This is a genomic window from Scopulibacillus darangshiensis, from assembly GCF_004341035.1.
Lineage (GTDB): Bacteria > Bacillota > Bacilli > Bacillales > Sporolactobacillaceae > Scopulibacillus > Scopulibacillus darangshiensis.
Window position 1 is genome coordinate 1 of record NZ_SLXK01000015.1, and the last position, 90,250, is coordinate 90,250.

General features: G+C 40.8%; 100 protein-coding genes, 10 tRNA genes, 1 rRNA gene, 1 pseudogene and 3 other annotated features. Of the genes and pseudogenes, 90 read left to right on the forward strand and 22 right to left on the reverse strand.

Going from position 1 to position 90,250, the window contains the following annotated elements:
• Positions 1–318: 318 nt before the first annotated feature.
• The 42 genes from rrf (at position 319) to rocF (ending at position 25,252) form a co-directional block, all read left to right on the forward strand.
• Positions 319–434, forward strand: a 5S ribosomal RNA gene (gene rrf / locus EV207_RS11285).
• Between the two features lie 190 nt (positions 435–624).
• Positions 625–699 (forward strand) — tRNA-Asn (locus EV207_RS11290).
• Positions 700–914: 215 nt separating this feature from the next.
• The gene (locus tag EV207_RS11295; RefSeq protein WP_132746274.1) at positions 915–1,829 is read left to right on the forward strand and encodes a tyrosine-type recombinase/integrase; all 915 of its coding nucleotides are present in this window, start codon (positions 915–917) and stop codon (positions 1,827–1,829) included.
• 11 nt (positions 1,830–1,840) lie between these two features.
• Positions 1,841–1,996 (forward strand): hypothetical protein, encoded by a 156-nt coding sequence (locus EV207_RS23020; protein WP_165886913.1) that lies wholly within the window; start codon positions 1,841–1,843, stop codon positions 1,994–1,996.
• Between the two features lie 8 nt (positions 1,997–2,004).
• Complete coding sequence (gene sinI / locus EV207_RS11300) at positions 2,005–2,253, forward strand: DNA-binding anti-repressor SinI (RefSeq protein ID WP_132746275.1); 249 nt, start codon at positions 2,005–2,007, stop codon at positions 2,251–2,253.
• A 204-nt stretch (positions 2,254–2,457) separates the two neighbouring features.
• The gene (locus tag EV207_RS11305) at positions 2,458–3,213 is read left to right on the forward strand and encodes a helix-turn-helix domain-containing protein (protein WP_132746276.1); all 756 of its coding nucleotides are present in this window, start codon (positions 2,458–2,460) and stop codon (positions 3,211–3,213) included.
• Positions 3,214–3,270: 57 nt separating this feature from the next.
• A complete protein-coding gene (locus EV207_RS11310) occupies positions 3,271–3,879 on the forward strand; it encodes a hypothetical protein (protein WP_132746277.1) in 609 nt (202 codons plus the stop codon).
• Between the two features lie 14 nt (positions 3,880–3,893).
• On the forward strand, positions 3,894–5,174 hold the full coding sequence (locus tag EV207_RS11315; RefSeq protein ID WP_132746278.1) for a DUF4365 domain-containing protein: 1,281 nt from the start codon (positions 3,894–3,896) through the stop codon (positions 5,172–5,174).
• Positions 5,175–5,382: 208 nt separating this feature from the next.
• Positions 5,383–5,763, forward strand: a complete 381-nt coding sequence (locus EV207_RS11320) for a YjcQ family protein (RefSeq protein WP_132746279.1) — start codon at positions 5,383–5,385, stop codon at positions 5,761–5,763.
• 38 nt (positions 5,764–5,801) lie between these two features.
• On the forward strand, positions 5,802–6,497 hold the full coding sequence (locus EV207_RS11325; RefSeq protein WP_132746280.1) for a DUF4145 domain-containing protein: 696 nt from the start codon (positions 5,802–5,804) through the stop codon (positions 6,495–6,497).
• Between the two features lie 73 nt (positions 6,498–6,570).
• Positions 6,571–6,816 (forward strand): hypothetical protein, encoded by a 246-nt coding sequence (locus EV207_RS11330; RefSeq protein WP_132746281.1) that lies wholly within the window; start codon positions 6,571–6,573, stop codon positions 6,814–6,816.
• A gap of 1,766 nt (positions 6,817–8,582) precedes the next feature.
• A complete protein-coding gene (locus EV207_RS23445) occupies positions 8,583–9,347 on the forward strand; it encodes a BRO-N domain-containing protein (RefSeq protein WP_243647027.1) in 765 nt (254 codons plus the stop codon).
• A 368-nt stretch (positions 9,348–9,715) separates the two neighbouring features.
• Positions 9,716–9,931 (forward strand): helix-turn-helix domain-containing protein, encoded by a 216-nt coding sequence (locus EV207_RS11345; RefSeq protein ID WP_132746282.1) that lies wholly within the window; start codon positions 9,716–9,718, stop codon positions 9,929–9,931.
• Positions 9,932–9,944: 13 nt separating this feature from the next.
• Positions 9,945–11,825: a hypothetical protein gene (locus tag EV207_RS11350; RefSeq protein ID WP_132746283.1), complete on the forward strand. Its 1,881-nt coding sequence runs from the start codon at positions 9,945–9,947 to the stop codon at positions 11,823–11,825.
• Between the two features lie 25 nt (positions 11,826–11,850).
• On the forward strand, positions 11,851–12,474 hold the full coding sequence (locus EV207_RS11355) for a hypothetical protein (protein ID WP_132746284.1): 624 nt from the start codon (positions 11,851–11,853) through the stop codon (positions 12,472–12,474).
• A 91-nt stretch (positions 12,475–12,565) separates the two neighbouring features.
• Entirely contained in the window at positions 12,566–13,171 is a 606-nt protein-coding gene (locus EV207_RS11360) for a hypothetical protein (RefSeq protein ID WP_132746285.1), read from the forward strand.
• A gap of 43 nt (positions 13,172–13,214) precedes the next feature.
• A complete protein-coding gene (locus tag EV207_RS23025) occupies positions 13,215–13,364 on the forward strand; it encodes a hypothetical protein (protein WP_165886914.1) in 150 nt (49 codons plus the stop codon).
• Between the two features lie 6 nt (positions 13,365–13,370).
• Positions 13,371–13,580 carry a hypothetical protein gene (locus tag EV207_RS11365; RefSeq protein ID WP_132746286.1) on the forward strand — a complete coding sequence of 70 codons (210 nt, stop codon included), beginning with the start codon at positions 13,371–13,373 and terminating at the stop codon, positions 13,578–13,580.
• 29 nt (positions 13,581–13,609) lie between these two features.
• Complete coding sequence (locus tag EV207_RS11370) at positions 13,610–14,728, forward strand: HK97 family phage prohead protease (RefSeq protein ID WP_132746287.1); 1,119 nt, start codon at positions 13,610–13,612, stop codon at positions 14,726–14,728.
• 53 nt (positions 14,729–14,781) lie between these two features.
• Positions 14,782–14,955 carry a glycoside hydrolase family 104 protein gene (locus EV207_RS23030; RefSeq protein WP_165886915.1) on the forward strand — a complete coding sequence of 58 codons (174 nt, stop codon included), beginning with the start codon at positions 14,782–14,784 and terminating at the stop codon, positions 14,953–14,955.
• Positions 14,956–14,974: 19 nt separating this feature from the next.
• Complete coding sequence (locus EV207_RS11375; RefSeq protein ID WP_132746288.1) at positions 14,975–15,637, forward strand: hypothetical protein; 663 nt, start codon at positions 14,975–14,977, stop codon at positions 15,635–15,637.
• A 78-nt stretch (positions 15,638–15,715) separates the two neighbouring features.
• The gene (locus EV207_RS11380; protein ID WP_132746289.1) at positions 15,716–16,147 is read left to right on the forward strand and encodes a hypothetical protein; all 432 of its coding nucleotides are present in this window, start codon (positions 15,716–15,718) and stop codon (positions 16,145–16,147) included.
• Positions 16,148–16,424: 277 nt separating this feature from the next.
• On the forward strand, positions 16,425–16,760 hold the full coding sequence (locus EV207_RS11385; protein ID WP_132746290.1) for a hypothetical protein: 336 nt from the start codon (positions 16,425–16,427) through the stop codon (positions 16,758–16,760).
• 370 nt (positions 16,761–17,130) lie between these two features.
• Positions 17,131–17,325, forward strand: a complete 195-nt coding sequence (locus EV207_RS11390; protein WP_132746291.1) for a hypothetical protein — start codon at positions 17,131–17,133, stop codon at positions 17,323–17,325.
• A 332-nt stretch (positions 17,326–17,657) separates the two neighbouring features.
• Positions 17,658–17,981 (forward strand): hypothetical protein, encoded by a 324-nt coding sequence (locus tag EV207_RS11395; protein ID WP_132746292.1) that lies wholly within the window; start codon positions 17,658–17,660, stop codon positions 17,979–17,981.
• A 112-nt stretch (positions 17,982–18,093) separates the two neighbouring features.
• Entirely contained in the window at positions 18,094–18,300 is a 207-nt protein-coding gene (locus EV207_RS11400; protein WP_132746293.1) for a hypothetical protein, read from the forward strand.
• A gap of 117 nt (positions 18,301–18,417) precedes the next feature.
• Complete coding sequence (locus tag EV207_RS11405; protein ID WP_165886916.1) at positions 18,418–18,648, forward strand: helix-turn-helix domain-containing protein; 231 nt, start codon at positions 18,418–18,420, stop codon at positions 18,646–18,648.
• A 201-nt stretch (positions 18,649–18,849) separates the two neighbouring features.
• Positions 18,850–18,925 (forward strand) — tRNA-Thr (locus tag EV207_RS11410).
• Between the two features lie 472 nt (positions 18,926–19,397).
• Positions 19,398–20,603, forward strand: a complete 1,206-nt coding sequence (locus EV207_RS11415; protein ID WP_132746295.1) for a quaternary amine ABC transporter ATP-binding protein — start codon at positions 19,398–19,400, stop codon at positions 20,601–20,603.
• Positions 20,596–21,432, forward strand: a complete 837-nt coding sequence (locus EV207_RS11420; protein ID WP_132746296.1) for an ABC transporter permease — start codon at positions 20,596–20,598, stop codon at positions 21,430–21,432. Before EV207_RS11415 ends, EV207_RS11420 begins: the two co-directional genes overlap by 8 nt.
• Before the next feature lie 25 nt (positions 21,433–21,457).
• The gene (locus EV207_RS11425) at positions 21,458–22,366 is read left to right on the forward strand and encodes a glycine betaine ABC transporter substrate-binding protein (RefSeq protein ID WP_132746297.1); all 909 of its coding nucleotides are present in this window, start codon (positions 21,458–21,460) and stop codon (positions 22,364–22,366) included.
• A gap of 136 nt (positions 22,367–22,502) precedes the next feature.
• Positions 22,503–22,655, forward strand: coding sequence for a hypothetical protein (locus EV207_RS23035; protein ID WP_165886917.1), 153 nt, complete (start codon positions 22,503–22,505; stop codon positions 22,653–22,655).
• 137 nt (positions 22,656–22,792) lie between these two features.
• Entirely contained in the window at positions 22,793–23,194 is a 402-nt protein-coding gene (locus EV207_RS11430; protein ID WP_132746298.1) for a potassium channel family protein, read from the forward strand.
• 151 nt (positions 23,195–23,345) lie between these two features.
• Positions 23,346–23,420: transfer RNA gene (locus EV207_RS11435), tRNA-Glu, on the forward strand.
• Positions 23,421–23,428: 8 nt separating this feature from the next.
• Positions 23,429–23,504: transfer RNA gene (locus EV207_RS11440), tRNA-Val, on the forward strand.
• 3 nt (positions 23,505–23,507) lie between these two features.
• Positions 23,508–23,583 (forward strand) — tRNA-Thr (locus tag EV207_RS11445).
• A 32-nt stretch (positions 23,584–23,615) separates the two neighbouring features.
• Positions 23,616–23,700 (forward strand) — tRNA-Tyr (locus EV207_RS11450).
• Between the two features lie 61 nt (positions 23,701–23,761).
• Positions 23,762–23,837: transfer RNA gene (locus EV207_RS11455), tRNA-Lys, on the forward strand.
• A gap of 69 nt (positions 23,838–23,906) precedes the next feature.
• A tRNA-Leu gene (locus tag EV207_RS11460) sits at positions 23,907–23,994 on the forward strand.
• Between the two features lie 11 nt (positions 23,995–24,005).
• Positions 24,006–24,080, forward strand: a tRNA-Gly gene (locus EV207_RS11465).
• A 4-nt stretch (positions 24,081–24,084) separates the two neighbouring features.
• Positions 24,085–24,160 (forward strand) — tRNA-Ala (locus EV207_RS11470).
• Between the two features lie 195 nt (positions 24,161–24,355).
• The gene (gene rocF, locus EV207_RS11475) at positions 24,356–25,252 is read left to right on the forward strand and encodes an arginase (RefSeq protein WP_132746299.1); all 897 of its coding nucleotides are present in this window, start codon (positions 24,356–24,358) and stop codon (positions 25,250–25,252) included.
• A gap of 27 nt (positions 25,253–25,279) precedes the next feature.
• Here the strand turns inward: rocF and EV207_RS11480 are convergent, their stop codons facing one another.
• The gene (locus EV207_RS11480; RefSeq protein WP_165886918.1) at positions 25,280–25,444 is read right to left on the reverse strand and encodes an aspartyl-phosphate phosphatase Spo0E family protein; all 165 of its coding nucleotides are present in this window, start codon (positions 25,442–25,444) and stop codon (positions 25,280–25,282) included.
• Between the two features lie 198 nt (positions 25,445–25,642).
• On the opposite strand from EV207_RS11480, the gene sigW reads away from it, so the two are divergent.
• The 11 genes from sigW (at position 25,643) to EV207_RS11540 (ending at position 38,442) form a co-directional block, all read left to right on the forward strand.
• Positions 25,643–26,206: an RNA polymerase sigma factor SigW gene (sigW, locus tag EV207_RS11485; RefSeq protein WP_132746301.1), complete on the forward strand. Its 564-nt coding sequence runs from the start codon at positions 25,643–25,645 to the stop codon at positions 26,204–26,206.
• A 12-nt stretch (positions 26,207–26,218) separates the two neighbouring features.
• Complete coding sequence (locus tag EV207_RS11490) at positions 26,219–26,848, forward strand: anti-sigma factor (RefSeq protein ID WP_132746302.1); 630 nt, start codon at positions 26,219–26,221, stop codon at positions 26,846–26,848.
• A gap of 266 nt (positions 26,849–27,114) precedes the next feature.
• A complete protein-coding gene (gene cdaA / locus EV207_RS11495) occupies positions 27,115–27,936 on the forward strand; it encodes a diadenylate cyclase CdaA (RefSeq protein WP_132746303.1) in 822 nt (273 codons plus the stop codon).
• Positions 27,929–29,311 (forward strand): CdaR family protein, encoded by a 1,383-nt coding sequence (locus EV207_RS11500; protein ID WP_132746304.1) that lies wholly within the window; start codon positions 27,929–27,931, stop codon positions 29,309–29,311. The genes cdaA and EV207_RS11500 overlap by 8 nt, the downstream gene beginning before the upstream one ends.
• A gap of 39 nt (positions 29,312–29,350) precedes the next feature.
• Entirely contained in the window at positions 29,351–30,709 is a 1,359-nt protein-coding gene (glmM, locus tag EV207_RS11505) for a phosphoglucosamine mutase (protein ID WP_132746305.1), read from the forward strand.
• 461 nt (positions 30,710–31,170) lie between these two features.
• Positions 31,171–32,973 (forward strand): glutamine--fructose-6-phosphate transaminase (isomerizing), encoded by a 1,803-nt coding sequence (gene glmS / locus EV207_RS11510; protein ID WP_132746306.1) that lies wholly within the window; start codon positions 31,171–31,173, stop codon positions 32,971–32,973.
• A 328-nt stretch (positions 32,974–33,301) separates the two neighbouring features.
• The gene (locus EV207_RS11520; protein ID WP_132746307.1) at positions 33,302–34,444 is read left to right on the forward strand and encodes a CapA family protein; all 1,143 of its coding nucleotides are present in this window, start codon (positions 33,302–33,304) and stop codon (positions 34,442–34,444) included.
• A gap of 15 nt (positions 34,445–34,459) precedes the next feature.
• Positions 34,460–35,704 carry a beta-N-acetylhexosaminidase gene (nagZ, locus tag EV207_RS11525; RefSeq protein ID WP_132746308.1) on the forward strand — a complete coding sequence of 415 codons (1,245 nt, stop codon included), beginning with the start codon at positions 34,460–34,462 and terminating at the stop codon, positions 35,702–35,704.
• 122 nt (positions 35,705–35,826) lie between these two features.
• On the forward strand, positions 35,827–36,567 hold the full coding sequence (locus EV207_RS11530; protein WP_132746309.1) for a type II toxin-antitoxin system Phd/YefM family antitoxin: 741 nt from the start codon (positions 35,827–35,829) through the stop codon (positions 36,565–36,567).
• Between the two features lie 354 nt (positions 36,568–36,921).
• Positions 36,922–37,158 carry a ferredoxin gene (locus EV207_RS11535; protein WP_132746310.1) on the forward strand — a complete coding sequence of 79 codons (237 nt, stop codon included), beginning with the start codon at positions 36,922–36,924 and terminating at the stop codon, positions 37,156–37,158.
• A 51-nt stretch (positions 37,159–37,209) separates the two neighbouring features.
• Positions 37,210–38,442, forward strand: a complete 1,233-nt coding sequence (locus EV207_RS11540) for a cytochrome P450 (protein ID WP_132746311.1) — start codon at positions 37,210–37,212, stop codon at positions 38,440–38,442.
• A gap of 2 nt (positions 38,443–38,444) precedes the next feature.
• Here the strand turns inward: EV207_RS11540 and EV207_RS11545 are convergent, their stop codons facing one another.
• The 6 genes from EV207_RS11545 to gltP form a co-directional block, all read right to left on the reverse strand.
• The gene (locus EV207_RS11545) at positions 38,445–39,347 is read right to left on the reverse strand and encodes a TetR/AcrR family transcriptional regulator (protein ID WP_132746312.1); all 903 of its coding nucleotides are present in this window, start codon (positions 39,345–39,347) and stop codon (positions 38,445–38,447) included.
• A 223-nt stretch (positions 39,348–39,570) separates the two neighbouring features.
• A complete protein-coding gene (locus tag EV207_RS11550) occupies positions 39,571–40,338 on the reverse strand; it encodes an ABC transporter permease (protein ID WP_132746313.1) in 768 nt (255 codons plus the stop codon).
• Entirely contained in the window at positions 40,339–41,112 is a 774-nt protein-coding gene (locus EV207_RS11555) for an ABC transporter ATP-binding protein (RefSeq protein WP_132746314.1), read from the reverse strand. It abuts the gene before it with no gap.
• 21 nt (positions 41,113–41,133) lie between these two features.
• Positions 41,134–41,850, reverse strand: coding sequence for a pentapeptide repeat-containing protein (locus EV207_RS11560; RefSeq protein WP_132746315.1), 717 nt, complete (start codon positions 41,848–41,850; stop codon positions 41,134–41,136).
• 18 nt (positions 41,851–41,868) lie between these two features.
• The gene (locus tag EV207_RS11565; protein WP_132746316.1) at positions 41,869–42,198 is read right to left on the reverse strand and encodes a PadR family transcriptional regulator; all 330 of its coding nucleotides are present in this window, start codon (positions 42,196–42,198) and stop codon (positions 41,869–41,871) included.
• 182 nt (positions 42,199–42,380) lie between these two features.
• Complete coding sequence (gene gltP / locus EV207_RS11570; RefSeq protein WP_132746317.1) at positions 42,381–43,652, reverse strand: glutamate/aspartate:proton symporter GltP; 1,272 nt, start codon at positions 43,650–43,652, stop codon at positions 42,381–42,383.
• Between the two features lie 289 nt (positions 43,653–43,941).
• Between gltP and EV207_RS11575 the strand changes: the two genes are divergently transcribed.
• The 12 genes from EV207_RS11575 (at position 43,942) to EV207_RS11630 (ending at position 58,895) form a co-directional block, all read left to right on the forward strand.
• Positions 43,942–45,186: a sensor histidine kinase gene (locus EV207_RS11575; protein ID WP_132746358.1), complete on the forward strand. Its 1,245-nt coding sequence runs from the start codon at positions 43,942–43,944 to the stop codon at positions 45,184–45,186.
• A gap of 14 nt (positions 45,187–45,200) precedes the next feature.
• On the forward strand, positions 45,201–46,127 hold the full coding sequence (locus EV207_RS11580) for a response regulator (RefSeq protein ID WP_132746359.1): 927 nt from the start codon (positions 45,201–45,203) through the stop codon (positions 46,125–46,127).
• A 768-nt stretch (positions 46,128–46,895) separates the two neighbouring features.
• The gene (locus EV207_RS11585; protein ID WP_132746318.1) at positions 46,896–47,963 is read left to right on the forward strand and encodes an NAD(P)H-dependent flavin oxidoreductase; all 1,068 of its coding nucleotides are present in this window, start codon (positions 46,896–46,898) and stop codon (positions 47,961–47,963) included.
• 445 nt (positions 47,964–48,408) lie between these two features.
• Entirely contained in the window at positions 48,409–49,755 is a 1,347-nt protein-coding gene (locus EV207_RS11590) for an MFS transporter (RefSeq protein ID WP_132746319.1), read from the forward strand.
• A 337-nt stretch (positions 49,756–50,092) separates the two neighbouring features.
• On the forward strand, positions 50,093–51,016 hold the full coding sequence (locus tag EV207_RS11595) for an alpha/beta hydrolase (protein WP_132746320.1): 924 nt from the start codon (positions 50,093–50,095) through the stop codon (positions 51,014–51,016).
• 16 nt (positions 51,017–51,032) lie between these two features.
• On the forward strand, positions 51,033–51,932 hold the full coding sequence (locus tag EV207_RS11600) for a DUF6282 family protein (protein WP_132746321.1): 900 nt from the start codon (positions 51,033–51,035) through the stop codon (positions 51,930–51,932).
• Positions 51,929–53,338 carry an FAD-binding oxidoreductase gene (locus EV207_RS11605; RefSeq protein ID WP_132746322.1) on the forward strand — a complete coding sequence of 470 codons (1,410 nt, stop codon included), beginning with the start codon at positions 51,929–51,931 and terminating at the stop codon, positions 53,336–53,338. Before EV207_RS11600 ends, EV207_RS11605 begins: the two co-directional genes overlap by 4 nt.
• Entirely contained in the window at positions 53,331–54,665 is a 1,335-nt protein-coding gene (locus EV207_RS11610; RefSeq protein WP_132746323.1) for a (Fe-S)-binding protein, read from the forward strand. The genes EV207_RS11605 and EV207_RS11610 overlap by 8 nt, the downstream gene beginning before the upstream one ends.
• 197 nt (positions 54,666–54,862) lie before the next feature.
• On the forward strand, positions 54,863–55,522 hold the full coding sequence (locus EV207_RS11615; RefSeq protein ID WP_279389189.1) for a FadR/GntR family transcriptional regulator: 660 nt from the start codon (positions 54,863–54,865) through the stop codon (positions 55,520–55,522).
• 60 nt (positions 55,523–55,582) lie between these two features.
• Positions 55,583–57,337 carry a nitrilase-related carbon-nitrogen hydrolase gene (locus EV207_RS11620; protein ID WP_132746325.1) on the forward strand — a complete coding sequence of 585 codons (1,755 nt, stop codon included), beginning with the start codon at positions 55,583–55,585 and terminating at the stop codon, positions 57,335–57,337.
• Between the two features lie 311 nt (positions 57,338–57,648).
• Positions 57,649–58,452 carry a class I SAM-dependent methyltransferase gene (locus EV207_RS11625; protein WP_132746326.1) on the forward strand — a complete coding sequence of 268 codons (804 nt, stop codon included), beginning with the start codon at positions 57,649–57,651 and terminating at the stop codon, positions 58,450–58,452.
• A 71-nt stretch (positions 58,453–58,523) separates the two neighbouring features.
• Positions 58,524–58,895 (forward strand): MmcQ/YjbR family DNA-binding protein, encoded by a 372-nt coding sequence (locus EV207_RS11630; protein WP_243647028.1) that lies wholly within the window; start codon positions 58,524–58,526, stop codon positions 58,893–58,895.
• A 73-nt stretch (positions 58,896–58,968) separates the two neighbouring features.
• Here EV207_RS11630 and EV207_RS11635 read toward each other — a convergent pair whose 3' ends face one another.
• Positions 58,969–59,817 carry a pentapeptide repeat-containing protein gene (locus tag EV207_RS11635; RefSeq protein WP_132746327.1) on the reverse strand — a complete coding sequence of 283 codons (849 nt, stop codon included), beginning with the start codon at positions 59,815–59,817 and terminating at the stop codon, positions 58,969–58,971.
• 415 nt (positions 59,818–60,232) lie between these two features.
• On the opposite strand from EV207_RS11635, the gene EV207_RS11640 reads away from it, so the two are divergent.
• The 3 genes and pseudogenes from EV207_RS11640 to EV207_RS23905 form a co-directional block, all read left to right on the forward strand.
• The gene (locus EV207_RS11640; protein ID WP_132746328.1) at positions 60,233–60,889 is read left to right on the forward strand and encodes a FusB/FusC family EF-G-binding protein; all 657 of its coding nucleotides are present in this window, start codon (positions 60,233–60,235) and stop codon (positions 60,887–60,889) included.
• Positions 60,890–61,055: 166 nt separating this feature from the next.
• Positions 61,056–61,166: a CatA-like O-acetyltransferase gene (locus tag EV207_RS23900; RefSeq protein ID WP_424511366.1), complete on the forward strand. Its 111-nt coding sequence runs from the start codon at positions 61,056–61,058 to the stop codon at positions 61,164–61,166.
• Between the two features lie 66 nt (positions 61,167–61,232).
• Positions 61,233–61,373, forward strand: a pseudogene (locus EV207_RS23905) (CatA-like O-acetyltransferase); the annotation flags it as partial.
• Here EV207_RS23905 and EV207_RS23040 read toward each other — a convergent pair.
• A complete protein-coding gene (locus tag EV207_RS23040) occupies positions 61,359–61,535 on the reverse strand; it encodes a hypothetical protein (protein ID WP_165886919.1) in 177 nt (58 codons plus the stop codon). The pseudogene EV207_RS23905 and the gene EV207_RS23040 overlap by 15 nt on opposite strands.
• A 50-nt stretch (positions 61,536–61,585) precedes the next feature.
• Between EV207_RS23040 and EV207_RS11660 the strand changes: the two genes are divergently transcribed.
• The 4 genes from EV207_RS11660 (at position 61,586) to EV207_RS11675 (ending at position 63,929) form a co-directional block, all read left to right on the forward strand.
• Entirely contained in the window at positions 61,586–61,903 is a 318-nt protein-coding gene (locus EV207_RS11660) for an AzlD domain-containing protein (RefSeq protein WP_132746329.1), read from the forward strand.
• Between the two features lie 137 nt (positions 61,904–62,040).
• On the forward strand, positions 62,041–62,502 hold the full coding sequence (locus EV207_RS11665) for an RNA polymerase sigma factor (protein WP_132746330.1): 462 nt from the start codon (positions 62,041–62,043) through the stop codon (positions 62,500–62,502).
• Between the two features lie 19 nt (positions 62,503–62,521).
• The gene (locus tag EV207_RS11670; RefSeq protein WP_132746331.1) at positions 62,522–63,742 is read left to right on the forward strand and encodes a hypothetical protein; all 1,221 of its coding nucleotides are present in this window, start codon (positions 62,522–62,524) and stop codon (positions 63,740–63,742) included.
• Between the two features lie 37 nt (positions 63,743–63,779).
• Positions 63,780–63,929, forward strand: coding sequence for a YrzI family small protein (locus tag EV207_RS11675; RefSeq protein ID WP_132746332.1), 150 nt, complete (start codon positions 63,780–63,782; stop codon positions 63,927–63,929).
• A 70-nt stretch (positions 63,930–63,999) separates the two neighbouring features.
• On the opposite strand, the gene thrS is transcribed toward EV207_RS11675, so the two are convergent.
• Entirely contained in the window at positions 64,000–65,208 is a 1,209-nt protein-coding gene (gene thrS / locus EV207_RS11680) for a threonine--tRNA ligase (RefSeq protein WP_132746333.1), read from the reverse strand.
• A gap of 50 nt (positions 65,209–65,258) precedes the next feature.
• Positions 65,259–65,488: a binding site (T-box leader), on the reverse strand.
• A gap of 39 nt (positions 65,489–65,527) precedes the next feature.
• Positions 65,528–65,756: a binding site (T-box leader), on the reverse strand.
• 1,105 nt (positions 65,757–66,861) lie between these two features.
• On the opposite strand from thrS, the gene EV207_RS11690 reads away from it, so the two are divergent.
• Positions 66,862–67,134: a hypothetical protein gene (locus EV207_RS11690; protein ID WP_132746334.1), complete on the forward strand. Its 273-nt coding sequence runs from the start codon at positions 66,862–66,864 to the stop codon at positions 67,132–67,134.
• On the opposite strand, the gene EV207_RS11695 is transcribed toward EV207_RS11690, so the two are convergent.
• Positions 67,123–68,082 (reverse strand): helix-turn-helix transcriptional regulator, encoded by a 960-nt coding sequence (locus EV207_RS11695; protein ID WP_132746335.1) that lies wholly within the window; start codon positions 68,080–68,082, stop codon positions 67,123–67,125. The genes EV207_RS11690 and EV207_RS11695 overlap by 12 nt on opposite strands.
• Positions 68,083–68,360: 278 nt before the next feature.
• Here EV207_RS11695 and EV207_RS11700 point away from each other — a divergent pair, with 278 nt between their 5' ends.
• Positions 68,361–69,035 (forward strand): SDR family oxidoreductase, encoded by a 675-nt coding sequence (locus EV207_RS11700; RefSeq protein WP_243647029.1) that lies wholly within the window; start codon positions 68,361–68,363, stop codon positions 69,033–69,035.
• A 328-nt stretch (positions 69,036–69,363) separates the two neighbouring features.
• Here EV207_RS11700 and EV207_RS11705 read toward each other — a convergent pair whose 3' ends face one another.
• From EV207_RS11705 to EV207_RS11715, 3 genes are read right to left on the reverse strand one after another with little or no spacing between them, the layout of a single operon-like run.
• Positions 69,364–69,639, reverse strand: coding sequence for a hypothetical protein (locus EV207_RS11705; RefSeq protein WP_132746336.1), 276 nt, complete (start codon positions 69,637–69,639; stop codon positions 69,364–69,366).
• A 30-nt stretch (positions 69,640–69,669) separates the two neighbouring features.
• Positions 69,670–70,980: a PTS sugar transporter subunit IIC gene (locus EV207_RS11710; RefSeq protein ID WP_132746337.1), complete on the reverse strand. Its 1,311-nt coding sequence runs from the start codon at positions 70,978–70,980 to the stop codon at positions 69,670–69,672.
• A 20-nt stretch (positions 70,981–71,000) separates the two neighbouring features.
• Positions 71,001–71,306 carry a PTS sugar transporter subunit IIB gene (locus tag EV207_RS11715; protein ID WP_132746338.1) on the reverse strand — a complete coding sequence of 102 codons (306 nt, stop codon included), beginning with the start codon at positions 71,304–71,306 and terminating at the stop codon, positions 71,001–71,003.
• A 195-nt stretch (positions 71,307–71,501) separates the two neighbouring features.
• Between EV207_RS11715 and EV207_RS11720 the strand changes: the two genes are divergently transcribed.
• Genes EV207_RS11720 through EV207_RS11735 form a run of 4 tightly spaced genes read left to right on the forward strand, consistent with a single transcriptional unit; the run spans position 71,502 to position 75,065 of the window.
• Positions 71,502–71,825: a PTS lactose/cellobiose transporter subunit IIA gene (locus EV207_RS11720; RefSeq protein ID WP_132746339.1), complete on the forward strand. Its 324-nt coding sequence runs from the start codon at positions 71,502–71,504 to the stop codon at positions 71,823–71,825.
• Positions 71,826–71,841: 16 nt separating this feature from the next.
• Positions 71,842–72,936, forward strand: a complete 1,095-nt coding sequence (locus EV207_RS11725; protein ID WP_132746340.1) for a DUF871 domain-containing protein — start codon at positions 71,842–71,844, stop codon at positions 72,934–72,936.
• 1 nt (position 72,937) lies between these two features.
• Positions 72,938–74,107 carry an anhydro-N-acetylmuramic acid kinase AnmK gene (gene anmK / locus EV207_RS11730; RefSeq protein ID WP_132746341.1) on the forward strand — a complete coding sequence of 390 codons (1,170 nt, stop codon included), beginning with the start codon at positions 72,938–72,940 and terminating at the stop codon, positions 74,105–74,107.
• Positions 74,108–74,129: 22 nt separating this feature from the next.
• Entirely contained in the window at positions 74,130–75,065 is a 936-nt protein-coding gene (locus EV207_RS11735) for an N-acetylglucosamine kinase (protein WP_165886920.1), read from the forward strand.
• Positions 75,066–75,140: 75 nt separating this feature from the next.
• Here EV207_RS11735 and EV207_RS11740 read toward each other — a convergent pair whose 3' ends face one another.
• Both EV207_RS11740 and EV207_RS11745 read right to left on the reverse strand, forming a co-directional pair.
• Positions 75,141–75,893, reverse strand: a complete 753-nt coding sequence (locus EV207_RS11740; protein ID WP_132746343.1) for a MerR family transcriptional regulator — start codon at positions 75,891–75,893, stop codon at positions 75,141–75,143.
• A gap of 517 nt (positions 75,894–76,410) precedes the next feature.
• The gene (locus EV207_RS11745; protein WP_132746344.1) at positions 76,411–76,638 is read right to left on the reverse strand and encodes a hypothetical protein; all 228 of its coding nucleotides are present in this window, start codon (positions 76,636–76,638) and stop codon (positions 76,411–76,413) included.
• Positions 76,639–77,025: 387 nt separating this feature from the next.
• On the opposite strand from EV207_RS11745, the gene EV207_RS11750 reads away from it, so the two are divergent.
• The 4 genes from EV207_RS11750 (at position 77,026) to EV207_RS11765 (ending at position 80,137) form a co-directional block, all read left to right on the forward strand.
• Positions 77,026–77,664: a pyridoxamine 5'-phosphate oxidase family protein gene (locus EV207_RS11750; RefSeq protein WP_132746345.1), complete on the forward strand. Its 639-nt coding sequence runs from the start codon at positions 77,026–77,028 to the stop codon at positions 77,662–77,664.
• A 54-nt stretch (positions 77,665–77,718) separates the two neighbouring features.
• Positions 77,719–79,113, forward strand: coding sequence for a pyridoxal phosphate-dependent decarboxylase family protein (locus EV207_RS11755; protein ID WP_132746346.1), 1,395 nt, complete (start codon positions 77,719–77,721; stop codon positions 79,111–79,113).
• 109 nt (positions 79,114–79,222) lie between these two features.
• Positions 79,223–79,561 carry a nucleotidyltransferase domain-containing protein gene (locus EV207_RS11760; RefSeq protein WP_132746347.1) on the forward strand — a complete coding sequence of 113 codons (339 nt, stop codon included), beginning with the start codon at positions 79,223–79,225 and terminating at the stop codon, positions 79,559–79,561.
• A 111-nt stretch (positions 79,562–79,672) separates the two neighbouring features.
• On the forward strand, positions 79,673–80,137 hold the full coding sequence (locus EV207_RS11765) for a GNAT family N-acetyltransferase (protein WP_132746362.1): 465 nt from the start codon (positions 79,673–79,675) through the stop codon (positions 80,135–80,137).
• A gap of 87 nt (positions 80,138–80,224) precedes the next feature.
• Here the strand turns inward: EV207_RS11765 and EV207_RS11770 are convergent, their stop codons facing one another.
• Positions 80,225–80,743 carry a GNAT family N-acetyltransferase gene (locus tag EV207_RS11770; RefSeq protein WP_132746348.1) on the reverse strand — a complete coding sequence of 173 codons (519 nt, stop codon included), beginning with the start codon at positions 80,741–80,743 and terminating at the stop codon, positions 80,225–80,227.
• Between the two features lie 87 nt (positions 80,744–80,830).
• A complete protein-coding gene (locus EV207_RS11775; RefSeq protein ID WP_132746349.1) occupies positions 80,831–81,319 on the reverse strand; it encodes a DUF3995 domain-containing protein in 489 nt (162 codons plus the stop codon).
• Positions 81,320–81,577: 258 nt separating this feature from the next.
• Between EV207_RS11775 and EV207_RS11780 the strand changes: the two genes are divergently transcribed.
• Positions 81,578–81,958, forward strand: coding sequence for a DJ-1/PfpI family protein (locus EV207_RS11780; protein WP_243647030.1), 381 nt, complete (start codon positions 81,578–81,580; stop codon positions 81,956–81,958).
• A 116-nt stretch (positions 81,959–82,074) separates the two neighbouring features.
• On the opposite strand, the gene EV207_RS11785 is transcribed toward EV207_RS11780, so the two are convergent.
• Entirely contained in the window at positions 82,075–82,533 is a 459-nt protein-coding gene (locus tag EV207_RS11785) for an SgcJ/EcaC family oxidoreductase (protein WP_132746350.1), read from the reverse strand.
• Between the two features lie 3 nt (positions 82,534–82,536).
• Positions 82,537–83,100 carry a PadR family transcriptional regulator gene (locus EV207_RS11790; RefSeq protein ID WP_132746351.1) on the reverse strand — a complete coding sequence of 188 codons (564 nt, stop codon included), beginning with the start codon at positions 83,098–83,100 and terminating at the stop codon, positions 82,537–82,539.
• A 596-nt stretch (positions 83,101–83,696) separates the two neighbouring features.
• Positions 83,697–83,933: a binding site (T-box leader), on the forward strand.
• 63 nt (positions 83,934–83,996) lie between these two features.
• Between EV207_RS11790 and EV207_RS11800 the strand changes: the two genes are divergently transcribed.
• From EV207_RS11800 to EV207_RS23460, 7 genes are all read left to right on the forward strand, one after another.
• Entirely contained in the window at positions 83,997–85,541 is a 1,545-nt protein-coding gene (locus EV207_RS11800) for a 2-isopropylmalate synthase (RefSeq protein ID WP_132746352.1), read from the forward strand.
• Positions 85,542–85,875: 334 nt separating this feature from the next.
• On the forward strand, positions 85,876–86,394 hold the full coding sequence (locus EV207_RS11805; protein WP_132746353.1) for a GNAT family N-acetyltransferase: 519 nt from the start codon (positions 85,876–85,878) through the stop codon (positions 86,392–86,394).
• 12 nt (positions 86,395–86,406) lie between these two features.
• Positions 86,407–87,246 (forward strand): DUF2268 domain-containing putative Zn-dependent protease, encoded by an 840-nt coding sequence (locus tag EV207_RS11810; protein ID WP_243647031.1) that lies wholly within the window; start codon positions 86,407–86,409, stop codon positions 87,244–87,246.
• Between the two features lie 17 nt (positions 87,247–87,263).
• Complete coding sequence (locus tag EV207_RS11815; RefSeq protein ID WP_132746354.1) at positions 87,264–87,752, forward strand: zinc dependent phospholipase C family protein; 489 nt, start codon at positions 87,264–87,266, stop codon at positions 87,750–87,752.
• Complete coding sequence (locus tag EV207_RS23050) at positions 87,725–87,886, forward strand: hypothetical protein (RefSeq protein ID WP_165886921.1); 162 nt, start codon at positions 87,725–87,727, stop codon at positions 87,884–87,886. The genes EV207_RS11815 and EV207_RS23050 overlap by 28 nt, the downstream gene beginning before the upstream one ends.
• A 179-nt stretch (positions 87,887–88,065) precedes the next feature.
• A complete protein-coding gene (locus EV207_RS23455) occupies positions 88,066–88,389 on the forward strand; it encodes a nucleotidyltransferase domain-containing protein (RefSeq protein WP_243647032.1) in 324 nt (107 codons plus the stop codon).
• On the forward strand, positions 88,338–88,745 hold the full coding sequence (locus EV207_RS23460) for a hypothetical protein (protein WP_243647033.1): 408 nt from the start codon (positions 88,338–88,340) through the stop codon (positions 88,743–88,745). The genes EV207_RS23455 and EV207_RS23460 overlap by 52 nt, the downstream gene beginning before the upstream one ends.
• 314 nt (positions 88,746–89,059) lie before the next feature.
• Here the strand turns inward: EV207_RS23460 and spoIIP are convergent, their stop codons facing one another.
• Together spoIIP and EV207_RS11830 are read right to left on the reverse strand one after the other, a co-directional pair.
• Entirely contained in the window at positions 89,060–89,914 is an 855-nt protein-coding gene (spoIIP, locus tag EV207_RS11825) for a stage II sporulation protein P (RefSeq protein ID WP_132746355.1), read from the reverse strand.
• Entirely contained in the window at positions 89,892–90,203 is a 312-nt protein-coding gene (locus tag EV207_RS11830) for an RNA polymerase sigma factor (RefSeq protein WP_132746356.1), read from the reverse strand. Before EV207_RS11830 ends, spoIIP begins: the two co-directional genes overlap by 23 nt.
• Positions 90,204–90,250 lie beyond the last annotated feature (47 nt).

Here is a 90,250-nt window from a genome sequence, read left to right on the forward strand (position 1 = left end):
TCGAGGACTTAACCACACACCTATGGATGATGTTTTACCCTTGTTTTTTCGCTTCTGGTTTTGAAGGAACATGACGCACATCTTGTGCGGATGCTTCTTTAAAAAGTTTGTTTGGACTGCAATATTATGTTGCGCTTTAACAAACTACATAAAAAGGTTTGTCAGAACGAAAGTTATCACAAACCGTATAAAGGTTTGTTAGAACCAAGAAATTCGAGAAAGCCAATGACACATTACCGGAGTGTACAACTTGCGTACATGAGGATAATGAGGAATGCAGCTGACGAAGAAGTTTGCAGGTTATCACAAACCGCAAGGTCTGGCGGCAATAGCGAAGAGGTCACACCCGTTCCCATCCCGAACACGGTCGTTAAGCTCTTCAGCGCCGATGGTAATTGGGGGCTTCCCCCTGTGAGAGTAGGACGTCGCCAGGCGCCCTTTTTATGTACATAAAAATAATGTAGAATAGTAAAAGAGGAGGAGACAGTAGTCTTCTTCGAATAATATTCCACAGTAGCTCAGTGACGAGCGTTGCATCTCGAATAAACCTCGAGTTGTCTCGATGCACAGGCTGCGTAAGATATGCTTGCAGAAGGAGAGACAGTAGTCATCTTCGAATAATATTCCACAGTAGCTCAGTGGTAGAGCTATCGGCTGTTAACCGATCGGTCGCAGGTTCGAATCCTGCCTGTGGAGCCATTCGCTTCCATAGCTCAGCAGGTAGAGCGCTTCCATGGTAAGGAAGTCGGTCTCTTCGGTTCAGTAAACCTTGGAGAGACGGGGCTTAAAGTCGATTTTTAGGGAAATGGTCAGGACTTTACGCTTAAAGCTCTAACCTTCACAGCTTTACATATAAGATAAACAAAACCACTTTTCTTTTGAGGTAAAACTCATGAGAAAGGTGGTTTTTTGTTGTGCTCTTAAGATTTGCTTACAAGGAATTTTATGCAGACAAGGAGCTTCAAGGTTTGCAAGGAACAACTCTGAAGGGCTATGACATGCTCTTTGAGGACTTCATAGACTTTTGCGAGGAGCAAGGCATATCAAACATTGAGGATATTAACACAAGGGTACTGAAGAGCTTCCTCAGCTATTGTAAAAAAGAACGTGACAACGGAAACACCAGCTTAAACACCAAGCTCAAGAATTTTAATGTCTTCTTTAACTTTTTGGTATCTGAGGAGCTACTGGTAAGCAACCCAGCCAAGCCAATTAAGAAGTTTCAAGAGGACATATCTATTCAGAGCTTTTCAGACAACGAAATTAAGCAAATGTTGAGCTGGCTCAGGAGGTGCAAAAGAAGAGAGAATACACTTCACTCAGTGAGAAACCACACTATTTTTGTTGTTCTTCTAGGAACTGGCATGAGGATTGGTGAGCTAGTAAACCTCAGATGGTCAGACATTCACTATGAGAAGGGCTATATCACTGTCTTTGGTAAAACGAGAAGACAAGAAACTATTCCAATGACTGAGAAGGTTGAGCGTGAACTGGCTTACTGGAAGAGCTATTGTGAAAACAAATTTGATATGGTCTCCTCTTATGTGTTGGTTAATCAGAAAAACAAGCCAATAACGGTCAACGCTATTAAGTGCTTTTTCAAGCGTCTTTCTAAGGTTATGGAGTTCCCAGAGTCCAGAGTGTCAGCTCACACCCTCAGACATACATTTGCAAGGAAATTCATTGAGAATGGCGGAGACGTGAGTGTCTTGAGTCGTATCCTCAGACACCAAAACTTACAGACAACCTCAAGGTATCTCAAGTTCTTCAGCAATACTCTGGCAGAGGACAATGAAAAATATAACGCCTTGAATGATTTGAACATATAGGGGGTAACTCAGTGAGAAATATGAGCACATCAAAGTTGTTGGACTCCCTGAGGTTGCAAAAGAAGGCACTGGAACAGCTCATAGAATACGCAGAAACAGAAGAGGACAAGGGAGCTTATATGCTGGCTCTTAAGAGAACAGAAATAGCACTGGAGCAATACGAATGAGGGGGCAAATGATGATTCATAATGAATGGCTATTGTTGGTTGTTGAAGCCAAGCGTATTGGAGTAACTTTGGACGAGTTCCGGGAGTTTGTTTGCAATAGAACGCCCGACTCCCCGTATTTTAAACGCTTGATAAGACAGAAAGAAGCCCTTGAGTATCTCATTGAAAATGACAGAGAAGATGGCAAGGAGAAGGATTTGAAGATTCATGAGCAGGCGCTTGAGGACGTACTCAGAGAGATAAGGAAATTTAGATAAATGCAAGGAAGCTCCCACTCAGTTTGGCGACTTGAGGGAGCTTCAAAGGGAAATAAACGAGGTTGCTCACCAGCTGACAACTGGAAGCCCTCAAAATAATGAGGTTTAACACTCAACCAAATAAAAGAGGGTTGCAACGCTCACTCTTATTTTACCAAGGGAAAGTGCTTCAAGGCAACCTTCAATACTGGAGGTTTATTTGTCATGGAATCATTAAGAGAATACTCGCAGTTTGACACGGTGAAGGAAATGGATGAATTCATATCTAAGGTACTAGCTCATTTTGATCTTAAAAAAACAGAGAGGGAGCTTCTCTGGATTATAGCTGGTCATTCTTGCAAGTTCATTGGAGTGAGCTTCTTAAAGTTGGCTTCCATGGCTAAAGCTATGGGAGTCTCCAAGAAGACGATACAAAGAGCTTTGAAGGCTCTCAGTGAGCTGGGAATAATAAAGCGTATACGGACGCTCAGACCAGTAAGAGGGGGCTTTGGAGCTTCCATTACTGTTATATGTCCAGTCGATTTGTCCACTCGTGAGGAAGCAAATGAGCCAGCTCCAGAGGGCACACAAGAACCAAAGAAGAAAAAAGAAGCATTTCCTTTTAAAGCTTATTCAAAAGATATTAAATACATACGACAACCAGAGTCAATTGATTATACATATTTGGAAGAATGGCTTCCTCAAGAGTTCATCAAAGCAGTAAAGCCATTTGTTTCACCAGAGGAAGCCTTCTCTCTTTGGGGTAAGGTTCAAGTTGCTTCAAAGAGATATGCTCCCTCAGTGATTAATGTTCTTGAGCCAGCTATAAGAGCATTTAAAGCCAGTGTGTTGGCTTACAAGGCAAGGCGTATAAAGAAAAGCTTTGGGGGGTACTTCTGGGGTTCGCTTTGTGGTGTCTTGGGTGTTGAACAAAGGAGAGCTTGCAAATCTGGGATTGACTCCTCATGGTTATTTAATTAAAAAAACATATTGACTCTTGCCATATTTTAGATAAGTATTTAATATGGGGGTATTACAATGTTCAATTTTTTCAAAAATAAAAAACCAAGGGGCTTAATTAAATATTTTGGCTTAACCGATCTCTGGCTGAATGAACTAACCGAGGAGCAACGTGAGGAAGTAAGAAAACGTTTTGATATGGGTATGGGAATTAATAGAGATTCAGTTGATAAAGAGGAAATCTCAAGCACTTCTATGCTCATTGAGGATTTTTTAATTGATATGGCTCAAGGAATTTCAGACCCTGAAACGAAAATTAAGCTTCTTGATATTGCTGACAACAAAGGGAAAGACACAAGGAAAACCATAATAGACGATCACTATGTAACTATGGGTAAATGGCAAGAGATAAAAAAGATGGCATATAAGGATAATAGACATTACCCAAGGCTTATTAAAATACTCAAACATGATTGTGCTATTTATGATGAATTTAAGATTCAATATTTCAAAGAAAATAAAATGGAGGTTACCTATCCAGCTTTTAAAGAACTAGCTCTGGCTTATGAGAGAACTGGAGAATATGAAAAAGCTATTGAGATAAGCAAGATAGCGATTGAAAAGGAAGTCAAAGAGCACACCTCATTTGAAAGACGTATCAATAAACTTGAAAAGAAATTGATATAAACGGGGGTTGGAAAATGGACTTAAAAAGGTCTCAATATGATGAAAACAACAAAAATGAAGGTAAATCAATTAGGTTCTTTGAAGGTGTAATAGAAGAAAACGGTTGGAAATATAGACGACAAGAAAAAGATAATGATATTGATGGTGAGATAGAGACTTTTTCTGAAAACGGAGAAACAACAGCAAAAGTCATAAAAGTTCAATTAAAGGCTACAACTTTATTGGAGTTAAACAAAGATTTAGTAGTATTTGATTGCCCAGTAAAGTTTTTGAACTTTTGTGATGTATGTGATATTCCAATTATTATAGTTGTATATGGAGTCGAAGAGAAAAAAGCATATTGGCTATGGACACAAAAATATATCTTACAGACTTTGGAAAATAATAATCCTAAATGGAGGGAAAACACTTCTAGTGTAAGAATAAAGATACCAATAACCAATGAAGTTTTAGAACATGAGAGATTTTACAGCGAAATAGATAGGATTTCTATTGAAGGAATTAATGAGATTCAGCAATGGAGGAAACAAGATACAAGTGAATATTACTATACAATATTAGAGGAAAAAGATAATTCCACTTTAAGCAAAAGAAGAATCAATGCCAAAATATACATAGAGCGCTCTTTGGCTTCTTCAAAGGATGCCATGATTGAACTCATTAAAAAGATAAATGAAAAGGTTAAAAGCAATAATTATAACAAAGGTGTTTTAGAAGGAAAAAAGATTACTTTGGAGCCAGATTATGTTTGGCTATATTTCTATGACGATTTAATTCAGATTGAGCATGGACTCCCTTTTTGTAGAACGGAATGGCTTGATAAGAAAAAAAATAACGCACCTATATTATTAAAAGAATATGACCAATTAATTTCCGATTTCAACATTAGAGTTAAATGGGAATATAACAGACCATTGCAAAAATATTTGATAACAAACTCGCATTCAAAAAACCAATATTTGGAGGATGTAAGGGGAGCTCTTAATTTTGCAATTGAGGAGCTTGAGTTACTTCCAAAATACTTTAGTGAGAAAGACAAAGACATATTTTATAATCACATCAATGAAAAACGTAAAGAATATACAAGTAACTATTTGGTATTGAGCGATTTGCTCCCGCCTTATGAATGTAGAACCCTACAAGGGGAATTGCATAACGCATTGTGTGATTTAGATAACTTAGCTATTGCAATTGAAAATAAGCAAGGAAATGAATATTACCTGAATAGCCAATACGTTTCAAAATTCTTTTCTCATCTTATAACTTTAAGAAGTGAAATCAAGAAAATAATATAATTGATTGTTATCAGGTAATTTCTTTCGAAGGTAGCTTTTGGCTGATCGAAAGGGTGACCTCACTATCAGGGATTTATTCCATTGTTTAACCTTAAGGGCTACTCCTCAATAGTCTCTTTAAGTGTCGATATTTGGCGAATGAAACTTGTAGGTAATTTGCTCCTCTTGTTGAATAAGTTAAGTTATTAGACAAAGGGGGAGAATAATTATGACTGAGCTAGACACTAAACAAAAAGTTTTGGTTGCTATTTATTTGGAGTATCAAAAGGATTTACCTAAAATGGATAATATAACATCAGAAAACCTCTCGCTAGATAACAGGGTGTTTAACACAGCACTAATCAAACTAGAGAACGAAGGATTAATAAAAGGGCTGAAAACAACCAAGTTTGATGTTTTTACTGCTTTTGTGATGATGACTAATCTCGGGATTAACTATGTAGAGGAAAAACTTGAGATTAAACCAACCTTATCAAATGGTGAGAAGGTGAGGGAGGTTACCAAAAAGGTCACCTCATGGGGGTATACTGAGTTGAAAGACTTCTCAGCTAAGTTTCTAGCTGAGTTTGTAAAAGGTATACTTAAATAGCGCTCAATAATATCTGGTGTAAAAAAGAGGGGAAGGTCATGAGTGATACCAAAATATTAACTTGTTTTCACTGTGGGAATAAAACTCCCATGGAGTGTGTTAATCAATATAAAGACGTAGAAGTGGACTATTGTTATGATGATGAAATAGGTAAAGATGTTCCGGTTGCTGAGTATTATGAGGAGTATTCCTTTTATAAGTGCCCAGTTTGCCAGCGTATCTCTATTGGATTGAATAGCTGGGACACAACTGTATTTCATCCAGTAACAGGAGATCCATTTGAGGATTTTCGCTTTATTTACCCCAATGTTACAGCTGATATGAAACATCTCCCTGAAGATGTTAAAGGTGCTTATGAGTCAGCCTTAAAGGTTAAAAATATAGATCATGCTATTTGCGCTTTATCATTGAGAAGAACCCTAGAAATTATGTGTAAGCAAAAAGGAGCAAAAGGTGATAGTCTTTATAAGAAATTAAAGTTCCTATCAGATAAAGGAACTATCCCGCCAATATTAGACAACATCTCCCTCATTATTAAAGACCTTGGAAATGAAGCTGCTCATGGTGATGAAGCAATTTTTGATAAAAATATTATAGATTCAATGATAAGGTTCACTAACATTGTACTTGAGTACGTTTATTTACTCCCGAGAGAATTGAAGAGAATACAATTTGAGATGGAACTTAGAGAGGAAGAAAAACAGCAAAAGGAGCAAGAAAAGCAAGTTACTTAGAGTTAGTACCCGATAGGGTGCTTTAATAAGAAATATGAATAATTATGTTAAAGTTAATTCGGAGGTTTAAGCATTGCATATGAAGAATTTTATACTTCACGGAGATATATTGTCAGTTGAAGTTAAAATTGAAGATGTTGACTATATTTTTGGTGTTCAATGGAAAACCCCTGAAAAGCCATACGGTGAAACATGGACACTAAAATCTTATTGTAATAAATCCACTGGTAAAAAGGATTTATCAAAAAGAGAAATTGAGAAGTTTATGGATACAATTAATGCAAGATGGAACTGGAATATGGAAGCATATCAAAAGTAATAAACTTTAACTCATAGGTGACATTTTGATGGCTTGTAAGTAGGCGACTGGCTCACTTACAAAGTTTTTGAGTTGGAACTTCTAAGGTGAACTTATTCGTTGGTTGGGAGGTTGACTCTACAGGGTGGTTTGTTCAAACCCCGACCTCCTCACGAGCGATCCTCTATTATTCACCTCCAGAGTCATTTCCTAGCCCTGAGAAGCGTCTCATAATCCTTCCTACAAGCACCAGTTCTCAGATCAAACCAAAGAGCAAGCTCACAAGAAACCCCGAGGAGACAGCACTCACAAGCTTTTACCCAGTGCTCCAGTTCCTTGAGTTCCAGCTCCCGAAAAACCCAAGAGTAGAGACCACTTTCCCGCCATTTTGAGCCTTATTAGACCACTTCCCTAGTACCCTCCAGAGAAGAACGCTGATATAGAGCCATTCTTGAGACCACTTTCTAAATAGGGAAGTAGTTTGGAGCTACTGAGTAGCCAGCTCATAGGGTGGACTTAAGAGCCCAGATCATGAATACACTTTCTTTCTCTTGTTATTTGTTCCCTTTGATACAGCCCTCAAGTGCTACCTCAAGAACAGCTAACAAGAAGGCTTCTGAGGACTTCAACGGGAGCCAGATCAATAAGAGCCTAGCTCAAGCAATCCGAGAGAGACTACTGTGGTGCTACCCGAGTGTCAGCCCTTGAGGTGATGACTCATAAACTGGCTGGCTCATTAGTTGTCGTCATGTGTTCCATTATGAGATAGCCTTGAGAGCTTCATATTTAGCTTGTGTTGTATCCTTTGTGCGCTTCTAGTGTTATTGTTCTAATAAGCGGTTAAGCGTATCATAGGTCTTCTGGCGGGCTTCTCTTGAGTGCTGGCTCAGAGGTTGAACTTTGAGGGGAAATTCAAGAGGAAAAAATTATGAGAGGTAGGGGTATTCTCACACACACATAGTGACATTTATAGAAAATATAAAAATAGAAAGTGCCTTGGTAGTTACTTCCAGAGTCTACCTCCTGAGTCCATCTCAAACCAAGCAACCAAAGAGCTGACTCTCTCAAGCTCCAGCTCCATACCCCCCCCCCCTATGAGTTGAACAGGGGAGGGGGCATTTTCTAGTGTAACTATCTAATTTTATATTAAAATTTTATTTCTCAAAGTTCCCAGATCAAAGGGTATAAAAAAGTAGAAAAATATTAATTTAGGGGTTGACAAGTTTAGATTTGTAATGCTATCTTTTATTCTTAGGTTGTTACTAATAAGGTTACCCTATTAGATTAACTAATTAAGGTTCACCTCATATATTATTCTAATTATATTTTACTAATATACTTAACTAGATAAGCTAACTAGTAAACCATATATAGATTAAATATAAGGTGTATTAATAAGTTTAACTCAAAAGTGTTGAAAATCACTAATATAGTCTTATTACTAAATTTCAACGTTTTTAATTTGTTCCCTATCTCATCTTTAAATAAAAACCATGAGATGGCTGTCCTTATAGATCACCTCAGTTAAGACACCTTCTTTCTTTTTTGTCTCTTATTTTGTCACTTCATATTTTATTTTCTTTAATCCATGATACGGAAAGGGCTGATTAACGCCATTTTTGATACTGAGCTAGTGAGGTTCTCTTCATTCAGCGCTCTTATCGGTAAAACATATTTTTACCCTCGAAGTGCCATAATCATAGTCATGCCAATGATTAAACCCCATCCCTTAGAAAGTTCAACTTGGTAAGAAAACAGCCAACGAACATTTCAAAGGGAGAGATTACATGCCACAAATATTTGACTTTCAAGGTAACCAAGTGAGAACAACTCAAGAGGGTGAGGAGGTTTGGTTTGTTGCTAAAGATGTTTGCGAAGTGCTAGAGCTTAAAAACACCACAATGACATTGAAACGTTTAGATGAGGACGAAAAGGCTAAATTAAATTTAGGGTTACGTGGCGGAGATACTAATTGTGTTAATAAGTTTGGTCTTTATAACTTGGTTTTACGGTCTGAAAAACCTCAAGCTAAACCATTCCAACGCTGGGTTACCCATGAGGTACTACCCGCTATTCGCCAGGACGGTGGTTACATGGCGACTACTGAGGGGGACAATGAGCAAGAGCCAACTCAAATGGAAAACTTAACAATTATTCACAAGCAGGCTGTACTTGGGAGAAACTTTAAGGTCTATGGTACTACTGAGGAGCCACTCTTTTTAGCGAAAGACGTTGCTGAGTGGATTGAGTACGGTGTCAAAAATGCGTATAGATTATATGATATGGTTGAGGGAGATGAAAGAAAAACCTGTTCCACATATTTTGGGGGTCAGCTTAGGGAAATGAAGTTCCTCACCGAAGATGGACTATATGAAGTGCTCATGCAGTCACGTAAACCATTAGCCAAGCAATTCAAGAAGCAAGTTAAGCAAATAATGAACACCATTCGGAAACATGGAGCTTATATGACTCCTGATACACTTGAGACAGCCAGCTCGTTATTTTCCCCTTTTGTTCCGCAAAAAATTTTTTCAATTTTTTTATTTCCTTGATATGACTGGCTCTAAAGCCCTTTCCCTATTTTGAAAATGAAGCGTATGTAAACACCTTTCTGATATATATTAGTGTAAGGGATTTTCCTTCATGACTGCCTTCGTGCCTTTTGCGGTTTTCCTTCTAGTGATTTACACAGTTTGCTTTGAATAATTGACCTCTTTCATTATCATTTGCTGATGGTAGCTCAGGGAGCTGGCTACTCAAATAAAGCTCCTTCATATCGCTCATTTTTTTAAATCTCCATTATTTTTTAAATCTCCATTATTTTTTTAATTTCACAATTGGAGCTCTTTATGACAGGGCTTCTTTTTATTGGAGTTAAATTGATATTGGTCATTCTTAATACAACCAAGGGGGTGAAAAAATGGTTCATTATACTGCTTACAACGATTTGAAAACTTTAATTAAGTCTAAAGGATACACACAAGCCCAGTTTGCTGAAATAACTGGAATGGACAGAGCAGAAATTTCAAGGCTATGCAACCGCCAAACATTCACTCTCAAGAAGATTTCTCAAATAGCTTCAGCTCTGGGAGAGGAGGACTTGAACAAATATATTAAGTTGGTCAAAACAGGTTAAGGAGGGGAAATAATTGAGGTTAATTGCTGAGATAGGAGACAAGGCGGAGCTTGATGAGTTCAGCAAAAAGCTTTCCCATGATAGAGACGCTATTCATTTGTCTCTTGAGTTTGACGGAATAATGAAAGAAAGAGGAATTAAGCTTTCTCTTGATGAGGTCCATTTTACACAAGCAAGTTTTGCTTTCTGGAATATTCAAGAACAGATGATAACCCCAATGGCTCATTGTGCTCCAGCTGGTTTTGGTAAGTCTACGATGTTGGAACTCTGGGGGGCTTATAATGGAAAACACAAAAGTTCTCTCTGGGGTGCTATCGTTGCTAAGCCAAAGGTTGAGCAGGTTATTGAGTTTACAAACAAGATTAACTCCCAAACCAATGGAACAGCAAGAGCGATTTTGGGAAAGGGTCAGTTTGAAACAGATAAGGAATATAAGGAACAATTCAAATTCCAAGAGTCAGCTCCTTTGCTTGTTATGACTCACAAAATGCTTGAGGTTTTGGTATCCCAAGGGAGACTGCCACAGTTCAGCAAATGGATTGATGGGGAAGGGAATGCTAGAAGGAGAACAACCCTAATTATTGATGAACGTCCAATGTTTGCGGAAACTTCCACTCTTACACCAAGCACAATTGAGAAGCTCATAGACCTTGTGAGAGGTGTTTCATTAGCCTCATCTGGTAGGGAGAAAGCTTACTATGCAGACATTCAGAAGGTCGCCGAGAAGCTCAAAACAGAGCTCAAAAAACCAATTCAGAAAGATTCAAGAACAGTCTACACAGTACCAGCAATTGACCCACTTTGGGAGGTACCCAATGAACTGGCAAATGATTGGATGAAAAACATTGACATTCTTGGTAATGAGCATACTCTTCTAGGGATATTTGAAGAAGCCATTAAACGAGGTGGAACTTGTCAGGTCTCTGGCTCAGAGGGCAATGTTGGAACTAGCCTTATAATAGGGAGACAGATTTGGCAAAACGTCACATACATGAATACTCACATACTTGATGGTACAGCCATGGGAGATATGAATTATGGTTTTAGACCTTTTAATAAAATTGCTCCAGTGATTCCAGAGAGTGCATACCAAGGAACAACGATTAAAAATTGTTACAAACATAACCTTGGGAAGCAATTCTTTAAGAATAACGTGAAAGCCATTGACAAGACAGTGCAACTTGCTAAGGAACTATGTAAGGAACACAAAACGCTCTTGGTAGTTGTTTACAAGAAACTTTATGATGAATACAATAAGAAGCTTGCAAAAGAGATGGCACTTGGAAAGATTGAATTAAAATATTTTGATGACGAACGCTCCACAAATTCATACTCTCATTGTGACGGTATTCTATTTTTGGGGATTCACAGAAAAGCTGTTGGATATTACCCAGAGATTACGAAGGTCGTAACTGGTGATGAGGTCAATGCTGATTATGCAACTAGTGGAGGTTTGAAGTTCAAAAATGAGCCAGTTCAAGAATATTTTATTTCAGACCAGCTTACAGACCGACTTCAGGGTATAGCAAGAACAAGGAATTATAAAAGTGAAGTTTCCACGACCGTCTATATGTTTTCAATGGATAAAGAACTCCCAGAGAAAGTTATTGAGGAATTTGATGGAGCACAACTTGAAGAGTGGGGGCTTCCTTTCAGTCTAACTGATGAAGCCAAAAGAAAAAAGAAGTCAATTGACTATTATATGGATTACTTGAGAGCTGGAGACTTCTCAGGTGATGGTGTTAAGTGTTCTTATATTTATAAAGAAGCTTTGGAGATTGAAAGAACGACCTTCGCAAGAATAAAGAAAGCTCCAGAGGTTTTTGACCTCATGAATGAGCTAGGCATTGCTTACAACTCCAAGGGAACTAGAATTGTGAAATTACAAAAATAGCGGAATGATGAGGAGTGAGGGGTGTATGAAATACGAAATAAGGAAAACACCAAAGACAAGGCAATTTGAGCTGGTTCATGATGGTGAAGTTGTTCAAAAGGTCTGTCGCTCATGTGGTCATGTGAAGCTCATAGAGGACTTTCACAGATACTCAGCAGGTCATACTCGCCCAGATTGTAGAGATTGCCACAATAAGCGACAACGGAAATATATTCAAAATATAAAGCTCAAGAGGATAGCTTACAGGAACAACTCAAGGGCTAGATTGCAAGGTGCTCCAGATACTCTCACTGAGCAGGATGTCAAGGAGCTTTTTGAGTTCGCTGATGGGAAGTGCATGATTAGCGGTAAGGAGTGTGAGACTTTTGAGGTTGACCACTTGCAAGCACTCTCTAAGTGCTGGCTAGGAAGCACGGCTGGGAATGTGATTCTAGTTAGCCCAGGGGTGAATAGAAAAAAAGGAACGCTCTCTATATTTGAATTTGCTAAGTCTGAAAGCTCCAAAGGGCTAATTGATTTGTACCAATTGAGAAAGACTTTTGATTACTTGGCTTCAAAATATGGAATAACTACTGAGCGCTATGTAGGATTCCTGCTTGATTGCGAGGAGCTGGCTAAAAGGCAAAAGGAGCTCTTGTCAAAGAATTAACTCATAAGTGATAACTAAAATGCAACCCCTTGGAGCTGATCGCTCGAAGGTTATTTGGCATTCAAAAAAAAGCACTGGAGGATGATTGATTATGGGACTAAGAGAAATTTTTGGAGCTAAGAAGAAAACAGAACTGGAGAAAAACCAAGAGGAGCTGAACATTGTTAACAGCTCAATTAGTGAGGAACAAGCTACCAAGGGCAGATTGGCAGAAGCCACCCGCTTGATTAACATTGAGCTTGAGATTGGCACTGACAAGGAGCTTGAACGAAGAGCAAAACGGATTCAGACCGCTTCAGAGCAAAATGCTCAGAGATTAGCAGATTTGCAGGCTCGTAAAGCGGAACTTGAGAGGCAAATTCAAGAGCTCAACTCCGAGAAACGCTTGGCACACTTGCATGAACTAGCTGAGGAAGACCTCAAGAGTTACGAGCGAGGACGCAGAGCCACAGTCATAAAACAAGAGATTAGAAAGATTTTCTCAGAAATTGAGAGCAGAGATGGACAATGGAGTTACTCCAAACCTGAAAGACTCCTCAAGGAGTTTGGCATTGAATACGGTCACTTTAACCAAAAAGACCCTGTTCAAAAGGAAGGTCACGAGATTTGGGAACCAAAACGCATTCAGACTAATGAGCGGATTGATAAGGAAGCTAAAAAGCTGATTCAGGACATTAAGGACTACATGGGAGAGTAATGCCCTCCCCTCTTCCCCAATTTCAACTCAGGAGTGATGACCAATGAGAAAACCAGTGATTACCTTTGAGGAGCGCCTTGAATGGATAAACCACGAGAACCAATTTGAAAGCACACTTGCAAGGCTCCAGCTCAGACAGTTGAAGCTCGAAGAGATGAGATGCTCTCAAAAATACAACCCACAAACGAGGTGAGCACGATTGGAAAATGTCAAACACAATTATAAAGCTTTGCTTATGGAGTACGATAAGGCTTCAGAGTTTTTCCAAGAAACTGGGTTTACTCGGTTGCTGGCTCACGCTCTGGAAAATTTAGAACGCTTTGAGAGAGTGTTTATTAAATATTTTTCTCTTGAAGAGCTTCAGGAGTTACAGGTTGAGCTAGGCTCACAAGGGTTGGCAATTGTTTAATAACACTAATGTAACGGGGTGATTTGAAAATGAGCAAAGATATGCGTTTAACAGACGAACAGGTTGATAGGTTGATATTCCTACTTGATAAAGCCTTTAACAAAAAGGAAGGTCTTGATAAAAGTGAACTCAAGGAATTACACAAGTTATTGCCTACATTGTTTGATGTTGCACAGAAGGGTCAAAATGTTGAAGGTGCAATGAAGGACTTACCCAAGTCAACCAAAGATACTATTGAAAGGGTACTTGCTAGGACTCCTGAGAAGGCAAAACAGGAAACTCTAAATAGGTTGCTGGGGTTGTCATTCAAAGAAGAAACACACCGCTTCATTGATAAGAAAATATATTACATTGGGAACTTTAGTGAGACGGTCAAAGAAGAGGGCAAATATTTCAAAGTTGGTGAGATGTTTTCAGCTGGCACTCATAGAGGAGTGAACTACACCGAGGAGGACATTAAACAGCTTGCCGCCAATTTCAAAGCTGGGGATGATGTCCCTGTTCAGTTAGATCACTCAGAAAGTGCTCGTGATACTGTCGGATACATTAAAGAGGTTTACGCTGAAGGCAAGAAACTAATGGGTAAGCTTATGATTATTGACAAGAAAGCTCAGGAGAAAATTGATAATGGGTTAATGAAAAAGCTTTCCGTTTCATTCTACCTCAAAAAAGTAGGGAATAAGCTCAGACCCCATAAGCTGAGGGAGGTGTCTCTTGTAGCATTCCCACAGGTCAAAGGAGCCCAACTTTTCAATGAACAGCCTGTAAGTTTAACTGAAAAGTTCCAAGCCTTGAATGAAAAGCTTGATAAATTCGCTTCTAAGGTTGGAGTTGATTTTTCAACTGATAAAGAGAAGCCAGTACCCAAAAAAACTCAGTTGAATGACCCTTACAAGGAACTTGAGGAGATTAAGCAGGCTCAAAAAGATGAAATTCATAATAACTACCTAGAACGGATTGAGCGAGAAGCAAAACTCAGTAGAATGCTTCCAAAGGAGCGTCTTGAGTACCAACAAAAGGAACTCTTTGATGAGCATATGAAATTTGAAGAGGAAGCCCGCAAACTCTCAGAAAAAATTGCTGATGATAGACTTGATGCTCGTATGGCTCAATTTGAAAAGTACGTTCAAGAGGAAATGAAAAAGTAAACAAGAGGGAGCCACTTTCCGGGGTGGCTCTTTTGAATGGGGAGGATAAAGATATGAAGAAAAAACTCAGCGACTTTTCTCCTCAAGAGATAGCTCAAATGGAGGAAGCCATAAGAAATATACAAAACAAAAAAAGTCTTGCCCTTTTTATGGCTGGGTGTCATGAGCTTGAAAGGATAGCTGGGGAGGATATTCTCAATGAGGCACTCAGGAAGCTAAACAAATAAACAAAGGAGGTGCATGATATTGGCAAGGAAAAGAGTGGGGAGACCAAAAAAGAATAGTCTCCCTCTTGAGCTTCAGAAAAAAATTGAAGCCCTTGAGGGTGAGACTGATAAGAGCAAAATTAAGGAGCTTAAAGACCTTATGAAACTGGAGCCCGAGGTTTGCGGGGCTTTACAGAAGAATGGTCAAGTCTGTGTAAAGGCTCCTTGGAGAAATGAAAACGGAGAGATTAACAATGGAAGGTGTGCAGTTCATAAAGGGAAACCAAATACACACATTTCAAAAGACCCAGAAAGGAGGGCAAAACAATTGGCAAATTTAAACCCAAAAGCAGGATTAATTCATGGTATGTATTCAAAGGACTTTAAAGACAAGTTCACCAAAGAGGAAGTTGAGTTCTACAATGAGACGGTTAATTGGTTTGTGGATACTTACCCCGAGGACGCTGACCCAATAAACCTGAACTTGCTCCATAGATATGCTATTAACGCAATTAAAACAATGAGACAGGAAAGCACAGACTTCCTCAAAGAGTCACGCTCCCAGAACAGCTTTGAGAAACTTATGTCAAGTTTTGTTAATGACCTTGGACTCAATAAGCGTTACAAGGACAGCAAGGAAAATAAGGACAATAAGCAAGATATTAGTTTAGCAATGCTATTTGATACGGATGACAACGAATAAGAAAACAGCTCACAAGTCCTCTTATGAGGGCTTATTTGAGTTGAAATAAAAAACAAACAAAATGGAGGATGATTTATTATGGCTCAAAATTATGTAGAGTACCACATTCCAGAAGGTTCATTACACACATTTTATGTTGCTGAGGGGAAAACAGTAAAGATTGGTCAAATGGTCGAAGTAGTTGAAGGTGCTAAGGTACAAGTTGCTGGAGCTGGTTCTAAAAAGGTTCTAGGAGTAGTTTACGCTGGAACAGTTGGTAAGGACGGCTTAAATGTTGGTTATGAAGGGGATAAAAACGAGGTTGCAACTGTTGTGGTTCTTAAGCCACTTGTTTTCTTGGAAGCTGGTGGAGCTATTAACGCTGGTGACATGTTAGAAGCTGGTGCTAATGGAACCGTTGTAGCTCACTCCTCAACTTCAACTTTTGTGGCTGGTGAGTATAGCCAAGTGGTTGGTATTGCCCTTGAAAGTGCTACCTCGGGGAAGCGTTTTAGAGTGGCACTTGGTTAATTGAATAATTTGAGACAGAGGGAGATTGAGAGAACAACGCAGAAGCCAACTGGTGGAGTTGATCTTTTGACTCCCTCTTTCTCTCATCTTTGCTTTAAAAATAAACTTATGGAGTTGGTGATATGTTTACCCATTATTCTTTTGAAAACAAGCTTTTCGTAAGAGTCAATAAAGGTGTAAGCCTTATTAGGGTTAAAAAAGCTGGACTATTTTTAAGGTCTGGTTCTTGTCTCTAAAGGGATGTTATAATATAGAAAAAATATTGGGGGCTATTGATGTGGAGAAAATTCTTGAGCAAATCCTTGGTGAGCTAAAAGAGATTAGAGAAGGTCAAGAAGGTCTTGGAAAAGGAGTTGACAGCATTGGGGCAAAGCTTGATGGTTTAGACACCAAAATTGGCGGTATTGACCAAAAAGTTGAAAACCTCAAGGAATCAATTATCGAAGGCTTAGAACCTTATTTTGATCGCTTAGAAAAACATATAGATAACTCTCATGAAAAGGTTATTCCCCTCACAGACAAGCAACAAAACACCATTGATGTCCTTTCAGCTCGCTCAATCAAACATGAAGCAGAAATAAAAGAACTCAAGCGATTAGTAAAAAATAAGTAAGAACTAACGAGCTGGACTTTATGAGTTTGGCTCTTTTTTTTTGCCCTTTTTGAGCTAGTCCCCCGAGAAGCTCCTCGCAGGCTCGCCAATCAAATTTATTCTTTATCAGACCTAAGACATGGACAGCTTTCTAAAATCCTCACACAGTCAATCCTCTGAGGTCTAATTAACCCAATATAATATGTTGATTTATAGTCGGTTAAGCGAATAAGGGTAAATTTATTTATAAAAACTATTGAACCTATAAACGGTTAAGGGTATAATAGTTCATATAAGTTAGTTGAGACGCTTCAAGCGACCCCATCAAAGGGTGCTGGTGGATGGACTAGAAAGGAACCAGCTCAACAAATATGGAATGAGGAGGGAAAGTGTGGAAAAGGGAACTTACCTTGTTATTGTTGAATGCATTAAGAAAAATGAGCAAGAGCTTGAGAAGGAAAACATCAAATGGAATAATCACATTTGCTGGTTTGGTACTCCTGAGGAGCAACAAGAGCATTTTAACAAAACAGGTTACTTGCAAAAGGTCATTAAGTCAGCCCGCCAAGAACTAGCTGAAGGTTAAGTATTTCAGGTGATACTCTGAGGGCTTGGAGAAATGAGTATTACAGCGGACAGACATTAAAGGGGGTTAAATGAGGTGGGAACATTCTTTATGATACTGGGCATTGTTTGGTTCAGCTGGCTCATTACTGACAAAATAGCCATGATTCCATTGAAACATAGAGAAGAGCACTCCTCAGCGGACAACTAAGCGAGTGCTCAACAAAAATAAACAAATCAAAGGTTTACAAAAAGAATTATATCAAATAAAGGTTTTAGAAACAACAAAAAAGAGATCGTTGAGGGGGGGGTAAGACCTCCTCGCCAATAAAATTAAAAGGGGATTGATTGATAATGAAAAACGTTACAGAGGTTATTTCCATTTCATACATGAACAGGGAGAAAGAAAACTTTGTTGTCGGTGAGTATTTTAATTATGATGTTATTTTCAAAAACAAGCTTGTTCAGGATGACGCTGAAATGGGAAGGATTTTGCCAGTGTCTTATGAGGAGTATGAAGTTTGCGAGGACATTTTGAATAACGAGAACGCTTTTGAGAACTTCAATACAGATATTTCTTACGACATAAAGGCTCACAAAATGTATTCCAGTCTAGAGAATGTAGACATAGAAGGTCACAAAGAAGAAGAGGGAGTTTTCACAGTCGTTGTTGATTAAATTCATGAAAAAGGGCTGGGAAGAGGAGACAGCTCTCACGGTAATTATTGAGTAGATACTTGTCATTTTCCTTCCTTATTATATAGTTGGGATTAAAGGGAGGGCTCAACAAATGGATAAAAGCACAATGTCTCTTGTGAAGGTCTGGAAGGGTCAAAAAGGAGAATATTTCAATGTGAACATTAATGAACTGGGTATTATGCTTGCAGTTCACAAGAGCAAACAACCCAAGAGTTATGCCAAAATAGAAGACTGGATTAGTAGGGATGAGGAAAGCTTTATCACTCCTTTATTTGATAAGGACAAAGAGGATGAATAACAATATTAATGTAGAAACTGATGAGCTGGGAGCAATCTCAGCTTTCCTCTCAGTTGATTATTTACCGTTGCACGTTTGAACGGTTATATATATAATACAACTTGGGGAGTGATGAATTTGGCAAGTGAACCAAAAATAACCTTCAAGCTTGAGGAGGTACTCAAGGAGAAAGGTGTAGGACAAACTGAAATGGCTGACTCTATAGGGATTCGTAGGGGAACAATTACAGCTATGAAGAAAAGTGACAAAGTTAATATTAAGTATCTGGCTCAGATAATGCAGTACCTTGAACTAGAAAGCGTTGATGAGATACTCGAATATACTCCAGCTGAGAAGGAAAACTCTTGAGGAGGTGCTTGAGAGACGCTCTCATTTGCAATGAAATCTAATTAGGTGGATACTTGGTCAACTCATTGCTTTTAAGCGTCTCTTCACAGCTTTACTTTTATTTTTTATTAAACACTTGCAATATGTCCAAGTTTCCTTTACAATAAATTTTGTTCGCTTCAATTGAAAAGTGGTTTTGTAAGGCTAAATCACCTGAATCTCGCTTCCATAGCTCAGCAGGTAGAGCGCTTCCATGGTAAGGAAGAGGTCATCGGTTCGAATCCGGTTGGAAGCTCCATTAAAATACTAACCTATACCGGGGTTATCGCATTAGCGATTCCCCGGTTTTTGTTATCGTTTAGAAAGTTATAAAATGTTAGTCAATGTTAAACCTTTCGTAAATCAATAAAATTCTCCGTCAATATCACAAAGTGTGTCACGCTTGTTCGCCTTTAAAATCCTCATAAAAGAGCCTTTGAAACCATAAGTGTATTATAAGCTGACTTCAGCAAGAAGTTAGTAAAAAAGCCTTCAAAGTCAAGGGAAAATGACTTTTTAAGAAATAGTGTGTTTTATTTATTTAAAGCAGGGTAAATAGAGTAATATGCCCCCTTTTTAAGGGTACTAAAGGACTAGGATAAAGTGAAAGGTAGCATGGATTAATCAAGTTTTATAAGCCTTAACAATTGCAATATTCTTTTTATAAATGTTATGGTAGAAAAAGTCGGTCTTAAGCGGGGCTAAAGTAGGTAGGAAGATGGGGTGAATAGATGATTCATATTAAAGCGGAAAAATTAACAAAAATTTTCGGCAAACATCCAAAGCAAGCGGCTGCACTTTTAGATCAAGGCAAGACAAAGGAAGAAATTTTAAAAGAGACAGGCATGACAGTGGGTGTCAATCAAGCAAGCTTTGAGGTTCATTCTGGAGAAGTGTTTGTAATTATGGGTCTCTCCGGAAGCGGTAAATCAACTCTTGTTAGAATGTTAAATCGACTCATTGAACCGACATCAGGTAAATTGATTGTAGATGATGAAGATGTTGTGGAGATGAGCAAGGAAAAGCTTCGGAATTTGCGCCGCAAAAAAATGTCAATGGTTTTTCAACAATTCGCACTCCTCCCTCATAAAACAATTTTACAAAATACGGAATATGGGTTAGAAATTCAGGGAATCAGTAAAAGCGAACGAAAGAAAAAGGCATTGGAATCGCTGGAATTAGTGGGTTTGGGGGGCTATGTCGATAAATACCCTTCTGAACTATCCGGCGGGATGCAGCAGCGTGTTGGCTTAGCGCGGGCGCTTGCCAACGATCCTGAGATTTTATTAATGGATGAAGCATTTAGCGCACTTGATCCGTTAATTAGAAAAGATATGCAGGATGAATTATTGGAACTGCAACAGTCCGTTGAAAAAACAATCATTTTTATAACACACGATTTAGATGAAGCATTGCGAATCGGTGACAGAATTGCGCTAATGAAGGACGGAAATATAGTTCAGGTTGGAACTGCAGAAGAAATTTTAATGCATCCGGCCAATGATTATGTGGAACGCTTTGTAGAAGATGTTGATCTTTCCAAGGTCCTAACTGCAGGGCACGTCATGAAGCGTGCCGAAACTATAACCCCTGATAAGGGGCCAAGAGTGGCACTGCAATTAATGAGGGATCATGGCGTTTCAACCATTTATGTTGTTGATAAAAAGCAAAATTTGATGGGCTACATCACCGCTGATCAAGCCACTGAGGCAATTAAGGAAAAGAAGACCATCAGTGATGTGCTCACCAAGGACGTCCCGACAGTCAGTCCGGAAACAGTTCTGGTTGATTTATTTGAACCAATAGCATCGGCTGGCGTGCCGCTTGCTGTTATCAATGAAAATGGACGATTAAAGGGCATTGTTGTACGGGGAGCTGTTATGGGTGCATTAGCCGGCGAAGAGGCAGCTCTGAATGGGGGTGAAATAAATGGATGATAGATTATTTCCAAAGATCCCCTTAGCTCAATGGGTTGAAGATATTGTAAACTTTCTTATTGCTAATTTATCGGGATTTTTTGATGCCATTAATACCGGGATATCCAATTTTGGAGATGCCCTTGTCAGTTTATTATCCATTGGACCTCCATACGTGTTAATTATTATTATTGCTTTAATTGCTTTATGGGTTGGACGATGGCCTTTGGGGGTATTTACACTCATCGCATTGCTCCTTATTAATAATTTGGGTTATTGGGGAGAAACAGTCGATACATTAGCCTTAATCTTAACTTCGGTTATCATTGCCATTATTATTGGTATTCCAATCGGGATTTGGATTTCTCAAAGTGATACGGCAAGGTCAATCATTACACCGATTCTTGACTTTATGCAGACAATGCCGGCTTTTGTTTATTTAATACCTGCCGTCATCTTTTTTGGTATTGGCATGGTTCCGGGTGTTATCGCCACTGTCATCTTTTCAATGCCGCCGACTGTCCGTCTAACCAACTTAGGGATTCGCCAGGTTCCAGAAGAGCTGATAGAAGCAGCAAATGCTTTTGGCTCAACAACACGGCAACGGCTGGTAAAAGTTCAGCTTCCTTTGGCTACACCGACAATTATGGCAGGAATCAACCAAAGTATTATGCTCTCACTTTCAATGGTTGTTATCTCTTCTTTGGTTGGTGCACCGGGGCTCGGAACAATCGTCTACCGGGCGGTTACGCAAGTTAAAGTGGGATTAGGATTTGAAAGTGGATTAGCACTAGTTATCATTGCGGTTGTTCTTGACCGCATTTCCCAAAATATAAAAAGGAAGAAATAAATCATTAGGAGGGTTTCTTATTAAAATGTGGAAAAAGTTTCGTTTCGTTGGTTTAGCGCTCGTTCTTTCGTTGTCACTACTTCTCGCGGCTTGCAGCGGCGGAGATAATTCAGGCAGCAAAGATTCTTCAAAGGCTGTCGGAGATCAAGTTGATTGGCAAATAACAGGGATTGACCCTGGTGCCGGTATCATGCAAGCAACGGATAGGGCTATTAAAGAGTATGGTCTGGACAAATGGAAATTAAAACAAAGTTCAGGCGCAGCAATGACAGCACAATTGAAAAGAAAGTACCAGCAAAAGGATCCTATTATCATTACAGGCTGGACACCTCACTGGATGTTCCAAAAGTTTGATCTTAAGTTCTTAAAGGATCCAAAAAATGTGTACGGGGATGCTGAAGCCATCCATACAGTAACTAGAAAAGGATTCAAGCAAGATAATCCAGGTGCGGCAAAAATCCTTGATCAATTCCATTGGTCCCAGGACGATATGGGTAAGGTTATGTTAGCAACAGCTGACGGCAAAAAGCCTGAAGAAGCTGCAAAAGAATGGGTTAAAAAGAATCAGGATAAGGTTAAAGAGTGGACCAAAGGCGCGAAAAAAGGAAACGGTAAAGAAGTTAAAATTGTTTACGTCGCTTGGGATTCTGCTGTTGCCAGCACCAATGTTATCAAGACGGTTCTTGAAGACATGGGTTATAAAGTGACACTAAAACAAGTTGAAGCAGGTCCGGCATTTGCGGGTCTTTCAGATGGTTCTGTGGATGCGATTACCTGCGTATGGCTCCCAGTGACACACAAAAGCTATTGGGATAAATATAAGAGTAAGCTTGTTGACCTCGGTCCAAACCTTAAAGGCGGTGCAAAAACCGGCTTGGTTGTGCCAAAGTATATGAAGGATGTTAATTCAATTGAAGATTTAAAAGCAAAATAAGTTTATAAACAGCCTCCCAAAGGGGCTGTTTTATTTTGGCGTTGGACCCTTATTTTACTTTCATGATTACATTTATTTAGGAAAATATAATAGTTGTGCACCTTTCGCACAAAATAAACAGACAGTGGTGATATCGATGGGACAAAAAACCTGGGTGCCAGTTGTTGCTTCGATTGGAATTGGCGCTGCTGCTTATCAAATGATGAAGCCAAACAATAGGGTTGGGAATGCTGTTAAGGGGCGAATGAGCAAAATGATGCGTACCAAGGAACTATTCCCAAACCGCTAACAAATGGCGCTTTAACAAAAGGCAGAAGCTCTTCTAGGGCTTCTGTCTTTTTTATTGGAAAATAATTTAGGTGTACTATGCATAGTCATGTAATATGGGGTTTGTCCCTTGTTTAAATTGACCGGGGTGATGGAAAAATGATAAGGAAAAATGGGATCATTTATAATTCAATCGCACTGTTTGTCATGTGCAGCAATATCATTATTACCTTTACGATTGTTTATATGGTATTGGATTTCTTTGATCTGGGAAGAATTGTGGAACATCATACAGCCGTCTCTTATATACCGATGTGGATTGATAATTTTACAAGAACGCTATATTTCAGCGCCATCACATTATTGTCTGTCGGTTATGGGGATATCACGCCTTTTGGCTGGTCAAGGGGCGTTGCAATACTTGAAGCGACCATCGGTTATATACTCCCGGCCGCCATCACTGTTCAGTACTTGCGCCTTTTTCCTTCACCTTTAGAAAATTGGTTTAGAAACAAATATGATCATAAAAATAATGGGCCGGATGATAAGAAAATTGATTAGAATGTCCTGTTTAAAAGCGCAAAATCAGCAATAAAAGCAAGGGATTATGGGCCTTCCTGAATTCAGAAAATAAAAGTTTTTTTATTTCCCTTTACAACTCGTCCTATTCTGTATATAATAAAAAACGTCGATTAAAGCAGTAAACACTTTTGGCCCGTTGGTCAAGCGGTTAAGACACCGCCCTTTCACGGCGGTAACACGGGTTCGAATCCCGTACGGGTCACCACTATTTTTGGAGGATTAGCTCAGCTGGGAGAGCACCTGCCTTACAAGCAGGGGGTCGCAGGTTCGAGCCCTGCATCCTCCACCATTTGCCGGTCTAGCTCAATTGGTAGAGCAACTGACTTGTAATCAGTAGGTTGGGGGTTCAAGTCCTCTGGCCGGCACCACTTTTATAAGAAATTGGCTTTTGTATTAATATGGAGGGATAGCGAAGTGGCCAAACGCGGCGGACTGTAAATCCGCTCCCTACGGGTTCGAAGGTTCAAATCCTTCTCCCTCCACCATTTACATACGAACGAGCCGTTTGCTCAATATCAAGCGAAAATCGATCATTTATTTAAATAAGAGCCATTAGCTCAGTTGGTAGAGCATCTGACTTTTAATCAGAGGGTCGGAGGTTCGAGTCCTCCATGGCTCACCACCATTTTAGTCTCATTTGCGTGGGGTTTTTCTTTATATTCAAATGTCAAAGGTCGCGGGCTCATCCAATGCGGGTGTGGCGGAATGGCAGACGCGCTAGATTCAGGGTCTAGTGTTCTTTATAGGACGTGGGGGTTCAAGTCCCTTCACCCGCACCAACAATACATATGCGGAAGTAGTTCAGTGGTAGAACATCACCTTGCCAAGGTGGGGGTCGCGGGTTCGAATCCCGTCTTCCGCTCCATATCGGGGCCTTAGCTCAGCTGGGAGAGCGCCTGCTTTGCACGCAGGAGGTCAGCGGTTCGATCCCGCTAGGCTCCACCATAAATTATAAATCCAACCCTTAAACGGTTAGCCGTTTAAGGGTTTTCTTCTGTTGTTTTGGAAACAAGAGAATGAAGATGTAGCCCCAAAGTCGATGCTGCTCTTTTTACTATTGATACTCCCTGTTCGAAAGTTGTGGATGGGCGTTGTTTACGTGTAAAATAGAGGTGAGAATACATAAGGAGGCTGCAAGATATGAAAAAAGATATATCGATAATTGGTGTACCGATGGACCTAGGACAATCCCGCCGCGGTGTAGATATGGGACCGAGTGCGATGAGATATGCAGGAATGATTGAACGGCTTGAGTCTCTCGGCTACAATATTGACGATTGCGGGGATATTGAAATCGGGCGTCCGGAACGTGATCATAATGGGCCAAAGTTGAAAAATTTGAAAGCGGTTGCCGAGGCGAACGAAGAGTTGGCTAAAGCCATTGATAAAGAGATAAATAAGGAACGTTTTCCACTTGTTCTAGGCGGTGACCACAGCATTGCTATAGGCACTCTAGCAGGCGTAACAAAGCCTTATAAAAACCTTGGTGTCATCTGGTATGATGCACACGGTGATTTAAATACAGCTGAAACATCCCCATCCGGCAATATTCATGGGATGCCGCTCGCTGTCAGCATAGGTATCGGTGACTCGGCGTTGACTAATATCGCCGGTTTTGGGCCGAAAGTTAAACCTGAAAATATTGTAATAATAGGTGCGCGTTCTTTAGATAAAGGAGAACGTGAATTGATCAAAGAAAAGGGTATTAAAGTTTACACAATGCATGAAATCGACCGTCTTGGCATGACACAGGTAATGAATGAGGCAATAGCTTACCTTAATGAGCGGACTGACGGTGTTCACCTAAGTCTTGATTTAGATGGTTTGGACCCGACTGACGCCCCTGGTGTAGGGACCCCGGTAAACGGCGGTATTTCTTTTAGAGAAAGTCATTTAGCCATGGAAATGCTCGCCGAAGCGGGCATCCTGACCTCAGCGGAATTCGTTGAAGTGAATCCGATATTGGATGATAAAAATAAAACGGCCACAGTGGCGGTTGATTTGGCGGGATCACTTTTTGGTGAAAAGCTGCTTTAAATAACTCCGAGGAAAAAAGAGCACGGTTTAATTAACCCGTGCTCTTTCAAATTGCTCAAATTGATTTAATAATCGATCAAGGTAGCTGCTTAAATTTATGACCTGCTCAGAACAAAGCGGATATTGTTCCGCTGCTGAGAATAAATGGTGTCTGGCATTTTCAATTTCATTGATCAGCTGGGTTTTGTCCACCCGGGTCCCCTCCGAAATAGATTTATCTTCATCATACCCGAATTAACAATGCCTAAACCACTTTGCCCTCGAAGATAGAAAAAAATCAGGGATTTTTCCAAAAATATACCAAACTTCCTTTAAAATTTGCTAAAATTATTTTGAAACCTTAAACGATATGCTTTCGTATATATAACTGCCACAAAAGAGAGGCTTACTATGGATCAAAAGGTGAAAAAAATAATAACAAAGGTAAGAAAAGGGGATCATCAGGCATTTGCTGAACTTGTAAACCTGTATAAGACCCAAGTTTACAATATATGCTTGCGTTTGGTCCGTATCCCGCAGGAAGCAGAGGACTTGGCTCAGGAGGCTTTTATTAGAGCTTATACGAATATTGATAAGTACGAAATTGACCGGAAATTTTCAACGTGGTTATTTCGGATTGCGACCAATTTGTCTATTGATTATTTGCGTAAAAAGAAGCCAAGCGCTTATCTTGATGCTGAGATCCCAGGGACGGACGGATTTACGATGTACACACAACTCGCTTCAGAAGAACCTTTGCCCGAAGACCTTGTTCTGGAATATGAGACACAGGAATGGGTGCAGCGGGAAATTGAAGAACTCCCGGCTAAATATCGGTCAGCAATTGTTCTAAAATACATCCAAGATCTTAGCCTAAAAGAAATCAGTGACATTCTTGATATACCTGTTGCCACTGTGAAGACGAGAATACATCGAGGGCGGGAAGCGCTGAGAAAACGTTTGCGCCATGTATAAGAGGTGAAATTCATGGCTTGTTTAAAAGAAATGGTCCAGATTATGTATAAGGTTCTGGACCAGGAAGCCACAGAAGTTGAAGAAAGAGAATTCTTTGACCATATAAATACCTGCAGTACATGCAGGGAGCATTTTCTTGAGTTAAAACAAACAGAATCACTAGTAAAAGGGCTTGAGACCAAGGAACCGTCGGAAGGGTTTACTCAAGCTGTTATGGCCAAGCTTCCTCAACCTCATAAGAAGAGCAGGAGGCCGGCGAAGGTGTGGATGAGGCATCATCCTATTATAACAGCGGCGGCATGCTTCATAATTTTAATGTCAGGTTATCTCTTTTCATTATGGAATCAGGATTCTTTTAATGCGGTTGTACAAGGCAAGGGACATGTTCAGTATGATGGTCATACAGTTATTGTTCCAAAAGGAGAGGTTATTAAAGGTGACCTCATTGTTAAGAATGGCAAGGTGAAAATTGAGGGCAAGGTTCAAGGGGATGTAGTGCTCGTTAATAGTGAATCATTGCTGGCATCGGCAGGCCACGTCACTGGTGATATTGAGCAAGTTGACCAAATTATGGAGTGGATTTGGTATCATATCAAAAGCATCTTCACGATGTTCGCCGCCTTTGATTATGAAGGGACATAAAGAAAGAGCCGTCCGGTTAAACGGAGCGGCTCTTTCCTTATGTCACCCTGAAAAATAAATAGGCATCATCGAATAGTTTATCCTGTACCCTGGCAAACCAAATGTAAAAGAATTTTCACACTCCAAATAATACAATACTTATTTGTGATATACTTACAATGGCAATAATAGCATTTGTATTAACGATTTACTTTGGTACTATAATAAGAAAAATATGTTTAAATCGCCTTTTGGGCATACTTACAGCGATACGGAGGATGACCGCCATGTTTTCGTGGCCTGATATAAATATATTTAATTACTTAACTGATATCATTGATATACTGCTTGTCACATATGTGATCTACAAGCTTATTATGGTTATCAGAGGAACCAAAGCAGTGCAATTGGCAAAAGGGATTTTAGTTATCATCGCTGTGTGGTTCTTAAGCAAATTCTTCGGTTTGCGGACCCTTGAGTGGATGATGAACAATGCCATCTACTACGGTGTGCTGGCGATTATTATTATCTTCCAGCCGGAATTGCGGCGGGCCCTTGAACAGCTTGGCAGAGGCCGCTTTTTTTCTAGAGGAGGGATTGTCGAGGAACAGAACAAACAATCCGTTGATGCCATTGTAAAAGCGACGTCTTATATGGCAAAGCGCCGGATCGGTGCATTAATATCTGTTGAGCGTGAGACAGGGCTTAATGAATATATAGAAACCGGTATTCCGATGAAAGCTAATTTAACGTCACAGCTGTTGATTAACATTTTTATCCCAAATACGCCGCTTCATGATGGGGCAGTGATTATTAAGGAAAATGAGATAACTGCAGCTGCCTGTTATTTGCCGCTTTCCGAGAGTCCTTTTATCTCTAAAGAGCTTGGGACGAGACACAGGGCTGCGCTTGGGGTCAGCGAGGTGACTGATAGTCTCACTGTCGTTGTTTCAGAGGAGACAGGCGGTGTATCTATGACAAGAAACGGTGAATTAATTCGCGATATCTCTGAAGAAAGACTTGAGGAGCTTTTGGAACACGAACTGTCAGCCAAAACAAAGACAAATAGTTCCTCGCGCTGGAATTGGAGAGGTAAGAATCATGGATAAATTATTTAAAAGCAAATGGTTTGTCAAAATCATTTCCTTTCTCATCGCTCTAATGTTATATACTGTAGTATCTTCTGGTCAGCCGCCTTCACATAACCAAGGTGATTTAACTGTAAGCGGTGATCAGACTGATACGGTGACCGAGAATCTCAAGGTAAATATCGATCAGAATAAATATATAGTTTCAGATGTACCTGATACTGTTAAAATTAAAATGGAAGGCCAAAAGGATCTTCTTTTAAAGGCTAAATTATTAAAGTCGCGGTCAGCTTATATTAACCTTGAAAATAAGGGCCCCGGAACCTATACAGTTAAAGTGCAGACAGATGGGATTCCTAATGGTGTAAAAGCAACACCAATCCCATCGACAGTAACTGTAAGGGTTCAAAAGAAGGTAACCGAACCGGTGCATGCGAGTGTTGATCTTGTGAACCAAGGCAAGATTGCTGACGGATATGAAATCGGCGATCCCGTCATTGACCCGGATACAGTTAATGTTACCGGCGGCAATGATGTCATTGATTCAATTGCCTATGTAAAAGGGGTTTTGGATGTCAAGAATGCCGATGACACTATTGAACAAAGTGTGACGCTGAATGCCTACGACGGTGATGGCAATCAATTGAACAATGTGCAAATCAACCCGGGCAGCGTGAATGTGACGGTACCGCTAACCAAGGTAGCTAAGGAAGTCCCTGTTAAAGTCAAAACCGTAGGAACACCTGCGGATGGCGTGAAAATAGACAATGTTGATGTCAGTCCTGCGAATGTAACCATATATGGAAGTCCTGATGTTCTTAGCAGCATCGACAAAATAGACGGTCTGACAGTTCCGGTAGATGGTTTGAAGGATGATAAGACGTTTGATGTGAATGTCCCCTTGCCTGATGGCGCGGAGAAGGCAGAGCCGGATACCGTATCTGTTAAGGTAAGTGTAAAGAAAGATTCTTCAAAGAAGTCTAAGCAAGATTCTAATAAGAAGCCGAATGAATCATCTGATAAAAATAATGAATCAACAGATGACACAGCAAAGGATAACAACAACTCATCGGAAACAGCAACGAAAGAGACAACAAAGCAATTTAAGGATATACCAATTGACGTTAAGGGAATTGATGAGGATAAGCAGTCGCTGACTTTTCTTGACCCGAAGAACCAGTCCATTGATCTTACACTTACTGGAGCAGAGGATGACATGAAACAAGTGAGCGCAACTGATGTCGGTGCTTCAATCGATGTTCAAGGACTGGAAAACGGTGAGCATCGTGTCCCTATTAAGCTTATATATCCGGACGGATTTAAGGGAGAGACGGAGCAGGCATATGCAAAAATTGAACTCAAGGAATCATCTTCGAAACAAACAGCAACATCATGACGGTATATGATACATGGTCTGATTAAGGAGCGATAAATAATGGGAAAGTATTTTGGAACAGATGGGGTAAGAGGTATTGCTAATACAGAGCTTACTCCGGAATTGGCTTTTAAATTAGGACGGTTCGGCGGCTATATTTTAACGAAAGAAACCGAACGCCCGAAGGTCCTTGTAGGGAGAGACACCCGAATTTCCGGCTTTATGCTGGAGGGTGCCCTTGTGGCAGGTTTGTTGTCAACCGGAGCTGAAGTGATGCGTCTGGGTGTCATCTCAACACCGGGCGTTGCTTATCTGACCAAAGCAATGGGTGCTGGGGCAAGTGTTATGATATCAGCTTCTCATAATCCCGTTGCTGATAATGGAATTAAATTTTTTGGGAGCGATGGCTTCAAACTTAGCGATGAGCAAGAAGCAGAAATTGAAAGCTTGCTTGATAAAGATAATGACGATCTGCCTCGTCCTACGGGTGCAGATATTGGAGTTGTGAACGATTATTTCGAAGGCGGTCAGAAATATCTGCAGTTTCTTAAGCAGACTGTGCAAGAAGATGATTTTGCCGGTATTAGAGCGGTGCTGGATTGTGCGCATGGGGCAACATCGTCGCTCGCTCCGCATTTGTTTGCTGATCTTGAAGCGGAAATCGCGACGATCGGAACATCGCCAAATGGCACGAATATTAATGATGGTGTCGGCTCCACCCATCCGGAAGCTCTTGTTGAACTCGTTAAAGAGAAGAAGGCAGATGTCGGACTCGCCTTTGATGGTGATGGTGACCGGCTGATAGCTGTTGACGAAAACGGCCAAATTATCGACGGCGATCAAATTATGTACATTTGCGCTAAGTATTTGAAGTCTGAAGGCCAGCTTAAAGACAATACCCTTGTGACAACAGTCATGAGTAATTTGGGGCTTTATAAAGCGCTTGAACAAGCGGGGGTTGCCACGAAGCAAACAGCTGTCGGTGACCGCTATGTCATGGAAGAAATGAGAAAAGGTGATTATTCACTAGGCGGCGAGCAATCAGGCCACATCATTTTCCTCGATCATATTACAACAGGTGATGGCATGCTGTCCGCCCTTCAGCTTGTCAATATCATGAAGGCAACAGGCAAGAAGCTGTCAGAACTCGCAGCAGACATGCAAAAATTCCCGCAAACACTTGTGAACGTGAAAGTGACGGATAAGTACCATGTGACAGAAAACAGCCGTGTTGCCGAAGTGATCAAAGAGGTTGAAAACGAGATGGCCGGCCAAGGGAGAATTCTTGTCAGACCATCAGGAACTGAACCGCTAGTCAGGATTATGGGGGAAGCGCAGACTGAGGAAGAATGCGCCCGCTATGTTAGAAAAATAGTTGATGTTGTTCAAGATGAAATGGGTATGAAAACAGACGCTTGAGCACTGAACAACATAGGATATAAGAATAATATGCATGATGGGAACCAATATAAGCCTATCATGCATATGTCTGTTATTAGATGGCGAGGCTGCCATACAATTTTCCGCATTTTAAGGCACACCATTTTTAGAAAAAGATTGACTTTGTCTCTGCCATTTTATAAAATCTAATAGACTTTAGTCAAAAAGGGAAAGGTGGGACGAAAGCTTTTAAGGCAAGACCAAAGCGCCTGAACTATTCTTGACCGGAGAAGAGAATAGTTGACGAGGAAGAGGTTGATCGAATTTTCGGCGGATACCTCTCGGGCAGACTCATAGCTCGTTAGTCTTTGCTTGAAAACAGAGGGGCGACCCTATGTACAAGAGCCATAGACACCTTGAGACAACAGATATATTTAAACAAAAACAAGTGGGGTAAGATTACCCCAATGTTCTCTTACCCCACCTAGGGGGAAATTAATATGTGCGGAATCGTAGGATATATCGGAGAAAGAGATACAAAGAACATTTTACTTGATGGCTTAAGAAAGCTTGAATACCGCGGCTATGACTCGGCTGGAATTGCTGTCATGAATGTTGATGGTGTTCATGTTTTTAAAGAAAAGGGCCGGATCGCTGCACTTGATGACCATGTTGATCATAAGGTAGCTGCAACGATGGGGATTGGCCATACGCGCTGGGCAACACATGGTGAACCAACGCATTATAACGCTCACCCTCACCAAAGCGTGTCGGAACGCTTCACACTTGTGCATAACGGTGTGATTGAGAACTATGAGAAGCTGAAGCGGGAATATCTCGTTGATGCCCAGCTCCAAAGTGATACGGATACGGAGGTTGTTGTTCAACTAATTGAAACCTTTGTTCAGAAAGGCTCAGCTGTTGAAGAAGCTTTCCGTCACACATTATCACTATTGCATGGTTCGTATGCCATTGCTCTCATTGATAATCAAGACAGCAACACGATTTATGTCGGCAAAAACAAAAGTCCGCTGCTTGTTGGATTAGGCAACGGTTTTAATGTTATTGCAAGCGATGCGATGGCCATGATCAAAGAGACAGATCAATTCGTCGAACTAATGGATGAAGAGATCGTGATCGTCAGGCGTGACAGCTATGTGATTAAGAATCTAGAAGGCAACATTCAAGTTCGTGCGCCATACACGGCTGAACTCGATGCCAGTGATATCGAGAAGGGCACTTATCCGCATTACATGCTGAAGGAAGTCGATGAACAGCCTGCCGTCATGCGCAAGATCATTATGGAGTACCAGAATGAGGATGGCGACATTAAGCTCGATAGCAGCATCCGCGAGGCGATAAGTGAGTCTGATCGTCTATATATCATAGCCTGCGGCACTAGCTATCATGCAGGTCTTGTCGGCAAACAGATGCTTGAAAAGATCGCTGAAGTTCCGACTGAGGTTCACATTGCCAGCGAATTTTCTTACAATATGCCGTTGCTTTCTAAGAATCCTTTGTTCATCTTTATTTCGCAAAGCGGGGAAACAGCTGACAGCCGTTCGGTCCTTGTTCACATTAAGAAGCTTGGGCATCGTTCATTGACGCTGACTAACGTTGGCGGTTCAACGCTTTCCCGTGAAGCGGACCATACTTTGCTCTTGCACGCGGGTCCAGAGATCGCCGTTGCTTCGACAAAGGCGTATACAGCGCAAATCGCTGTCTTATCACTTTTGGCTGTCGACACAGCAAAAGCCAAAGGGATTACGCTCGGCTTTGATCCTATCCAAGAACTGAGTCTTGCCGCGCAGGCAATGGAAGTGCTTGTTGACCAAAAGGACATCATGGAAAACATCGCCCGCGATTATCTGGCCGTGACCCGGAACTGCTTCTTCATCGGCCGCGGTGTTGATTACTATGTCTGTCTTGAAGCGGCGCTGAAGCTGAAGGAGATTTCCTATATCCAGGCTGAAGGCTTTGCCGGCGGTGAACTCAAACACGGCACGATCGCCTTGATCGAAGAAGGCACACCAGTTATCGCCATCGCGACACAAGCACATGTCAACGGCAGCATCCGCAGCAATCTTAAAGAAGTCGCTTCCCGCGGCGCCCACACATGCATCATCAGCATGGATGGCCTGAACGACGCAAGCGACCAAATCGTATTGCCAGAGGTACACGAATACCTCACACCACTTGTTTCTGTTGTACCAATGCAACTGCTCGCATACTACGCCGCCCTGCACCGCGGCTGTGACGTCGATAAGCCAAGGAATCTGGCTAAGAGCGTTACTGTGGAGTAGGGGAGAGCGTGGGGGATGATTGTTTTTGTGGCTTTGAAATAAAGTCACGATGTTTATAAAAAAGATGCGAGGTTTTACCCCTTTGGATAAGATTATCTAAAGGGGTGTTTTTGTGTCCACAAGAAAAAGAACATCCACAGCGGGTAAATGGATTAAAGAGGGTCGAGGAACTGGCAGCGGGGCAGATTATGGATAAAATATCCAATCTAAATGAACGGAAGACCAGTGTTTTATGGAACAACCTCAAATATTTGTCCAACAACCGCAAAATTCGCACATTTACGTGCTATAATGTCAGAAAACGACAGGATAGGGGCGGGTTTCGATTATGCTGATAAAACACTGGTTATTGTATTTTTTCATATGCATCGCAGGTTTGACCGGATTTGTTTTCACCCAATCTTTCCATTCGGATACACATTCTGTAAAAACGACGGCGAAAAGTCAACCGGATCGGCAACCCAATCACTACAAGACATCCGCAACACTTGCAGCTGTTGGTGATGTGCTGATACATGATCGTGTTTACAACAAGGCAAAGGCCGATGATGGCTATGACTTCAAACCAATGCTTGAAGCAGTTAAACCTTATATTCAACAGGCGGATATCTCAGTTGCAAACTCTGAATCCATCATTGGCGGAAGCGACATCGGCGTTTCGACTTATCCGAGCTTTAACAGTCCCTACGAGGTCGGCGATGCTTTAAAAGATGCAGGATTCGATGTCGTGACCATGGCGAATAATCACACATTGGATCGGGGCATTCCGGCGATTCGAAACGCTATCCACCATTGGGACAAAATTGGCATGGTGCACACCGGAAGCTTTTTGTCAGAAAAGGACCGTGCGAAGATCCGAACGGTCACAAGCCATGACATCACTTTTTCTTTTCTGGCTTATACATATGGAACAAACGGAATTGCTACCCCGGAAGGGAAGGACTATCTTGTCAACCGAATCAATCTTCCTCAAATGCAAAAGGATATCAAACAGGCAAAGAAAGTATCCCACGTCGTGGTCGTTTCCTTGCACTTTGGAACTGAATACGAACGCGTTCCGAACAGCAGGCAAAAAGAATTGGTTCAGAAATTAGCCGATCAAGGCGTTGATATTATTTTAGGCTGCCATCCTCATGTTTTGCAACCCGTCCAATGGGTGACGGGGAAAGGGGGCCACAAAACCTTTGTGATCTACTCAATGGGGGACTTCTTTACAGGGCAAGATGATGGGATATATAAAGAGGTTGGCGGGATTTTAAAGCTCCGTATTGTGAAGACAACCACAGATAACAAAGTAAGTGTGGAAGTGCGCGATCCTAAATTTATGCCAACCTGGCTTAACCCGAAAAACTATCATGTCGTGCCTTTGGCGGAAGCCGGAAAATATGGGCTCGAAAATCAGCCTGCCATTTATAAAGAGATGGCCCAGCATATGCGGAGCCTACTACCTGGGCTTGAATTTAAGAGTTAAAGGAAGGACAGCATTATGAAAACATTTGTAACTAAAACTATTGTGATTGTAACCGCCTTTTTTCTACTTACGGGGTGTGCAAATAATAACAGTGAACAACATTCAGCTAATGACAATGGACGGAGTAAAACTAATAATACAGAAGATACGAAAAGGCTTCCTAAGACAGATCCGGTTCAAGATGAACTAAAAAGACTGACATTAAGTGAAAAAATTGGACAAATGATTATTGGAGGATTTGACGGGACTACCATAACAACTAATGTCACTGACCTTTTAAACAAATATAAACTGGGCGGTGTCTTACTCTATGGAACAAATATCAAAAGTGATACTCAATTAGTAAATTTAACAAATGGACTCAAAACAGCCAATACGAAAAACAAAGTGCCTCTTTTTATTTCCGTAGATCAAGAAGGCGGAAGGGTTAACCGTATGCCCGCTTCGATTATAAACACACCAACAGCGAGAACGATTGGATATTCAAATAGTAAAAAATATGCCTACAATATTGGAAACGTGATTGCTAAGGAACTGACATCTTTTGGATTTAACACCGATTTTGCGCCTGTGCTAGACATACAAAGTAATCCCAAAAATACAGTAATTGGTGATCGTTCGTTTGGTTCAAATTCAAGTGTTGTCTCAAAACTAGGGGAAGCTATGATGAAAGGAATCAGTGACGGGAACATTATTCCTGTCGTTAAACACTTTCCAGGCCATGGGGATACCTCCATCGATTCTCATTTAGACCTTCCTAAAGTGAATAAAGGTCTATCCAAATTAAAGCAATTTGAACTCATTCCCTTCAGAAATGTTATTAAAGACCATGCAGATATGGTAATGGTTGCACACATTTTAGTGAAGAAAGTGGATTCTAAATATCCTGCTTCCATGTCTAAAGCTATCATTACTGATCTGTTGCGAAACCAACTTGGATTTAGGGGAGTTGTTATAACAGACGACATGACAATGGGGGCAATTACCAAACACTATAACCTGGGGGATGCAGCCGTAAGAGCTATAAATGCCGGAAGTGACATTGTCCTAGTGGGACACGGAAAAGAGAATGTGAAAACCGTGTACAACAGCTTATACGCAGCAGCCAAAAATCATACAATATCCGAAGATACCATCAATAATAGTGTATATAGGATTTTATCACTAAAGCGGAAGTATAAACTATCAAATAACATAGTTCCACCTGTAAATGTAACCAAGCTGAATGCTCAAATTAGAAAGGCTATTTCGACTAGGTGAGATACCTCTATCAACTATGCCATTGGGAACAAAGAAAGGTTTCTAAGGACGCTATTGCAAGTGTTTTATTTTTAGGTTATCATTAGCTAAATTAGCTAACCAAATACATGTGGGGTGATCACATGATCGTCAGTTCGACGGAGGTACAGAATAATTTTGGGAAATATTTGGTGCTTGCAGCGAAAGAAGAGATTATCGTTACCCGCAATGGAATTGAAGTGGCAAGGTTACAGTCCATGGAGGGGAAACCCCATGCAACCATACAGGAAAGTGTACTGAAAGAAACAGCGGATTCGTATCCTTTTAAAGGAAGACAAGCATCGTATGAGGAGTTTGTGGAATTAACCCGCGATGAGGAGAACCGGTATGAATATATTGACGGGGAGATTTATTTGTTGGCTTCGCCGAGAACAGCCCATCAATTTGCAATCACTGAAATGTTAGTAACTTTTCATCAATGGTTCCAAGGAAATGAATGTACACCTTTTGTTGCCCCTTACGATATCCGCCTCAAAAGGCTGAATCGTAATGACCCTAATGTGGTCCAGCCCGATTTGATGGTCATTTGTGATTTAGATGATCATTTGGATGAAAGGGACTACTATACAGGGGTTCCCTCCCTTGTTGTTGAAGTGCTGTCAGAAAGCACGAGAAGCAAAGACATGGTTAAGAAATTGGACCTTTATATGGAATCTGATGTCAAAGAATATTGGATTGTTAATCCACTCAATAAGGAAGTTACGATTTATGGTTTCGAGAACAATGAGGTCAACAAAACGAGAACGTACAAACATAATGAAACCGCACAATCTTTTCTTTTCGAAGGACTTTCAGTCGAGCTTGAACGGATTTTCAAGTCATGAATTAACCACCACTACTTTTTATATCACCTGCAGCTTTTTAAATTAAATTTCCAGCAAATCATCTTCAAATAATAGGGTGTCCCAAAGCATAGCTTTTGAGGCATCTTCTTTTTTTAATCCCTTTAAGGAAATATTATTGAATTCAAAAGTACTGGTTTTGGGGCAGGTCATTCGTTATCAGGCGATAAGGGATGAATGCGGTTCCAAAAACCATTCGTAAGTCTCATGATTGATCGTTGCTGATTGTGTTATGGTTTAAATGACTATTTGGTCATTTGGAGAACTATACATTTTAAAATTGGAATCCAATCCCAAAAATGACGAGGTTAGTCGTGAAGAATGGGAGGTACTATAATGGCAAAATTCGTCGTCGTTAATCAGGAAACATGCATTGGCTGTGGAAATTGCGAAGGCATCGCTCCCGACATATTCGACTTTGATGAAAGTGGTTTGGCGTTTGTTAAATTAGATGGCAATCAAGGGATAAAACCTATACCTGAAGATAAGATTGACGAGGTGTCGGAAGCAATGGACGAGTGTCCTACAGATTCAGTCAAGATTGCTGATCAGCCTTTTGAACAGAAGGATTAATGGATTTCATTTATCGCATGCTCTTTTTAATTTCTTAAATTTGAAAGGAGAATGACTAATATGAAGCAAGCCATTTTTGTGGACGAGATGACACCATTCAAGACAAAGGAGGAGGAATGGCACCCTTATGCTTGGTTTGAGGATATGAGAAAGCATCATCCGGTTTCCTTTCATGAGGGACAACAGGTTTGGAATGTGTTTACTTATGATCATGTTAAGCGTGTTCTTTCCGATCATGAGCTGTTCTCAAGTGTAAGAGATCGGACATTAGTCGCTCCGGCAAGTCAAAATGACGGAACTTCTGATCGAACAAACATCTTATTTTCCGATCCTCCAGAACACAGGAGGCGTCGTTCGCTGCTTTCTGCGGCCTTCACTCCAAGGCATCTGAGAAGTTGGGAACCGCGGATCCAAGCCATTGCTGAAGCATTCATTGACGATATCGATCCAAGCCGGGAGATAGATATTGTTAAATCTTTGGCGAATCCCTTTCCGATAACGGTTATTGCTGAATTGCTGGGGGTACCGCCAGAAGATCGCCATTTATTCCAACAATGGGTCGAAATTATTTTCCTTCCTTTTGATAAAGAAAATATGTCAGACCTTAATAAGAGGAAAGCCGCTGCGGCCCAAGCGTTTTCCGATTATTTACAACCTATTATCAAGGAAAAAAGAGTCCATCCCGCTGATGATATTATCTCCGACTTAATTAACGCTGAGCGTGATGGTGAACCATTAACAGAAGAAGAAATCATCAAGATGACCAGAGGCTTGCTGGGCGCCGGTTTAGAAACAACCTCTCATCTTATCACGAATTGTTTTTATGCTTTTTTATATGACAGCCCTGGTATTTATCGAAAATTAAGAGAGGATCCGGAGCTTGTTCCGCAAGCCATTGAAGAGGTTCTCCGCTATCGGTTTCATATTATGAAAATGGAACGCAGGGTGAAAAAAGATACGGATGTTCTTGGCCCAGAAATGAAAGAGGGAGAAATGATCGTTGCATGGATGAGTGCTGCCAATCTGGATGAGCAAACTTTTGATCATGCTGACCAATTTGACATCGATCGGCCAAATAACCGCAAACATTTAACCTTTAGCACTGGACCCCATTTTTGTTTGGGTGCACCGCTTGCCCGGCTAGAGGTGAAGACAATACTGACGGGGTTTATCAAGCGGTTTTCCAATATTCGCAGTATCCCGTCGTTTGATCTTGAATCCCATTTATCACATTCTATTTTTGGCCAATCCTTGAATTCACTTCCGATTCTAGCCGAACGTTAGTTTTAAATCTTACTTTCTGATTCAGCCATCTGAAGACTGTCCGCAAGCTTCACCCTCATCTCTTTGAGCAAGTGAATCGGTTCAAGGTTGCGAAGCATTCCTTTAAGAATGGCGGTTCTTGGTTTCATGCTCATCAGTTCCTGTTCCATGATGGTCAGGGACTGAACCGCTTCCTTTTTTTGGCTTTCAGAAATTGACAGTGTTTTTAACTGATTTTTAATTTCTTTAATCAACTCGAGAGGATGGACCTTTTCTTCACCCGCTTCTTCTAAGTATACGGACCATAACTTTTCGTTTATTAATGGCTCAACATGATGATTCAATTGGCCTTTCATAATAAAGTCCATTTGAACCATTAAAAACTGAACAACTGTCTCTATATTTAAAGGCAATTTTTTTGCGACGATGAGTTCCATGTATTGTTTGATCATGCCCATTAACAGAAAAGCCCCATCAGCGGCATATGGTTTAATTTGATCCCCATAAATTTTGATTAAAGATTGTTCAAGCCATTTGATCTGAGCAATATTTTGCTGGTGCAAGTAACGATAAATGCTCTTATCCGAGAGACCGGAAAGTTCTTGTCCCTGCAGTCTGTAGAACTCTTGATTTTCAATATAATGACCTAACTTGATTTCAATTTCCCTCGTGAATTTTTCTGTTGAGGACAGGCAAGCGTCTTCCTCAATAAGCGTAATTTGATCTTCAATATGCTGAAAGTAATATTGGAGGATTGTTAAAAGCAAATCTTCCTTTGATTTAAAGTATATATACAAACTCCCTTTTGAAATGCCGCAAATATCAGCGATTTCCTGCATAGATGTCCGATTATAATTTTTGGAGGAGAAAAGCTTCATAGCTGTTATTAAAATGTGTCTTCTTTTATCTGAATCTTTCTTTCTCATCACATCACACCCCGTATTCTAAATATAGCCATCAAAAGCCACATATTTGTACGCTCATAATAACACATGTTTTGATAAGAGGGATAACGCCGGAAAATGGGTATATATGTAATTATAATATTGGAATCTCATATTAACGAAAATATACGCCAAGCCTATGATTATGCCTCCCGGCTTGGCGTTTTTCTAAAGTTCTAGGCTGCGGCATCCTTCTTTAACTAAATCACACCCGCTTTTTATACACCCTCATAGCAAAGAAATAGGCTACGAGCAAAATCCCGATGCACCAGGCAAGAGCGACCCATATATCATTGCCCACCGGCTGATCTGAGAGTAGCGCACGGATAGCCCCTACGATCGAGGTCACCGGCTGGTTTTCGGCAAAGGCGCGAACGACCGACGGCATCGACTCGGTCGGTACAAACGCCGAGCTGATAAACGGCAGAAAGATAATTGGGTAGGAAAGGGCGCTTGCGCCATCCACTGATTTTGCGGACAGTCCGGCAATCGCCGCGACCCAGGTTAATGCCAGCGTAAACAGCGCAAGTATGCCAGCTACCGCAAGCCATGACAATATCCCCGCCGATGAACGAAAGCCCATAACGAGCGCTACGAGAATGATGACGACTACCGATATGGCGTTGGATAAGAGCGAGGTCAGCACATGCCCCCACAGTAAGGTGGAACGTGAAATCGGCATGGTGTGAAACCGCTCGAATATGCCCCGCTGCACATCGGTAAACAGGCGAAAGGCTGTGTAGGATATACCGCTGGCAATAGCAATCAGCAATACGCCGGGCAACAAGTAATTCACATAGTTATCTGTTCCGGCTTGAATGGCACCGCCGAACACATAGACGAACAGCAACATAAGCGCGATCGGCATGATGGTGACCGTGATGATGGTGTCCATACTGCGGGTAATATGGCGCATGGAACGTCCAAGCATAACGCCCATATCGCTGAAAAAGTGTTTCTTTACCGCCTCCATTTACTTTCCCTCCTTTTTGCCGACGATTGCGAGGAATATATCCTCCAAGGTCGGCTGTTTTTCAATATACTCCACCTTTGGGGATGGGAACAGCCTTTTTAGCTCCGAGAGCGTACCATTGACGATAATCCTTCCCTCGTGCAGAATAGCAATCCTGTCGGCAAGCTGTTCAGCCTCCTCCAAATACTGCGTGGTTAGGAATACCGTCGTGCCGCCGTCGGCAAGCTCCTTGATAATTTTCCAAACCTCGATGCGCGCCTCGGGGTCAAGCCCAGTGGTCGGCTCGTCGAGGAATATGATCTGTGGTTTTCCCACAAGGCTCAAGGCGATGTCGAGCCTGCGGCGCATACCGCCCGAATAAGTAGACACCCTGCGGTCGGCGGCGTCTGTCAGGCCGAAGCGTCTAAGCAAGTCGTCCGCAACCCGACGGGGATTGCTGAGGTATCGCAGCTTGGCAATCATGATAAGATTTTCCCGTCCGGTCATAATTTCGTCCACGGCGGCAAATTGCCCGGTCAGACTGATTGCCCGCCGCACATTGTCGGGTTTGGACGCAACATCGAATCCGTTTACGGTGGCGGTTCCGCTGTCCGGTTTGAGCAGGGTCGTTAGGACTTTAACCGTTGTCGTTTTCCCCGCGCCATTGGAGCCAAGCAGGGCAAAAATAGTGCCTTTTTGTACAGTAAAATCGATGTTCTTCAGCACGTTCACATTCTTATACGACTTTTCTAGGCCATGAACAGATATAGCTGTATCAGTTTGCATCAATTGCATCCTCCTTGATTTAAAATGCAGTTAGATGACAGTGACATTAGTCAAGTTTGCTTTATTGCCTTTCAAAACGGCATACGTTAACTTATCCATTGTGGCCCCATCAAAATTAGCCTTTTTAACCATGGTTTTAAATGAAACATTTCTAAAAACAGCATTTTTGAAAGATGTCCCTTTTAACCCGGAGTAATCAAAAATTGTACCAATGAACGTTTGGTTATCAAAACAAACACCTGACAAATCGGAACTGTTAAAATCCGTATGGTTGAAGGCGCAGTTATTAAAGGTAGCCTCTTTCAGTGAGGACTTAGTGATTTTTGCTTTGGTAAGATCAGCGCCATCAAATGTCACTTTAGTTAAATCACTGCATTTGAAGGAGCTGTTCGTCAAATCTGCACCGCTGAAGTCTGATCCTTTCAAAGCGCTGTAGTTAAACTTCCCATCATGTACCTTTACTCCTTTAAAATCGGAATTCTGGAGGTTGGTTTTTGAAAAGTCCATTCCCACCATTTGCTGCAGCTCTCTGGTCTTTGACGTAATGCTTTCTATGATCTCTGATATATCTCCAAGGGAGCTGACAGTCATGCGATAAGCCGCTTCGTCATCATAACCTTGAGCTTTCAAATCCTTCAGCTTCTCATGTAAGTCAGTGTGCAACTCTTCCTTCAATTCCTTGACAGCCTTTAAATCCTCATAGGGTGAGAATACACCGTCTAAATATTTGGTTAATTTCTCATTCATTGTAATTGCCGCCTCTCTTTAAATTAATTGATCAAGAATACGCTTTGCGATCTCCCAATTGTTTTTATTTTCAAGATAAGTTTCTTTTCCTTTTTCTGTTAGGCTATAGTACTTCCTCCTGCCGCCTTGGGCTCCGTCGCCCCAGTAAGAGGTAATGCTATTGTCTTTCTCCAGTCTCTTCAGGCTTGAATACATCGTCGCTTCTTTAAGTTCATACTCGCCGCCGGATTTTGAGTGTATCAATTTCGATATTTCGTATCCATATTTATCTCCGCTCATCAATAACTTCAAGATAATTGTATCTGTATGCCCTCTTAGTAAGTCCGAGGAGATTTTATTATCAACCACTATCTCACCTCCATGAGTATAATATATATCACATTACTATGACTGTCAATGTATTATTTTAATCAATGTATTAAATTAATCATAACTGAACTTTAGGTCACCTTGACTTTCCTATTGCTAAGCAGCGCAAAAGGCGAGCTAAGAGGATTGTTACCCTCGAAGCTCGCCTTTGTTTTGTTATTCTAAGCTGTTTTTTCTTCCTTTAATGACTCGATGTACTTTTGTGATTTCAGTTTATTAAAGCCGCCTTCCCATTTCGATAACACAATTGCGGCTAAGGAATTACCGACGACATTGACAGCTGTTCGGGCCATGTCCAAAATCCGGTCGACGCCAGCAATGAAGGCTAAGCCTTCTACAGGAATGCCTACTGATCCAAGTGTCGCAAGTAACACGACGAATGAAACACCAGGGACACCGGCAATACCTTTTGAGGTCACCATTAAGGTCAAGACTAAGACAATCTGCTCTGTGATCGACAGATGGATGCCATACATTTGCGCGATAAAGATAGCAGCAATGGCTTGATAAAGTGTAGACCCATCAAGATTGAAAGAGTATCCTGTCGGAATAACGAACGATGTCACAGACTTCGGGCAACCGAACTTCTCCATCTTTTCCATAAGTTTCGGAAGAACTGTTTCAGAACTTGATGTTGAGTAAGCGAGAATCAACTCATCTTTTAATATTTTCAATAAAGAAAAGATGTTCACACCAACAAATTTAGCAACGAGCCCTAATACCACAAGGATGAAAAAAATCATAGCACCGTACACAAGTATGATCAGCTTACTTAACGGAATGAGTGAATCGACACCAAACTTGGATACTGTGACACCAATGAGTGCGAACACCCCAAATGGAGCAAACTTCATCACTTGATTGGTTACCCAGAACATGGTATCGGCCGTCCCTTGGAAGAATTGCAGAACAGGTTTTCCTCTCTCGCCAATTACCGCGACGCCTAATCCGAACATAACTGAAAAGAAGATAATTGGAAGCATATCACCGCTTGCAAGGGACGAAATAATGTTTTCTGGAACAATGTTAACGATCGTATCAGCAAATCCATGACCTTCAACATCATCGGTTGTTTTCTGATAACTTGAGATATCTGTTTTGTGGATGTTAGTCATATCAATGCCTGTCCCAGGGTGGAACAAGTTAGCAGCGGCTAAACCGATGATAATCGCGAAGGTAGTTATGATTTCAAAGTAAAGGAGTGTTTTTCCTCCCATTTTCCCAAGCTTCTTAACATCACCAACACCTGCAACACCGACAATCAGGCAAGAAATAACGATAGGAATGACAATCATCTTTATTAAATGAAGAAAAATATCACCGATTGGCTGCAAATAAGTAGAAACATGTGGATTTCCGTAAAAGATAGCACCGACAATAATACCAAGAACAAGGCCAACAAAAATTTGTGTTGCTAACCCGAATTTTTTCATTCAGTCACCTCTTTTTAAATTCTTTGTAAGACACAAGTGTAACCGCTTTCACCGTTTGCATGTGCCTTTTTTGAAAGTTATATAATTGCATTTTATATAGTAAACTACAAAAAAAGACGCAAAAAGACAAAAGGATACAAAAAGAACATGATTTTAAGGATGATGTGGCTTGTGTCCATTTGTTTTTGCCTTAATAAAACGGTATACTTGGGGTCTATACTGAGGTGGAGGTAACGTCCTCTTGAAACAACGCTTGATCTTGAATAAAGATATCAAATTAATTATTTTGATGATGGTGATCGTACCTTTAGCTGGTGAGTTGAAATTTTATCCTTTTAATGATACGTATCGGGTTAGTTTTGCACCGCCTGCTTTTTTCTTTTTCTTGTTATTTTTGCGTAAGGTCCCGGCGTTTTTGCCGGGTTTTTTAATTGGCCTTTCCATTGTGGGCTTCCGCGTTATTTTAGATGTTTTGACGATTGGGCACTTGGCGTGGTCTGGCGCTTTTGGAACATATTATCCCGTCTTTTTATATTATTTTACTTATAGTTGTGTTTTTTATTTGTTGAAGATTAATCGCTTTCACGACCGCTCCTTTCTCATCGGTTTCTTTGGGGTGATCGCTGAAGTTATCTCAGACCTTGTTGAGTTGGTCACTGAGTACGGGATATCGCATAATCCCCCGACATTGATGGTCTTTAACAAAGTTTTCATTATCGCGATTTTCCGCAGCTTTTTTGTCCTTGGTTTTTTCAATATGATGAAACTCTATGAGTCACGCCTTAAAGGGAGCCAGGTCCGTAACCAAAATCAACATCTGATGATGCTCGTATCCAATTTATACGAGGAATCCATTCATTTAAAGAAGACACTGCGAAATGCTGAAAACATTACGAAAAAGTCATATGATCTATATAAAGATTTGAAGCAAGCGGATGTCTCTATTGAGGAAAGCCGCAGCAAGGCCTTAGCCATTGCAGGTGAGGTTCATGAGATCAAAAAAGATAATCAGCGCATTTTTGCCGGGCTTTCCAATCTGATTTCCAAGGAGAATCTTCAAGATTATTTGCCTGTCGATGATCTTATAAGAGTCGTTGTCCGTTCGAATAGGAAATATGCCCGTTTACATGGAAAGGATATTGACTTCGTAAGCGATATTAACGGGGAGCACCCTGACTATCATGTTTATACCATCCTTTCGATACTTAATAATCTTGTCGCGAACGCCGTCGAGGCGATAAAGGAAACAGGGACAATTACGATCAGTATAAATAAGTTGGGCGATAGTGTTGAATGTCGTATAGGTGATAATGGTCCGGGGATCTCACCGAAACATCAACAATTAATTTTCAAACCCGGTTTCACATTAAAATATGACCAAGAAGGCAATTCATCAACTGGTATTGGGTTATCCTACGTCAAAGAAATAGTCGAACAACTTGAAGGTGAGATCGGACTGGAAGAGGGGCCGGAGGGTATGGAAACGGTTTTTTTGATACGGTTACCTGTAAGGCATTTAACTAAGGAAGGGTGAAGGAAGGTATCATGATGCGCTTTTTTATCATAGATGATGATGACGCTGTACGGTCGATGTTAGCCCAAATCATAGAGGATGAGGATCTTGGTGAAATAGCAGGGGAAGCTGAAGACGGGTCGATGTTGAATCAGAATACATTGGCATTGAAAAACGTCGATATCTTATTTATTGATTTATTGATGCCGATACAAGATGGCATCGAAACCGTTCGCCAAATCAAACCGTTTTATAAAGGCAAAATTATTATGATTTCCCAAGTTGAGTCGAAGGCCATGATTGGTGAAGCTTATTCACTAGGGATTGAATATTATATAACAAAGCCCATTAATAAATTTGAGGTATTAGGAATTATTAGACGGGTGATTGAACGGATTCGGTTAGAAAGGTCAATCCAGGATATTCAAAAATCACTCAGTGCTGTATTTGATTCCAAAGGTGGCCAAACCCGGCGGGAAGAACCTTTAAATGAGCCACAATTAAGAGCGGCGGGCCGCACGCTTTTGGCTGAGTTGGGTATAGCAGGTGAAAATGGCAGTAAGGATATGTTTGATATATTGGATTATCTTCATTGTGAGCAGACGGCAAAATCTGAACAAGGTTTACCTGCCCTTAAGGGGATTTTTGAAAGCATTGCACAAAGAAGACTTGGGGAGTCGGCATCGGCTATTGAGTTAAATAGAGAAATTAAGGCATCAGAACAACGGGTTCGCAGGGCGATTTCCCAATCGCTGAATCATTTGGCTTCCCTTGGATTAACGGATTACATGAATCCGAAATTTGAAAAGTATGCGCCGGCGTTTTTTGATTTTACAACTGTCAGGAAAAAGATGAACGAACTAAAAGATGGCTCAACAGCTCCAGCTTCTTATCGTATTAATACAAAAAAGTTCATTCAAGTGCTCTATTATGAGGCGAGTAAGCTTCTTTTTGACAGGTGAAATCATTATGCATCTTGCTGGAGGGTGTTATGAAATTCGTAGGGCCGTTTAATTTTTGCTGTGAAATTGGATTGGACAAAACCCAGGTTCGCGGCGGTTTTCGTTATATTTCCTTCACTCGCACTTAACAGCTCCTTATATTATAATATCTCCACTTACAAGTGAACTAAATTAAAACTATAAAAACCTAAAATAATCTGACAAAAAATTAAAATTAAAACGCCCGAAATCCTGAATAAATGCAATGGTTTCAGGCGGTCAAAAAGGCAATCACGCTGTAAAACTTGGGGGGGGTTATCGGACTCTCAGAGGCTGTCTATTAACTCTGGATAAATTATAATAACCTTTCCATTTTGGTGATTTTTAAGGTTTTTATGCCTAAAAATGCTCATTTTCCATCAATAATCGGTATTAATGAGGTCCGTAAATATGGTCGTGGACGGTTTCCACAATTAGTAGACATCCTCTCTCAGTCCTATAACCCGGCTTTTGCAGTTAAAAAGGAAGGAAAGCGGCTATAACCCTTGGGATAACTAGATTAGCCGTTTTTTGTCACATAATTGTAGTGTGAAACAACCTTTTTCTCTAATATCTTTTATTCATCTTAGTAAAATGCACTTGCGATTTCAGACTTAACCCCCTCCAGGCTATGCTAGACATCAATATTAGTGATGATAAATAACATAAAACATCATTTTACGTGCCGATTTTTAACAACTATAATCAATATAAAAGATTTTGCTAAAAATCGCTAGGAGGAGTGGTTGGATGTGGTATGAGAATAAGCTTACACAAGACCTAGGCATTAAATATCCTATTATACAGGCTGGGATGGCTGGGGGCACGACGACACCAGAATTAGTGGCGGCGGTTTCAAATAGCGGAGGGCTTGGAACCCTAGGGGCGGGTTATATGAGTCCGGAACAGACGAAAGAGGCCATTCAGGAGATCAAACAGCTCACGGGCCAGCCTTTCGGTGTTAATATCTTCATCCCTGAAATACCGGATGTATCAGAAGAAACAATTGAAAAAGCAAATGAGTGGCTGCGCCCCTTTAGAGAAGAACTGCAACTAACTGAACCGGAAATCAAAAAGCAGGCGGCATCTCTTTTTGAAAAGCAGATCGCCATTATTTTGGAAGAACGCGTGCCGGTCTGCAGTTTTACATTTGGCGTGCCTGCAAAAGACATCATCAGAAAGTTAAAAAAGGAAAATATTGTTGTCATCGGGACGGCGACAACTGTCAGAGAGGCGATCATTAATGAAGAGATTGGCATGGATATGGTCGTGATGCAAGGCAGTGAAGCCGGGGGGCATCGCGGGACTTTTTCGGGGCCATTTGAAAAGGCGATGATTGGAACGATGTCACTCATTCCGCAAGCGGTCGATCATGTTAATATTCCAGTGATTGCTGCAGGCGGTATTATGGACGGGAGAGGTGTTCTGGCAGCGCTGACCTTAGGAGCGGGGGCCGCCCAAATGGGGACCGCCTTTGTCACAAGCCAAGAGAGTGGTGCGAAAAAGCAACAAAAAGAGGCGATTTTGAACGGTACTGAAGAAGAACCTATGATCACCTCAGTATTTAGCGGCAAGCCAGCTAGAGGGATTCAGAATGAGTTTATGGAGAGAATGGCTGAATATGAAAATGAGCTGCCGGATTATCCGGTGCAAAATGCCTTAACCAAAGAAATTCGCAGTGAAGCGGCAAGACAAAATCGACCCGAATGGCTTCACCTTTGGAGTGGTCAAAGCCCACGTCTAAGCAAAGGGCAGCCGGCAAGTGTGATCATTTCAGACATCATTGCTCAAGTCAATGACATTATAAAAGAGAGATAAGGAAATAGGATGTCTATTCGAGCTAAGACTAAATGAGGACCGGTGTGGAGTAAAAACGCTCCACACCGGTCCTTTCCAATAACCATAAACTTTTTTATAGTACCCTATGACACATTGCTCCTGCTAGTTAATATTTTTTATGGTTTATACAATTTTAAATAATATGTTTACTTGATCAGGACTATATTGTATACTTGTATTACAACTAAATGTTAACGCTTTCTTCAGGTGTGCAAGTTTTACATATTAAACAGGAGAAATAATGTTCCCTGAAATATCAGCTTGATTGGTTGGGGCATTGATGGCCCCAAATTCTAAATGAACAGGTAGAAGCCATTACTATTTTAGTAAAATGATAATGAAGAAGCAGCAAACATTTTGTTGCTTTTTCTGTTTTCAAAGGGTTTAATCCATTTTGTGTTTTTAGAAAGGGGAAAGGAGATTTATGGAAAAAAATATTATGCTAGATGATGCGCCTCTTAATAAGTTTCATATAAAAATTACCGCTCTTACTTTCGGGGGGAATTTCAGTGATGGTTACGCCCTTGGGATCATTGGTATCGCCCTTACACTATTTGCCAAACAAATGAATCTTAATGCGGTGTGGATAGGGCTAATTGGGAGTTCAGCTCTCATTGGACTGTTTTTAGGCAGTCTAGTATTAGGTTGGCTGTCCGACCGTATTGGCAGATATAAAATATTCATTTTTAACTTTTTATTGATCACCGTTGCGTCGTTTTTGCAGTTTTTTGTAGATAATGGTGTAGAACTGTTTATTTTGCGGACTATCATCGGTATCGGGCTCGGGGGAGATTATGCCGTAGGAGTCACGCTTCTTGCTGAATTTTCACCAAAAAAGTATCGAGGCCATATTCTCGGATCTCTAAGCGCATTATGGACGTTCGGTTATGTCGCTGCAACTCTTGTCGGTTTTTATTTAGAGGATCTTGGCCCCGATGCATGGCGCTGGATGCTTGCGAGCAGCTGTATTCCGGCCCTGATCATTCTTCTGTTGAGAATTGGTACACCTGAATCACCAAGATGGCTTGTAAGCAAAGGGCGGATTGAAGAGGCTAGGCAAATCGTGAGGAAGTACGTTGGTTTCAATGTCGAATTAGCTGAAAATATCAAAGAACTTCCAAGTAATTTTTCTGCACTTTTTAGCAAGAAGCTTGGGAAACGTACGGCATTTAGTGCATTGTTTTACGTCTGTCTTACCCTTCCGTACTTTGCCATCTATACGTTTCTCCCATCCATATTAGCGCATATGGGTTTAAAAGAAGACTTTATGACAGATTTGCTTTTAAACGCGTTTCTGCTTATTGGTGGGCTATTAGGTATTTTGTTTACGGTTAAATTTTCGCGAAGATTTTTTTTGATCGGATCTTTTGTCATCCTGACAATATCGTTGTTCAGTCTTGGTGTGTTGCCTAGTATTTCTCTTTCTTTTACGATCATAAGTTTTATAATTTTCACACTGATTATGTCGGCTGTCAGCAATCTTACACAGGTATATCCGTCCGAGGTATTTCCAACGGAAGTTCGTTCCTCTGGGGTTGGAATGGCTACATCCTGCAGCCGGCTTGGCTCAGCCCTCGGAACGTTTCTCTTGCCTATCAGTATTAATGCTTTTGGAATAACCGTTTCAATTCTTGCCCTAACAGCAGTATTGTTAATTGGTACCATTGTGACAATCTTTTGGGCACCCGAAACAAAAGGCGTGTCATTAAATGAATCAGCGCATGATACACATGACAAAGAAAGCGCTGAGAAGAACAAAGCCATTCAATGAATAAAGCAAGAAATTAATACCGGTCATTTGACCGGTATTTTTGCGGTTTACCCGGAAGTTGCGTCTAACGTCACTCACATATAAAGATATTTTTTAATGTCTGCACAATTTTAAATAATGTGTTTACGTATTTTAAATTATATTGTATACTTGTCTTACAACTTGTTGTTAACGCTTTCTTTAATAATGACATCAGGTTACAAGGCAACAGAGTATTGTTGGTATTGGTGGTGAATTCATCTTTATAAACTGAGGAATAGAAAAGGTCGAATTTATTAAAATTTCGTATATGCTTTGATCCTTATAAAAAATACTTAATAACCTTGGAGGGTTAAAAATGATTGAAAAGAAAATTAGTTTTTACAGCGAAGGCTTTAAATTAGATGGATCTCTTTATTTTCCTGAGGATTTTCAACCAGGAGAAAAACGTCCAGCAATTATTCCGAATTCAGGTTATCAAGGATTTAATGAATTCTATCCGAAGATGTTCGCTAAGCAACTTACAAAGGCTGGTTATGTGTGTTTAGGTTTTGACTACAGAGGTTTTGCAGATAGTGAAGGAGATAGAGGGCATGTTATTTTAAAAGAACAAGTGGAAGATATAAATAATGCTATTACATTTTTGCAACAGCAAGATGGTGTAGACCCTGAACGCATTGGTTTGATTGGTTGGGGTATGGGCGCTTCGAACGTGATTGATGTTACAGCTCATAATAAGAAAGTATCGGCGGTTGCTGCATTAAATGGTTTTTACTATGGTGCACGATGGTTGAAGGCCATTCACCCTTACAAAGATTGGGTAAATATTTTAGAATCTGTTGAAGAGGATAAAGTCAATAAGGTGATGACTGGAGAATCCCATTTAGCTGACACTTTCATTCATTATCCTTTGGATCCGGCAACGGAAGATTATGTTGAAAAAGAGTTGGCGCAAATCAAAGGTTTCGGGGAACAAACCAGATTAGAATTCTCAAATAGTATTATAGAAATGAATGTAGAGAAGTATGTAAAAGATATTTCACCTCGCCCTGTATTTATCGGACATGGTAAAGACAATCTCTTACATCCATATGAGGAAGCGACAGCTTTATATGAAGCCGCTGAAACGCCTAAAACTCTATATACAGTTGATGGTAAACATAATGACTTTATGTACTCTGAACACGAAGAGTTTCAAAAGTTAATGACCCATCTACTTGCTTTTTTCAACGAACACTTATCAGAAAAAAATGAGGAAGTAAAAGAACTCAACTTTAATTAAAGGGAAGGATCTTTATATGAAAGCTCAAACAAACTTTCATCCTCTATTAAAAGGCGCAATTGAATTACATGTTCACAGTTCACCAAGCATTTTCCCTAGAAAACAGACAGACTGGGAATTAATTGAGGATGCCTATCAGGCGGGTATGGGCGGTGTCGTTTTGAAGGCCCATGAAGGGCAGACCTATGATCGTGCCACTTTGCTGCAGGAGAAATATCCATCATTAAAGATATTCGGGGGATTAGTTTGTAATTTGTTTAGTGGTGGATTATCCCCATATACCGTTAATATGGCGCTTCAGATGGGCGCAAAGGTTATTTGGATGCCCACAATATCTGCGAAGCAACACCAGGATTATTATAGTGCTCGGTCTACAGGCAATTTGTTTAATAGTGATCAACCGCTTGATCAGCCTTATGGGATTAAAATATTAGATGAAAATGAGCGATTATTGCCAGAGGTTAATGAAATTCTATCACTGATTGCCGAAAAAGATACAGTTTTAGCGACCGGACATCTATCACCGCATGAAGTGGAAATTTTGGTTAATGAAGCTCAAAATATCGGGGTTAAAAGAATATTAATTCAACATGCCGATTTAGGTATCGCAAAAATTCCATTTGAAATGCAAAAAGAGCTCGCTGAAAAGGGATGTATACTTGAAAAATGTTATTTAGCCTGCAGCACTGATTTTAACAGTATTTCGATTGAGCAAATGGCAGATAGCATTCAAAAATTGGGGGCTTCTTCATGTGTCCTTGTGACTGATTATGGGCAACAACACCATATCCCGCCGATTGAAGCTTTAAGTGAGTTTATTGAAAAATTACTGGATCAGGGCATTAGAGAAGAAGATATTCAGCAAATGCTTGTGAATAATACAAAACAATTATTGGATTTTGGTGAAGAGCAATGAGTAAAGATTGGCTTAACGCGTTACAATCACAATTTGGTAATGATCGGGTAATGACCGAAACAAAAGATACCCATAGTTATAGTTTTGATGCTTCATTTGGTTCATTTGTACCTGAAGCAGTCATTCAAGTTTATACCAAAGAAGAAATTGTTAAAATACTGAAGGTAGCAAATGAATATGCCGTTCCGGTTTATCCAAGAGGACAAGGGACTTCCCTAAGCGGGGGTCCCTTGCCTGTCAAAGGCGGCATCGTCATTGATATGGCTCAATGGGACAATGATTTAAAAGTGTACCCCGAGGATCTTATTGTTGTCGCCTCACCAGGGGTCAAAACGTCTGCAATCAACGAAGCAGCTGGCAAATATGGGTTAATGTATCCTCCCGATCCGAGCAGTTCGCATGTTTCAACAATTGGGGGAAATTTAGCGGAAAATTCAGGTGGTCCCAGGGGATTGAAGTATGGTGTCACCAAAGATTATGTCATTGGATTAGAAGTTGTCACACCGGAAGGCGAAATCATTCGAACCGGCGGTAAAACGATAAAGAATGTGACAGGTTATGATCTTACAAAATTAATTGTTGGTTCTGAAGGCACTTTAGGGATTATTACTGAAGCTGTCCTCAAAATTATTCCTAAGCCACAGTTTTCTAAAACAATGATGGCGGTCTTTGATTCAGTTGTTACGTCGGGAGAGGCCATTTCCAAAGTATTAACATCAGGTCTTCTGCCGGCAAAAATAGAGTTAATGGATCAGGCCTCTATTGAAGCGGTTGAAAATTTCAAACCAATAGGGCTTCCGGTTAATGCCGAAGCTATATTACTCATTGAGGTCGATGGTCATGAGGAAACGGTTAACGAAGAAGTTAATCAAATCCATGGCATATTAAATGAACTTGGTGCAACAGATGTTGTGATTCCAGAAACAAAAGAAGAAGAACAACATTTATGGATGGCAAGAAAACTAGTGTCTCCAGCGATAACAAGGGTTAAACCAACAAAGGTCTCTGAGGATGCGACAGTACCTAGGAGCCAAATTCCTCAAATGATTGAAAAGCTAAATGCGATAAAAGAAAAATACCATGTCAATCTTGTTGTCTTTGGCCATGCGGGTGATGGTAATCTTCATCCAAACATTATTTGTGATAAACGGGACAAAGAAGAAATGATACGGGTGGAAAAGGCCGTTGCGGAAATTTTTGAAGCGGCTGTCAGCCTCGGGGGAACATTATCCGGTGAGCATGGCATCGGCACCATGAAAGCGCCATTTATGGAGATGGAATTAGGGAAAGCTGGTCTTGATATGATGAAACGGATCAAGAAGGCTTGGGATCCCAATGACATTTTAAACCCAGGGAAAATATTCACATCGGATCAAAATAATGAGTTGGTGTTAAGCCATGGATAAGGAACTTAAACAACTACAAGAAAAAATTAACTATGATAAAACATTTGACTGTGTTCAATGTGGTTATTGTCTGCCCGCTTGTCCCACCTATGAAACCATGAAAAAGGAAACCCATTCGCCAAGGGGACGAATTAATTTAGTCAAAGAGTATGCGGAAGGGAAAATTAGTGTTGAAGATTTAAAAGAACCTATTGATAAATGCCTGGGATGTAATGCTTGTACGGTTGTCTGTCCAACAAATGTACAGTACGGCAAAATACTCGAAGGTGCAAAACATGTTATCGAAGAGAAGCGTACAAAATCCAAGAAAGAAGAATGGGTGGAGAACCTTATTTTTGACAAAGTCTTCCCTTCGCGCAAATGGATGAAGCGGATCGGAAATGTTTCTTGGTTGTATCAAAAATCGGGGTTACAGAGCTTGGCTCAAAAAATAAAAATGACGAGTATTGCACCGTTGCATTTGGATCAATTTGAAAAGGTCTTGCCCGATCTCCCTTCGCCAACAAAAAGAAAGTCCCGGCCAAAGGTTATTAAAGCCGAGGGTGAGACACGTATGCGGGTTGGTTTTTTTACCGGTTGTATAATGGACAGTGTCTTTTTCGAGATTAATAAAAAAACAATCGAGTTACTCATTAAAGCAGGCTGTGATGTCGTCATTCCTGAAACCCAAACATGTTGCGGTGCGCTTCATGCCCATTCAGGGAAAGTTGAAAGTTCTAGGCAATTAGCAAAACAAAATATGATTGCCTTTGAGGAAGAGCATGTCGACGTTATCGTTAATAATGCTGGTGGCTGTGGGGCGAGGCTCGTTGAATATGAAGAGTTATTTACTGACGAGCAATGGAAAGAAAAGGCCAAATCGTTTGTAGAGAAGACCAGGGATGTAAGTCAAATACTCTATGAAGCGCTAGATCAGATAGAATTTACACGTCCGATCAACGACATTGTCACATATCAAACGTCTTGTCATATGATCAATGTCCAAAAGGTAACTAAGGAACCATTTGAGCTGCTGCAATCTATACCAGGCATTGAATATAGACAATTCAAAGGATATGACCGTTGTTGCGGTTCAGCCGGCATTTATAACATGTTGAACTATGATGATGCAATGGACATATTAGATAAGAAGATGACGCATGTTAAGGTAAGCCGGGCACATACGATTGTCACAACAAACCCTGGCTGTCTTTTGCAAATGAAATTGGGTATACAAAGGGAAGGGTTACAAGGAAAGATGCGTGCCGTTCACCTCGTTGAACTGTTGCATGAAGCGGAACCTGTTTCCAAAGAACGACAAGTCACAGCGATTTCAAATAATGCGTAAATATTTTAACGAATTAAATATTTCCAAAGGCTTTTTTCCTATGTATACTTGTAATATAAGTATGATGAAAGTATTTTAAATTGCTTTGAGTATCTAATGAGGAAAAGAAGCAATGAATAAAATGATTCAATTCAAGTGTACCTCTAAGAAAGAAGTGATGAGTCCTGAAAATTGAAAGAAAAAAAGTATCAGAACAAATTACTGATTGGATAAAAGAAATGATAAAAGAAGGGAAGTATAAGCCGGGGGAGAAACTTCCAGCGGAAACAAAGTTATCGGAGATGTTTAATGTCAGCCGTCCCCCTATTAGAGAAGCACTAAGGGTTCTGGAAGCCAGCGGTGTCATTAAATCCAAACAAGGCGGCGGCAGTGTTGTTCAACCTATTTCAATTACAAATTTAATGGAAAAAACGACATTGGAAATGGTTAACATTGATGAAGTGCTCCATCTTCTTGAAGTTAGAATAATTTTAGAATCGCAAACGGCGGTTCTGGCTGCCAAAAGAAGAGATGACAGAGATCTTGAATGTATTCAAGAAGCGCTAAATGATATGCGTCTGGCTATTGACAATGAAGAGTCGATTGGACATAAGCAGGACATTGATTTCCATACTGCTATAGTAAAAGCGGCACATAACCCAGTATTACAGCAAACGATGGATGGTATCTCAAATTTGTATTATAGTGCCACTAAATTCTCCTTAAAGAAAAACGTCGGCCTCTATCAAAAAAGACAACAAGTATTACAAGAACACGAAAACATAGCTGAAGCCATTAGGTTACAAGACGAAGAGGCGGCGAAAGAGGCCATGTCACTTCATCTTAAAAATGCACGGCTTAAACTTGAAAAATATTAATTTTCATTTTATAGAGGAGCCTCTATTTTTAACCATTCAATAAATTAGGAGCAATGTTGTATGAAATGTGTAAATCAGTCATTTAAGGCGGCCGCGCTGCAATTTAATCCTATGCTAAGAGAGAAAAAAGAAAATATAAATAGACTCTATCGTGATGCTGAGGCAGCTTTTAAAAATGGAGCTAAACTAGTCGTAGCACCAGAAATGGCGACTACCGGCTATTTATTCAAAGATAGGGATGATATCCTGCCCTATGTTGAACCTATTCCTGGAACGACGACTGAGTTTTTCAGCCTATTAACAAGTGAATATAACAGTTATATAGCATTCGGGATGCCTGAAAAGGATCCAGCAACGAATATTTATTATAATACCTCTGTGCTTATTGGTCCCGAAGGTTATGTTGGGAAGTATAGAAAAATACATTTGTGGGAAGCAGAGGCTCACTGGGCTGCAATGGGCGATTTAGGCGTGCCTGTTTTCCATACGAATATTGGTAATATAGCAATGAACATTTGTATGGATTCTTCTTATTACGAAACCGCCAGACTTGCAGCTATTAGGGGAGCGGATATCTTAGCTTTTCATACGAATTCTTCATCGCAGGCTATTTCGACACTTCCTGCTCGAGCACAACAAAATGGGCTTTATGTGATCAGCGCAAACCGTTCGAATACTGAAAATGGGTTTCATATGATTGGCGCCAGTGCCATTTGGTCTCCGATGGGACAGAAATTAGCTGAAGGCCCATATTCTCCTAATGAAGAAACAGACATAGATCAAACTCATTTCATTTATGGTGATATTGATCCCAAACAATATAACAATGAAAATAAAGGATTATTAATTTCAAGGCGCCCTGAGTTGTATAAAGAAATTGTACAATTTATTCAACCATGGGATTATACAAAGAACACGGATCCAAAGAATGTGACAGCCTTGGCTGTGCAATATACACCCGTAAGTGATAAAGAAGCGAATATGGCGAGAGTAAGGGAGCTCATTACAAGGGCTGTTGAGGAAAGTGATAACCCAGTTAAGCTTATAGTCTTGCCTGAACTTTCCTTTACGGGTCCTGTGACGGATCAATTCGCCCATCAATTATCAGAAACTAATCATGGCATGTCATATGAATTTGTGTCCGAATTGGCGAAAAGGTTTAACACATCTATTGTTTTTGGGATAGTAGAACAAGATAACGATCATTTGTATAATACAGCGCTTCTCATCGGTAAGATGGGTGAAATTAAGGGCAAATATAGAAAAACCCATTTGAACCAAGAAGAACAAAATTGGGCTGAGGCTGGATCAAAGCTATCTGTTTTCGAAATAGAAGATTTAGGTCGCATAGGCCTTTTAATTGGTGATGATGTCCTTTTTCCGGAGACCTATGGATCATTGGCTATTCAAAGGGCAGATATTCTTGCCATTCCAACATCTTGGTACGGGCAATACAGCGGCCCCCGGGAGATCAACGAAAATATTTCTGAAAGCAAGTATCCGCAAAACGCTATTGTTTTGTGGGATGACGTGTCGATTGGCGCGCAGGCTTATACAATATTTTCAAACTTTGTTGGAGGAAAATACTCATTTAAAGGCGGCAGTGGTTTATATACATTAGATCCTTATTATGGATTGGATGAACCGAAAATTGGATCTCAAAATAGGGAGGAAGCTATACTCGTTAATTTTGAAACGATTCAACAGGATCACTGGTTTAACCAAGAAAAATTAACCCAATCGCGGCGTCCTTATTTTTATATGCCTTTGATTGTAGAAAATACAAAAGTGAAAGATCTTGATCCAATCACTTAAATTTTGCAATTTGAATGCTGAAAAACGTATAGATATAAACGTGAGAATCCTCCGAGTCTGAAGGATTCTTTTTTATGCGCTAATTTGTCAAAGTATGCATTAAGAAAGCCACACTCGGTATCCCATGCTCTTCCTGTAAATAAGATTTTCTTAGTTAATCAGAAAGTATAACTTTCTGACGCACATAAGTGCAACTACGCCTCTGTCTTCGCCAATCGGCGAGTTTTCTTTATCATTAGTTATAATAAATATAATATTTTGTTATTGGGGTATTTAAATTATGCTGAGAATAACGAAGGAGGGGTATTTCGGTGATAAATTTTCACAGTGAAGATAACCGGTCGACCTATTCTTCTAGAGATGCTGACTTAACTTGGGAAAATAAGATACAGGATATTTGCGATGTTAAAGGGAAAAAGGTATTGGACATTGGATGTGGAGGCGGAATATATTCTAAAGCGCTTGCGGGTATGGGGGCAGCGGCTGTTACCGGATTGGATTTCTCCGAGCAGCAACTGTCTTCCGCAAGAGAGAACTGCAAAGGCTATTCTAATATCGACTTTAATCTAGGCAATGCCTTGGATACAAAGTTAGGAACAGGACAATATGACATTGTTCTGGAAAGGGCAGTTATTCATCATATTAAAGATTTGGATACCTGCTTTAAGGAGATTTCCCGTCTATTAAAACCAGCCGGAATCTGCCTTATTCAAGACAGAACGCCGGAAGACTGCTTGCTTGAAGGGAGTTCTACACATATAAGAGGATTCTTTTTCTCAAAGTATCCTGAATTAATTAATAAAGAAACCTCAAGACGGTATACAAGCGAAAAAGTGTATAAAGTACTAGGTGATGCCGGATTCACGGACTCAAAAGAATATAAGTTATGGGAAACAAGGGAGTCATACAATGGAATAGACGATTTAGTTAAGGATATAGTCAATAGAACCGGCCGTTCCATTCTTTACGAATTAAGTGATAAAGAAATCGAGGATCTTGAAGGGTATATAAAAGGACAATTAGATCATAAAGACAATGAACCGATAGTGGAAAAAGATAGATGGACGATTTGGAAAGCGGTACACCAGAAAGGTATTAGAGGCTTTGACGGATGAGTCACTTCAACAAGAAGTGTATCCTGATGGGCGTAATCTAGAGTGGCATTAATTAAAGAGGTGAAAGAGTCGTGACATCACAAACAAAAGCAGATATGCTAAAAAACGCGCGCACGATCTGTCTTGCACTTCCGGAAGCCGCGGAGCATATCGACGGTTTTGGTCATGCGGCTTTTCAAATAAACGGAAAATCCTTTGTGAGATTAGGTGAGAGCGAGGAAGGCACAACCTTATCATTTAAGTCAGATCAAGAAACTCAAGTGTTGTTGCTGCAGAAGGAGCAGTTTTTCAAAACACCGTATATAGGCCGCCACGGCTGGGTATCTATTCGAAACCCGCGTAATGAAGACTGGGAAGAGCTGACGGAACTGATTCAAGAAGCATATTTACGCGCCGCACCGAAGCGTATGGTAAAGGAATGGACCCAACAGCATAGGAAGTGAAATTGTAAAGGGCGTACTTCTTTTAAGAAGTCGCCCTTTAAATCCAGGTCATTAAGTATTATAAATAAGTAAATTACCCAAAAGCAGGCCAATGCGTTGGTCGGGTGAGTGGGGAAGGCAGTTTCGTTTTTGTATCACCCTTTGCTGCATTAACCTGGGCTTGGGTGAGGAAGATACTCCCGGTGAGATCTGCTCCGCTAAGATCGGCGTCTCGGAAATCAGCCCCGATCAGGTCTGCCATTCTTAAGTCGGCATCTCGGAGGTCAGCACCAATGAGGTAAGCTCCTCTTAAATTAGCCCTACTGAGATCGGTACCTTTGAGGTTTGCACCCATAAGGTCAGCTCCCCGGCGGTCAGGCTTCTTGCCTTTCTTGGCACGAGCGAGTTCACTCGTTTTTAATAGCAGGTTGTTGACATTAGCTCGGTGTGCTGGAACATCTAGTTCTTTGAGTGAATCGGGACTAAGCTGAGTTAGTCGTTCCGTCTCTTGCAGCGCTGAGCCAAGCTCTTTGTGAATTGGGCGGGCCGCAGCCAATGTCAGGGCTTCGGTCAAATACCAAAGCATTTCATGAAGTTGCTGCATAACGGGAAACACATCGAACATTTTCTTTGCCGTCTCTGGACCTTCACGCCAGTCGTCCCCTCCGAAAGTGACTTGGGAAACCTTTTGTCCTGCACCGAAGCAGTCAAAAACGGTACAACCCTTAAAACCCTTCTGTCTGAGATCTTTGTGAATGCCGCAGCGGAAGTCTGATTGCAGATTGGGGCAGGGCTTGCCTGCATCCTTATCGATTGTAAAATCTGCCGAAGCTGCGAAGGGCAGTGCAACACAACATAATCCGAAGCACCTCTCGCAGTCAGCACGCAAACTGTTGCGGCTTAAATCACGTATTGGATTGGGATAATCAATATTCTTAGACATGCGTGCACTTCCTTTTTTTATTTACGTGAATGGATGTCATAAATCTGTTATGCCCAAGTCTGTGTCCGCATGTCTATCACCTCACGTTTGATTTAATCGTAGAATAGCACCAATTGTGTGATATAGCAATCTAGCAGTAACAGGGGAAGTTTTAACATAAAAATAAGGAATCAACAGGAAAGGAATGATTTCCAGTTTAAATTGATTTATAATAAATATCCATAGGGAGGTGTTTGAATTGGCAAATAATATGAGATTGCCAAAATTATCAGCGTCCCATGCAAGGCCTTGGATTGAGGGCGATACCTTGCATGGGTGGATTTTCTAGGACAAAATCGCCCAAGTAAGCTTTCGTTCCTAATTATGGGGCCTTGCACCTTATTTTAATCAATAAAAAAATAAGGGGTTGGAATGTATGACAGAACCATTTATTAGGAACCATCAATATAACCACATTAAGAAACAAACGCAGATCCTGCAGCATGCGCAGACTACTGTTACAGATCAAAAAGTCATTGAAGCTGTAAGGTGCAGCACGGAATTCGAAGTAATAGAAGCATTTCCAGATGCTACAGATAACCAAATGCAAATTCTAAAGGGAATTTCTGAATTGAAAACACCAGAAGATTGCGAGGAGTATCTGAGCTCTTTAGAGCCTTATTTGATGGCATTTCCACATGTCACAGAAAAGCAGATCAGGAAGCTGTTTCCCAAAAATAAAAAGTTAAAGATGCCTAATTTATCGACGCTTGCTGGTCAATCCTTAACTTATCTTAGCTGGGTCGATATATCTACAAATAAAAAGTTTATCATCTATGAATTGAATGGAAAAATCATTGGCGTCGAGGGCAGGTATACGATAGCTAATAAAGATAATACATGCTCATTATGTAAGGGGCATGGAAAGGTTGCTTTGTTTACAGCAAAGTCCAAATCTAGGCCTGCCAACTCGTCTCCAGATTATTATAAAGCAGTCGGCAACTATATGTGTGTTGACAGTGATGAATGTAATGAGCACATTACCGATGTGGCCTATTTGGAGAAATTTATTCGGAGTGTGATCGGCTCATAAGTTTTTGAAAACATCCTTCGAGATTTATTCTCAAAGGGTGTTTTTCTTCTTTATTTTTTCATTATAATGAATGTAATGAAAAAACTCCATGGGGTGAGGCTATTGGTGAAAACAGAGAAATGAACCTCCTAAAATAAAAGTTCCATAATTTTAGGAGATTATAAAGATGACTTTTAATCGAATTGATGTGGATCATTGGGATAGAAAGCCTTATTTCGATCACTATATGAAGACGGGTAAATGTTCTTATAGTATTATAGTATTACTGCAAACCTGAATGTGACTGTGTTGTTAGCTAGGCTGCGGCATAAGAAAATTAAGCTTTATCCCGCTTTTATTTACATGGTCACAAGAGGGGAAAGTACTTTTGCCTGTGTCGCTGCAAGTTCATCATGCTGTCTGTGATGGTTATCATGTGAGTACTTTTATAAATGACTTACAGGAACTGGCTAATTCTTGCGAGGATTGGCTATGGACTGAATAAAGCACCAAAGCTGTGCAATCGTAAAAGCTGAAACCATGACGGTTCAGCTTTTTTGTTAAGGGGGAAATTAAGGTGGGTATCTGCAACGGCGGCAGCCGCGGTAATTATAGCGGTTGGACTTGAATATGTCACGCCGGGCAATGATTTTACGATCATTATCACGGGTGTTTTAGCTCCTCTTGTCGGTCTTTATTTAAAGAGGAGGTCGCGAAATGTTTAATCAATGGCTTCTAATCGGATTGCTTTCCATTTCTACTTACATATCGCGGATCATTGGTGTAGAAGTCATGGCAGAACGAGAGATGAGCACGGCCTTGCGTTTATATTTTAATTATGTGCCAGTCGCAATTATATCGGCGCTTATCATCAAACAAATCCTAGTTCCAACGGGTGGTCACCTTATCATTTCACTTCCGGTTCTTATCGGCTGTCTTTCCACAGCCATATCGATTAAGTTAATAAAAATGTTTCTTCCAGCCGTTGTGATCGGAGCCATTATTGGTTTGTTAGTACGGAACTTTTGGGGCTGAACCCCAGGGGATTCCCAGTTTTGTTTGAACGTGTCAGAAAAAAACAAAAAAACCTCCAACACTTTCCCTTCCTGAAACGTTATACAAATGAAGACGGATCAAATACTCAGGTAAAACGTTTGAAATGAGCTGATGCCATGCTAGTTGAGGATCTTTATGAAAAGCATAACAAGGAATTAGAGCGTTTTGCCCGGTCGATGGCTAGCAACGAGAAGGAAGCCGAAGATTTGTTGCAAGATACCTTCTTGAAAGCACTCACCCACCTGCATTCTTTGAGCAGACTTACCGATTATCAACAGCGGGCTTGGCTGTTTAAAGTTCTGCGGAATCTCCGTTATGACCGGTTTCGCAAACAGCGTTTTGAAGTTCCGATTAGGGAACAAGATGAACCGGAATCTGAACAAGACGGCTATTCTGTGGTGGAAATGGAGGAATTGCTGCAAATATTGCCTTCTGATCTTCGCGATGTCGTGTACAAACGCTATTGGCTTGGCTTAACAAGCAAACAAATTGCCGGGCCGCTTGGCTTATCGGATGCAACAATCCGGTATCGTCTTCAAACTGCGATCCGTTTGTTAAGAAATAAAATTAATAAATAAATTTCAGGAGGTTGGTCAAATGGGAACGATCATTAAAAATATAGCATTTCTGGATTTAACAGAGGCGTCCGAAGACACGTTGAAGGAAATCAAAGCGATTAAGAAAGTTGCTTTTATGGTGTACAATAAAAAATTCGAGCCTTTCATGGCGAAAATTTCTTTTCACGAGATCGCTTCATCTGCCAAAGTATCCGGTAAATTTTCTTTAATCAACGGAAAGTTAGAACTTGATGACAGCTTTGTCTCCAGTATGAAAGAACCGATGTTTTTTCTAGTAAACGGAAAAATGATTGTAAAACCTGATGTTAATGCCGACATGATCGATCAAGCAATTAGCGGACTGCTTATCAACGGAAAGATCTATTGTCCGGAGAGCGTCCAGGCGGCCTTGCAACAAAAGGTTGAGCAAAATAATGGGAAAATGGTTGCCTATATGGACAATGCCTTGTTGGAAACCGGCGAGGTGACGATCGACAACGATTATCTCCGCCAACTAAAATCAAAAACGAATTTGGCGGTGGCTGGAGAAGTTAATATGATTGAGGATCTTGATCTTTCGCTGTTTGATGAAAAGTTGGATCAGATTCAATTTTTAAACGGTGCCGTTGTTTTAGAAGATTATCTAGAGGTGTTGAGCCCAAAATTAGTCAAAACCTCTTCAAAAATCATAACCGTCCCTAAGGGCTTTACGTATATCGGCGAGGACATCCACCTTGATGCAAGTGAAATAGCGAGATATGAGCATGCTAAATTATTTGTTGCAGGTTCTATCTACTTGGATGAGAGTGTCAGCAAAGAAGATGTGAAAAACCATATCGATGAATTCAAAACGGAGGATGCGATTTATTGCCGTACCGAATTGAAGGCAGGCATCCTGCAAAAATGCGATCCATCGGTTAAAGTCGTTGCTTATTCAGGAACCCTTCGCGTCGTTGAGGGTGAACACAAACTGACGCAACCTGAACTGGATTATACAGAGAACAAAATTACTTTTATTGTTAACGGTGTGTTGGAAGTTGCCAGGAATGTTGATCCAAAGGTTCTTTATGACAAATTGGAAAGACTTGATCTTAACGGAGTGGCCACAGGAAGCAGTGAACAATGCGGTGTTTTGCAAACGAAAATAGGTGTCAAAAATGGGGTTATCGAAGGCAATGACGAAGAAAACGAGATTGAAGACACTGATATCCCTGAGGGGGACGATTCGTATATTTCAAATGTGGCCCATTTGAAATTGTAAGCGGAGAAAGACAAAGATACAAAAGGAGGGAACTGCGATGGTAACATTCGACCTGTTCTCGTTCACCGTTTCAATTTCCCGCAGGAAAAAAGCATTATCTAATCGTTATGAAGACAATCTCCGTATCAGTCGCATCATTGAGGATAACAAAAGAAAGCAAAACGATCATATGCATTTCTGGTATTAAGGAAAAGATAGAATAAGAGGCAATAAGAAAATCCAAAAAGGTGAGGTCCTTTTTGGATTTCCCTATTTTTTTAACGCTTATCTCTTTCTTCACTAAATCTGTAAATCACTTCTGAAATATTCATGTTACCAAGGTTGCCTTCCTTGCGTTTTCTTAAGGCTACAGATGCCCTTTCTACCTCTTTATCACCGACAATTATTGCATAAGGAATCTTTTGTAACTCAGCCTCCCTAATTTTTAATCCAATTTTCTCAGTTCTGTCATCGATCTCGACCCGATATCCCACAGATTCTAATTGTAATTTAGCCTCTTTGGCATAAGAAAAATGGGAATCTGAAATTGGTAAAATTTTAACCTGTACTGGTGCGAGCCAAAATGGGAAATCACCCGCAAAGTGTTCAATTAAAATCGCCATAAACCGTTCAATAGAACCGTAAATAGCACGATGAATGATGATCGGGCGATGAGGTTTATTGTCTTCGCCTATATAGTGACAATCAAATTTCTCGGGCATTTGGAAATCGAGCTGAACTGTCCCGCATTGCCAGCTCCGGCCAAGTGAGTCAAGGATATGAAAATCAATTTTTGGGCCATAGAAGGCGCCGTCCCCAGGATTGATTTGATAAGTCAGCCCTTTTTTCTTTAATACAGATTCCAGGGCGTGTTCTGCCTTTTCCCATATTTCAGCAGAACCCATGTACTTTTCTGGGCAAGTAGACAGTTCGATCTTATATTCAAAACCGAATTCCGAGTAGACATCGTCAATTAAATCCAAAACATTATTAATTTCAGATTCAATTTGATCCTCCATAACGAACAAGTGAGCATCGTCTTGCGTAAATGAGCGGACCCTCAATAGCCCATTTAACGACCCCGAAAGCTCATGGCGGTGAACCAATCCGAGTTCTGTAAGGCGAATTGGCAGCTCACGATAACTCCGTCGTTTACTATTGAAAATTAATACAGCACCCGGGCAATTCATTGGTTTAATGGCGTACTGCCCATTATCCACATTAGAAAAATACATATTTTCATGATAATGGTCCCAGTGGCCGGACTGTTCCCACATCTCTTGTTTCATCATAATTGGTGTTCTAATTTCTTGATACCCAGCTTTTTGATGCTTATTTTTCCACAAAGCTTCAAGCTCATTTCGAATGATCATTCCTTTTGGTAAGAAAAAGGGCATTCCCGGGGCTTCCTCCATCGACGTAAATAACTCCAGCTCCTGACCTAATTTCCGGTGATTGCGCTTTTCGATTTCCTCGTTCATTGCCATTTTTTATTCCTCCCAATTTTATATATAAATAAAAACCGCATTCATCCCAACAAAGGGACGAATGCGGTCGTGGTGCCACCCTAATTCCGTCATATACAAAAAGTGTATATGATGCTCAAAATAGATAACGGTTTCCCGATTATGGATACTTGTAAATCGCTTTTCCCCATAATAGCTCCAAGGCGGTAAATCAATCCCTTTTCTACAGGGCTTTCAGCCAGTGACCCTGTTCTCTGATAAGAAAGTCAAGAATGATTCATGTCCTTATCAACGCATTGTTGTTATTTATTTTTAAAATAAAAAACCGCACTCATCCCAGCAAAGGGACGAATGCGGTCGTGGTGCCACCCTAATTCCGTCATGTACAGAAAATGGACATGACTCTCATATAGATAACGGTTTCCCGATTATGGATACTTGCAAATTACCTTTCCCCATAATAGCTCCAAGGCGGTAAATCAATCCCTTTTCTACGGGGCTTTCAGCCGGTGACCCTGTTCTCTGATAAGAAAATGAAGAATGATTCATGTCCTTTTCTTAGCTGTATAAATAATTTTTGAAACATTTTTATGAATTATAAGGGAGAAATATTGTAAAGTCAAGGAGGCGAAAGGCTATAGGTAAATAACTTAGGGCGCTGATTACGCAACCTTCAACGCTTACGGCGCACCAATTTTGTTATAATAATGATAATATTTGGGCGAAACAAGAAGTGGAAAGTGGCGTCACCTGATCCAACCAGGTTGCATTCTTACTAAATATAATACAACAAATGTTATAAAAGGGATTCGGATCTGGAAGTGAAACGATCTGCGTATGGTGGAGATCGTAAAGCCACATAAATTGGGTAGCTCCTCTCCGGATATGTTGGCGAGGGGATTAAACTGCTAAGGGTAATGAAGGACAAAAAGGGGTCAAAGAGAGCGGCAAATGTCTTTCATAGAGGCGATGAAAGACAAAAAGGGGTCAAAGAGAGCGGCAAATGTCTTTCATAGAGGTGATGAAAGACAAAAGTCGGTCAAAAAGAGCAGCAAATGTCTTTCATAGAGGTGATGAAAGACAAAAAGGGGTCAAAGAGAGCGACAAATGTCTTTCATAGGGGTGATGAAAGACAAAAGTCGGTCAAAGAGAGCAGCAAATGTCTTTCATAGAGGTGATGAAAGACAAAAAGGGGTCAAAGAGAGCAGCAAATGTCTTTCATAGAGGTGATGAAAGACAAAAGTCGGTCAAAAAGGACAGCAAATGTCTTTCATAGAGGTGATGAAAGACAAAAAGGGGTCAAAGAGGGCAACAAATGTCTTTCATAGAGGTGATGAAAGACAAAAGTCGGTCAAAGAGGGCAGCAAATGTCTTTCATAGAGGTGATGAAAGACAAAAGTCGGTCAAAGAGGGTAGCAAATGTCTTTCATAGAGGTGATGAAAGACAAAAGTCGGTCAAAGAGGGTAGCAAATGTCTTTCATAGAGGTGATGAAAGACAAAAAGGGGTCAAAGAGAGCGACAAATGTCTTTCATAGAGGCGATGAAGGACAAAAGTCGGTCGGTAAGCGCGGTATATGTCCTTCATATGGGTAAAATTACCTTTTTGTCAGGTGATTTTAATATTTTTGATTGCTCTTTTTTAAAAATAAATTCAATATACAGGGGGCAGTGTTTTGGATCCAATTTTATTTGAAATTCCAACTGTGTTAGAGACTGAGAGACTTATACTTAAAATGCCTTCACCAGGCGATGGGGAGGTTGTAAATGCGGCAATCAAGGCATCTCTGACCGAATTAAAGCCTTGGTTAGGATTTGCGCAAAACACCCCAACAGTAAACGAAACGGAAGTGAATACTCGGGTAGCACATGCCAAGTTCCTAAAACGGGAAGGTCTTAGGCTTCTTATCTTTCATGACAGTCATTCGATAATAAGGTTAATTGTATAATCCCACAACGCTTTTGGCCATCTTAAGAATCTGATCCTGCAATTCTTTAGGTTCGATGACTCTCATTTGATTTGCAAATCCCAATATGTATCCTTTTGCTTCACTCTCAGTATCGAAAGAAAGCTTAACCGGCGTCCATTGGCCCTCACCCGGATTCCCCGCTTCAATATTTTGAACAAACCGGTCTGTGAATTTTATCCTTGGTAAAATGGGAGGCAGCACCTCAACCCACACCTCATACTTTGGTAAATTTTCGATAAAAGCCTTGGTTGATGATTCCCAATATTGCGCAAGATTAAAGTCCTCAGGCCTCTCAAATGTTTCTTCAATGGGAGTGGCAGACTTAATGCGTGACGCCCGGTAATTTCGGATAGCACCGTTGTCCTTTGAAGCAATAAAATACCAGCGGTTTCCTTTAGCAACTAATCCAAGCGGCGCTACAATACGGTCATTTGTTTTTCCGTCCGCGCGCTCGTATGTGATTCTTAACTTTTTATCCTTCCATATCGCACTTTTAAGAATGTCGAATGAGTCCACTTTTTCTTTCCGCCTTCGCCATGTGCTTGTATCAACATGAATCCGGTTCCAGACATCCTTCGCATTATCGCGATAAATCGAGGGAAGTGAAGCCATAAGCTTATTCCTTGCTTCTTCAGATGGACGGGTCAATTCCAAATCATCAAGCAAATGGGCGGAGGGTGAAACCAACAGGGCACGTATTTCAGCCTTTTTTAACCCCGTTAAGGTCGTCCGATAGTTGTCCAATAAAGACCAGCCGCCGTTCTTGCCCCGCTCTGCAAAGACAGGAATGCCCGATCCGCTTAATGCTTCCATATCCCGATAAATGGTGCGTTCGGAGACCTCGAGCTTTTTTGCCAATGCCTTTGCTGTCATAAGCCCTCTCGATTGCAATAATAAAAGAATAGATATCAGTCGATCGCCTCTCATTCTGCGCCTCCTCTTCAATCCGTTTTTTAATTCATTTATTTAAATATGACATAGGTTGTCAAGAATTACACCGTATAGTGAAGATATCACATTATGAAGAGGATGGGATACATGACATCATTGAATGGAAAAATCGCTCTTGTAACAGGCGCGAGCAGAGGGGCGGGGCGTGGCATTGCCGTGGAGTTAGGTAAAGCTGGAGCAACCGTGTATACGTAACTGGACGCAGTGTTAAAGGGCATTCGACAAATGATTGGCCGGGAACGATAGATGACACCGTGTCACAAATTGAGGCTTCGGGTGGAAAAGGGATAGGTGTTCGTTGTGACCATACGAATGATTCAGAAACGGAAGCTCTCATCGATCAAATTCGAAAGGAACAAGGAAAGCTTGATATCCTTGTCAATAATGTTTGGGGTGGGCATGATCTTTCAATTGAATCCAGTCCTTTTTGGGCATTGCCTTTAAAACTTTGGGATACAATGTTCACTGCAGGTGTTCGTGCCCAGCTTGCCACAAACCACTTTGCTGTCCCGCTCCTTCGCGAAAATAAACAAGGCCTTATCATTCACACCACTTTCTGGGATGACGGCAAATACACCGGGCAATTTTACTATGATTTGGCGAAAAACGCATTGACTCGTATGGCATATGGGCTGTCAATTGAATTAAAGCAAGACAATATCGCTGTTCTAGCCGTTTCACCTGGATTCATGAGGACGGAGCTTGTGTTAATGCATCATCGGTCAGATGAAGATCATTGGCATGAATCGGATGATTTAAATAATACCGAGACACCTTATTATGTCGGACGCGGAATCAAGGCGCTGGCAAGTGATCCAAATGTGCTTGATAAAAGCGGTCAAGTGCTGAGAGCCGCGGATTTGGCAAAAGAGTATCAGTTTACTGATATCGACGGCCGCGCTATTCCGCCATTCACTATACAAAATTAAAGAGGCTGAGACAAAACTAAAAGGGTTCATTCATATGCAGAACAATAAAATTTAAAAATATAATAGCAAATGCGAAGCGTAGTCAAAATATGGAGACTCCTACGGGAACAGCACGTGTCCGAAGACCCCGCAAGAAAGCGGTTTTTGCTTTCTGAGGAGGCTGAGGCCGTGCCCGTGGAAAGCGAAGTATTTTGACGGAGCGCTTCATTGTTTTCTTATGTATAAATAAAAATCCGAATTATTCAGGATGTCTGAATGAGTTCGGATTTTTCTATTAGTAAAAAACTACTGTCCCAGCCTATTTGCATGTTCCATTTTATCTTCTTCACTAAAATGTGCTATAGGTAAGATAATAGCTTAGCAAGGTACAGATCACAGCAGAAAGAGCGGTCCATGTCATCCATTGTTTTCGCGAAGTGATCTTGCCATCGATCTTACCAATAACGACAAGGATGCCAATTGTGCCGAAAATACTGCTGCAGACAAAGGTGCTCGATGCGGGCGATAGTCCCATTGCTGCTAAAGGATACAAAAGAATGATGTTAGCGGACACAACGATGGCTAGAAAGGCAGCCACACCCTTAAAACTGATTCTAAAGGGCATAACCTAAGGACCTCCTTGGTATGGGGACGATTAGAAACTTTCGGTCGTCCCGCTTTGATTTAAAGCCGCATCTGTTTTTCCATCCGTCTTCTCCTCAGCTAACATTTTCAGATCATAGATTTTAAGGAACGGCAGGTAGATGAAAAAGGAAATAGCAATATTAACTAAAGCTAAGACAACAGCTCGCCAATCACCGCCTGTGGAGAGATAGGCACCAATTGGAGCAGGCAGTGTCCATGGCGGCATAACGGATGTAGGTGTCACAAGTCCAATATCAGTCGCTATATAAGCAACGGTTGCCAGAACGAGTGGCGAAATGATAAATGGAATCATGAGTAATGGGTTTAATACTATTGGTGCACCGAAGATAACGGGTTCATTGATATTAAAAAGCCCGGGTAAAAGAGACGAACGTCCGACAGCCTTAACATATTTGGACCTCATAACAAAAGCCATAGCTATGACCAAGCCGAGCGTTGATCCGGAACCGCCTATCCATATAAACCATTGATAGAAAGTTTCGGGAGCGATGTACGGCAGCTTGGAGGCCCCGTCAGCGACTGCTGCGGCATTGCCAGTAAGATAGACTTCCCAGATAGGCCTGGCAACGGTTCCGACGATCGCAATCCCATGGATCCCAAATGCCCAAAAGAAAGTTGTAAAAAATACAGGAATAAGGACACCTAAGTAGCTGTCGCCAGCTGTAACAATTGGGCTGACAAGTTTGCCCATAAGAGAATGTAAGTCTACACCGAAGACTACAGTAATAATTGTCATGATACCGATAACTAAGGCGACCGGAATAAGCGCCTCAAATGAGCGTGACACAGAGTCAGGGACCGACGAAGGCATTTTAATCGTAACATTCTTGGCTTTACAAAACCGAAGGACTTCAACAGATAAGAGCGATACAACCATCGTCACAAACAGGCCGGCTCCGCCAAGGTCGGCCATCGGGATCACAAATCCAAAATCCTTCGTAACCTCCGGGACAATGGAAAGAAGTAATGCGGCGACGGCCACCTGTCCACCGCTTAACGGATCCATTTTATAACTCTTTGACAAACTATACCCGATCCCAAAGGCTACGTAGAGCGACATGATATACATGGTCATCCGATAAGGGATAAGGATCTGGGCGGCATGATCAGCACACCATTTTGTAATTTCCCATCCTTGCGGCAGCGGCGGGAAGGCGATGATAAGGAAGAATGATCCGATGATAATAAAAGGAAGTGCAGAGATAACGCCATCGCGAATCGCGCTTAAATGCCTTTGTTCAGCCAATCGGGCCATGGGACCGGAAAATCTCCGGTCTAAGAAGTCAACAAAACTATTCATTTTTAATAGCCACCACCTTCTTATTTAATATATTCCTTAACCTGCTGATAAAGAGTTGGACCCGCCATAGGTGTATAAGACCGGGGAGCGATCGCCTCGCAAGGAATACCGGCTTCGTCAGCGATCGCTTTAACACTATCGAATCGGTGACGCACTTGCGGTGCAACCAGGACCAGGTTCCAACCATTCCTGATTTCATCTTCTACTGAGGGAGTGCCGACTGCCTCTGCTTCCATCGCCACCCCTTGTTTTTCAGCTTCTTTTTTTAAGGCATTAACAACAATGGCACTTGACATCCCGCCCGCACATACGAATAATACCTTCATAATCTGACCCCCTGAAATTTTAATTGAATAATAGGTATAAATATATTCATAAAGGAGTATAAACATGAAAGGGTTTACACCCCGGTTTGTTTTGATTATACTTAAGTTAAAATAAAATTTCAAATAATTTTTATAATAAATAAATATTTATTTCAATGAGACTACAAAACTAAAACATTAAGGGTGTGGAGGACATTGGAACAAAAATACGAGGAAGATATTTTTGCGCTCATCTCTCATGGCGGAAATGCTAGAGCAATAGCTTATGATGCATTAAAGGCAGCTGAGGACTTTAATTTCGAAAAGGCTGATGAGTTAATTAAGGAATCGGAAAGTGAATTGAATAAGGCTCACGAAACACAAACCAAACTGATTACTGCTGAACTTAACGGAGAGAAAGTGGAGAAAACACTGTTGATGATTCACGCACAGGATCATTTGATGACAGCAATGAGTGAGCAAAAGTTAATTGAGCGTATGATATCAATTGTAAAAAAATTAAAGGCAGAACGAGACTGAAAGGGGCGGGTTTATTTTGGACAGGAAGTTAGGCGTTTCAATCTTTCCTCATCAATCAACATATGAAAAAGATATTAATTATTTAAAACGCGCCCATGATTATGGATTTGGCCGGGTGTTTACATGCCTTTTATCAGTTCATGGCGATAAAGAGGCCATAATAAAAGAGTTAAAAGATACGATCCTTTTTGCAAAAGGAATAGGTATGGAAGTCATCGCCGATATTAGTCCGAGAATCTTTGACGAGCTAAATATTTCTTATAAGGACTTGTCTTTTTTTAAAGAGATTGGAGCCGATGGGATTCGTTTGGATCTGGGCTATACGGGAAGCGAAGAAGCGATGATGACATTCAATAAGGAAGACCTTAGCATTGAAATTAATATGAGCAATTCAACCCATTACATCGATAATATTATGGATTACCGGCCGCGCGCAAGTAAGTTGATGGGGTGTCACAACTTTTATCCCCATCGCTATTCAGGCCTCGCGTATGATCACTTTATCGCATGCTCGGAACGCTTTAAGCAATATGGTCTTAAGACAGCTGCCTTTGTTTCTTCACAAGCTGCGTCATTCGGTCCATGGCCCGTGACGGAAGGTCTTCCTACATTAGAAGAGCACCGGGAATTGCCCATTGCGGTTCAAGCAAAACATCTTTGGGCAACGGGGTTGATCGATGATGTCATTATTGGGAACGCTTATGCAAGTGACGATGAACTTGAACAACTCAGTCAATTGAATAGAGAGAAGTTCAGCTTTTCGGCCAAATTAGTTGATCGGCTGACAGAATTAGAACGGAAAATTGTGTTGGAAGAACCGCATTTTTACCGGGGGGATGTCTCGGACTACCTCATTCGTTCAACTCAAAGCCGAGTAAAATACCGTGGACATCACTTTGAACCTTTAAATACACGGGACATCAACCGTGGGGATATCTTGATTGAAAATCACCTTTATGGCCAATATGCCGGTGAATTACAGATTGCCCTGAAACCGATGAAAAACTCCGGCAAGACAAATGTTGTCGGCCAAATTGCCGAAGATGAGGTTTTTCTATTAGATTATCTTAAGCCATGGGATAAATTTGAGTTGACTAGGACGGGTGGCTGATATGACGGATAAGTATGTTGTTGGCCTCATGTCAGGAACTTCATTAGACGGTGTGGATGCCGCATTAGTAAAAATCAGCGGCTATGCTGAAGAAACACAAGTTGAACTCATTAAATATCATCAAGAAGATATGCCTCCCGAGTTGAAAAAGGAAATTATGGCCGCAATCGATCCTGATACATCGGATATCGAACACATTTGCAGTTTGAATTTTAAATTAGGCTATTGGTTTGCCGAAGCCGTGAAAAGTGTTTGCCGCAAGGCTTCTTTTCCGTTAGAAGATCTCGACTTAATCGGGTCGCATGGACAGACCCTTTACCATATCCCGGCTAAGGGCAAGGATATCGTAAAATCAACACTTCAATGCGGCGAGCCGGCTATTATCACTTACGAGACAAACAAGACTATAGTATCTAACTTCCGGTCAATGGATATAGCAGCTGGGGGTGAGGGTGCGCCGCTCGTGCCTTATGTTGATTATTTACTTTATCGGTCTGACAATACGCGGGCTCTTCAGAATATAGGCGGGATCGGAAATGTGACGGTCATCCCCGCCATGGCATCGGTTGATGACGTCTTTGGATCGGATACTGGGCCGGGGAACATGATTATTGATGACGTTTGTTTGCGGCTTTTTAATGAACCTTATGACACGGATGGCCGTTATGCCTCGCTTGGCAGCGTCAATCAAGAGATGTTAAAGGCATTGCTTGAGCATCCTTTCATAAAGGCTGCACCGCCCAAAACGACGGGACGAGAAATGTTTGGCAAAGCCTTTGTGGACAGTATCATGGCAAAATGGTCTGGATCGGTTTCACATTATGACCTAATGGCCACAGTGACCCAATTTACAGCATCGTCTATCATCAATTATTATCGAAAATACATATTACAAAAGCACCCGATAGATGAGGTTATTATCAGCGGCGGCGGGAGTTACAACCAGACGCTCGCAGGAATGATAAAATCCGGTTTGCCTATGTGCCGCGTCTTGACTCAAGAGGATTTGGGCTTTTCTTCTTCTGCGAAGGAAGCGATCGCCTTTGCTGTTTTAGCCAATGAGACGATCAACGGCCAGGCAGGCAATATTCCCAACGCTACCGGCGCTAAGGAACGGGTCATACTTGGACAAATTACTAACCCACCCAAGTGGAATGGAAATAAGGAATGAACGACAAAGGGGAAAGGCAAACATGACATCATACTTTTTAGCCATTGACGGCGGCGGTACCAAGACAGATGTTGCTTTATTTGATTCTGATGGCAGGGTCTTAAATAGAATAGTCGGTGAGAGTACTAATCCTAATGCCATATCAGGGGATCAGGTTGCAAAAAATTTTACAGGGATTTTTAACGGGTTATTCAACAACCATCCTGTGCCCATTGCATATTGTTTTGCCGGGATGTCAGGCTGTGGCCATGTCAAACAAAAGGCGATGATGAAGGATTATATCAGAGCAGCATTGCCTGTTCCGTGCAAAGAAATAGAAATAGAGAACGATGCCATCAATGCTCTATGGAGCGGGACGGATGGCGGTCCGGGATTTGTTGTCATCGCCGGTACGGGCACCATTGCATATGGAAGAAATGAAAGTGGCGAAGATTTTCGGATTGGCGGGTGGGGACACCTTGTTGGCGATGAAGGCAGCGGCTATGATATTGGCAAGGAAGCGGTCCGCGCGATGTTAAGGGCCTATGACAGGCGACAGGGCCCAACGGATCTTACCGCCCGTCTAACAAGCCATTTTCGCATCCAACATGTTCCGGATGTTATCCCGATCATCTATCATTCACCGAAACAGGAATTAGCCAATCTTGTTTCTATTGTTGATGAAACAGCACGCCTAGGTGATAAGACAGCTGCAGCTATTATAGAGCGGTCCGCCAGCGCCTTAATTGAGTTAATTGAAACCGGGATAAGCATGTCGTCCGATAAGAGTGATCCGGAAATTGTACTGACGGGCGGGTTATGGAAATCATCAATGTTACGCAGAAATGTTATTGAACACTTTACCAACCATTTTATTTTCCCAAAGTGCCCTCCGGTCTATGGATCAATGGTTGGTGCATTAAATAAGCTGGAGAACAATGATATAATATTACAACGGCTTAAGGGTTATTTTGCTTGAGATTTGTAATTGACTTGAGCCTCGGTGCCGGACACCGGGAGGCAGGGTGATTTTTGGAGGGTTATCCAAAGGATATCACCTATTTTGAATTAATAACTGGATGATATCTTGTTTCTCTGCTTCAAGATCTCTCCATGTATAAAAATCAGAAGGATCATCCATCGAATCGCCATTAAATTCTTTAAAGGCTTCTTGGAAGGAAGCTGATTTATATTTTACTTGAAATTCCGTCAGTTCATTGTTGATTTCTTTTAATCGCTCAATAGGTGCTTGGTTTCGGCGTTTTTTTTCCTGAGCAATCATTTGCAACCGGATAGCATAGACAGGATCTTTCCAAATATCAATAATGTATTTAGGTATTTTGCGATGGGAGGTCGTATCTACACATTCCAACCCTTGTTTGATGTACTTATTCAACGTAACTTTTGAAACGCCTAATTGTTCAGATGCTTCTTTAGGTGTCAGCAGATAGCTCTCGTGATACTCAAAATGAATATTCTCCCCACCCATTTGATAGTACCAGTTTTCCAAATCAATTTTGAGCTTACCGAAGTCAAGGTCTAACGAGGGGATTTCTATGGTTGTCATTCGTTTCAGCCAAGTAAATAAATTATCACGATGCTTTTCCGAAAACAGATAGTCAGCGGTAAACTGAATCCCGCTTTTATCAAAAGTAATTCCCTTTAGCTTATCTGAAAATCCACTTAACATAATGGTAATTAATTTGTTCAATATATAATCGGTCTCTTTTTCGATGACAAACTTGTTGTGTTCACGATAGGCGATGTCAATATTACTTTCGGTCATTTTGTAAATAACCTGGCTCATTGTCCTCACTCCCCTACCTCCAGTATAATAAGGATTTGCAAAAAATCAATAATAATAAGTTAATGATTTAATGTTTTCGTTAATTTAATTTATTCATATCCAATTTAAATGATTCTTAATCCTTTTATAGTTCGTCGGCTAGCGGCATAAGGTGGGTTAGTGTAAAAGAGGCTGGGACAGAAGGTTTTTACTCATAGAAAAATCCGAACTCATTCATAGATCCTATCTGAATGATTCGGAGTTTTATTTTACAAAAGAAAGGAACGAAGCGCTCCGTCAAAATACTTCGCTTTCCACGGGCACGGCCTCAGCCTCCTCAGAAAGCAAAAACCGCTTTCTTGCGGGGTCTTCGGACACGTGCTGTTCCCGTAGGAGTCTCCATATTTTGACTACGCTTCGCATTTGCTATTATATTTTTAAATTTTATTGTTCGGCATTTGAATGAACTCTTTTAGTTTTGTCTCAGCCTCGATGGTATATCTCTGAATCGCTTAGATCAACTGGAATCCATGTGGCGTTAACTATATCGTGGAGGGGTGTTATCGTTGCCATTATCCGGCTTACTAGGAGCATCCAGATAACTTCTTTTCTTGACCTGGCTTGAAGGGTCGCTCTTTTCCGGCTTTGGGAGCTGCTTATTGCGATCGTTAAGTTCATTTAACATCCCCATTGCTTCTGTCGATGCCCCAAATGGTATGTTGTTGTTTGGCGCCGCTTCTTCATTTAATCGCTCATTCTTTGCCATGACGAATACCTCCTTTTACTTATAGTTTGCTTACCCTGCTCTGCCAATATTCTCAATAGAAAACATACCAACTCACTGGTGACTTTTACTGTATACGATTTGAACACAATCCTGCATAGTGGGGCCCTTTTTTATATGGTCTGCCGGTTCAGGAGGTTGGTGATTAAGGTATTGCGTCCTTTTAAACGGCGACTGCGTCCTCTTCAGTGATTTCCGCGTCGCTTTCGCCGAACACGATTCAAAGTCACTTCGAAGATAGAGGGATTTCCAACTTACGTGGAGAAGATGTGGAGGAGTTTGTTTTCACTATACTTGGTATTTAATTAAACGTTTGATTAATAATTTCTATGCTTGCGAAAGCTGCGGCACATATAAGGAGTGGCGACTTTGGATCATGCCAATAGCTTTAAGGAAACTGTTGAAACGGAGGAGGAATTGCGTTCGATCATTGGCTATCCAAGTGATCTGGTGAAAAATAAAGTTATTACCTATTTGGATCACCATTGTTCGGATTTCATTTCTCAATCACCATTTTTGCTTATATCCACCGCTGATCATTCTGGATGTTGTGATGTTTCACCGCGCGGGGATTTGCCTGGATTTGTTCTTATTTTAGATGACAAACGATTGATCATTCCCGAAAGGCCAGGCAATAAAAGAATGGATTCAATGCGCAATATTTTATTTAACCCAAATGTCGGGCTTCTTTTCTTAATTCCTGGTCTGGGGGAAACCCTAAGAATTAATGGAAAAGCTGCACTGGTAAAGGATGAGGAGCTGCTTGAACAGATGGCAGTTAAAGGACGCAAACCTCGATTGGGTATTGGTGTTGAGGTAGAGGAATGTTTCATACACTGTGCCAAAGCTTTTAGACGTTCAGGATTATGGAAACCGAATTCTTGGGCTAGTAAAGAAACGCTGCCGTCTGCTGCCAAGATCCTATCTGAACACGCTAAGCTTCCTAATATCGGCGAGGATGCCATTGCTGAAAAGCTTCAAGAAAGCTATACAAAGCGGCTTTATTAGACTAACGAGATGGCCGGATAACAAAGCACTGACTAGAAAGGACGGTAAAAAGTCATGGTAAAACAAATGAAAGAGGATTTTCAAGATATTCAAAGCATATTGCAACAAGTTTTGGAAGAGTCTGCGGCTTTTTTTGAAGGAATGAAGTCTCGGCCGGCAGCGCTTCAACCGCCGCAGCCCCAACGCGATGTGCTTCCTTCTGAAGGGTTAGGGGCTACGGTTGCACTTGAAACCTTTAAGGAAGTCTATGCCCCTTATCTTAGCGGGAGTGCTGGTCCGCGTTATTTGGGTTTCGTAACAGGCGGATCTACACCGGCGGCCATAGCTGGGGATTGGCTTGTCAGCGTGTATGATCAGAATGTTGTCGTAACAGAAGATTCTATTGCTGCTTATTTGGAAATGGAAACGATCAACATGTTAAAAGATTTATTTCATTTACCAAATGACTATAGCGGGTCCTTTGTCAGCGGGGCCACAATGGCGAATTTTGTTGGCCTTGCTTTAGCACGGCAATGGGTGGTTCATCAGCATGGGGTTAATATCTCACAACAGGGTCTTTATGATCTTCCTAGAATTAATGTTGTTGGTGGTGCTCTACACTCCAGCATCTATAAAGCTGTCTCGATGCTTGGCATGGGAAAAGAGTCTATTCATACGCTGCCAAGTTTGCCTGGCAGAGAAGCTACTGATGTATCAACACTTGAGGAGTTTCTTAGAAACAATCAAGGAGAGCCTTGTATTGTTGTGGCAAATGCGGGGACAGTCAATACAGTAGATTTCGATGATATAGGAGAAATAATTAAGCTAAAGGATAAATACCCTTTTTGGTTACATGTCGATGCCGCCTTTGGTGGATTTGCAGCTTGCTCTCCAAAATACATAGATTTGATAAAGGGGATGGATCAAGCAGACTCAATTACAATCGATGCGCATAAATGGCTCAATGTTCCGTACGATTCTGCCATGCAGTTTACCCGGCATAAGCATTTACAAGTCGAAGTTTTTCAAAATAACGCTGCCTATATAGGAGATTCTATCCAAAATCCAGAATTCATTCATTTGACGCCTGAAAATTCCCGGCGTTTTCGTGCTCTGCCTGCGTGGTTCACATTAAAGGCTTATGGGAAAGAAGGTTATAAGGAAGTCGTTGAACGCAACGTAGAAATGGCGCAATTGCTTACCGAACGATTGACGAACAGCACATTTTTTCGGTTAGTCGCTCCGACTAGGCTTAATGTCGTTTGCTTTACTTTAGCTATTGAAGGGGTAACGATGGATGATATTAAGAAGTATCTCGATTTATTAAAGCAGGATGGACGCGTATTCTTAACGTCAACCATGTACCAAGGAACACCTGCCATTCGCGCGGCATTTAGTAATTGGGGGACAGATGAGAACGACATAGAAATCATTTGGAATGCCTTATCCTATGCAAATGGTGAGATGTAACAGGGGCCGCCCTTGGATTGGGGCCGTTTACCGCACTGCCTTTTTGTTTTAAGTGAATATGGCTAATAAAATTGAAAATGGCTTTTAAAGGATTGAGGTGATAGCTGTAATGGAAGCCTATTGGAATGCAACTGGAATATCGAAACGCTTTATCAGTGAATTACAAAGTTATAGCTCGAAGAATGGCCAAATAGAGAAAATCGTTTTATTTGGCTCAAGAGCAAGGGAGGATTACCGTAGATCATCTGATGTTGATTTAGCTATTTTTACAAGGAAGAGTTCTCATACAAGGCAAAACCTAATAGAACTAACCATTAACGAGATGACCACTCCTTTAAAAATTGATGTTATTTTTATGGATCGTCTAACTAAAGAAAAACTGATTTTTAATATAAGGAAGGAAGGTGTGGTTATATATGAACAAGGAAAGGCTTTACGAGAGGCTTAATGATTACAAACGTGCAGGCGCCAGGCTTGATGAAGCAAAAGAAATGGCAAAAATCAACTAGTACTAACACGATAGAAAGGCTGATAGAGATTGTCATTTATTATTCGTAAAATGGAGAAAAGGGACATACAGCACGTTCAGCAGGTCGCCAAAACGAGCTGGAATCATACCTATGAAGGGATCATCCCGCTTGATATTCAAGAAGGCTTCTTGAAATATGCTTATAATGACGAGATGATGCAAAGGCGTCTAGAGGGTTCTCATTTATTCGTTTCGGAAGTTGATAAGGGAATCGTAGGTTTCGCAAACTTTTCTACTGTAAATGAAGATGGGGAAGTTGAATTGTCGGCTATTTATTTATATCCGGAGTACCAAGGAAAAGGGATCGGGACGTCCTTGTTACAAGAAGCCATCAAGAACTTAGAAGGCCCGAAAAAGGTTTTTGTTAACGTAGAGAAGGAAAATAAAATAGGGATAGCTTTTTACAAATCTAAAGGCTTTAAGGTCGTCACTGAATTCGATGATAACTTCGATGGGCATATCCTGAAAACAGTAAGAATGGTTTTGGAAGTTTAGCCCAGCCATTGTGAAGCATTGAAAGTCCAATTTCTCTACCGAAACACTTAAAATTGGACTTTTTTAAATTTCAATCATCCTTAGCATTTACTCCATTTTAGAATCAGATGTATACAATTTAAGCTCTTCAGTATCACCAGGAAGTGTTACGAGCCGTTCGAATGTCATGCCGATTTTTTCTAGAAGGCTCGAAGAATGCTGGTTGTCTTTTGATGTTATGGCCACAATTCGCTTGAGTCCCAGCTGGTCGATGCCATATGCCATCGTAGCGGAGGCCGCTTCATAGCCATAACCTTTAGATTGGAATCCCGATAGAAAAGCAAAGCCAATATCGACATCTTCTAGAGAATCCCTTTTTATTAATCCGCAAATGCCAATCGGTGTCTTTTCTTCCTTGAGTTCGGTCAAGTAAAGACCAAAGCCAAGTCGGGAGTACATCTCCATTGGCCCAGTTAAAATATAGTTTCTAGCATCTTCTAGAGTTCTTACACCTTTATCTCCTATGAACCGCAGCCAAGAAGGATCATTCAAAAGCTCGAGAATAAATGCCGCATCATCAGGTGATAACCAGCGAAGGATCAGTCTATCAGTTTCAATTACATTCATTTAAAATACACCCCATTTTGGTCGATACTTTCTATTCTACCTCACCCGCCCCTATGTAAGTTAGTGTAATAAGAGGAAAGTTGGTCTCTATTTTCCTGAAAAGTTTTTCTCCACCTTCAAATGCTTTTTGAACTTAACAGCAGAAAGTATAAATAATATGCCCCCAAGCATCCAAAATGGCTCCCAGAATAGGAGTCTCCACCAAAGTGCAAATTTATCAATCTGCAGCGTTAGAAGACCAAAGCTTGAAAGCAACAGGGTAATGAGGTTTGATAAGCCGTATACAAATAAAAAAATGCCCCCTGCTATAGCTAGGATACGCAGAATCCGGTTTGTTATCAGCGGCCATTCCTTTAAAAACAATAATAAAAACAAACCTCCGCATAACTTAATAAGACCTGTAAGCCAAAGGGTGACAGTGAAAGACGGTTCTTTTTCCAAAGCTTTTTCATAGATGAGTCCTCCGAGCGATCTAGCGCCTATCATACCTCCGCTTGCCCAGTAAAAGCTCATAAGCGCAAAAACAAAACACCAAATGGAACCGGCAAAGATGTAAAGCTTTTTGTTACGAAGCATCGAGAGCACTCCTTGTGGTCGAATTTTCTGTTGCTTAATCACTTTGGAAAGTCTAACCTAAAATTCCGTACTTTTAAATTAACTTTAATTCAATTCTTTGGCAATAGGCGGATTGATATTTCGAAATATTGTGCTAATGTTAGTCTGAAGGCATATTAATGCAATCCAAAGGGGCTGGTTTTTATGTTGTTCGATAAAGAGAGGGTTAACCCGCGTTGATCATTCCAAAAGTCAAATGTGAATAAAGGGGATGAACAATTGAAAGCATTATTCTTTTTATACGAAGGGTATGTAGAGTGGGAGATCAGTTCCTTATCATATATTTTAAATGCTTGCGGTGCGAAAATTAACACGGCGGCATTGACTGACGAGGTCACTCACCAGGGAAGGTTCAAGGTAAAGGTTGATTTGAATATCGAGGCATGCGATCCCGCTGACTATGATATTTTAATCATACCCGGCGGGGAACCGGCTTCGCTAGTTAAAGATGACAGTTTGTTGAACCTCATTCGACAGTTTGATGAACAGGGGAAGCTTATTGCGGCTATTTGCGGTGGGACAACCTTTCTTGCAGCAGCTGGTGTATTACGGGAGAGAACATACTCGGCTTCATTTGACCCACCAGAGTATATTAACTAATAAAGGATTTAAGAGTGAAGCAGATGTCACCGTATGCGAAAATCTAATCACCGCTGAGGGAAATGCTTATATCGAATTTGCTATAGCTGCCTGCAATATGCCCTCTTGGTTTTTCGTTAGGAGGCATTCTCTTTACTTTTTCTTTTCATAAACCATTTTATAATAAAGTTAGGCTCTTTAATACGGCAGTTATGGAACGCTGAGATCTTCCATTGTCCGTCTTGTTGAACTAATACATTAGTATTAATGGATTCTCTATTTTTGGGATAATCCTTTTGCCGTGGCATTTTCGTATTCCCGATACAATGCACAATAGCTGTATTTCCATTTAGAAAACGAATGCTTGTTATTCGGCCTTGCATTTGTGATCCTTTTAGTACGCCATTGAATAATTCCTGATGGGAGGTCTTTACCTCCTGTCTCCCTTTTAGATGCTGACCAAAAAAGGTGACATAATCGACATCTTCGGTAAAGCAAGACGAGTATGCTTTGCCGTTGCCATGGCTCCATGCTGAATACAATTCTTCAAATACATTGTTGATATCTTCCTTTTCCTTCGCCCAAACTTGTGTCATTTGTTATTCCCCTTTCTTTTTATTTTCCATTAAATCAGCCGCCCATTGCCGTTCAAGCTCCCACTGATTAACTTTCATGGCCATTAAACCGCGGATCTTCTCATAATATGGCGTGTCCTGCATTAGCTCAACTTCTTCTGGGCTGTTATCAAACTCCAGCTGTTGCTCCTTAATGTGATCAATCGCCCGTTGGCAATATTTTATATAATGATTGGCCACATACAATTGATCTTCGTAACTTAAGAATTCCAAACAGATTGCCTTAATGTGAAAAATCTTAGTGTAGTTGCCGAGGTTCTTGTCAGTTTCCATCATCAATTCATAAAAGCGGTCTCTTCCCTTTGCAGTGATTTCATAAGTGCGGGATGGGCGCCCGGTTGGAAATGGAACATGCTTTGGTTCAGCATCCTGAATGAGACTGGCTTTGTTAAGTTTGTTCAGTAGCGTTGACAGTGTGCCCCTGCTGATCTTTTCCCAAGGTCCAATGGTGTCATTAGCTATTTTTGAAATAAGATAGGCATGCAGTGGAAATTTCATTAGCAATGATAGGACAAGAAGTTCATACAACTCTATGCACCTCTTTTGATTTTGTATAGTTTTAATAAAACTATGACTGTAAAACCATAATATGATTTAAAATGATTTATGTCAATTAAAAGTTAAAAAGGGACCCTCCCAAGGAGAGTCCCAACACGCAAACATGATTTACCTTTGAACAAGGAAGAGGTTAAAAAGTGGTCTCCCGTGCTGGGAGGTCACTTTTCTTCTTTTACACGTTATCCTGCTGCTTTTTCAAAGCAATATATTGCTCTATGCCATCAAGTGTCCGTTCAAGGCCGAAATCGAAGTCATCCCCGACGTTGTTTCCCTCAACTCAGGCCAAACGGAGCGGGAAAGACAACGCTCATTAACATTCTGTCCACGTTGGTATCACCTGATGCTGGGATCGTAAGAGTGGCGGGACACATTTACCTGGCTTTACGCCGCTATCGGCCTTGTGGCGTCCGGGCCATCGGCTGGTGCGTGCTGATCCTTCTTGTATCTTTCGTGTGGTGCACTTGGTCGTTTCACAAGAAAGCAGGGCGAAGGTAGCGGAAAAATTGAATGATTATTAAAGGGTTGACTTTTCAAACAAAAGGATATATCATCTTAGAAAATATAAATCAAAAGCGATGAGAAGGATCAAGATAGAGGCATTTATCATACAGAGACCAGTACATGTGCTGAGAGTATTGGGATAATCTCCTATCGACTCACCTTTTAGCTGATTTTCTGAAACGTATAGTAAGAAGATCCGTCTAGACCCGCGTTATGGGCATTCAACTGAGGCTTTTTATGGCATCATAAAAAGTGAATTAGGGTGGTACCACGCTTGGAATAGAACTCCTGTCGTCCCTTGTACAAAGATACAAGAGGCATGGCAAGGAGTTTTTCTATTTTAGAAAACTAAAGGAGGAGAGAATGTGAGGAAAATTCATGTGTTTGATACGACGCTGCGGGACGGCGAACAATCGCCGGGTGTTCATTTGACAATGGAGGAAAAGGTCATGATTGCCAGGCAGTTAGAAAAATTGGGGGTAGACCGCATAGAGGCGGGCTTTCCGGCTTCATCACTAGGAGAAGTCGCCAACGTTCAAGCAATATCGAAAGCTGTCAGGAACACAAGCATTGCTGTCTTGGCAAGAGCGCACAAAAAAGATATTGAAGCCGCAAGAGATGCATTAAAAGGTGCTGCAACACCTTGTCTGCATATTGTCCTTGCGACTTCACCCATACATCGCAAATATAAACTAAATATGACGAAAGAGCAAGTGATTGAAAGAGCAGAAATGGCCATTCAATACGGAAAAAACTATTTTTCCGACATTGAGTTCTCTCTTGAAGATGCCAGCAGGACGGAGCTTGATTTTATGTATAAGGTTGTTGACCGTGCCATTCAAGCTGGAGCGAAGGTCATTAATTTGCCTGACACTGTAGGTTACGCTTCGCCTGAAACCTTTGGCGACATGTTCCGAAAACTAAGAGAGAATGTTCCGCGTGCAGATCAAGTGCTGCTGAGTACCCACTGTCATAACGATCTCGGGATGGCGACGGCGAATACAATGGCTGCCATTTATGCCGGAGTTGACCAAGTTGAAGGGACTATTAACGGCATAGGCGAACGAGCAGGCAATACAGCTATTGAAGAAGTCGCATTGGCGCTTGAAACGAGAAAAGATGTGTATAACGCACAGACTGATATGGTCTTTAATGAAATTTACAATACGAGCAGGATGGTTAGTCATTACACCGGCATGACGGTGCAGCCAAATAAAGCGATTGTCGGTGAGAATGCTTTTGCACACGAATCGGGTATTCACCAAGATGGCATGCTGAAAGAATCATCAACGTATGAAATTATTAGACCGTCAACGGTGGGCGTTTCCTCAAGTACAATTGTGCTTGGGAAGCATTCAGGACGCCATGCTCTGAAAAAGAAAATCGAGTACCTTGGTTACCATCTAACTGAAGCGGAACTGGCTCAGGCCTTTGAAGACTTTAAAAAAATGATTGATCAAAAGAAATATGTGATTGATGATGATATTCATAAACTAATCAATCAAAAGTTTATTAATCATGCCACCTGTTATGAACTGTCAGACCTGGTTATATCATATCCAGATGGCCGGAGTCAGGTAACCATTGAGCTAACTGATGAAAAGCAAAAACAACTCCGTACTGTCATTCAAGGAAATGGTGTGATAGATGCGCTTTATAATGGGATTGAACAGTTGATTGGCATGCCATTTCAGCTTCAGGACTATACAATACGTTCGAAAAGTATCGGAAAAGACGCGGTAGGAGAAGTCATTGTAAAAGTTAAAAAGGATGATCAAAGCTACTCTGGCCGAGGGATGGATACGGATATTATCAAGGCCAGTGCCAAGGCGTATTTAATAGCCATTAATCAGTTTTTCCAAAAGGATCATCAAGTGAATAAGGACAACAGTTTAATTTTTACAAATTAAAGGAATAACCACGTTTATAATGGAATTAATTGCAAAAAGGAGAAGGCTGATGCAACCTTCTCTTTTTCTTATGCAAGAATAACGTCTTGATTAGGGCAGGCATGCTTTATGCGTCATCCTGCCTGAGATACGCGTCTTTATTTAAGGGATATGCGTCCTTATTTTGATATTTGCGTCAACATGTGATGTTTATGCGTCTACGGGCTGTTGACCCGAGTTTTTTCTCGATTTGAGGGTTACGGGATTGTTAAAAGGAGGAGTGCAAGGGGGTTTGCAGAAACTAAATAAAGAAAACAGAGATTTAACCAGAAGCACATAAGAAAGGGTGTATGTTTTGTACAACGTTAGAGCGGAACAAGAAAAAGATATTCTCGAAATAAGGAAAGTAAATGATTTAGCCTTCGGGCAGGAAAATGAAGCAAACTTGATTGAGGCAATTAGGTGTTCGGAATATTTTGTACCTGGGTTGTCTTTAGTTGCGGAAACTGATGCTCATGAGGTCATCGGGCACATACTTTTTAGTGTTATTACAATAGAAACGAAAAATGGCCCTATTCAATCCTTAGCGCTTGCCCCATTGGCGGTAAAGCCTGAATATCAAAATCAGGGTATTGGTTCGACATTGGTTAAGGAAGGGTTAAAACGATGCAGGGAATTAGGTCATGGTCCCGTGGTCGTATTAGGGCATTCAGAATACTATCCTAAATTTGGATTTATTCGAGCAAGTGAAAATGGTATTAAACCGCCATTTGAGGTATCTGATGAAAATTTTATGATTTACGAAGTTAAACCAGGTGCTTTAAATAATATAGAAGGAACGGTCTTTTATCCGGAAGCATTTACAGATGTTTAAAGATTGGAGGTTATGAAAATAAAACATCTAGAATCATCTGTTGAAGCCGTTCCGAGGCTGCTGCAAATGAAGGGATTTATAAACGAAATAAGGAAGCATCCAACAAAAGATAGAGAAGGGATGTTTTTAAAAGTTTTCGATTTATCTAAGGATGATTTTGATTTGCTGCTATTTTCCGGGTTGATTAATCCCAATGCGGAGGTTGACACAGCGGAAAAACAATTAAATAAAATGAATCAGCTGCAATTTGCATCTTTTATTCAAACGGAACTGGAGCGTTATCAAAGAAAATACCCATCTGGAAAGCCTGTTAGCTTTGATTTGTTTATCCTTGACGAACATGATGACTTTGTAAAAGAGAAGCTCGGAGGCGTTTCAGCGTTTACCGATTGGAACGGTAGAATCTGTTTTATCCTTGATCCTGATGAAAAGGTGCGATCGGTATTGAAGTCTGTCATCGCCCATGAGTACCACCATCACTGGAGAATGAGTAAGCTCGGGGCAACCGAAGAGAACGAAACCCTGCTTGACCGAATGGTTTTAGAAGGCTTAGCCGAGCACTTTGTTAGAGAAGAGCTTGGTGAGACTTACTTAGGGCCGTATAAAGACGCTTTATCAGAAGATAAGGCTAGATTTTATTTGGATACAAAATTTAAAACCCATTTATTCGATAAAGGAGCTGATGCGGATCCCTTTATGTTCGGTGATAAGGAGCAGAATTTACCTTTTTGGGGCGGTTACTCTATTGGCTATTATTTGGTTAAATGGTTTATTGATAGAAATAAGAATGTATCGATTGAAAAGTTAACCTTATTGCCATCAGAAGAGTATATAGATGTTTTTTATAATTGAAATCGAAGGGGATCTAAATGGGGTCAAGAATGATGCCTCTGATTATAGCTAGCAAGGCCGCCGATCGGCTGACAATCCGTAACCGTCCGCTTTTTCTTCTTGGCGGCATTGCACCTGACGGGGCATTTACGCGTGATAAAAAGAATGAATCACATTTTTATGAGGGGAAAGTGGAGGACGGCACAAGGATTGTAAATTATGACAGGTTTATTGATAAATACTGCTCGAATTTAAGCAACGAGTATATGCTCGGCTACTTAACGCATCTCGTATCAGATGATGTATGGATGAAGTTTATTTATTTTAAACATGACATGAAGCAAAGACTTGATGAGGATCCAAGGCTGCCGGATAGATGGCATAACGATTTTCGAAAACTTAATGGGCGATTGGTCGAGAGATTTAAATGCGCTGATCTAAAAGAGGAATTAATCAAAGCCAGCACCCCTTTGACATATCAGAAATTGATGGTAATGACTTGGAAGCCTTTAAAGCGGAGACATTAACTGATTTTACGTTTGCTAAGGGAGACTTAGATAAGGAATTGTTGGTATACAATTTTGATGAAATGATTGAATTTATTGAACGGTCTACTGATGCTTCTGTTGTGGTTTGCAGTTCTATTAATAATAAGGTGTGAAATTGGGGGGATTCCGAACAATGATCAATCCGATCCCGCCAAGCGGTATTCTGGTGAAAGAGCGAAAGTAACCCCCTCTACATTTTATTAAAAGCCATAAGGGCTAATCCTCGAAATGTTAAGGAGATGATTTATTTTGTGTGGGATTTGTGAGTATACATTTTGAAAGAGATGTATCATTGCCAAAATATCGTGATGTTCTCCTTGAAAATGCATTAAGAGATTTGACCGCGGATTCTAACGTTTTGGCTGTGTATCAAAGCGGATCATTAGCGAAAGGTAATTTTGATCATTACTCTGATATCGATTTGCACATTATTGTTACTCCAGAAAAGAAAGAAGCTTTTATTAATGATAAACGCAATAGAGCAACAAAGTGGGGGGAAGTCCTATTTTACGAAGGTACAGACCATTCGCAGTTATCGTTACTCATTATGATTGTTTTGTTAAAGTGGATACCTGGTATAAAACGTCTGAAGAGGTTGTCCCGTCGATCTGGCTAAAAGGAACTGAAGCGCTTTTTGATCTGCATAACATTGTAAGCAGGGTAATAAAGGAATCATCAAAACAAGTGTATAATCCTTCATCAGACGAAGTTGCGTTTTGGAGGGGAAAATTCCTAGCTTTTACTCATGAAACGTATCGGGCTGTGATGAGGGACGAATTATATTATGCCTTATCCAATTTAGACAAAATTCGTTTGCTCGTCGCTTCCGGCTGGTATATGGAAATGGAACAGCATTTAGATAGTTCTTATGGTGTTTGGTCCAAAATTGAGGGCAAACGAAGCAAATTAAAACAGTGGCAATTAAATCTCTTGGGAAGCTGGGATTGTGGGCGCAATCCAATGACATTATGAAAACAATGGCAGGTACATTTCCAGAGTTTCTTAGACTAAATAAATATCTTAGTGAACAAGTTGGCATCGATGAAAATGAGCAGCACATTAAAAAGATAATAGGTATGGTTTGCTAATAAAAAAATTGATGTAAAAGATTTTGTAGGGAAGAGTATGGCCCTAAGGTGTTTGAGTCACAAGTATTCTCGAACTTGGGGCTAGAATAAAAAATATTAAAGGGGTTATATGGATACCTCCTATAACCCCCTTATGAATAACTAAAAGGGATGGATAAAAGGCATAGAAAATGTACCTTCATTTTAAGCAATAATTAGCTATTCCTTTATAACCTTCGCGAGGACAGTTGCTAAACACCCCGATGCCAGGTACTCCTCCTTTATGGTATTTTCTACACCACCAATTTCAATTAAAATTGCTTTAGGTGAAAGATCCTGATTATAATCAGCACTTTCTAAATTGGGTTCTTTTAAAAATATCCCCCTTGATATTCCGGGGTATTTCTTCTTAAGTTTTAGATTTATTTTTTTGGCGAATCTTAAATTCTGTTTATAATTTGGATTTGTTTTACTAATATAAAAAGCTATGCGGGCGAACGATTGACCCTTTATTTTTACTGTAGTTTTATCCCTTTTGATCATATCTCGATGGATATCAAATATATATTCCACTCTTGGCTTACCCTCCAAAACTTTTTTAATTTCCTTTCGAGATTCTTTGTATACATCTATTGGATTAACCTTCTTGGTAAAATCCTTAGTGGAATGAATAACCGGGATGTGCTTTTCTTCCAATGCTTTGGCTAAATGGCTACCAACATTAATAATATTTACTTTATTATCTAAGGCTTCAGATTTTTTCCCTTTTGTAATGGGCAGGAACGATTCAGTACTATGTGTTTGATAAATAAAAACCTTGGCGGCATCATCTCTAACGGCCGTTGCTGAGGATGTATCACTGTTAAGAAGATCGGTTTGTTCTATTGTATTACTGGAAAAGGAAAGGAATAATATAACTGTTATGATTGCTGCAAAAAGGCAGGACATTATAGGTTTAAATGATCTTCTTTTTAGGATTATAGTTTCATTAAATAATTTGTTCTCTAATTTTTGGACAAAATCATCACTAGGCTTTGGATGGTTATCAAAATTAAAAGGGAATTGTTTTTTCAAGTGTTTTCCCTGCCTTTCTATAGTGGTATTCTAACTGCCTCAGGCCCCTGTGGTACGCTGTCTTAACCCTTGATTCCTTCCAACCAAGTATAGAAGCCGTATCCTGTATACTTAATTCATTAAATCCTCTTAAAATGATGACAAGACGGTAAAAAGGTTTCAAATGGTTTAGAGTATCCATTAATTCACGATAAGTTTCTTTTTTAATAAGATCCTTATCGGGGTCAAAATCCTTGGTAGTTGTGTTTTGCAAGGTAAAAGTACACAAGATTGCAATGAAAAAATACATAAGCTTGCCAGCCTGATTTATTTAGTTATTTCTTGATAATGCATGTG

Bases quoted from the DNA above. Each gene is read 5' to 3' on its own strand.
- EV207_RS11705 (WP_132746336.1), bottom strand. From the start codon at position 69,639: ATGCCCTTTAGAATCAGTTTTAAGGGTGTGGCTGCCTTTCTAGCCATC.
- EV207_RS11430 (WP_132746298.1), top strand. From the start codon at position 22,793: ATGATAAGGAAAAATGGGATCATTTATAATTCAATCGCACTGTTTGTC.
- EV207_RS11760 (WP_132746347.1), top strand. From the start codon at position 79,223: ATGGAAGCCTATTGGAATGCAACTGGAATATCGAAACGCTTTATCAGT.
- EV207_RS11325 (WP_132746280.1), top strand. From the start codon at position 5,802: ATGAGTGATACCAAAATATTAACTTGTTTTCACTGTGGGAATAAAACT.
- EV207_RS11395 (WP_132746292.1), top strand. From the start codon at position 17,658: ATGAAAAACGTTACAGAGGTTATTTCCATTTCATACATGAACAGGGAG.
- EV207_RS11550 (WP_132746313.1), bottom strand. From the start codon at position 40,338: ATGGAGGCGGTAAAGAAACACTTTTTCAGCGATATGGGCGTTATGCTT.
- EV207_RS11620 (WP_132746325.1), top strand. From the start codon at position 55,583: ATGAAATGTGTAAATCAGTCATTTAAGGCGGCCGCGCTGCAATTTAAT.
- EV207_RS11675 (WP_132746332.1), top strand. From the start codon at position 63,780: ATGGTAACATTCGACCTGTTCTCGTTCACCGTTTCAATTTCCCGCAGG.
- EV207_RS11425 (WP_132746297.1), top strand. From the start codon at position 21,458: ATGTGGAAAAAGTTTCGTTTCGTTGGTTTAGCGCTCGTTCTTTCGTTG.
- EV207_RS23900 (WP_424511366.1), top strand. From the start codon at position 61,056: ATGACTTTTAATCGAATTGATGTGGATCATTGGGATAGAAAGCCTTAT.
- EV207_RS11520 (WP_132746307.1), top strand. From the start codon at position 33,302: ATGCTGATAAAACACTGGTTATTGTATTTTTTCATATGCATCGCAGGT.
- EV207_RS11415 (WP_132746295.1), top strand. From the start codon at position 19,398: ATGATTCATATTAAAGCGGAAAAATTAACAAAAATTTTCGGCAAACAT.
- EV207_RS11500 (WP_132746304.1), top strand. From the start codon at position 27,929: ATGGATAAATTATTTAAAAGCAAATGGTTTGTCAAAATCATTTCCTTT.
- EV207_RS11640 (WP_132746328.1), top strand. From the start codon at position 60,233: ATGACAGAACCATTTATTAGGAACCATCAATATAACCACATTAAGAAA.
- EV207_RS11810 (WP_243647031.1), top strand. From the start codon at position 86,407: ATGAAAATAAAACATCTAGAATCATCTGTTGAAGCCGTTCCGAGGCTG.
- EV207_RS11530 (WP_132746309.1), top strand. From the start codon at position 35,827: ATGATCGTCAGTTCGACGGAGGTACAGAATAATTTTGGGAAATATTTG.
- EV207_RS11315 (WP_132746278.1), top strand. From the start codon at position 3,894: ATGGACTTAAAAAGGTCTCAATATGATGAAAACAACAAAAATGAAGGT.
- EV207_RS11745 (WP_132746344.1), bottom strand. From the start codon at position 76,638: ATGGCAAAGAATGAGCGATTAAATGAAGAAGCGGCGCCAAACAACAAC.
- EV207_RS11740 (WP_132746343.1), bottom strand. From the start codon at position 75,893: ATGAGCCAGGTTATTTACAAAATGACCGAAAGTAATATTGACATCGCC.
- EV207_RS11695 (WP_132746335.1), bottom strand. From the start codon at position 68,082: ATGAGAGGCGATCGACTGATATCTATTCTTTTATTATTGCAATCGAGA.
- EV207_RS11590 (WP_132746319.1), top strand. From the start codon at position 48,409: ATGGAAAAAAATATTATGCTAGATGATGCGCCTCTTAATAAGTTTCAT.
- anmK (WP_132746341.1), top strand. From the start codon at position 72,938: ATGACGGATAAGTATGTTGTTGGCCTCATGTCAGGAACTTCATTAGAC.
- EV207_RS11560 (WP_132746315.1), bottom strand. From the start codon at position 41,850: ATGAATGAGAAATTAACCAAATATTTAGACGGTGTATTCTCACCCTAT.
- gltP (WP_132746317.1), bottom strand. From the start codon at position 43,652: ATGAAAAAATTCGGGTTAGCAACACAAATTTTTGTTGGCCTTGTTCTT.
- EV207_RS11355 (WP_132746284.1), top strand. From the start codon at position 11,851: ATGAAATACGAAATAAGGAAAACACCAAAGACAAGGCAATTTGAGCTG.
- EV207_RS11575 (WP_132746358.1), top strand. From the start codon at position 43,942: ATGATGGTGATCGTACCTTTAGCTGGTGAGTTGAAATTTTATCCTTTT.
- EV207_RS11670 (WP_132746331.1), top strand. From the start codon at position 62,522: ATGGGAACGATCATTAAAAATATAGCATTTCTGGATTTAACAGAGGCG.
- EV207_RS11545 (WP_132746312.1), bottom strand. From the start codon at position 39,347: ATGAGAAAGAAAGATTCAGATAAAAGAAGACACATTTTAATAACAGCT.
- nagZ (WP_132746308.1), top strand. From the start codon at position 34,460: ATGAAAACATTTGTAACTAAAACTATTGTGATTGTAACCGCCTTTTTT.
- EV207_RS11555 (WP_132746314.1), bottom strand. From the start codon at position 41,112: ATGCAATTGATGCAAACTGATACAGCTATATCTGTTCATGGCCTAGAA.
- EV207_RS11345 (WP_132746282.1), top strand. From the start codon at position 9,716: ATGGTTCATTATACTGCTTACAACGATTTGAAAACTTTAATTAAGTCT.
- glmM (WP_132746305.1), top strand. From the start codon at position 29,351: ATGGGAAAGTATTTTGGAACAGATGGGGTAAGAGGTATTGCTAATACA.
- EV207_RS11360 (WP_132746285.1), top strand. From the start codon at position 12,566: ATGGGACTAAGAGAAATTTTTGGAGCTAAGAAGAAAACAGAACTGGAG.
- EV207_RS11715 (WP_132746338.1), bottom strand. From the start codon at position 71,306: ATGAAGGTATTATTCGTATGTGCGGGCGGGATGTCAAGTGCCATTGTT.
- EV207_RS11610 (WP_132746323.1), top strand. From the start codon at position 53,331: ATGGATAAGGAACTTAAACAACTACAAGAAAAAATTAACTATGATAAA.
- EV207_RS11305 (WP_132746276.1), top strand. From the start codon at position 2,458: ATGGAATCATTAAGAGAATACTCGCAGTTTGACACGGTGAAGGAAATG.
- EV207_RS11580 (WP_132746359.1), top strand. From the start codon at position 45,201: ATGCGCTTTTTTATCATAGATGATGATGACGCTGTACGGTCGATGTTA.
- EV207_RS23025 (WP_165886914.1), top strand. From the start codon at position 13,215: ATGAGAAAACCAGTGATTACCTTTGAGGAGCGCCTTGAATGGATAAAC.
- EV207_RS11785 (WP_132746350.1), bottom strand. From the start codon at position 82,533: ATGACACAAGTTTGGGCGAAGGAAAAGGAAGATATCAACAATGTATTT.
- EV207_RS23035 (WP_165886917.1), top strand. From the start codon at position 22,503: ATGGGACAAAAAACCTGGGTGCCAGTTGTTGCTTCGATTGGAATTGGC.
- EV207_RS11320 (WP_132746279.1), top strand. From the start codon at position 5,383: ATGACTGAGCTAGACACTAAACAAAAAGTTTTGGTTGCTATTTATTTG.
- EV207_RS11765 (WP_132746362.1), top strand. From the start codon at position 79,673: ATGGAGAAAAGGGACATACAGCACGTTCAGCAGGTCGCCAAAACGAGC.
- EV207_RS11400 (WP_132746293.1), top strand. From the start codon at position 18,094: ATGGATAAAAGCACAATGTCTCTTGTGAAGGTCTGGAAGGGTCAAAAA.
- EV207_RS11775 (WP_132746349.1), bottom strand. From the start codon at position 81,319: ATGCTTCGTAACAAAAAGCTTTACATCTTTGCCGGTTCCATTTGGTGT.
- rocF (WP_132746299.1), top strand. From the start codon at position 24,356: ATGAAAAAAGATATATCGATAATTGGTGTACCGATGGACCTAGGACAA.
- EV207_RS23445 (WP_243647027.1), top strand. From the start codon at position 8,583: ATGCCACAAATATTTGACTTTCAAGGTAACCAAGTGAGAACAACTCAA.
- EV207_RS11490 (WP_132746302.1), top strand. From the start codon at position 26,219: ATGGCTTGTTTAAAAGAAATGGTCCAGATTATGTATAAGGTTCTGGAC.
- EV207_RS11420 (WP_132746296.1), top strand. From the start codon at position 20,596: ATGGATGATAGATTATTTCCAAAGATCCCCTTAGCTCAATGGGTTGAA.
- EV207_RS23030 (WP_165886915.1), top strand. From the start codon at position 14,782: ATGAAGAAAAAACTCAGCGACTTTTCTCCTCAAGAGATAGCTCAAATG.
- EV207_RS11815 (WP_132746354.1), top strand. From the start codon at position 87,264: ATGGGGTCAAGAATGATGCCTCTGATTATAGCTAGCAAGGCCGCCGAT.
- EV207_RS11600 (WP_132746321.1), top strand. From the start codon at position 51,033: ATGAAAGCTCAAACAAACTTTCATCCTCTATTAAAAGGCGCAATTGAA.
- EV207_RS11755 (WP_132746346.1), top strand. From the start codon at position 77,719: ATGGTAAAACAAATGAAAGAGGATTTTCAAGATATTCAAAGCATATTG.
- EV207_RS11830 (WP_132746356.1), bottom strand. From the start codon at position 90,203: ATGTATTTTTTCATTGCAATCTTGTGTACTTTTACCTTGCAAAACACA.
- sinI (WP_132746275.1), top strand. From the start codon at position 2,005: ATGATGATTCATAATGAATGGCTATTGTTGGTTGTTGAAGCCAAGCGT.
- EV207_RS11605 (WP_132746322.1), top strand. From the start codon at position 51,929: ATGAGTAAAGATTGGCTTAACGCGTTACAATCACAATTTGGTAATGAT.
- EV207_RS11310 (WP_132746277.1), top strand. From the start codon at position 3,271: ATGTTCAATTTTTTCAAAAATAAAAAACCAAGGGGCTTAATTAAATAT.
- EV207_RS11710 (WP_132746337.1), bottom strand. From the start codon at position 70,980: ATGAATAGTTTTGTTGACTTCTTAGACCGGAGATTTTCCGGTCCCATG.
- sigW (WP_132746301.1), top strand. From the start codon at position 25,643: ATGGATCAAAAGGTGAAAAAAATAATAACAAAGGTAAGAAAAGGGGAT.
- EV207_RS11635 (WP_132746327.1), bottom strand. From the start codon at position 59,817: ATGTCTAAGAATATTGATTATCCCAATCCAATACGTGATTTAAGCCGC.
- EV207_RS11585 (WP_132746318.1), top strand. From the start codon at position 46,896: ATGTGGTATGAGAATAAGCTTACACAAGACCTAGGCATTAAATATCCT.
- EV207_RS11660 (WP_132746329.1), top strand. From the start codon at position 61,586: ATGTTTAATCAATGGCTTCTAATCGGATTGCTTTCCATTTCTACTTAC.
- EV207_RS11370 (WP_132746287.1), top strand. From the start codon at position 13,610: ATGAGCAAAGATATGCGTTTAACAGACGAACAGGTTGATAGGTTGATA.
- EV207_RS11770 (WP_132746348.1), bottom strand. From the start codon at position 80,743: ATGAATGTAATTGAAACTGATAGACTGATCCTTCGCTGGTTATCACCT.
- EV207_RS11540 (WP_132746311.1), top strand. From the start codon at position 37,210: ATGACTAATATGAAGCAAGCCATTTTTGTGGACGAGATGACACCATTC.
- EV207_RS11595 (WP_132746320.1), top strand. From the start codon at position 50,093: ATGATTGAAAAGAAAATTAGTTTTTACAGCGAAGGCTTTAAATTAGAT.
- thrS (WP_132746333.1), bottom strand. From the start codon at position 65,208: ATGGCAATGAACGAGGAAATCGAAAAGCGCAATCACCGGAAATTAGGT.
- EV207_RS11380 (WP_132746289.1), top strand. From the start codon at position 15,716: ATGGCTCAAAATTATGTAGAGTACCACATTCCAGAAGGTTCATTACAC.
- cdaA (WP_132746303.1), top strand. From the start codon at position 27,115: ATGTTTTCGTGGCCTGATATAAATATATTTAATTACTTAACTGATATC.
- EV207_RS11735 (WP_165886920.1), top strand. From the start codon at position 74,130: ATGACATCATACTTTTTAGCCATTGACGGCGGCGGTACCAAGACAGAT.
- EV207_RS11535 (WP_132746310.1), top strand. From the start codon at position 36,922: ATGGCAAAATTCGTCGTCGTTAATCAGGAAACATGCATTGGCTGTGGA.
- EV207_RS11665 (WP_132746330.1), top strand. From the start codon at position 62,041: ATGCTAGTTGAGGATCTTTATGAAAAGCATAACAAGGAATTAGAGCGT.
- glmS (WP_132746306.1), top strand. From the start codon at position 31,171: ATGTGCGGAATCGTAGGATATATCGGAGAAAGAGATACAAAGAACATT.